This is a genomic window from Pseudoxanthomonas sacheonensis (genome assembly GCF_031455975.1).
GTDB classification, from domain to species: domain Bacteria; phylum Pseudomonadota; class Gammaproteobacteria; order Xanthomonadales; family Xanthomonadaceae; genus Pseudoxanthomonas_A; species Pseudoxanthomonas_A sacheonensis_A.
Map to the genome: position 1 here is coordinate 1 of NZ_JAVDTT010000003.1, position 115,343 is coordinate 115,343.

Annotated in this window: 59 protein-coding genes and 1 tRNA gene (1 of these 60 running past the window's edge); 23 read left to right on the top strand and 37 right to left on the bottom strand. The window is 63.2% G+C overall.

From position 1 onward, the window contains the following. Window positions 1-2,617 (bottom strand): hypothetical protein (locus J2W94_RS12285; RefSeq protein ID WP_310093767.1); only part of this gene is annotated, 2,617 nt, incomplete at its 3' end. Between the two features lie 94 nt (window positions 2,618-2,711). Beyond that, the gene (locus J2W94_RS12290; RefSeq protein WP_310093769.1) at window positions 2,712-3,491 is read right to left on the bottom strand and encodes a rhodanese-like domain-containing protein; all 780 of its coding nucleotides are present in this window, start codon (window positions 3,489-3,491) and stop codon (window positions 2,712-2,714) included. Between the two features lie 297 nt (window positions 3,492-3,788). Here J2W94_RS12290 and J2W94_RS12295 point away from each other — a divergent pair, with 297 nt between their 5' ends. Continuing rightward, entirely contained in the window at window positions 3,789-4,184 is a 396-nt protein-coding gene (locus J2W94_RS12295; protein ID WP_310093772.1) for a helix-turn-helix transcriptional regulator, read from the top strand. 1,845 nt (window positions 4,185-6,029) lie between these two features. On the opposite strand, the gene J2W94_RS12305 is transcribed toward J2W94_RS12295, so the two are convergent. The 4 genes from J2W94_RS12305 to J2W94_RS12320 all read right to left on the bottom strand — a co-directional run bounded on the left by J2W94_RS12305 (window position 6,030) and on the right by J2W94_RS12320 (window position 20,309). Beyond that, entirely contained in the window at window positions 6,030-8,090 is a 2,061-nt protein-coding gene (locus J2W94_RS12305) for a CshA/CshB family fibrillar adhesin-related protein (protein WP_310093775.1), read from the bottom strand. 54 nt (window positions 8,091-8,144) lie between these two features. Beyond that, entirely contained in the window at window positions 8,145-11,834 is a 3,690-nt protein-coding gene (locus J2W94_RS12310; protein ID WP_310093778.1) for a hypothetical protein, read from the bottom strand. A gap of 21 nt (window positions 11,835-11,855) precedes the next feature. Beyond that, on the bottom strand, window positions 11,856-19,055 hold the full coding sequence (locus J2W94_RS12315; RefSeq protein WP_310093781.1) for an OmpA family protein: 7,200 nt from the start codon (window positions 19,053-19,055) through the stop codon (window positions 11,856-11,858). A 558-nt stretch (window positions 19,056-19,613) separates the two neighbouring features. After that, a complete protein-coding gene (locus J2W94_RS12320) occupies window positions 19,614-20,309 on the bottom strand; it encodes a response regulator transcription factor (RefSeq protein WP_310093784.1) in 696 nt (231 codons plus the stop codon). 300 nt (window positions 20,310-20,609) lie between these two features. On the opposite strand from J2W94_RS12320, the gene J2W94_RS12325 reads away from it, so the two are divergent. Beyond that, a complete protein-coding gene (locus tag J2W94_RS12325) occupies window positions 20,610-21,791 on the top strand; it encodes a sensor histidine kinase (RefSeq protein ID WP_310093787.1) in 1,182 nt (393 codons plus the stop codon). On the opposite strand, the gene J2W94_RS12330 is transcribed toward J2W94_RS12325, so the two are convergent. Then, window positions 21,732-24,092: a ligand-binding sensor domain-containing protein gene (locus J2W94_RS12330; protein ID WP_310093790.1), complete on the bottom strand. Its 2,361-nt coding sequence runs from the start codon at window positions 24,090-24,092 to the stop codon at window positions 21,732-21,734. The genes J2W94_RS12325 and J2W94_RS12330 overlap by 60 nt on opposite strands. Before the next feature lie 171 nt (window positions 24,093-24,263). On the opposite strand from J2W94_RS12330, the gene J2W94_RS12335 reads away from it, so the two are divergent. Further along, complete coding sequence (locus tag J2W94_RS12335) at window positions 24,264-24,617, top strand: hypothetical protein (protein WP_310093792.1); 354 nt, start codon at window positions 24,264-24,266, stop codon at window positions 24,615-24,617. A gap of 116 nt (window positions 24,618-24,733) precedes the next feature. Here J2W94_RS12335 and J2W94_RS12340 read toward each other — a convergent pair whose 3' ends face one another. From J2W94_RS12340 to J2W94_RS12385, 10 genes are all read right to left on the bottom strand, one after another. Continuing rightward, window positions 24,734-37,456, bottom strand: a complete 12,723-nt coding sequence (locus tag J2W94_RS12340; RefSeq protein WP_310093795.1) for an autotransporter-associated beta strand repeat-containing protein — start codon at window positions 37,454-37,456, stop codon at window positions 24,734-24,736. A gap of 826 nt (window positions 37,457-38,282) precedes the next feature. Beyond that, window positions 38,283-38,792: a DUF4019 domain-containing protein gene (locus J2W94_RS12345; RefSeq protein ID WP_310093798.1), complete on the bottom strand. Its 510-nt coding sequence runs from the start codon at window positions 38,790-38,792 to the stop codon at window positions 38,283-38,285. A 77-nt stretch (window positions 38,793-38,869) separates the two neighbouring features. Next, the gene (locus J2W94_RS12350; RefSeq protein WP_310093801.1) at window positions 38,870-39,694 is read right to left on the bottom strand and encodes an OmpA family protein; all 825 of its coding nucleotides are present in this window, start codon (window positions 39,692-39,694) and stop codon (window positions 38,870-38,872) included. 85 nt (window positions 39,695-39,779) lie between these two features. Next, entirely contained in the window at window positions 39,780-51,737 is an 11,958-nt protein-coding gene (locus J2W94_RS12355; protein WP_310093804.1) for an ESPR-type extended signal peptide-containing protein, read from the bottom strand. Continuing rightward, window positions 51,737-51,892 (bottom strand): hypothetical protein, encoded by a 156-nt coding sequence (locus J2W94_RS12360; protein WP_310093807.1) that lies wholly within the window; start codon window positions 51,890-51,892, stop codon window positions 51,737-51,739. Before J2W94_RS12360 ends, J2W94_RS12355 begins: the two co-directional genes overlap by 1 nt. 1,851 nt (window positions 51,893-53,743) lie before the next feature. Beyond that, window positions 53,744-54,175: a hypothetical protein gene (locus J2W94_RS12365; RefSeq protein WP_310093810.1), complete on the bottom strand. Its 432-nt coding sequence runs from the start codon at window positions 54,173-54,175 to the stop codon at window positions 53,744-53,746. Window positions 54,176-54,237: 62 nt separating this feature from the next. Then, entirely contained in the window at window positions 54,238-57,414 is a 3,177-nt protein-coding gene (locus J2W94_RS12370) for an RHS repeat-associated core domain-containing protein (RefSeq protein WP_310093813.1), read from the bottom strand. A 90-nt stretch (window positions 57,415-57,504) separates the two neighbouring features. After that, window positions 57,505-59,229 carry a hypothetical protein gene (locus tag J2W94_RS12375; RefSeq protein WP_310093816.1) on the bottom strand — a complete coding sequence of 575 codons (1,725 nt, stop codon included), beginning with the start codon at window positions 59,227-59,229 and terminating at the stop codon, window positions 57,505-57,507. 554 nt (window positions 59,230-59,783) lie between these two features. Continuing rightward, on the bottom strand, window positions 59,784-62,576 hold the full coding sequence (locus J2W94_RS12380) for a TonB-dependent receptor (RefSeq protein ID WP_310093820.1): 2,793 nt from the start codon (window positions 62,574-62,576) through the stop codon (window positions 59,784-59,786). A gap of 620 nt (window positions 62,577-63,196) precedes the next feature. Continuing rightward, window positions 63,197-64,813, bottom strand: a complete 1,617-nt coding sequence (locus J2W94_RS12385; RefSeq protein ID WP_310093823.1) for an alpha-glucosidase family protein — start codon at window positions 64,811-64,813, stop codon at window positions 63,197-63,199. Between the two features lie 349 nt (window positions 64,814-65,162). On the opposite strand from J2W94_RS12385, the gene J2W94_RS12390 reads away from it, so the two are divergent. After that, a complete protein-coding gene (locus tag J2W94_RS12390; protein WP_310093826.1) occupies window positions 65,163-66,656 on the top strand; it encodes an MFS transporter in 1,494 nt (497 codons plus the stop codon). Window positions 66,657-66,682: 26 nt separating this feature from the next. Then, a complete protein-coding gene (locus tag J2W94_RS12395; RefSeq protein WP_310094862.1) occupies window positions 66,683-68,338 on the top strand; it encodes an alpha-amylase family glycosyl hydrolase in 1,656 nt (551 codons plus the stop codon). A gap of 78 nt (window positions 68,339-68,416) precedes the next feature. Here J2W94_RS12395 and J2W94_RS12400 read toward each other — a convergent pair whose 3' ends face one another. The 6 genes from J2W94_RS12400 to J2W94_RS12425 form a co-directional block, all read right to left on the bottom strand. Beyond that, the gene (locus tag J2W94_RS12400) at window positions 68,417-69,448 is read right to left on the bottom strand and encodes a LacI family DNA-binding transcriptional regulator (protein WP_310093829.1); all 1,032 of its coding nucleotides are present in this window, start codon (window positions 69,446-69,448) and stop codon (window positions 68,417-68,419) included. A gap of 162 nt (window positions 69,449-69,610) precedes the next feature. Next, complete coding sequence (gene thrC / locus J2W94_RS12405) at window positions 69,611-70,903, bottom strand: threonine synthase (RefSeq protein WP_310093831.1); 1,293 nt, start codon at window positions 70,901-70,903, stop codon at window positions 69,611-69,613. A gap of 161 nt (window positions 70,904-71,064) precedes the next feature. Continuing rightward, window positions 71,065-71,985 (bottom strand): homoserine kinase, encoded by a 921-nt coding sequence (locus J2W94_RS12410; protein WP_310093834.1) that lies wholly within the window; start codon window positions 71,983-71,985, stop codon window positions 71,065-71,067. Next, a complete protein-coding gene (thrA, locus tag J2W94_RS12415) occupies window positions 71,982-74,477 on the bottom strand; it encodes a bifunctional aspartate kinase/homoserine dehydrogenase I (RefSeq protein WP_310093836.1) in 2,496 nt (831 codons plus the stop codon). The genes J2W94_RS12410 and thrA overlap by 4 nt, the downstream gene beginning before the upstream one ends. Before the next feature lie 323 nt (window positions 74,478-74,800). Further along, a complete protein-coding gene (locus J2W94_RS12420) occupies window positions 74,801-76,324 on the bottom strand; it encodes a hypothetical protein (protein WP_310093840.1) in 1,524 nt (507 codons plus the stop codon). A gap of 39 nt (window positions 76,325-76,363) precedes the next feature. Continuing rightward, a tRNA-Arg gene (locus J2W94_RS12425) sits at window positions 76,364-76,440 on the bottom strand. A 445-nt stretch (window positions 76,441-76,885) separates the two neighbouring features. On the opposite strand from J2W94_RS12425, the gene J2W94_RS12430 reads away from it, so the two are divergent. From J2W94_RS12430 to J2W94_RS12470, 9 genes are all read left to right on the top strand, one after another. After that, entirely contained in the window at window positions 76,886-77,728 is an 843-nt protein-coding gene (locus tag J2W94_RS12430) for a cyanophycinase (protein ID WP_310093843.1), read from the top strand. A gap of 62 nt (window positions 77,729-77,790) precedes the next feature. Further along, window positions 77,791-80,580 carry a cyanophycin synthetase gene (gene cphA, locus J2W94_RS12435; RefSeq protein WP_310093847.1) on the top strand — a complete coding sequence of 930 codons (2,790 nt, stop codon included), beginning with the start codon at window positions 77,791-77,793 and terminating at the stop codon, window positions 80,578-80,580. 7 nt (window positions 80,581-80,587) lie between these two features. Next, window positions 80,588-82,876, top strand: coding sequence for a DUF559 domain-containing protein (locus J2W94_RS12440; protein WP_310093849.1), 2,289 nt, complete (start codon window positions 80,588-80,590; stop codon window positions 82,874-82,876). 150 nt (window positions 82,877-83,026) lie between these two features. Then, window positions 83,027-84,559, top strand: coding sequence for an L-piperidine-6-carboxylate dehydrogenase (gene amaB / locus J2W94_RS12445; protein ID WP_310093851.1), 1,533 nt, complete (start codon window positions 83,027-83,029; stop codon window positions 84,557-84,559). A gap of 19 nt (window positions 84,560-84,578) precedes the next feature. Further along, a complete protein-coding gene (locus J2W94_RS12450) occupies window positions 84,579-84,854 on the top strand; it encodes a DUF4190 domain-containing protein (RefSeq protein WP_310093853.1) in 276 nt (91 codons plus the stop codon). A gap of 3 nt (window positions 84,855-84,857) precedes the next feature. After that, the gene (locus J2W94_RS12455; RefSeq protein ID WP_310093856.1) at window positions 84,858-85,910 is read left to right on the top strand and encodes a quinone-dependent dihydroorotate dehydrogenase; all 1,053 of its coding nucleotides are present in this window, start codon (window positions 84,858-84,860) and stop codon (window positions 85,908-85,910) included. Beyond that, complete coding sequence (gene murB, locus J2W94_RS12460; RefSeq protein ID WP_310093860.1) at window positions 85,907-86,974, top strand: UDP-N-acetylmuramate dehydrogenase; 1,068 nt, start codon at window positions 85,907-85,909, stop codon at window positions 86,972-86,974. Before J2W94_RS12455 ends, murB begins: the two co-directional genes overlap by 4 nt. A 5-nt stretch (window positions 86,975-86,979) precedes the next feature. Continuing rightward, window positions 86,980-87,888 carry a DMT family transporter gene (locus J2W94_RS12465; RefSeq protein ID WP_310093863.1) on the top strand — a complete coding sequence of 303 codons (909 nt, stop codon included), beginning with the start codon at window positions 86,980-86,982 and terminating at the stop codon, window positions 87,886-87,888. Between the two features lie 59 nt (window positions 87,889-87,947). Next, window positions 87,948-88,211: a hypothetical protein gene (locus J2W94_RS12470; protein ID WP_310093865.1), complete on the top strand. Its 264-nt coding sequence runs from the start codon at window positions 87,948-87,950 to the stop codon at window positions 88,209-88,211. 13 nt (window positions 88,212-88,224) lie between these two features. Here J2W94_RS12470 and J2W94_RS12475 read toward each other — a convergent pair whose 3' ends face one another. Continuing rightward, window positions 88,225-88,923 (bottom strand): phosphatase PAP2 family protein, encoded by a 699-nt coding sequence (locus J2W94_RS12475; protein WP_430540614.1) that lies wholly within the window; start codon window positions 88,921-88,923, stop codon window positions 88,225-88,227. After that, complete coding sequence (ispG, locus tag J2W94_RS12480; RefSeq protein WP_310093873.1) at window positions 88,916-90,178, bottom strand: flavodoxin-dependent (E)-4-hydroxy-3-methylbut-2-enyl-diphosphate synthase; 1,263 nt, start codon at window positions 90,176-90,178, stop codon at window positions 88,916-88,918. Before ispG ends, J2W94_RS12475 begins: the two co-directional genes overlap by 8 nt. Window positions 90,179-90,529: 351 nt before the next feature. Here ispG and xseA point away from each other — a divergent pair, with 351 nt between their 5' ends. The 3 genes from xseA to J2W94_RS12495 all read left to right on the top strand — a co-directional run bounded on the left by xseA (window position 90,530) and on the right by J2W94_RS12495 (window position 96,843). Then, window positions 90,530-91,870: an exodeoxyribonuclease VII large subunit gene (gene xseA, locus J2W94_RS12485; RefSeq protein ID WP_430540615.1), complete on the top strand. Its 1,341-nt coding sequence runs from the start codon at window positions 90,530-90,532 to the stop codon at window positions 91,868-91,870. Between the two features lie 383 nt (window positions 91,871-92,253). After that, on the top strand, window positions 92,254-94,854 hold the full coding sequence (locus J2W94_RS12490) for a TonB-dependent receptor plug domain-containing protein (RefSeq protein WP_310093879.1): 2,601 nt from the start codon (window positions 92,254-92,256) through the stop codon (window positions 94,852-94,854). A 207-nt stretch (window positions 94,855-95,061) separates the two neighbouring features. Then, a complete protein-coding gene (locus J2W94_RS12495) occupies window positions 95,062-96,843 on the top strand; it encodes a vWA domain-containing protein (RefSeq protein WP_310093881.1) in 1,782 nt (593 codons plus the stop codon). A gap of 70 nt (window positions 96,844-96,913) precedes the next feature. Here J2W94_RS12495 and J2W94_RS12500 read toward each other — a convergent pair whose 3' ends face one another. Continuing rightward, window positions 96,914-99,781, bottom strand: coding sequence for an EAL domain-containing protein (locus tag J2W94_RS12500; RefSeq protein ID WP_310094864.1), 2,868 nt, complete (start codon window positions 99,779-99,781; stop codon window positions 96,914-96,916). 356 nt (window positions 99,782-100,137) lie between these two features. Between J2W94_RS12500 and J2W94_RS12505 the strand changes: the two genes are divergently transcribed. From J2W94_RS12505 to J2W94_RS12525, 5 genes are all read left to right on the top strand, one after another. Beyond that, on the top strand, window positions 100,138-100,656 hold the full coding sequence (locus J2W94_RS12505; RefSeq protein ID WP_430540616.1) for an RNA polymerase sigma factor: 519 nt from the start codon (window positions 100,138-100,140) through the stop codon (window positions 100,654-100,656). Beyond that, window positions 100,653-101,672, top strand: coding sequence for a hypothetical protein (locus tag J2W94_RS12510; protein WP_310093886.1), 1,020 nt, complete (start codon window positions 100,653-100,655; stop codon window positions 101,670-101,672). Before J2W94_RS12505 ends, J2W94_RS12510 begins: the two co-directional genes overlap by 4 nt. Then, complete coding sequence (locus J2W94_RS12515; RefSeq protein WP_310093889.1) at window positions 101,669-102,262, top strand: IMPACT family protein; 594 nt, start codon at window positions 101,669-101,671, stop codon at window positions 102,260-102,262. The genes J2W94_RS12510 and J2W94_RS12515 overlap by 4 nt, the downstream gene beginning before the upstream one ends. Beyond that, the gene (locus J2W94_RS12520; protein ID WP_310093892.1) at window positions 102,259-104,082 is read left to right on the top strand and encodes an ABC transporter transmembrane domain-containing protein; all 1,824 of its coding nucleotides are present in this window, start codon (window positions 102,259-102,261) and stop codon (window positions 104,080-104,082) included. Before J2W94_RS12515 ends, J2W94_RS12520 begins: the two co-directional genes overlap by 4 nt. A 192-nt stretch (window positions 104,083-104,274) precedes the next feature. After that, window positions 104,275-104,730, top strand: a complete 456-nt coding sequence (locus J2W94_RS12525; RefSeq protein WP_310093898.1) for an REP-associated tyrosine transposase — start codon at window positions 104,275-104,277, stop codon at window positions 104,728-104,730. 111 nt (window positions 104,731-104,841) lie between these two features. On the opposite strand, the gene J2W94_RS12530 is transcribed toward J2W94_RS12525, so the two are convergent. Further along, window positions 104,842-105,969, bottom strand: a complete 1,128-nt coding sequence (locus J2W94_RS12530) for a fatty acid desaturase family protein (protein ID WP_310093901.1) — start codon at window positions 105,967-105,969, stop codon at window positions 104,842-104,844. Between the two features lie 8 nt (window positions 105,970-105,977). Further along, window positions 105,978-107,081, bottom strand: a complete 1,104-nt coding sequence (locus J2W94_RS12535) for a ferredoxin reductase (RefSeq protein WP_310093904.1) — start codon at window positions 107,079-107,081, stop codon at window positions 105,978-105,980. A 101-nt stretch (window positions 107,082-107,182) separates the two neighbouring features. Here J2W94_RS12535 and fabR point away from each other — a divergent pair, with 101 nt between their 5' ends. Then, window positions 107,183-107,833, top strand: coding sequence for an HTH-type transcriptional repressor FabR (gene fabR / locus J2W94_RS12540; protein ID WP_310093907.1), 651 nt, complete (start codon window positions 107,183-107,185; stop codon window positions 107,831-107,833). 64 nt (window positions 107,834-107,897) lie between these two features. Here the strand turns inward: fabR and J2W94_RS12545 are convergent, their stop codons facing one another. The 9 genes from J2W94_RS12545 to rlmD form a co-directional block, all read right to left on the bottom strand. Beyond that, on the bottom strand, window positions 107,898-108,389 hold the full coding sequence (locus tag J2W94_RS12545; protein ID WP_310093910.1) for a L,D-transpeptidase family protein: 492 nt from the start codon (window positions 108,387-108,389) through the stop codon (window positions 107,898-107,900). Next, complete coding sequence (locus tag J2W94_RS12550) at window positions 108,389-110,050, bottom strand: acyl-CoA dehydrogenase family protein (RefSeq protein WP_310093913.1); 1,662 nt, start codon at window positions 110,048-110,050, stop codon at window positions 108,389-108,391. The genes J2W94_RS12545 and J2W94_RS12550 overlap by 1 nt, the downstream gene beginning before the upstream one ends. Window positions 110,051-110,181: 131 nt before the next feature. After that, on the bottom strand, window positions 110,182-111,417 hold the full coding sequence (locus J2W94_RS12555; RefSeq protein WP_310093916.1) for an FAD-dependent oxidoreductase: 1,236 nt from the start codon (window positions 111,415-111,417) through the stop codon (window positions 110,182-110,184). A 245-nt stretch (window positions 111,418-111,662) separates the two neighbouring features. Further along, a complete protein-coding gene (locus J2W94_RS12560) occupies window positions 111,663-111,869 on the bottom strand; it encodes a cold-shock protein (protein ID WP_093279745.1) in 207 nt (68 codons plus the stop codon). Between the two features lie 90 nt (window positions 111,870-111,959). Then, window positions 111,960-112,706, bottom strand: coding sequence for an S-methyl-5'-thioinosine phosphorylase (locus J2W94_RS12565; protein WP_310093921.1), 747 nt, complete (start codon window positions 112,704-112,706; stop codon window positions 111,960-111,962). A 3-nt stretch (window positions 112,707-112,709) separates the two neighbouring features. After that, on the bottom strand, window positions 112,710-113,267 hold the full coding sequence (locus tag J2W94_RS12570; RefSeq protein ID WP_310093922.1) for a hypoxanthine-guanine phosphoribosyltransferase: 558 nt from the start codon (window positions 113,265-113,267) through the stop codon (window positions 112,710-112,712). Beyond that, on the bottom strand, window positions 113,267-114,274 hold the full coding sequence (nagZ, locus tag J2W94_RS12575; protein WP_310093923.1) for a beta-N-acetylhexosaminidase: 1,008 nt from the start codon (window positions 114,272-114,274) through the stop codon (window positions 113,267-113,269). Before nagZ ends, J2W94_RS12570 begins: the two co-directional genes overlap by 1 nt. Before the next feature lie 12 nt (window positions 114,275-114,286). After that, window positions 114,287-114,820: a CYTH domain-containing protein gene (locus J2W94_RS12580; RefSeq protein ID WP_310093924.1), complete on the bottom strand. Its 534-nt coding sequence runs from the start codon at window positions 114,818-114,820 to the stop codon at window positions 114,287-114,289. A 7-nt stretch (window positions 114,821-114,827) separates the two neighbouring features. Then, window positions 114,828-115,343, bottom strand: partial view of a 23S rRNA (uracil(1939)-C(5))-methyltransferase RlmD gene (gene rlmD / locus J2W94_RS12585; protein ID WP_310093926.1) — the end only. It continues 828 nt past the right edge of the window; the window shows 516 of its 1,344 coding nt (coding positions 829-1,344); its start codon lies off the right edge, out of view — the gene reads right to left on this strand; its stop codon occupies window positions 114,828-114,830.

Here is a 115,343-nt window from a genome sequence, read left to right on the forward strand (position 1 = left end):
CAGACGTCAGATCCACACCCGTGATCGGGAAAATGACCTCGCTTTCGTTGGCCGGGATCGTGACCGTCTCCGGGACCGTCAACTTGCTCGGATCACTGTTAATAAGAGTTACGACATAGCCACCTGGTTGTTGTGCGGGCAGGTAGGCTAAATTGTCAGTCGTCACACCAACCGATACTTCGTTCGGATACGAACGCATACCTTTGCCGGCTACGGCGGTGAGTTGGTTATTAGCATTGCGGATGCGTAACACCGGCTTGCCGGTCACTGTTACAGGCAGACTTGCCGATGCCATGCCAGGTGAGCTTGCGACAAGCGTAGTGCCGCCCTTCGTGATGCCGGTCAGGCTCAACTTCATCGCATTGCCCGTGATCTCGCCCTCGGCGATTGTGATACTGGAAGGTGCTACGGTTGCGATCGAGGGGTTCGTCGTTGACAGGTCGATCACCACCCCGCCTCTGGGCGCTGGACGTGACAGCGTCAGCACGTAGCTATGGGTGCGCTCCACCGGTACAGACAGATTGCTCAGCGAAGGGCTACCAATCCCGATATTTACCGTCTCTACCACCACAGCGGTGGTGGCCGACTGATAGTCAATGGCGGTGGCACTCAGATTTACGCTGCCGACGGCAACGCCGGTCAGATTGAAATTGGCGGCCGTCTCGCCTGCTGGAACCGTGAAGGTTGCTGGCACGCTGGCAATGCTCGGATTGCTACTCTGCAGGGCAACAAGCAGTCCGCCCGCAGGCGCCGGATCGGACAAAGTCAAAGGCAGCGAGCGCGTCAGCCCGGGAGCGACGAGTGCTCCTTCGGGCAACAGGATCGAAGCTGGACGAACGGAGATGGCTGCGCTGCCTCCGGCATACTCGAACGCTTGTGCAGTGAGGGTAGCGTTGCCGAGCGATGCGGTGGTGACCGTTACCGTTGCGATCTTGCTGCCGGAGGCGATGTTGACGGCAGCTGGTACCGACACTACTGCGGGATCGCTGCTGACCAGACTCACTTCCAGTCCGGAGGGCCCGGCAGCGACGCTCGACTGCAACGTAAACTCGACGCTGCGCCCTTGTCCGACCGAAAGAGACGCGGGAGACAGGGTCAGGGTCGGCGGCGCCACCACCGTCACCGAAGACTGGGCGCTCACGAAGCCGACCTTGCTGGCGGTCAGCACGGTGCCGCCCAGGCCAGTAGCATTCAAGCTAACGTCAGCAGTCGTCTGCCCGGCTGGCACCAGTGCCGTCGACGGTACCGAACCGACCGAGGGAACACTGGAGACCAAAGCGACGGTCATGCCACCACTGGGCGCTGGATACGGTATTCCGACGGTGAAGGTGCGACTGAAACCATTGGCCACGGTGGCGCTGGCAGGCTTGAGCGATAGCTTCGCGGTCTCCACCGGCAGCAACAGCGAGTTGGAAGTCAGGAATTCGGCAGGAGAAAGCGGGTCTGGCGTGCGCATGGCCACGCTCAGGTTGGCTGCCGCAGCAGGAGCCTCGATCATCGCGATCGCTTCAGTCGCCGATTGATACGTCGTGGCGACTTCGTTGCCGCCCACGATCACTTTCGAGGTAGGCAAAAAGCCCCGGCCGACTACGGCAACAGAAACCGAGCCCTGTCCAGTGAACAACTTGGCCGGACTCAGACTCGTCAATGTCGGCTGCGCCTGAGTGACCTCTAGCGGGCCGGACTTCGCCAACCCCGCATCGGTCATTGCCAACAAGAGTGCGGAGCCGACGGGTGTCTCAGCAGTTGCGCTGATCGTGAACTGGGCTTGCGTGGCGGTTGCTCCTGGAAGGAGCTGTGCGCTTAGCCCGGCTTGCTCGAAGCCAAGTTCGGTGAACCCAGTCAGCCTCGTACCAGTCAATGTGTAAGTCGCCGTTTCACCCTGCTGGATTGCGGCAGGAGAAATGCTGTTGATTGTCGGCGAGGCCCCTACCGAAACCATCCCCGTACGCACCAGGTAGGGTATGCCGCGCAAGCCCCAACGTACGTTTCCTGCAATGTCCCCCGCCGGCACGGCCACTGCGTTGAAGGTGTTGCCCGAAGCTGAATTGCCCACGCCGCTGGGCGAAGCCGCCAGATCGATCTCGACGGCCGGGCCAAGCTGATTTTCTATTTTCAGATGGTTGAACACGGGAGCAGACCCATTGACCACCAGTCCTCGGCCATGGGCGAAGCTCACGTAGTCGAGCCGGGTATTCACCGTGCCTGTGGTGAACACCCACTGATTCCAATCGCCCGGTGTTGCAGGCTGCCCTAACCTCACCTTGTCGGATAGCACGCGAACCGGACTCGCGCTGGTTCCGTTCGCCCGCACGCTGCCGGACTGGATTCGCAAGCCCGAGCCCTGCGCCATATAGACCACGACGCCCGGCGATATGGTCAAGGTGGCGCCACCCTGCACCACAACATCACCTGTCAACACGTACGGCGCCGAATCCACGGTCCATTGCGTGTCGACGGCAATAGCACCCTGGACAGGAGTGTCCGCATAGGCTTGCGCCACCAAGCCTAGCGACAACGCCAGCAAGCTAAGAAGATTGGACGCCGCGCGCATCGCCAGAGTTGGCCAAGCCATCGGACTCTTCGATGCCACTTCCTGTTTGCTGCGCACTGCCATGAATAAGCGCCTGTCGATAATTAGGATGAGCGAAGCGCGACAGCCAACAGAGGCGAAAACGCCGTGTGCCGGTGCCGAATACGGGTAACGACGGTCAAGGTTTTGCGCACAGCGGAGGTATTGAAGGCCCCAGATCCCGATCCTTCGCAGCAACCCATGCCGAATATCCGCCCGCTAGGTAAGTCGCCAAGCGGAAGCCCTGTCTTTTCAGCTCCCCGGCGGCGTTGCGTGACATCCCACCTGCTCCGTCAACCACGACTGTCCATCGCTGCTGGGAGAGCTTTTTGCTTTCGGCAGACAATTGATCGGGCAGAACGCGCAAAGAGTTTGCGAACTCCACAATGCCTTGCTGTTCGCCAGAAGACGGCCGGAGATCGATGATCTGGAGGTCGACCTCATCTCTCATTGCCTGCGAAAGCTGTCGTGGCGTGAGCGGAATCGGATCGTTCTGATCGAACGGCTGACCCATGGGAAGCTTTAGTCGTTCCCATTCCAGCGGCGTTCCAGTTAACCGCTGACTGGGCTCAACTGCCATAGGAGCAGCATTCCTATCGCGCAGAGCAAGCAGTTGCGCTGAGCGGAACGCCGGCGTACGGGCGTAGTAAATGATCCGTACAGGCCCAGAAGTTGGCGCATGCAGGCTATCCGCATCCGCATCGACAAGCAGGTAAGGGGTTCCACTGGCTTTGAGCGCCAAGACCCCTTCAGGTGTGATTTCCAGATCGACCGAACGATCGGATGCCACGGCCCCTTGGGCGCCAGACAGCACCTGCGCAGTAGCACCCATTGCGGCTTGGGCACTGGCTTGGAAATATACAAGGCAAAACAAAACCAATAGCGCGGCGCGGCATGCGCCTGCTTTGACGATAAGCACGGTGGAACCCCCTGAAAATCCATTTCCCTGACTAAACTGGGCAAGTTCCCCCTCGCCAAGCAGTCGTCACTAGATGGTGCCGACTTGTAAGACGATTGAGAAGATATCGAAATGAAAGCTGATCGCCAGTTCTGCTGTCTTCGGCACTTATTTCGCAACTTTTAGCAGATATATTTTCCGAATGACAACAGAAATGGACATCTTTGAGCCAGATCTACTGTCATGTTTAAGTCACTGTCTTTCTCACCATTTCTTGCTAATTATTTCTTTATAACCATTTCTTGCTAAGGCACATGCATGACGCTGTCTCAACGTATACGAACGCTACGACGAAAGAAGAAGCTCTCTCAGGAAGCATTGGCAGAACTCGTAGGGGTGCAACGAAGCGCAGTTTCCAATTGGGAATCGGCAGGCCCGGTCCAACCGGCGATCGCAAACATGATTTCAATCGCCAAGGCCACGAACGTATCGGTGGAATGGCTGGCCACCGGCCGAGGAACCATGCAATTGGGTCACGACCCGGAGATGGATGTGCTGGCGGTCGACGGAGAACTGGTAGACACCCCACTCGAGCGAGAACTGCTCGCACAGTTTCGGAAACTATCGCATCGCTCGCAAAACCTTCTCATGGAACTAGTCGAAGTGTTCGTTTCTGCTCAGCATGCGAAGCGCGGGAAGGGGCGAGCCGAATAATAGAATGTCAGCATCACTAAGCAATACCTTTGCACTGTGCCCGCGAGTTTTTCCTTAACGGATGCTGCTGGACCACTTCACTGGGTCAAATAGCACGCGTTCTTCCGCCGGTAGCTGAGTCGTGCGGCGACAATGCAAGCGCGCTCATCAGGTGATCAACCGCTTGAGGTCGCGGATTCAACTGGTCGATGCAACACACTGAAGGCTGCGTCTTGGTCGCGAACTTAGGCGCAATGAAGGCCCGCAAGTGTCCCATGACACCCATGGACCACCTCTTAAATCGAATCGCAGAGAAGTGCGAGCAACTCAAGTTCGCTCGGCTGGGCACTGACTGGCCGGCTCTGGCGCAGGTCCTCTCAATCCGGTCAGTCAGTTGCGATCGGTGCGCCAGCTGCGCGGATCTGCGAAGAGGGCAGAAGGAGCCTCGATCCTATTCGCTGGATCCGGCACGAAGTTGCTGGCCTCGCAACTTGAGGGCCACGCCTGGGTCGGCTGCGAGATGACCCAGCACTACGCCGACATCGCCCGCGAGCGTCTGGCCAACGCATAGCCCGATCAGCTGGCGGGAACCAGCCCAAGCTGCCCGAAAAAAGGACGAGATGGTCACCCCATACCCGGCGCGCGCAGTCGTCACCCCGCCACGCCTGCGGTCTATATAGGCCCCATTTTCTGCATCCCGGCGACCGCCAAAGCAGCGGCCCTGTCCGGGCGTTTCTGGGCCTTCTGGGGTTACGAACATGCCTGCGGAACCCGGCAAGAAAGGGCGGCTGGAAAGGCCTGTCAGGCGGCCTATGGCGAGGAAGCAGCCCAGCCCATTTTTTAGAGGTGCCCACCGGGAAAGGGTTATCTGGTTACCTGTCGCCCGGATGTGGGGTTATCTGATTGAATTTAAAGTAAACAAATAGATAACCCTGAGGGGTTACATCGGGGTTACCTTTTGGGAGGCCAGAGGTTACTTCATTGATTTGAAAGGGATTCCAGATTGTTAAAGGTAACCTTCCCGTAAGGTTACCTGATAACCAAAATGTTACCCCAATGTAACCTTGCAAAGGCTTATCTAACCCATTGAATATATGGATTAAATAGAACATTTTTATGGCATGTAACCTTTGTAACCTCTTTCCGATGGGGTCACTAGATTTGAAGGCCATCATGTACGAAGGCCAACCGCACGCCCGTGGTGCAAATTGTGTTTGCCGACTGGCGACGTCAGTCACGTGCCCCAGTCGCTCACCAAGTCACGCCGAACACCTCGGTACGAGGATCGTCCTCGCTTTTTGGTGTCCGAAATATCAGGGGTAGCTCCCAGCCGACCAATGCCCAATGCCCAATGCCCGGACAAGGTATGCGCGACGGTACCGTTATGCTGCAAGCTACGACGGCTCAGGCAGCGACGCCATGCCACGTTGTGCACCCTTATTAGTCCCTAGCACCAGGGGGGCAACTATGGGGGCAACAAACTGTAGGCTTGGCAGAAGTCCGCGCAAATTGGGCCTCCTGGACGGCTTTTTGATTGCCCTCCGCTCCACCAATAGGTGGTCCAGGGAAGTTCGATGAAGTACATGAAAGGCCGTGACTCTAGGGTTTCGGCCTTTTTTGTGTCCGCAGCAGTCCAGACGAATCTTTGCACTCAGGGACTAGTGGCTGTCTCGGTCCGAAGTGGACGTCGGCAACAATCAAATGCCGACACTGGATGACGGCTGAGCGTGTAACGGTCGGTCAGGTCGCGCCAGAAAGTATTTTCTTGCGCCGAATTCGCTGCATGTCGAGAAGCGACTACAGCTTGAATCATCAAGCCAAGCGAGCGCTGCTCTGGCGGCTCGCTTGGCGTCTTCGTTTCTACGCTTAGGGCGTGACGGTGCAGGTCAGCGTGAAGGTCACGCTTCCGTTCACCGGCAACGTCGGTATGGCGATACCGGTTTGCAGCGCGGTGGCTAAGGGGCCTCCCGTCGCGGCAGGACATGCGGCGCCATTGGTTTCCGAACCGCAAACTGCGCTGTTGCAGGTCAACCCTGATACCGCCGTATCCTGTACGACTGCGCCGTCCGCCGCATTCGGTCCCAAATTCGTGGCGACGATGGTGTACTGGCGGGGGCCGGCCGGCACGGTGTCGTCGGTGCGGTCCGCGGGTCCGTCGGTTGGCGTGTTGGTCTTGGTGATCCGCAAATCGGTGGCGGCCGCATTGGTGAACGTGCAGGTGATATTGGCGTCCGACGTCGTCGCCGCCGCATCCAGAAGAACCGTACCTGCTGCCAGGTTCGGCGTGGCTGTGCCGCCCGCGCCCAAGCCGGTGCACACGATGCTTTTCAGTACGAAACCGGTCGCCGGATTTTCGGTAAGCGTGGTGGGCGTGCCCGCCGCCGACAGCGACTGCGCCGCACCGGTGACCGCGGTGTTGGTCGCCGTGGTGGTCAGACTCTGCGCCGCGATGCCGTTGTCGCCGCTGAAGGTAAACGTACCCACGCCACCCGTAGTGATTTTGGCGAGGGTCACGGTCGGCGCCAATTGCGGCAGGGCCAACCGGTAATCCTCGACCTCGCCGTTGGTTGCCAGGCCGGTGGGATTCTGCACGTCGCCTTCGTCCGGGGCCAGGCGCAGGCGCATGTAGCTTGTCGCCTGCATCGCATAATCGGCCGGGATAGTCGTCCAAGTGAGCGCGACCTGACCGGCACCACTGCTGTCCAGACACTCCACGGGCTCCGAACCCTCGTCGGCATCGAAGCTGCCATTGCCGTCGAAGTCGATCCAGCCCCGCACCCACGCCGGCCCGACGCAGGCGACATTCGAGATCGTATAGCTGCTGCTGCCGGCCGTACCGCTCGGCGGCGGTACATTGGCGTAACCGCCTCCCAATGGGCCCGTGGTCTTGGGCAAGCCATCGACGTCGGAACCGCCGATCGAGCCATCGGCATCGGGATCCGGCTCGATGGTCGGGCCCAGGCGCACGCCGGGCACTACCGCTGCCAGGTTGGCCCGGTTGTTGTAATCCCCACCGGTGACCGCGATGCCACCGGCCCAATTGGTATTGAGCACGTGTACAGCGGCGCTACCGTAGGAGGCGGGAATGGCCTCGGAGAACTCAAGGTCGATCACCGCGCCCACGGCGACCGCGGAAACACCGCCGCCCCGCGCGATCACTCGAGCCGACAAAGCGCCGTCGATGAAGCCGACCAGGGCCGGGCCTGCGCGCAGCGAAGGCGTGGCATTGTTCTCGCAACTGACCGCGGGGGCCGGACCGGGCGGACCGGCGAAGCGGACTTCCTGTGGGCTTCCGGTCACGGTGACCGTGGAGCGGATATTGGTATTGCCGCCGCGGCATTGGGCGATCTCGTCGATCACTCGCAACGTGCCACCGTTGGTCAGGCGCGCCGCGACGTACTCACTGCCGCCGCTGGCCTCGGCGTCCGCGAACACCAAACCGCTGAGTGCAAAGGGCGCGCCGCCCAGAGTGGCGCTGCATGAGAAGTCGAACTCGACCGTCGTGCTGCCCGGCGTCGCCAGGCCCACGCTCAGCGTATTGGGGTTGGCGCCCTGCCCCGGTTGGTTGCCGCCGATGTTGTACAGGTCGTCGAGGCCGTCGCCCTGCCAGCTGCCCGGGTTGTAAACGAACAGGCCGTTGCCGGTGCCGGCCGTACGTGCAGCGTTGCTCAGCGTGCAGGTAATGTCGAGCCGGTTGGCGGCCGATGCCGGCGTGCCGACATTGAAGCCACGCGTGATCGTTTTGCCGGCGAACACATTTTCCCCGTTGGTGCCCCAGTCCACCCAGAAGATGCGTCCGCGGTGCGCGCCCGTACCGCCGGTGGCGAACTGCGCCTGTGCCGGCGCTATCACCGCCAACAGCAACAGCGCGCAAAAGGCCGCGCGGCTCGCGCGCTTCGATGTCCAGCTTGTTATTTTCGACCGCATCACATCCATCCCCTTAAGCAGACCTCCGGCGCTTCCACCGAAAGTCGATTCATATCAGTATTTGCCGACCAGGTTGAGGAACCAACCCTTGTGGTCGTAATCGAAATCGGTCAAGTCGTCGCTGAAATCGGTGAAGTTGTAACCCACGCCGACCCGGAAGTTGGCGCCGAGGTCGCGATCGATCCCAGCCAGAAAACCTTGCCGCGTGCCGCCGTCGGTCACATCCAGCCACCGGTATTCGGCCAGCGCGTGCCAGTCGTCGCCGAACTCGTAACGGATCTGCCCAGCGGCGAACGTCGCGGCCGAGTCGGCCCACTGCCCGGTCAAGCGTCCATAACGCACTTCGCCTTCACGCCGCATCAGCTTAGCGGCCAGTTCCAGACGATTATCCGGGTTGTAGACGCCTTCGAGCGATAGCACCTGGCTACGCTGGTCGTAGAAGGCGAAGTTATCGCCGACTTGCTGCATCGACGACACGTCGTACAGATAGGTGTACTTGCCCAACAGCGCCCAGCGGGTGGAATCGAACGGACGCCAGGCGAAGCCCAGATTGCCTTCGACGAACTTCGCACCCGCCGCGGTCGCCAGCTGATCTTCGGTTTCTGAATAGTTGAGACGCGCCGCAATTCGGAAACTTTCGTTGAACTTGTGCAGTAAACGGTGGGTGGTGACCCACTGTTCCCGGCGTTCGGCGCCGGTATCGCGGCGGAATTCCAGCTTGCTCTGCCATTGCGTGTCGACCGAGGTGCGGCCGCCGCTGATGCTGATCGCATTGCGGTCGACCTGGCCGACGCTGTTGTCCAACTCGGCGGTCTGCAGCGTGAAGCCCAGGTTCCAGCCCTGGCCCGGATAGAAATCCATGCCGAAGGTGTGCGCAAGGCCGGATTCGCCGGGCGCTTTCAGGAACTGGCTTTCGTTGAACAGGTTGACCTGGTTCGACAAACGCCAGCGCTGGCCCAACGTCCAGCCTGAGTTGAGCCGGTTGTTGAACAGCGGATCGTAGTCGGTGGTGTCGGTCGAATAGGTGTAGGCGCCGTACAACGAATGTTCCGGCGACAGACGATACTCGGCGTTCACCTGCGCCGCGTCGCCGCGATCGCCGCTGGTGACTTCGGCGCCGACCGTCGACAGGTCTCCGAACAGGTACTTGCCACCCAAGGTCAGCGCGTCGTTGTCGGCGTACTTGCCGCCGTCGTCGTCGACCGTCACCTGTGCGGTGCCGTACAGCTCCACTTTGCTGCCGATGCGCCGCAGGTAGCGGATGGCCGCCAGCGTACCGATGGCGTCGCCCGCATTCTGGTCCTCATCGATCCGGCGCAATTCGGCGCTGAGCGTGCTGGCGTCGTTGATGCGCCATTCGCCGGTGAGCTGCGCCTGGGTCAGCGATTCCAAACCGCGCTCGGCGCGGCTGTAACGCGAATAGATCTGGAAATCGTCGGTGACCATGCCCAGTACTTCGGCGCCCTGCTCTTCGACTTTCAAACCCTGATCGAAACGCGCGACCGAGAAACCGGCATCGGTCTGGCGCCACCAGGCACCGGCCGACCAGTCGCGCTTGGTCCAACCCAGCTCTTTCAGATTGGCCCGCGCTTCCACGCTGCTGGCATCGCCATCGCGCGCGCCCAGCCCCGAATTGAGCTCGGTGAAGCTCAAACCGCCGTTGTCGGAGAAGAACACCGGAACACTGGTTGCTTTCGAGGTCGCCTGTTCCAGTTTCAGATAGGTGCCGCGGCCGGCTTGCAGCGTGAGGTCGGCCCCGCGCAGGGAGTAATCCTCGCCCGCACGGTTCTCATCGACATAGGTCGCGCCGACCGCCAGATGGTCGCCGAACCAATGTTTGCCGCGGAAGCCCACGGTCAGTTCATCGGGATCGAAACCAGAAGGCACGTATTCGTAATCGGCCAGCAGCGCCTGGGTGAAGCCATCGAGCGGAGCGTCGCGGGTCAGCGTGGGAATATTCTCACGCGTGACCTGGGCCAACGGACGCGTCAACAACACGCGGCCCTGCAGTTCGTCGATCTCGTAATCGGCGCCACGCAGCAGTTCGACGCGCTTTTCCACGCGGCCGGTGGTGCCGTCGCGGATCTCCAGTACCAGCCGGTCCGAACCGGGCAACACGTCGGTGTGCTTGAGGTAGTACAAGCTGCCGCCGGTGCCGATGAACTCGCTATGGCCCGGTGCGGTCTGCGCCTGCGAACCGAAGGCGCGGAATTCGCTGCCCGGCTCGCCGACCGGCGTGTTGCGCTGGGAACGCCAATTGAAGGCACCGCCGTACAGCGCACGGGAATACTGGCCGTATTCGGTGCCGGTGATGCCGGTATTGAAGTTGCCCCACAGCGCCTGGTTCTTATCCCAGTCCACCCGCATGTACAGGCGACCCTGGGTATCGACGTCGCGGTAGGTGGTGGAATCGTCGCCGTACACCGGGTAATACAGGTCCGGATCGAGGCGACGGAAAATATCCTGCGGATCCGCGTCCCAAAAACCGCTGAACAGTTCGCTGACCTCGCGCTCCTGGGTATCGGCTTGCGCGGTGATCAGGTATTTGCCCTTGACCTTGCCTTTCAGATAGAACGCCAGGCGGCCTTCGAGCAGGAAGCTGTCGTCGAAACGGTCGTCCGCCGCCAACGGTTCGACCGAACCGCTGACCTCGTTGCCCGATGCGGTCAGGTCGGCGATGGCGACCGCGAACATGTAGCGACCGCTGACGTCGACATCCAGCGTGTGCTTGATCGTCCTCTGCTCGGGGCCATTCATTTCGATGGCGAACTGGTGCTGGCCAATCGGCACCAGATACTCCGCCACCAGTTTGCGTTCCATGTCGACCGGCTGGCTCTTGCCGTCGATGGTCAGCGAATAGCCTTCCGGAATATTGCGTCCCTGGATGCGGATGCGCGAACCATAGATGCCGATGTTCTGCTGGCGCAGACTGTTCTGGCCGAAGGCATCTTCGATCAGGCTCTGCTCCTGGGCCTGGGCCGTACTGAAGGCGGTGCCTAACTTGCTTTCGATTTCGCCGCGCAGCAATTGTGTACCGCGTTCGGCCTCTTCCGGCCTGACCAGTTGCAGACGGCGCGGATAGGTCTCGTCGTAGGCTTTATCGTCGTGGCCGTAAGCGCGAACGATGTACTGCAGTTCGTCGCCGGCGCGCAACGGCACGTCGTTGGGCAGAGCGCCGTCCCACTCGGCGTCGCTGACCGCGGCGACTTGCAGCGGCACGGTGGCCAGCGGCGTCACCAGATCCGCATCGCTGGCGCGATAGATCGTGATCTCGGCACGTTTGATGAAGGCCGGATAGTTGTTATAGACGTAGAAGCGCACCGGCTGGGTGACGCGGCTACCGTCGAAAGCGACGAAACTCGGCGCCGACACGCTCAGTTCCGGTTGGCCCAGGCTCGGGTCTTCGGTCGCCCAGATCACGCCGCCGTTGGGCAGCTGCACCGACCATTTACCGACAACCACGGCCTTACCGGGCTGTTCGGCTTCGACAGTGACGCGACGATCCGGCTGCAACGCCTGGGTCGTCGCCGTATCGCCAGCGGCCATCGGCTGACGTTCGCCGCGGGTGAGCACGCGCAACAGCACGCCTTGGTCGGGCGCGCAGGTATCGCCTGTGCAATCGACCTTGCCGCCGTTCGGCTTGACGCCTGCGTTGGCGTCGGCTGCTTGCGAGGATTCCTGTGCGGCCGCTAGCGGCGAAACGCCGGCGAGCAGGCAGATCAGGGTGTAATCGAGCAATTTCATTTTCATAGTCGTCATCGCCCCTTATCGGCCACGTTTGCCGGCAGGGGCTGCCGGGTTTTCATTGATATCGACGCGTAATTTCGCGCGCGCTTCGGGGCTGAGGCTGGCGGCAATCGCATCGAACACCGCCTTGGCACGGCGCAAGCCGAGGGCGGCGTTGTAGCTATCGCTGCCGCGCCGATCGGCGTGGCCGACGACCGCGATCGCACCGCCGTTCTGGCTCTGGATATGGGCCGCGAGCTTGGCGATCAGCGCCGAGTACTCGGGTTTGACCGTGGCCTTGTCGGTGTCGAACAGGAAGGTGCCGAGCACCGCCGATTCGCCGAGCGACAGCAACGTGCTGTCGGCATCGCCGATATCGGCGCGCAGCACAACGTCCACTTCCTTCGCCTGTTCCGGCGTGAGCTTGTCGAGCAATGCGGCGCGTACCGCCTGTGCGCGATCGAAAGCCAGAGCCTGCGATTCGCCGTTCGCGGAAATCACCACTTGTCCACCGCCGTGCTGGAGCACTTGCTCGACGATCTTGTCGATCACCGGTGCGAACTCGCTACGCAGCTGCGCGCTGCCGGCGTCGAACATCACCTGCGCCAGTTCCATTTCCACCCGTTGCTTGCCGCCTTCGACCAGGCCGGAGGGCAACTTGACCGGGAAGTCGAAGCGCACCGGTATGCCCGGAGTCAGGCGCCGCACCAACGGATTTTCGTCGGTGAACACGCTGCCCGGCGGCAAGGTGGCCGGATCGGCCTTGAGGATGAAGTTGCGACCGCGCTCCCACGGACCACCGGCCACGCCTTCCAGGTGGTAACGGCCGAACTGGTCGGTTTCGATCAGCAGACCTTCCACCGACGCGATGCGCACGCCGGGAATGCCGTGCTCGTCGACGCCGGCATTGCCGATGACGTATTCGACGCGATAGCCGCCGTCGATCTGGCTGACGCGACGTTCCACGGTGGGATCGGCGGCGGTCAGGCCCTTGGCGGCCGCGCCGCTGCGTTCGGTGCGGGTGTTGCCCGCAGCATCCATGCGCACGGTTACGCCCTGCTTGCTGGTCAGTACGAAGTCGTCGCTGAAGACGAGCGCGTTCAAGGTCTGGCCGATCACGACGGTGTGCGCTTCGACGGGATCCGCATCGGACTGGCGTCCTGCGATCGCGCCGATGTCCAAGCCGTGCAGCAGCGGTGCGCTGGCATCGGCTTGCGGAACCGGGCCCTGGCCGCGATCCAGCGTGGTCGAACCGGCCACGTAGGCGCTCGGCGCGAAACCGCCCTGCACGCGCACCTCTTCCAACCCAGCGCGATCCTGCCACTCATCGCCGTCGCGGTCGTCGAACACGGTGCCGATCAGCAGCGACTCGTCGAGCAGCGGATCGGCGACCAGTTGCACCTCGGCGGTCGCTTCGTTGGAGACGATATTTCCGCCGTCCTCGGCATGCGCGCGGTTGACATGCGTGCCCGGGCGGACGCCGGCACCGACGCGCAACAGATATTGCACCTTGGCCTGCTGGCCGACGAGGACGTCGAGTCGCTCGACACGGATCGGATAGGTACCGGCCAGGCTGCCGGCGCCATCGGCATCGGCCACCGCCAGCGAACCGGCGACATAGCTGAAGCCTGCCGGCGGCGTATCGATAAGCGTGAAATCGGTGACGTTGGCGGCGCCGACGTTCTCGATGGTCAGGGTATAGCGGACCAGGTCGCCGATCTTGACGTCGCGCGGACTGGCCTGCTTGACGATGCGCAGTTGCGCAGCGTCCACCACCGGGTGCGCCGTGGCGCAGGTCAGACAGCCAGGCTGGCCGCCAACGCTGCCGCCGCTGGCCACGACCGCATTGGCGACGTTGCCGTTGGCGTTCGCATTGACCGTGGCCGGATAGGCGAAGCTGTAGGAACCCGGCACCGTACCGGTCGGCAGCGTGCAAACGATGTTGCCGCCGTTGCTGGCGCAACCTGCAGGCAAGGCGCCGATGGTCAGACCCACTCCAGGCGTATCGGTCAACACGACCGGCTGGGTGACCGCGGCATTGGCCACCGTCACGGTCAGCGTGTACTGGATCGTGTCGCCGATGTTGACCGTGCTGCCGTTACCGGGCGCGGAGCTCTTGGACGCGTCCACCACTGGCGTGGCGATCGGATGATTGGTGCTGCAGCTGGTGCATTCGGGCGCGGTCGGGCCGCCGCCGGTCGCAGCGACGTTATTGCCGACCGCGCCGCTGGCCGTGGCCGCGACGACGGTCTGGTAAACAAAGGCGTAGTTGCCCGGAAGCGAACCGGCAGCGAGCGTGCATTGCAGGCCACTCGCGGTAGCCGTGCAGGCGCCGCCCGCAGGCACGCTGGGCGTGCCGGTCAGGCTATGGGCGCCGCTCAGCGTGTCGGCCAGCACCACCGGCGTCAGGGTCGCCGAATTGGCGACGGTGGCGGTGACGGTGTAGGTGATCACGTCGCCGGCGTTCACCGTGGTGCCGCTGGCCGGGTTGGAAGATTTGGCTACCGTGACTCGCGGCTCGATGATCGTATGCGTGGTGGTGCAGCCACCTGCGGTGCAGGTCGGGTTGTCGGGACCGCTCGGCACCACGTTGTTGCCGACCGAACCAGTCGCATTCGCATCGACCGTGACCGGATAAACGAACGTGTGATTGCCCGGCAAACTTCCCGCGGCAAGCGTGCAGGTCGCTACCTGCCCCGCCGCTGTGCAACCTGCAGGCAGGGTGCCGAAGGTCTGTCCGGCACTTAGCGTGTCGGTCAGGACGACGGGCGCGGTGGTCGCCGAATTGGCGACGGTCGCAGTCAACGTGTACTGGATCGTATCGCCCGGGGCGACCGTGCTGCCGCTGGCCGGATTGGACGATTTGGCCACCGTCACCGCCGTGGCGATGATCGTATGCGTGGTCGTGCAACCGCCTGCCGCACAAGTCGGATTGTCGGTGCCGCTCGGCACGACGTTGTTACCGATAGAGCCGGTCGCGTTGGAGTCGACCGTGACCGCGTAGGCGAAGGTGTGGCTGCCCGGCAGCGCACCGGCACCCAGTACGCAAGTCACCACTCGTACTGCCGCGGAACAGCCGGCCGGCAAAGTGCCCAGCGTCTGGCCGGCACTGAGCGTGTCGGTCAGGGTAACGGCGCCAGTCGTGGCCGAATTGGCGACGTTGACCGTCAAGGTATAGCCGATCGTGTCGCCCGGATCGACGGTCGTGCCACTGGCCGGGTTCGAAGACTTGGCCACCGTCACCACGGTCGGCACGATCTGATGCGTGGTCGCGCATCCGCTCGACGAGCAGACCGGATTATCCGGGCCGCTGGGCACGACACTGTTGTTGATCGAACCGGTCGCGCTGGCATCGACCGTCGCGCTGTAGACGAAGGTGTACGGACTGCCACTGGGCAAGGCGCCGGGCGCCAGCGTGCAGGTCACGACCCGACCCGACGCAGCACAACCCGCCGGAAGCGTACCCAGCGTCTGGCCGGCGCTCAGCGTATCGGTCAGGGTGACCGCTGCGGTAGTAGCCGACTGGGTGACGTCTACCGTCAGCGTGTACTGGATGGTGTCGCCTGGGCTCACGGTCGTGCCGGACGCGGGATTCGACGACTTGGACACCACCACGGCCGTCGCGACGATCGAGTGCGTGGTCGTGCAACCGGCTGGCGCGCAAGTCGGATTGTCCGGACCGCTGGGCACGACATTGTTGCCGATCGAACCGACTGCATCGGCATCGACGGTCACCGGATAGGTGAAGATGTAGTTGCCCGGCAAGGAATTGGCGGCGAGCGTGCAGGTCACCACCTGGCCCGCAGGCGTGCAGCCGGCCGGCAGCGTGCCTAGTGTCTGGCCCGCGCTCAGCGTGTCGGTCAGGGTGACGACGCCAATCGTGGCCGAATTGGCGACGTTGACCGTCAAGGTGTATTGGATGGCGTCGCCGGGATTCACGGTCGTGCCACTGGCCGGATTGGACGCCTTGGAGACGGTGACGGCCGGCGCCACGATCGTATGCGTGGTCGTGCAACCACCCACCGCACAAGTCGGATTGTCGGGGCCGCTCGGCACCACGACGTTGCCGATCGAGCCGGTCGCATTGGCATTAACGGTGGCGTTATAGGCGAAGGTGTACGGACTGCCGCTCGGCAACGCGCCGCCCGCAAGCACACAGGTCACGACCTGGCCCGCAGCGGTGCAACCGGCCGGCATCACGCCCAGCGTCTGGCCCGAGCTCAGCGTATCGGTCAGCGTCACAGCGCCGGTGGTCGCCGAATTGACGACATTCACCGTCAGCGTGTACTGGATCGTGTCGCCGGGATCGACGACCGTGCCGCTGGCCGGATTCGACGATTTGAAAACGGTGACGCCCGGTGCGACGAGGGTATGCGTGGTCGCGCAACCGCCCGCGATGCAAGTCGGATTATCCGGACCGCTCGGCACGACGGCATTGCTGATCGAGCCGGTCGCATTCGCATTAACGGTGGCGCTGTAGGTGAAGGTGTACGGACTGCCGCTCGGCAAGGCACCGCCCGCAAGCACGCAGGTCACGACCTGGCTCGCAGCTGTGCAGCCGGTCGGCATTGCGCCCAGCGTCTGACCCGCGCTCAATGTGTCGGTCAAAGTGACATCGCCGGTGGTCGACGAATTGGCGACGTTTACCGTCAGCGTGTACTGGACCGTGTCGCCTGGATTGACCGTACTGCCGCTGACCGGATTGGATGCCTTCGACACGGTGATCGTCGGCGAAACGATCGTATGCGTGGTCGCGCAAGCGCCGGCCACGCAAGTCGGGTTGTCGGGACCGCTCGGCAGGACGACGTTGCCGATCGAGCCGGTCGCATCCGCATTAACGGTGGCGCTGTAGGTAAAGGAGTACGGACTGCCGCTCGGCAAGGCACCGCCCGCAAGCACGCAGGTCACGACCTGGCTCGCAGCCGTGCAGCCGGTCGGCAGCGCACCTAGCGTCTGGCCCGCGCTCAGCGTATCGGTCAGCGTCACATCATCGGTGGTCGACGAATTGGCGACGTTCACCGTCAGCGTGTACTGGATCGTGTCGCCCGGATTGACCGTGCTTCCGCTGACCGGATTGGATGCCTTCGACACGGTGACCGTCGGCGAAACAATCGGATGCGTGGTCGCGCAAGCGCCGACCGCGCAAGTGGGATTATCGGTACCGCTGGGCACGACGCTGTTGCCGACCGAACCGGTCGCACCAGCATTCACCGTTGCGGGGTAGACGAACGTGTGGTTGCCCACTGCGGCCCCGGTGTTCAACACGCAGGTCACGACCTGCGCGGCAACCGAGCAACCGCTGGGCATCGCGCCTGGCGTCTGGCCCGCGCTCAGCGTATCGGTCAGCGTCACAGCGCCAGTCGTCGCCGAATTGGCGACCGTCACGGTCAAGGTGTAGTTGATCGTATCGCCCGGCGTCACGGTGTCGCCGCTGGTCGGGTTCGACGTCTTCGTCACCGTGACTACCGGCGCAATGGGTGTGGTCGCGACGCAGGTGTTGCCAGCCGCCGCGCAGTCCACGCCCTTCACCGCCACTGCATTGGAGATGCTGGCCAGGTTGGCCGGCAGCGGATCGTCGACTCGGGTTACGAAGTCCAGCGTCTCGCTGGTGCCGGCCGCGATGTTGACCGTATTCGTGTTGCTGCAGCTCGCGCCCGCACAGGTGAAGTCGTTTCCTGCGGCGACATAGGTCGTATTCGCCGGAAGCGGACTGTCGACGATGTCGCCGGGGAACAGGGTCGCGGCCAGATCGCCGCCGGCATGCGCGATTTCGATGTGATAGGTCAGCAGGTCGTTGGGCTTGACGGCTGCGCCAGCGACGTAAGGCGCGCCGTTGACCAGACCAAGCGTCTTCGTCACGCGCAACTCGGCCGGTTGCGGCGCGGCCGGGAACGCGCAAGACGCCAAGTCGCGTGCTTGGCTCACGGCGCTCTGTCCGACTTGAGTGATCGCGCCGGTACGGAAATCGAGCGCGTAGTAGGCGTTCGCCGTTCCGTTGGTCGCCAGATACAAACGGTCATCGTTGCCGAAAGCCACGCCGGCCCATCCGATCGTGCTCGGCGAACCGTTCAGCAGCGGGCGCTGCTGACGCACGGCATCCAAGGTCGAGAAGTCGATCTTGTAGATGTCCTGACCGACGCTCATCCAGCCGTTGCTGGCCGCGTCGAAGGCCATATCGCCCGAACCGATACCGGTACCGCTCGGGGGGAAATCGAAGGACAACTCGCCGAGCGGGGTGATCGTGTAATCGAACGCGCCCGACGCGGTGACGCTCCAGACTTCCGGAGTAGCGTCGTTGCCGGCCATGAGGTAGCCGATGCCGGAAGGCGTCATGCCCGCCCGCGGCAGGTCCACGGATGTCATCGGCGGAGCGGCCTGGTACCAGCCGCCGTTGGCCGGATCGTAGGCCCACAGCTGCGCATCACCACCCGCATAGCTGATGACCAACAGCCGATTCCTGACCGGATCGATCATCAGAGCGTTGAAGTTCGTCGTCGCCGGGGCAACCGGCAGATCCAGCGCAGGCACCAGGGTGTCGGTACCGCTAAGGTCGAAGCGGTAGAAATTGCCGACCCTCGTCGCGCCCGGCGGGGGCGTGGATTGGGTGACGTTGTAGACCGTGTTGGCGGTGCAGAAATTGATCACCGGCACCGAACTTACCGGAGTCGGATCGCTCGGGTTGCAGCGCGGCTGGGTGGCGCCGCTGGCCGGACAGGTGGGGTCCCCACCGCCGCTCGCGCGTGCGGTGTTGGTGACGTTCGGCGCAGCCGCGGCAGCCACCGCGACAGTCAAGGTGATGACCGGAGCCGAAGTCTGGGATGCAATCACGGCAGTGGTGTTGCAGGTAACGACCTGCCCCGCCGGAGCGCAGGTCCAGCCAGTGCCGGTCGCCGAGACGTAGCTCAGGCCCGTGGGCAATGTATCTTCTACGGTGATGGTGCCGGCGGTAGGTGCTGCGGTCGGTCCGCTACTGGTGTTGCTGAGGGTCAGTGTGTAGACGCCGTTGGTGCCGACCAGGAAAGCGGCACTGTGGGTTTTGGTCAGCGTGAGCTGCGGCGCCGCCAAGACGATCGGATCGTCGTCCGTCGCCGTATTGTTGCCGGCGCCCGAATCGTCCATGCCTGTCGGAGGCGTGATCACCACGGTATTGACCGCGTTCTGCGCCAACGCTGCTTGACTCGTGCCGAGCGCAATCAGAAACAACAAGGCCGACACAGCAAAACGACGGCCAGCGGCCATCCAAAGATTACCCAGATTCACCCAACCGCTCCCCATCAAGCGCAGCCATCGAAGGCCTGCACCTTTTACGTTTAAGTGGCTCGCATACAGCGTGGCTGTGATGGAGCGTCCTTTTTGATGTCACCAGCGTTCTGGTGAAATCACCCAACTATTTCTCTCCGCAGGCTCCAGACGTCAAAGCCAACGCACTGAAACCCACGGCCACCCGCAAGGGATCGCCGCAAGATCTACAAACAGAGAAGGATGGATCTGCAGCAATGCAGGGCGGCACAGTTGATGTGCCTGCCCCGGACGCTGAATGGCCCCTGTTTTAGGTGGGGCAATTTATTTATTCGTGACCTGAATCACAAGCACGAAAGATTTCGCTATATATCCAAATATTGCATCTTGCCGCGAAGGCCGCGGCCGTGCCCGTGTCCGCAAGACAATAGAAGACAAGACAAGGAGCCCTTTGAAAGCATGGGCTTCGTCTCTGCAAGCATTGGATCGCGATGCTCCCTTCCCCAGGGGCATTCGACGTTTGCGGTTGATCCCCGTAGACGCACAGACTGACGCCACTCAGAACGAAAGCATATAACCCATCTTCCGCACCGCCGAGAGCGGCAATTCGTGGCCTGCCTTGGTTTCCACTTTTCGCCGGAGGCGGTGAATCAGCATATCCAGTCGGCTAGGATCGAAGTCCTCGATGATACCGTCCAGTTCGGCGACGAGGTCTTCTCTGGGAACCGGCTTATCGGCGGATTCGAGCTTCTGCAGCACCGCCCGCTCGGGCACCGACAGCGCGATCACGCTGCCGTTGGGGGCGACCAGTCTCCAGCCGTTGGCTTCGATCCGCCAGCGTTCGCTCGGAGCAAATGCCTGGGCAAGAGGTCTGGCCGACATCCTGCGTGACAAGCTGTGCAAGGCAGTGGCCAGCAACTCCACGTCCAGAGGTTTGGTGAAATAGACGTCGGCGCCTTCGGCCAGTCCGCGTATATGGTCGGATTGGGAATGGCGGCCGGTCAGCATGATGATCCCCGCACCGGTGGTCTCGCGCAGGTGCTTGGCCACAGCGAAACCATCGTCGTCCGGGAGTCCGACATCCAGCACTATCAGCCCGCAGGAATTGCTCGCCAGCCATTTATAGAGCTCGACGGCGCTGCCCAAGCCGACGGGCTTGAACCCGAAGCGCCGTAGACCGGGGACAAGGATTTTGTCGCGCAATTCCGCATCGTCTTCGACGACCAGAACGCACTCCAGTTCCAATTTACTCACAGGAACATCCTTCAACTTTCCACAGTTGTCCCGTCATTGTCCTGAGGACAACATCATGACCATGGGATGGATGAGAAAATGATTGCTGCTGATTGCTATTGTTGTTTTAACGCAAACTTTATACTAAACAGAGTAGTTCAATATCAAAATATTGCAAACTATTTAGAAATATTCGTTTCGCCTTGCGCAAAAAACAACGCCGACTTGCGTCGAATTTTGCACGGCGTCACAAAAATATTGAAATGATGGGTTGCATGTTGTTCTCTACCAACATTTCCCATTTCGCGCGGATCGAGGACTATGAAGCTTCGTGGTTATCCACGCTTAGTCGCGATCTTTCTGATCACGGCAAGCATGTTGTTCATCGGCGCCAGTTATTGGCACTACGGGCTCAAGGCCCAGGCCTTTTTACAGCTGAGCCACATGATTCCCCTGCTTTTCGCCGGCTTGATGCTGGGCAGGCGGGCGGTATGGCTGACCGCGGCGGCCAGCATTGGCGCGATCCTGCTCGGTACGACGGCCGATTTCCGCCACGCCGGAGCGGGCTTGAGCGAAAGCCTGACCAACCTGACCCAGCCCGCTTTGGCATGCCTGATCATCGCGCTGATCCTGGACCGTCTGATCGCCAAGTCCAATCATGCCGATCAACGCAGCCGGGACCTGGACCTGGTCTGCGATGAGCTGGAAACGGAAATCCGCGCCAAGGAACAGAAACAGGCGCAATTGATCCATTCGCAGAAGATGGACGCCCTGGGCCAATTGGCAGGAGGCATTGCTCACGACTTCAACAACCTGCTCAGCGTCATCCTTGGCTATGCCACCGACCCTTTGAACGTGATCAAGTCGGAGCAGGCGATGGACAGCCTGGATGCCATCGAAAAGGCAGCGCGTCGCGGCGGCGAGGTGACCCGCCGCCTGCTTTCCCTGAGCCGCACTCCCGGCCCCGTCACCACATTCGATGCAGGCGAGGCGCTGCGCGAATTGGCGCCGCTGCTGCGCTCGCTATTCAATAAGAGAACCCGCGTGCTGCTCGACATTCCGGCCGGGGCCTTTCCCCTGCATATGGACAGGCACGAGTTCGACCTGGCGATCCTCAACATCGCAAGCAACGCACGCGATGCCATGCCCGACGAGGGAGTGTTCAAGGCGGCTATCGACAAACTTGGAACGCAGGTCGTGGTGGTGCTTACCGACACCGGACATGGCATGCCGTCGGAAGTCCGCGAACGAATTTTCGAGCCGTTCTATACCACCAAGCCGGAAGGCATAGGCACGGGGATCGGGATGGCCGTGGTTTACCAATCGATCACCGAAGCGGGGGGGACCGTCAGGGTGGCGAACAGCGATGGCAACGGCACCGCCATACTCATAGAGCTACCGGAAGCCGGACAAGACAATCCTCCTATAGCCGGTAACGAGGGTCTAGCCGCGCATGCCTCTTCCGGTGATGCGGCCCAGGCGATCGTTGTGCCTGCTGGATGACTGGTATTCGCGGGTGCGCCACATCACGGTCAGCAACGCCAGCAATGCGATCAAAGGCCAAAGCCACTGACGCTGATACCACGGGATAGGACGCGAAATCCTGACTGTCGCCGATGGGGACCAGGATCCGCCCCGATTGCGTGCCTGCACTTCGAATACATGCTCGCCCCAAGGCACATCCTGGAAAATGATGTTGCGGGTCGAACCGGCATTGGTCCACTTCGAATCGACGCCCGACATTCGGTAGCGAAAGCTGAGCTGGTCCGGGTTTGTAAGGTTGATGGCGGTATATTCGATTTCCAGAAGCTGCGCGGAGGTATCGAGCACCACAGTCTTCAGCGGATCGTGCTTCAAACCGGCACTCGTGACCCGTTCTATGTGCACCCTCGGCGTAAGCGCAGAGACCTCGACCAGCTTGGCGGGATCGATCTCGGCAAACCCTCTTACCAATGCGAACCATAGATGTCCCTTCTCATCCTGATGGCAAGCGGATTGCGTGCCGCCATTGAGCTCGAACGAAACCGATCCGGAACTGACGGCAAACGGTACCGATTCGAACTTCTCTCCCTGCTGGCTGGCGCTCGGCAGCACGGAAATACCGCGATTGCCTCCCAGCCACATCTGCCCGGTGCCGTCGGCGAGGATGCAGGAAACGGTATCGTCGAACAGGCCGTTGCTTTCATCGTAGTGCGTAATCCTGCCGTTCTCGATTCGGTTCAGGCCGGCCCCATAGGTGCCGATCCACAGAACACCGCGGCTGTCTTCGTATAGGGAACGGGCGAACCGGCTGGACAGGCCCTGCTCGGGTGTCCAGCGCTCGACGATGCGGTCTTTATCCAGGCGTACTACCCCGTAGTCACCGACAAACCACACACCTCCCTTGCGGGCATCGATCATTTTCTTGACCGTAAGACCCTCCAGCACCTTTACCGGCTGCGAGAGAGCGAACACCCCGGCGTTTGTCCTCTGGACTTTGAATGTGTGCCCATCGGCGGCCAACCAGTAATCACCGTCATCCGATTGCCAGATCTGCAGATTCGCGAAATTCGAAGACGACGGTATCGTTTCCGCCACTCCGCCGGCGATACGCTGCAATCCGGCATGCGCGGTGCCTAGCCACAGATTGCCCTCGGCGTCACGAAGCAAGCTGACGACGCATTCCTCCTTCTTTACGATGCTCGTGCGAGGCGTTTCATAGGTTCCGTCTTCAAGACGATGGCGCACACCGCCACAGGCGAAGCCAAGCCAGGTGCCGCCCATGCCGTCGCCGACCACGGCTCGGCCCCCTGCTCCGAACACCGAATGATCATCTGTATTGCCTCGAAGTATCGCCTTGCTGAGCTGCGCGCTCCATAAACCCTTTCCGCCGCTGCCTAGCCAAAGGGTGCCGTTGCGGTCGCGCCAGACCGCGTTGACCGACATCGGAGGAAGGCCCGAGAAAGGCTGCAGTTCACCCGAAAGATCGGTGTGCAGCAATCGCCCCGATTTGGTGGAGACCCAGAGAGTTCCATCCTGAGACTCCACCAGACTCGCATCCACCTCGACGGACTTCGGCGTCCAGGAAGACCGCAAGGGATCGAACCGATAAAGTCCCTTGTTGGTCATCATCCAGATATTTCCGCCAAGCTCGACCATCTGCCATGTCGAGCTAATGCCTTGCGGAAGCGGGACGGGAACGATGCCTTCGCCTGCAATCCTCCCCATCCGTTTGCCCACTCCGTTCACGTAGGCATGGGCATCGTTCCCAACGGCAACCCGGGTATAAATTCCCGCGGTTTTATCCTCGATCAACGTTGCCCGAAGCGTATCGGTGTCTATACGAAATACGCCCGCGTCGGTGGTGGCCCACAGGGTTCCTGCGACTTGTGACGAAAGTGCGATCACTTGGCAGGTTCCGCCGCAGATCCGCAGTTGCTGGAAGCGTCCGTGGTCGTAGAGGCTCAAGCCTCCATCCTGAGTACCGATCCAAATGCGTCCTTTGGCGTCTTCGCGGAGCACCACTATGCGGTCGCTGCCAGGTCCTCCCCTGTCCTTTGGGTCCAGACGGACGGGATTGCCGTGGGTCGCGCGCAGCGTGGTGAATTTCTCACCGTCGAAACGCACCAGGCCGCCAAACGTTCCCAGCCACAAATATCCGTCCTGCCCCTGCAGGAGCGCAGTGACCGCGTTCTGGGAGAAACCGTCTTCGTGACCATAGCCGCGGATAATGTTCTGGTATTCGGCAGTCGGTGCCGTTTCCACCGGTGCGGCCAGGCTACTGACAGATGCCAGAACGGATACGAGCACGATCAGAGGTTGCACCAGCGGACGAATCCATGCTCCTCTCGAGACGGCCGTTGAGAGTGACCGCAGTCGTCGGCTTCCGGCAGGCGTGAATTCGTCACGAGATGTCATCACGTTAGCTTAACTCTATTGAGACGTGATGCTCACCCAGAGCCGCCTAATCTGAATGCCCGATTGCGGGCCACTGCCATGCTGCAAACCGCGACGATTCTGTTGGCGATTACCGCTTTGGGCGGCTTGCTCATGGCGGCCATTCGCTTCACCACCAAACATAATCCACCCGCCTGGCTGGCGATGCTGCATGGCCTACTGGCCGCGTCGGGCTTGACGCTGCTGCTCTATGCAATCTGCACGCAGCCTGTTCCGGCGATGGCGACGCTGGCGTTGGCGCTGTTCCTATTGGCGGCCGCAGGCGGCGCGGTGATGAGCCTTGCGTACAAATGGCGGCAACGCCTATTGCCGGCCTGGCTGGTCGTTGCCCATGCCATCGCGGCGGTCACCGCATTTGTGTTGCTGCTGATGGCGGCATTCGGCCAGGCATAACCGGCATATGGGTTGCGGACTAATCTAGACGCGCCTTCTAACAAGCTTGGCGGCATAGATCACTTTGACGTAGTTGCCGGCAGGCGTTTTCCCGCCTGCCGGCCAACTGCTTTCCGTTACCAACGTATGCGCAGACCCATGTTGGCTTCGCGTTGCTCCAAGTCGCTACCGTCAACATCTTGGCTGATCGACAGCACGCCGAAGAAGCTCAGACGATCCTTCAGCGCGGCTTCTACGCCGATATCCAGACTCGCCGAAGTACCCAGATCGTGGTTCGGGAACGCCTGCGCCGCCTCCATCGAACCCGGCGTGCCCAGGTACATGCCGTTTTCCTTCTCGCCGACCACGTTCTGGACGCCGAGCGTCAGCCACGGCTTGATCGAGGCGCCGCCCGCAGTGGTGAACGCCTTCTCTACACGAAGGGCCGCACGAGCCGTGCCGGCCAGATCGTCGTCGATCAGCAATTCCCGGCCCGCCGCATCGACAACGTCTTGCCAGTGCATCTGGCTGGCGGTCAGCTGCAATTGCGGCTCTATCGCCCAACCATTGTCCAGAGCATAGCTGCGCCCGACGCGGGCACTGAGGGTCAGGGAGTTGCCGGTGACACGCTGGGTAAAACCGTCCGCCGTGCGGATATCGGCGCCCGGCCGATGGCCGCTCAGGACCAGATCCAGGTAGTTGCCGTTGTGCCATTCGGTATCGGCGTACATGCCGACGACGGGCGAGTCGATGTCGATCCTTGCCGGCCCGGTGCCCGCCAGTTCGGTAGAGCTGACGCCGGTGGTCCAGTACACGCCGTGGGTAAAGCCTACGTAACCGCCAGCCCGGATCGTCCTGTTGTCCCGCTCAAGATCGCCGTCGATACCGACGTACAGACCCACATCGTCGCCGGAGACTTCAAAACCCGGATCAGCCCCCAACTCCAGTTCGCTGGCGGTGGCTGCCACCCAAAGTCCATGGCAGTCGTCCATCACGTCGGTAGTCGCGCCGGCACGTCCGGACTGCCCGACACCCTGACCGCCGCATTGCGGACGTTCAGTGCTGCGTACACCAGCGAGACGCTGGTGTACCAGGTCGCCGCTTTGCCGGCTGAGCAGCGTGCCCAGGCTGGGTAGCACGCCATAGCCGGAAATTTCCGGCAGCAAACTGGCGGTCTCGGCGTTCAAATACCAGTTGTTGTCCGCTTGCTGGCCGAAGGTCCAAGGATTGACGCTGCCTTCCAGGCGTACGAATCCATCGGGAGAATCGGAGGGCACGAAGCTGCCCGCGGTCGCGGTATTGTCGTTCGGGCTGGAGATCACCAGGATCGACGCCGGAGCGTCCGCTGCGGGACTGCTGCCATCGCTATCGAACACCACCCGCGTGGTACCCACCACGTCGCCGCTGATGTTCAAGCCGCCCGAGCTCGAGGTTCCGGGCGACACCGTTAGCTGCAGCGCGCCCGCGTTGCTGGTATAGCCGCCGCTGATGGCCAGGCGATTGAGCCCGACATCGACCAGGCCCGCGTTCTCGACGCTTCCGTTGAGGCTGGCGCCGGCATTGGCGAACAGCGTGGAAGTAGCGTCGATCGCCAGCACGCCGCCACTCAGATCGAACGCGCCGCCCAAGGTGAGCGAACTGTCGTTGAGCAACTCCACTCGCTCCCATCCGGCCAGCGTGGGCGCACTTGCGCCCTGCAACTGCAAGCCGCTGAAACTCAGCAGATCGCTATTGCCGGCGCCGCCGTCCAAGCTGGTCAGACCGCTAATGTCTCCCCCGACGAAGCGTGCCGTGTCGGCGCCGACCCCGAAAGCGAGCGCGCCGCGAACGGTGCCCATCGAGGTGAAGCTATCGTCGCTGGCGGTACCGCCGTAGCTGCCGGCGATCTGCAGGGTCGCCCCGGCCGCGACGGTGGTGTTCTGCGCCGCCACGCTGCCGCCCGCGGCGACGTTCACGGTGCCGGCGAGCACATTGACCGTGGTGAAGTCCGAACTCATCGGGCCGTTGATATCGAGCGTGCCGATACCGGTCTTGCTCAGCGTTTCGAAGCCCTGTACCGCACCCAGATCGGCGTTGGTGGCGATGTCGGTGTTGAAGGTGTCGTTGCCTGCGCCGGCCACGACCGTACCGACGATATTGGTGCCGTCGTGGATGGTCAGCGTGTCGTCGCCATCGCCCAGCTCGAATACGCCGCTGCCCGTGTTCAAGGTACCGGTCACATCGAGCACATCATTGCCGCCGCCCAGGTCGCCATTGGCCAGTGCGGTGCCGGCGACGTTCACCGTGTTGGTGCCGGCGCTGCCGGTGATCGCCGCTGCGGTGCCGCCGGCGTTTTGCAGCGCGCCGCCGACATTGAGCGTGGTGTCGTCGGCCATCGCCAAAGTCGGAGTGGTCAGGCTGCCGGCGACCGTCAGCGTGCCCCCATTGAGCAGCGTGCCGCCGGTGTACGTCGCGTTGCCGGTGAGCGTCGCCACGCCGACGTTGTCCTTTTGCAGCACTTCGAAGTTGATCGTGTTGCCGCCGTCGAACGTCATCGCTGCGGCGTTGTCGAGCACCACGGTATCGATATCGGCGCCGCCGCTGACGATATTGGCCAGCACTGCGCCGTCCTGCAGGGTCAGCGTATCGGTGCCGCTGCACAGGTCGACCGTACCGCTACCGGATACGGTGCCAGCCACGGTCATCGTGTCGGCGCCGGCGCCGCAGCCGAAGCTGCCGTCGACGTTCAAGGTCGCGCCGCTGGCGACGACGGTGTTCAGCGTGCTGCCCGCGGTCGCAATGATGCTGCCGGCCGGACCGACGTTCAGCGTGCCGCCCTCCACTTCCACGCTCTGCAGATCGGTCGCGCCCGGACCGCTGATGTTGAGCGTGCCGGTGCCGCGTTTGGTCACACCCTCGAAGTTGAGCAGCGCGCCGAACTCGGCGTTGGCGTTGATGTCGTAGACGCGGCTGTCCAGGCCCGCGCCGCCGTCGATGGTACCGTTCACGATGGTGCCGTCGTGTACGACAAAGTCGTCGTCGCCGTCGCCCAGTGCAAAAGTGCCGCCGTTGGTGGCCAAGGTGCCTGTTATATCGAGCACGTCGTTGCCCGCGCCCAGATCGCCCTGCGCGATCGCCACGCCAGTTACGGTTACGGTATTGACGCCTGCGCTACCGGTGATCGTCGCGGCACCACCGAGGCCGCCCTGCAACATGCCATCGACATTGAGCGCAGTGCCGTCGGCCATACCCAAGGCCGGCGTGGTCAGCGCCCCGCCGACGATCAACGTGCCGCCATTGATCTGGGTGCCGCCGCTGAAGCTCATGTTGCCGGTCAGCGTCGCCTCGCCCACCCCGTCTTTCTGCAGGAACTCGAAGTTGACGATATTGGCCGCATTGAAATTCATCGCGCCAGCGTTGTTCAACACCACTCGGTCGCCACCGCTGTGCGCGCCGCCATCCAGCGTGCCGCCGAACCCGCTCAGGTCGGCGCCATCGTTGAGTGTGAGTGTGTCGTCGCCATTGCCTAGCGCGATGTCGCCGTTGCCGGTCACAGTGCCGGCTACGGTCAACGTGTCGCCACCGGTCGAGCCGGTGTAGCTGCCGTCGACATTCAACGTCGCCCCGCTGGCCACCGTTCCGGCGACTACGCCGTTGAGCGACCCGTTGACGCCGATATCCAACGTACCTCCCTGCACGTTGACCGTGTTGAAGCTGGAGGAAGCAGGACCCGCGACGATCAGCGTGCCGGTATTGGTTTTGTTCAAGGCCTCGAAGTTGACCGCGCCGCCGAGAGTGGCGGTGCCGGCCAGATCGGTCACGAAGGTGTCGGTACCGGCACCGCCGTCGACCGGGCCATTCAAGCCGGACAGGTCCGCGTCGTCCTGGATCGTGAACGTATCGTCGCCATCAAGCATGTTGATCGTGCTCGCACCCGTGACGGTACCGGCGACGGTGAAGCTATCCGCACCGGCAGTGAAGCCGAACACCCCATCGACGTTGAGCGTGGCGCCGCTGGCCACGGTCGCGTTCTGCACGCCAGTCAAGCTACCGGCTGCACCGATGTCCAGCGTGCCGCCGTCCACATTGACCGTAGCGAAGGTGGACGCGGCCGGACCAGCCACGATCAGCGTGCCGCTATTGGTCTTGGTCAACGTTTCGAAGTCGATCGCGCCGCCCAGAGTGGCCGTACTGGCCAGATCGGCGACGAAGTTGTCCGTGCCCGCGCCGCCGTTGACGGGTTGGGCCAGGCCCGATAGATCGGCGCCGTCCTGGAGGGTGAAGGTGTCGTTGCCGCCGCCCAGATCGATGGTGCCGACGTTGCTGCCGGTGCTGACCACAGTGCCGGCGACCGTGAACGTGTCGTCGGCCGCGGTGCCGCTGTAGCTGCCGCCATCGGCCAGTTCGAGCGTGGCCCCGGCCAGGATCGTGGTGTTGGTCGCGCTCACGCTGCCGGTGTCGGTAACGCGCAAGGTGCCCGCGTTGAGATCGACGTCGATGAAGTCCGAGACGCCATGGATCTCAAGCGTGCCCAGCCCAGATTTACCCAGCGACTCGAAGCCCAACAGGCCGCCCAGCGGCACCGTGTTGCCCGACCCCACCGTTACGTCCAGCAGATCGTTGCCCGCGCCGCCGTCGATGGTGGCCAGGGCGGTGTCGGTGGTGTCGTAGACGTTGAAGGTGTCGTCGCCCGCGCCGAGCGAGAGCACCCCGCCGTCGGTGTCGATGGTTCCGGCCGCATCCAGCACATCGCTGCCGTCGCCCAGATCGCCGGTCGCGGTCAGGGTCGCGCCAGCGGCGACCGTCACCGTGTTGACGCCAGCGCTGCCGGTGATGGCCGCCGCGAGACCGCCGCCATGCAGCGTGCCGGTCACGTTCAAACTGGTGTTGTCCGCCATCGTCAGGGTTGGCGTAGCGAGACTGCCGGCCACGGTCAGCATGCCGCCGTTGAGCGCGGTGCCGCCGATGTATGTTGAGGCGCCGGTGAGCGTCGCTTCGCCGGTGTTGTCCTTGTGCAGGATTTCGAAGTTCAGCGTGTTGGCGCCAGCGAAGGTCATTGCGCCGGCGTTGTTGAGCACCACCGTATCGGCCGCGCCGGCATCGCCATCGATCAGGTTGGCCAGCACTGCGCCGTCGTTGAGCGTCAGCGTGTCATCGCCGCCGCAGAGGTTGATGTCGCCGGTGCCGGAAACAGTGCCGGATACCGTCATCGTGTCGGCCTGCGCACCGCAGCCGTAGCTGCCGTCCACGTTCAGCGTCGCGCCACTGCCAACCACCGTGTTCAAGGCACTGCCCGCGCTCGCGACCACGCTGCCCGCCGGACCGATGTCCAGCGTGCCGCCCAGCACCTGCACGTCCTGCAGATCGGTGGGAACGGGACCGTCGATATTCAGCGTGCCGGTACCTGTCTTGGTGACGCCTTCGAAATTGACCAGCGCACCCAGGTTGGCGCTGCCATTGATGTTGTAGACGCGGCTGTCCAGGCCCGCGCCGCCATCGATGGTGCCGATGACGTTGGAGCCGTCGTGCACGACGAAGCTGTCGTTGCCGTCGCCCAGTGCGAACACACCGCCATCGGTGTCGAGCGTTCCGGTGACATCGAGCACGTCGTTGCCGCCGCCCAGATCGCCTGTCGCCGTCGCCGTGCCGGTGATGTTGGTCGTCTCCACGCCGGCGCCGCCGGTGATCTGCGCCGCGGTGCCGCCGGCGCCCTGCAGCGTGCCGCCGACGTTGAGCGTGGTGCCGCCGGCCATCGCCAGCGTCGGCGTGGTCAGATTGCCCGCTACCGTCAACGTGCCGTCGTTGAGCAGCGTGCCGCCGCTGAACGCCATGCTGCCGTTCAGCGTCGCTTCTCCGATGTTGTCTTTCTGCAGGATCTCGAAATTGGCCAGAGTGCCGACGCTGAAGTTCATCGCGCCGGCGTTGTTCAACACGATGCGGTCGGCGGTGCTGTGCAGGCCGCCGTCCAGCGTACCGCCGAAACCGCCCAGATCGGCGCCGTCGTTGAGCGTGAGCGTGTCGTCGCCGCCGCACAGGTCGATCGTGCCCGAGCCGGTGACCGCGCCGCCCACCGTTATCGTGTCGTCGCCGGCGCCGCAGCCGAAGCTGCCATCGACATTCAACGTCGCGCCGCTGCCCACGACCGTGTTCAACGTGCTGCCCGCGGTCGCCGCCACGTTGGCGCCTGCACCGACATTCAGCGTGCCGTCCAGCACTTCCACTTCCTGCAGCTCGGTGGTGCCGGGGCCGTTGAGGTTCAACGTACCGGTGCCGGTCTTGGTGATGCCCTCGAAGTTGACCAGCGCGCCGAGATCGGCGACGCCGTTGATGTTGTAGACGCGGCTGTCCAGACCCGCGCCGCCGTCGATGGCGCCGATCACGTTGGTGCCGTCGTGCACCACGAAGCTGTCGTCGCCGTCGCCGAGCGCGAACACGCCGCCACCGATATCGAGCGTGCCGCTCACATCGAGCACGTCGTTGCCGCCGCCCAGGTCGCCATTCGCAATCGCGGTTCCGGTGATAGTCACCGTATTGATGCCCGCGCTGCCGGTGATCGTCGCCGCGGTGCCACCGGCGCCTTGCAGCGCGCCGTCGACGTTGAGCGTGGTGCCGTCGGCCAGCGCCACCGTCGGCGTGGTCAGGTTGCCATCCACATCAAGCACGCCGCCGTTGATCGTGGTGCCCGCGGTGAAGGTCTGCGCACCGGTCATGGTCGCGGTGCCGGTGTTCTGCTTGATCAGGCTTTCGAAGCCAACGGTACGGCTGCCGTCGAAGGCCAGGCCCAGCGCATTGTTGAGGATCAGCGCATCGCTGGCCGTCTGCGCGCCGGCATTGATGCCGACACCTGTCAGCGCCGCGCCGTCGTTCAACGTCACCGTATCGTCGCCACTGCCCAGGTTCAGCGCCGCGGCACCTGTATCCAGCGTGCCGGCCAGAGTCACGACATCATTGCCACCACCCAGATCGCCGTTGGCCCGAAGCGTTGCGCCCGTGTTGACCAGGACCGTGTTGACGCCGGCGCTGCCGGTGAGCGTTGCCGCGGTACCGCCAGCGGCCTGTAGCGTGCCGTCGACGTTGAGGGTGGTGCCGTCGGCCATGGTCACGGTCGGCGTGGTCACGCTGCCGTCGACGTCCAGGGTACCGCCGGCGAGGTCGGTGCCTGCGCTGAAGGTGTGGTTGCCGGTCGCCGTCAGAATTCCGAGGCCCTGTTTGATCAGTCGCTCGAAGCCTGCGAAGAGAGCGCCGCTGAGGGTGCGCGGCGCGGCATTGTTCACCTGCAGGATGTCGCCAGCGCCGAGGCCGCCGTCGACGCCGGCGCCACTGATTACGCCGCCATCGACCAGCGACAGTGTGTCGTTGCCATCGCCCAAGTTCAGCGCCGCGACGCCGGTGTTCAGCGTGCCGGCGACGTTGACCACATCGCTGCCGCCGCCAAGATTGCCGTTGGCGAGCAGTATGCCGTTGATATTGATCGTGCTTGCTCCGGCATCGCCGGTGAACGTAGCCGCCGTACCGCCGGCGGCTTGCACGGTGCCGTTGACCGTCAGCGCGGAGGTGCCGCTCATTCCGATCGTCGAGGTGCTCAGGCTGCCGTTCACCTGCAACGTGCCCGCACCGATCGTCGTCGCGCCAATGGTGTTGCCGGCCGAGGTCAGGATGGTGGTGCCGGTGCCGATCTGCGCCAGCGTGCCGGGGCCGCTCAAGGTGCCGGTGAAGTTGAAGGCGTCGCTGCGGTTGATCGACAGCGTCGAGGTCGGCGCATTGACGATCACGTTGCCGGCGCCGGCATTGCCGGTAGTGCCGCCGTTGCCGATGACCAGATTGCCGTCGTTGATGGTGGTGTTGCCGGTGAAGGTATTGTTGCCGGTGAGCACCCAGGTGCCGCTGTCGTTCTTGGCCAGCGTAGTCACGCCGGTGCCCGCGTTGCCGATCGATCCGGCCAATGTGTTGTTGCCGGTGTTGGTGCCGCCGAGCGCGATGGTGCGCGCCGCATTGTTGGTCTGCAGCGTCACCGGACCTGTGTCGGTGAAAACGACCGCACCGGTGCCCGAGGACTCGATGAAGGTAGTGCCGGCCGAGAGCGTGAACAGCCGATTGGTGGTATCGCCGCTGCCGGTGTAGCGCAGCGTCGAGCCGTTGCCGATCACCAAATTGGCAGCGGCCGCAGATGAGGCACCGATGCTGCTGGCCACGTTGCCATTGCTGAGTTTGTCGACGCCGAGCACACCCCCGCTGATGGTGGTGACGCCGGTATAGGTGCTGTTCGGATTTGTCAGGATCCAGGTACCGGCGTCGGTCTTGGTCAGCGAAGTCGCGCCGGTACCGTTGTTGGTGAGTTGCGCAGCAAGGATATTGTTGCCGGTGTTGGTGCCTCGAAGCGTTAGGGTACGCGCGGTGTTCGCTGTGCCGCCGTGCGTGACCGCCGCCGTGCTGGTGAACGCGATCGCGCCAGTGCCAGACGAGTAAAGAGAACCGCTGCCGCCCAGTGTGAATTGCCGATCCGTGCTGTTGCCGGCACCGTTATATTGCAAATAGCCGCCATTGATCACCAGGTTGCTCGCCGCAGCGCTGGAGGCGCCGATCGAACTGTTGCTGCCGCCATTGGTCAAGCAGCTGACGGTGAGTCCGCCGGCGTTGATGGTCGTGCTGCCCGTATATGAGCTAGCGCAGCCGGCCAGCGCCTGATCGGCGCCGCCACTTTTGACCAGGCCGCCCGTGCCGCTGATCGCGCCGGAGTAGATCGCGTTACTGCCGTTGGTGATCGTCAGCGTGCCCGAACCCAGCGTGACGTTGCCGCCGACAGGACCGCCGGCCTGCAGGAACAGGATCGAATTGTCGAAACCGGCGAGGTCCAACGCTGCTCCGGCGACATCCACAAAGCTTACGCCACCTGTGCCAAAGGCACTGGTCGAGCCAGCGCGCAAAATCCCCGCCTCGAGGCTCGTGCTGCCGGTATAGGTATTGGTTCCGGACAACACCAACGTACCCTGATCGCGCTTCGCGAGCCCGCCCGGACCCACGACCGCGCCGGTGAAACCCAGTGTGGTGCCGTTGGCCACGTAGACATAGCCCCAACCGCCACCCAGATTGATCCCGCGGTCGATCGTGACGCTGGCGCCGGTGTATTGCAGAATTCCATTGTTCGTCAGCGTCAGGTTGGCCGAGGCGGCGGACGAAGCGCCGATGCCGCTGGCCAAACCGCCATTGGCCAGACAGTCGGTGCGGATCACGCTGTTATTGATCGTAGTGGCGCCGGTATAGGTATTGCCGCAGCCGCTGAATATCTGCGAACCACCGACATTCGTCACCCCGCCCGTACCGGTAATGCCGCCGGTGAAATTGGAACCCGCGCCCCCGCTGAGCGTCAGCGTCGCGGAGCCCAGATCCACACTGCCGGCGCCGGCAAGTGCGCGGACCGTATTGTTGAGATCGTTGAGATCGAGCGTGGAGCCGCTGGCGATGGTCCAGCCGCCGGTGCCGAACGCCTGCGTCGAGCCGGCCTGGAGAACGCCGCCATTGATGAAGCCGCCTCCGGTGAAGGTGTTTGTGCCTGAGAGCACCAGGGTGCCGGGGCCGTTCTTGCTCAGCGTGCCGGCCCCCACCACCGTGCCACCGACAGTGAGTGTGGTGCCGCCCTGGGCTACGTCGACGGCGCCGCCGCCGCCTCCAAGCGTAAAGCCGCGGTCGGTGCCGACCGTCGCGCCGGTATATTCCAGTTCGCCGCCGCCCTGAAGTATCAGATTGTCGGAAGCGTTGCTGGACGCGCCGATACCGCTGGCCACGCCGCCATCGGCCAAGGTGCCGACCGACAACGTGCCGTCGCCGACGGTGGTGACGCCGACATAATCGTTGCCGCCGTTGCCCAGTGTCAGCGTGCCGTCGCCGGTCTTGGTAAGGCCTGCATTGTCCGGGCTGGTGACCTGTCCGTTGAAGGTCAGGTTGGTGGCACCGTTGACGACCTCGATGGTTCGCGACAGACCTCCATTGACTAGCGTAAAACCGCGATCGGTGGTCGTGCTGCCCCCGGTATAGCTCAGCGTACCGTTTTCGAGTACCAGATTGGATGCGTCGGCAGCCGAGGCGCCGATGGCGCTCGCAGCGCCGCCATTGCCGATGGTATTGACCGAGAGCGTACCGCTGTTCAGCGTCGTGGCGCCGGTATAGGTATTGGCGCCGGACAGCGTCACCCGCCCCGTGCCGCCCTTGCTGAAGCCGATGGCGCCGCCGTTGTCGATGATCGTCGAGGCGATGGTGAAGTTGCTGCTGGTCCCGCCGTTCTGCAAAACGCCCAGCGTGCCGCCGCCGGCAAGACCGGTCAGATTGCCGCCCTGGATGATCTTGGCGGTGTTCCCCACCGTGCTCGCCACAATGATGGTGCCATCGATGCCGAGGGTCTGGCCGGCGCCCACGTTCACCGTTGAATTCGCCGCCGTGGTGTATTGCAGGCCGCCCAGCTGCTTGCTGCCGGTCACTGTGCCGGAGAAGCTGAGAGCGTCGCCGTCGCTGTCGCTGATGAACTCGTTGTCCAGCCAGGTGGCTGCGTCGTCCTTGTCCGTGTAGTCGGTGTCGGTGAAGGCGACGATGCTGCCGCCCTGCACCTTGGCGTAGTCGCTGCCGTTGACCGTCGCCCAGCCGCCCAGCGTTCCGTCGGCGTTGGTGGTGGTGATGATGCCGCTGGCGGAGGTATCGAAATCGACCAGGCCGCCGCCACGGACGATGCTGCCGAGGTTGATGGTGACGGTGCCGCCGGCCGCGGGTGCCGTGGTGACGTTGTTGCTGCCGGCGGTGACGTTCAAGCCATTGAAGGTCTGCGTATTGGCTTCGCCCGTGGCGCCGGTCACGACCAGGTTGCCACCGGCCATGTTCAAGGTCGAGGTGCTGGAAATGATGTTGCTGGTCGGCCCGCCCGCACCTGCGAAGCTGAGGCCGAGCGTGCCGCCGCCAACGTTGGTCGCGCCGGTATAGGTGTTGGTGCCAGTCAAGGTCAGCGTGCTGCCGCCGAGTTTGGTGAGACCTCCACTGCCGGCGATGTTGCCGGCGTAACTGGTGTTGGTCGCAGCCGGACCATTGATGATCAGTTGGCCACCACCGGTCTGCACGTTGCCGCCACTGCCGGCGAGCGAGGTAAAGGTCAGGCTATTGCCGGCCAGATCCAGAGTACCGCCGTTGACGACGGCGCCGGAGGTTCCGAATGCCTGGGCGCCGCCGGCGCGGAGCGTGCCGCTCTGCACGGTGGTGGTGCCGACATAGGTATTGGCGCCGCCGAGTACCCAGGTGCCGGCACCGTTCATCGCGATGCTGCCGGTGCCAGAAACGACGCCGGACACCGTGTTCGTGCCTGCATAACTGCCGCCGAGCGTCAACGCGTCGACGCCGCCTGCGCCGAAGCTCGTCGCGCCGGTGAGCGAAAGTGCGCCCGTGCCATCGTTGGCGACGGTGCTGGCGCCGTCGATTACCAGGCTGCGGTCCGTGCTGGTCGCTGCACCGGTGTAGCTCAGAACGCCGTTGGTGATACCGATGCCACCGGCGGTGCCGGTGCCGAACGAACTGGCGGTGCCCGTGTTGGTCAGGGTGCTGGCTCTTACTGTCAGGCCGTTGATGCCGGAAGCGCCGGCATAGGTATTGGCGCCGCCCAGGGTGATGGTCCGGCCCGCACCTCCGGAGAATCCGAACGACCGGTTGGTCGTGCTGCTGATCGTCCCCAGTAGTTGCAGGTCGGCCGTCAATGCGCTGAAGGTCATGCCGAGCGTAAAGCCGCCGGCGGTGCTGATGTCGCCGGTCAAGGTCAGCGTCCCTGTGCCTGAGTTTCTCAGCAGGTTTCCACCGCTCGAAGTGTTGTTGAACACGAAATTGCGGTTGGAGCTGTCGCCGTCGCCAGTGTAGATCAGCGACCCGCCCAATCCACCGCCCGCAGAGACGGTTATCAAGCCGTTGGCGGCCGTCGTTGGCGCGCCGAGCGCGCTGGCCACGCCCAGATCCGCGATGGAAGTGAAACCGTATGAGCCGCCGCCGCCGAAACTCGTCCGACCGGTGTAGTCGCTGGTCGCGTTGCTCATGGTGACGCCGCTGCTTGCCCCCAGGTTGCCGGTGCCGGTGAAGCGCGCCGATCCCACGCCGCCTCCGCCTACGTTGACGTTACCGGCGCTCAAGGTGACGACGCGGCTGGCGCTCAAGGCGGCGCTGCTGCTCAGCGAGGTGCCGCTCGCCATGGTGATGCCGTTGGCGGCGTTACCCAGCGCCGCATCCCCGCTTACGCTCAAGTTGCCCGCGTTGACCACGATGCCGCCCGAAAAGGTGTTCGCGCCCGTGAGGCTCAAAATTCCGCCGCCGGTTTTGGTCAGGCCGGCGGTGCCGGCGATGACCGACGCGATGGTGCTGGCGCCGCTGTTGATCGCGATGGTCGGCGTGGTGCCCGCCAGCGTAAGCGTACTGCCGGTCAGGGTGTAGCCGGTCGTATTGAATGTCAGGTTGTGCGCGGTGATCGGCGTGCCCAGCGTCACCGTGCCGGCGGTGCCGCCGAAAAACACGTCGTCGAGCGCGGCGTTGTTCCAAGTGACGTACGGGCCGCTCACGCCATCGGCGTTAGGGCTCCAGAAAGAACTGGTCAAGTCCCATGCGCCCGTGCCGCCGTTGCCGACGCCCGTGGTATTGACGTCCCAGTACCGGTCCGCCGCCTGCACCGGTGCGTACAGCGCCAGCAGCGCCGTCAGAATGCCCAGCCGCAATCCCCAGCTTCCGGTCCCGGTGCGGTCGAGCAAAGCCGTCACGCCTGTCTTGTCGACACTGCGGCCTTTGCCCTTGCCCTGCGGCGTCGCAAATTCGGATGCGACTACCCACGTGCACAGCGCCTTGGACCAGATGATGCGGAAAATGCGATTCATGAAAACTTCCCTCTGAAGTAGTGCAAATAGGATCAGCCCGTCCCGCGGGAATGCGGAACGGCGACAAATGCAGTCAGGTAGGCGTGCGAACGAGACTGAAGCAGGGCATGGCCGCGGTCGTTGATCCGATCGAGACTGGAGCTGCAACATGAGCCAACGCCGATAACGAGAACGGCAGGGGTGCCGTTCTCGTTATCGCGAGTGAAAGATTGTGTTGTGGAGGGAGATGCCAACGCGCGGACAAGTTGGCAGGCCAGATCCGTCTGGATCCGTAGCACGCCCTTCCTGGCGATCCGGCATTCCCCGAGATACCCAATCCAGTCCCCCCCCAGGTAACTGGTTCCACTACAGCTAATAGGATCTTAATTAATGCATTTCCCGAAACTGCGCAACACGTTTATGCACAAACGACTTGGCTGGTTCGCTAATCGTGAACTGATCGCGTTTTTTACAAAATGGATCGTCGTATAGCCACTTAATCTTGCGAAAACTAACCAAAACTATCAGTTGTTATTCGCGCTCGATTCGCGCTTATCGTCCTTCCAATCCCAGCAGCTCCACTGCCCAGGCTTTGCCCTTTCTGCTCTGGCTCTGGCTCTGGCTCTGGCTCAGGCTTTGCTCTTTTTGCTCTGGCTCTGGCTCTGGCTCTGGCTTTGCCCCCTTTTGCAAAAGGGGAGGCAAAAGCTCACTGCCCCGGTCAATCTGGTGGATCAAGCGCAGTTGCGTTTGAATTGGGCATGATCAAAACGACAAACCCACCGCGAGGTGGGTTTGTCTTGCAACAGTACTGCGCTCGCGGCGTTCCCCGATCAGCGCAAGCATGACTTCAACGCAAGCTATAGCCTGAAACGCGCCAGGTCTGGTCGCTGTCAAGATGGAACGAAACCAGTTCGCGCACCGGTTGCGGCGCGTTGGCGAACTTGGTGGCGTAGACCACATTGACGTAGTTGCCAGCCGGCACGGCGGCGCCCGCCGGATAAACGGCGCGGGTGACCGCCACTTGTTTACGCTCGGCGACGGCACCGACTTTTTTCCGGTCCAGCGCGATCTGCTTGACGAACTCATCCTGGGTCGTCGCTGCTTTGGCCACTGGAGAGGCGCCTATCCAGACTTCGGCGACCTTGTTCTGGTCCACCATTTGCACCACCTGCGCCGCGGCCTTGGTCATTTCCGCATCCTGGCGCGCGACCTGGGCCTGTTGCTCGGGCGTCAGCTGCGGTTGCGTGGCCTGCGGTTTCTGCGCGGGCGCACGCGTGGGTTGTGCCGCCTGTTGCGCGCTAGCCGCGCCGGCGAACGTCAGCAGCAGCGAAGCGAGTGCGAACTTGGAAACTTTCATGGGTAATTCTCCGAAGAAGTTGTTTGCGGGCGTTGGTCAGTCTAGGCCGGCGAACGCTATTTCACGGTCAAGGATACTTATTTATTCGAGCTGGCATCGACCCGGATTTCGACCCGGCGATTCGGAGTCAGGCACGCGATCAATGCCGTACGCTCCTGGTCTTCGCACTCCTTGACCGGTTCGCTTTCGCCACGGCCCTCGGCGGTGATGGCCGATGCCGCCACGCCGCGAGCGACCAGGAACTCGCGCACCGTCTGTGCGCGACGTTGCGACAGCAACTGGTTGGCCGCCTCGCTGCCGATCCTATCGGTATGGCCAACGACCTTGATCGATGCGTTGTCGGCGTCCTTGAGCTTGCCAGCGATGGCGGCCAATTCTTCACGTCCTCTGGGCAGAATGTCGTCGACACCGTATTTGGCGAACGCGAACAGCGCATCGGCCGACAGACTGAAATTCCGTTCCTTGGACTCGCCGGCCACCACTGGCGCTGCTTCCACCAGCAGATCGGCGCAGGAGGCGGGCGCCCAATGGAAGGTCTGGGCCAGATAGTCCTTGTCGTAGATGACCTTGTACTGGCAGGTGATGATCTGGCCGTTCTTGCGGAAGTGGAACAGGTAGTCCCATTCGCGCACGCCAGCATAGCCTTCGTGAAAATGCGGACGGCCCAGCAATTGGTAGAGCTGATCCTTGGTCATGCCCGGCCCCACCAGACGCAGATCGCCCAGGTTGGGGAAGGTGCCGCCCTTCATCACGATATGCGCCGGATCCGGGAAGACGACTTCACCGGCCACGCCCTGCGGACTGATGTCGCGGCTGACGTGGCGGGTACCGCAGGCCGAAAGCAGAAGTGCGGCGCTTATCGAGATCAACAGCGCGCTGGAAATTTTAAGAGTGCGTTTCATTGCGTGTTCCCCTGGGAATGTTGTGGTGGTCGTGCCTTGATATGAGAGGTGCGGGCCCTTCCGCGGAGGAAGGGCCCGCAGGCAGTTACCACTGGAAGCCCGCACCGACGGAGAAGCCCCAATCGCGGGCGGTGTTGCCGCTGGCCTGCGCCTTGTAGACATAGCGGCCGTTCTCGGTGATGCCCGACAAACCCACGGCCATGCCGTATTCGCCCTGGTATCCACCGAAGCCCACCGCCAGCATGCTCTTGCCCGGCAGGTACGCCTGCGGCAGACCCGCCATCGCCATCGCCGACGACGTCGCACCGCGGTAATTGCGTTCCATCGTCCACACGTCGTTGTCCAACTGGGCCAGGCGACTGTCGGTGTACTGGTTGGCCTGGCTAACGGCGGAGTTCACGCCCGCGGTGAGCTGGTTGACGTTGACCGCATCGGTGCCGGCGATGCCCGGCGCCACGCCGGTGATCGTGCGGCCACCCACATTCACTTCGCCGGTCGAGGTGCTGCTGCCCACGTAAGCGGCGTTGTAGTTGGTCTGCGCGCCGACGGTGGTGGCCGAACCCGCGCCCAGCGCCACGCTGTTGCCGTGCGTGGCCGAGGCATTGTTGCCCAGCGCGGTGCTGTTGGTGGCCGAGGCGGTGGAACCGGTACCGATCGCGGTGCTGTTGGCGCCGGTGGCATGGCTCTGGTTGCCCACCGCCAGTGCGTTATTGCCGCTGGCCACCGCACCGTTGCCACCTGCAGAGGAATTGGTTCCCGTCGGCAACGGCTTGACGATCGGGCCTTCCTGGCTGACCTGGAACATGCCATCGGCGCCGTTCTGCACGGCATCGATGTCGCCGGTGACGTTGTTCACCGTATCGGTCAGGTCGCTGATGTCGCCTTGGATATCGACGATGTCGCCCTGGATGTCGGTGATATCGCCCTCGATGGTGGTGACCCGGTTGTCCAGATTGGTGATGGCGTTGTTGATGGCGGTGTTGTCGACAGTGATGCTGTTGATGCCTGCATTCAGCTGGTCCACGTTGACCGCATCGGTGCCGGCGATGCCCGGCGCCACGCCGGTGATCGTGCGGCCGCCGACGTTCACTTCGCCGGTGGAGTTGCTGCTGCCCACATAAGCGGCGTTGTAGCCGCTCTGCGCGCCGACGGTGGTGGCCGAACCCGCACCCAGCGCCACGCTGTTGGCGTGGGTGACGGTGGCGCCGCTGCCCAGGGCCAGACCATCGGCGGCGGAGACGGTGGCGCCGTTGCCGATGGCCGTGCTGTTGGTGCCGTTGACGAGGGCGCCATTGCCTTGGGCGATGGCGTTGTCTCCGGTCGCCGAAGCGCCGGTGCCTACCGCGATGCTGTTGCCGCCGACCGCCAGCGCGCCATCGCCCGCGGCATAGCCGCCGTCGCCGCTGGCCACGCTGTTGGGACCGATGGCCACCGCGTTCAAACCGCTGGCGACGGAGTCCGGGTCGGTCGAGTTGGCGTGGAAGTACATGATGCCGCCGCCGGAGACGATGCTGTTGATCGCCAGGTTGGTCGCATACAGCTGCGAACCGTTGATGGCATCCGTGCTAGTGGCGCTGATCTGGCCTGCTGCGACGTTGGTGATCTGGCGCTCGTTGCCAGCGCTGCCCACGCTGACCACACCCACCGGTGCTTCACCCGCGAAGTTGTAGGTGGTACCGCGGATAACGGCGCTGGGGGTGGCGACCGCTGCCGAGGTCACGGCACCGGCACCGAGGGCCACGCTGTTGGCGGTGCCCGCGGTGGCCCCGAGACCGACAGCCACGGAGGAATCTCCCGCTGCCGTCGCATTCACACCAGCCGCCAGTGCGTTGATGCCAGTGGCGCCATTGTTGTTGTAGTTGCCGCCCTGCACGCCGTTGTCGTTGACGCTGTAGTAATGCGTCGCCACACCGTCCACCAGGTTGGTCACCTGATCCAGATTGACCGCGTCGCCGCCATTCACCGCCGGAGCCACATTGGTGATGGTCGTATTGCCGGCATCGATGCCGATATTGGTGATGCTGGGACCGCCGCTGACGAAGCTCACGCTGCCGTCGGTGATCAGCGTGTCGCCAACGGTGACGCTGGTGAAGTTGGGGTTGGCCACCACGCCCACGGTCATCGTGCCGGTGGTGTCGTCGTACGTCACGGTGGCGTTGCTGCCCGCGGTCATCGTCAGCGTTTCATTCGGTGCGATGTTGCCGGTGGTGGTGCCGTCGGTGATGTTCCAGCCGGCGTTGGCGATGTCGCCCACCGCATTCAGCTGATCCACGTTGACTGCATCGGTACCGTCTACGCCCGGGGCGACATTGGTGATGACCGTGCCGCCGGCGTTGATGCCGGTGCTGGTGACGCTGGGGCCACCGGTGATCGTCAGGCCGTTGTTATCCAGCACCGTGTTGCCGGCGGTGACGCTGTCAACGGTGATGTTGTCGGCCAGGTCGAAGGTCACATCGTTGCTGGTCGGGTCCTTTGAGACGACCAGGTTGCCGTCGCCGTTGCTCAGATCGACGCTGTTGCCCGTTGCGCTGTTCACGCCGACGTTGGTTGCGTTGGCGCCTTCGGCGCTGACCGTCCAGCCATCGCCGATCGCTTCCACCGCCTGATTGGTCGCGAACAGCTGCGAGCCGTTGATCGCATCGGTCGAAGTATTGGTGATCCGGCCGGCCGCCACGTTGGTGATCGTGCGTTCGGTACCCACTCCGCCAACGCTCACCGTCGAGGTCGGCCCGGTGCCTTGGAAGTTGTAGGTCACGCCGTTGATCGTCGTGTTGGCCGTGCCTACCGCCACATCCGTCACCGAACCCGAACCCAACGCCACGTCGCCCGCGTTGGCGCCTGCTGTTGCCCCTGCGCCGATGGCCGTGGCGTTGTTCTGGCTGGCTACTGCCCCAACGCCTGCGGCAAGCGCGTTGACGCCGCTGGCGCCGTCGTTGTTGTAGTTGCCGCCCTGCACGCCGTTGTCGTTGACGCTGAAGTAGTGCGTCGCTGTGGCGGCCACGGTATCGGCCACCGCTCTCAATTGACGGACGTTGACCGCATCGGTGTCCTGCGTACCGCCCGCCACATTGATGATCTGACGCTCTCTACCCGCCTGACCCACCGATACCGCACCTTCATTCGATGCGACGGCCACATTGGAGAACAGCTCGGTCGCGCCGCTCATACCGGCACGGTCGGCGATCGCCGCACGGCCAAGCGCCACGCCATTGACGGCGGTTCCTTGCGCGCCGAAACCCACCGCAATGGAACCCACCGCACTGGCGTTCGCCTGCCGTCCAATGCCCACCGCAAAGTCACCTGTCGCACTCGCTGATTGACCCAAGGCAACCGTCGAGGCCGCGGTCGACTGCGTTGCGTCGCCAATCGCTACTGCGCCATTCCCGGCCGAATTGGACGCGCCGCCGATGGCGATCCCCAGCCGGACGGAGGCGCTGCTTCCGACACCGATGGCGATGGTGTGCTGCTCCGTAGACGAGCTGCTGTTGCCGATCGCCACGGCATTGATCCCGGTGGCCTCGGCCCCCGCCCCTGCGGCGAAGCTGCTATCACCGCTCGCAATGGCGCCTACGCCCGCCGCAAGCGCATTGATCCCGCTGGCGCCGTCGTTGTTGTAGTTGCCGCCCTGCACGCCGTTGTCGTTGACGCTGTAGTAGTGCGTCTCCGACGCGGCAATCTGGCCGCTCAACGTATCGGCCACCGAATACAGTTGCGAACCGTTGATCGCATCGGTCGAGGTATTGGTGATCTGGCCGGCCGCCACGTTGGTGATTTGCCGCTCGGCACCCACGCTGCCCACGCTGACCACGCTGGTCGGTCCTGTGCCCGCGAAACCCGAATAGGTGACGCCATTGACGGTGGCGCTGCTGGTCCCTACCGCCGCTGCGGTCACCGAGCCCGAGCCCAGCGCCACATCGCCCGCGCTCGTCGCGGCCGTCGCACCATCACCGATTGCCACATTGCCGGCGATGCCAACAGCGCCAGCGGTGGAGTCGTTGCCCAACGCCACGCTGCCCTGCCCGATCGCCAGATTGCTGTTACCGATCGCCACCGCGCCATTGGCTTGGTTAGCGGCGGTCGCCGTCGCCGTGCCATCGCTGTTGGCGATGTTGTTCGCGCCGCCGACGAAAGCGCCGGTACCGCTGGCGTAGCTGGGATCGCCTATCGCCACCGCGCCGTCGCCGAAAGCGGTATTGGAGCGTCCGATCGCCACCGCACCGCCCGTGGCGGTCCCGGCATTGGCCGTGCTCAGATTGCCGATGGCGACGTTCGCGCCGGTCGTGCCCGTGCTGGCGGCATCGCCGACGGCAACCGATGAAGCGCTGCCGGCAGTCGCGTTCTGTCCGATGGCGATTGCGCGGGCTCCCAATGCGGCGGCCGGAGTTCCGGTGGGGCCCGTTCCGCCACCGCCGCCGATGGCGATAGCGCCGGGGGAGGCTGCGTTCGCCCCCGCCCCTGACGTTGCGCCGGGACCAGACCCAATGGCAACGGAGTAAGCATTGGCTGCCGATGCCGACACGCCGAGGGCGACCGCTCCCGGTGCAAGCGCTTCGGATCGGTAACCGACGGCCGTCGTCGTAGTGCCAAACGTGTGCGCGAATGCGCCAATCGCAACCGCGCCGCTGGCAATGCCGGAGGTCTGTTGATTGAAAGCGCCATTGCCGATGGCAACACTGTCATGTGCCGCCGAAACAGCATTCTGTCCCGCGGCAATCGAATTTGTTCCTGTCGCACCGTCATTGTTGTAGTTGCCGCCCTGCACTCCATTGTCGTTGACGCTGAAGTAGTGGATGGCGTTCGCATCGACCTCATTGCTGAGGTTCTCGATGGACTGATTGGTCGCATACAGCTGCGAGCCGTTGATGGCATCGGTCGAGGTATCGGAGATCCGGCCGGCCGCGACATTGGTGATGGTGCGTTCTGCATTTACAGCGCCCACGCTGACTGTGCTGGTCGGGTTGGTACCCATGAAGGAGTAGCTCACCCCGTCGATGGTCGTGCCGGTGGTCGCTACCGGCGCTGCGGTCACCGAACCAGAACCCAACGCCACATCGCCGGCGCTGGTGCCCGCTACCGCTCCTGCGCCGATGGCCGTGGCATTGTTCTGGCTGGCTACTGTGCCAACACCTGCGGCAAGCGCGTTGACGCCGGTCGCGCCGTCGTTGTTGTAGTTGCCGCCCTGCACGCCGTTGTCGTTGACGCTGTAGTAGTGCGTCTGCACCGCATTGGTCGCGTCGGTGAGCTGGCTGACGTTGACTCCATCGGTCGGGTTCGTGCCCGCGGCGACATTGGTGATGACCGTGCCGCCGGCATCGATACCGGTGGTGGTGATGCTCGGGCCGCCCGTGATGACCAGGCCGGTCGCGCCGACGGTGGTGCTGTTGACGCCGTCATCGACGGTCAGGCCAGCCGTGTTCAGCACGCTGTTGCCGGCGGTGACGCTGTCCACGGTGATGTCGTCGGCCAGGTCGAAAGTGACATCGTCATCGGTCGCGTTCTTGCTGACCACGATATTGCCGTCGCTGTTGTTCAGATCGACGGTTTCATCCGGCGCCACATTGGTCGCATTGGCGCCCTGCGCGCTGACATTCCAGCCGGCGTTGGCGATGTCGCTCACCGCCGTTAGTTGATCTACGTTGACCGCATCGGTACCGGCTGCGCCCGGGGCGACGTTTGTGATGACTGTGCCGCCGGCGTTGATGCCGGTGCTGGTGACGCTCGGGCCACCGGTGATCGTCAGGCCGTTGTTGTTCAGCACCGTGTTGCCGGCGGTGACACTGTCGACGGTGATGTCGTTGGCCAGGTCGAAGGTCACGTCGTCGCTGGTCGCATCCTTCGACACGACGATATTGCCGTCGCTGTTGTTCAGATCGACGGTTTCGCCCGGCGCCACGTTGGTCGCATTGGCGCCCTGTGCGCTGACGTTCCAGCCGGCGTTGGCGATGTCGCCAATCGCGTTCAACTGGCTGACGTTGACGGCATCGGTGTCGGCCACACCGGCGGTCACGCCGCTGATGATGCCGGTGCCGCCGGCATTGATGGTGGTACCGCCGAACACGGGGGAGTCGGCCATCCGGATATTGATGGCGCCGGTGGTCGGGTCGGTGACCGTCTGCAGGTTGCCGCCGCTGTAAGTGCCCGCAGTGGTGGCATCGCCCCGGATGGCCAGGGTCTGGCCCAGGTCGCGATGTACGTCACCGGCGGTGTTGTCGTTGCCGGTGAAGTTCAGGCCGGCCGTGCTGACGGACGTCAGCTGGCTGACGTTGACCGCATCGGTGGGATTCGCGCCCGCGGCGACGTTGGTGATGACCGTGTCGCCGGCATTGATACCGGTGCTGGTGACGCTCGGGCCACCGGTGATCGTCAGGCCGTTGTTGTTCAGCACCGTGTTGCCGGCGGTGACGCTGTCGACGGTGATATCGTCGGCCAAGTCGAAGGTCACATCGTCGCTGGTCGCATCCTTCGACACGACGATATTACCGTCGCTGTTGTTCAGGTCGACGGTTTCGTCGGGGGCCACATTGGTCGCATTGGCGCCCTGTGCGCTGACGTTCCAGCCCGCGTTGGCGATGTCGCCCACTGCGTTCAGCTGATCCACGTTGACCGCATCGGTACCGGCAGCGCCCGGGGCGACGTTGGTGATGACCGTGCCGCCGGCGTTGATGCCGGTGCTGGTGACGCTTGGGCCACCGGTGATCGTCAGGCCGTTATTGTTCAGCACCGTGTTGCCGGCGGTGACGCTGTCGACGGTGATGTTGTCGGCCAGATCGAAGGTCACATCGTTGCTGGTCGGGTCCTTTGAGACGACCAGGTTGCCGTCGCCGTTGCTCAGATCGACGCTGTTGCCCGTTGCGCTGTTCACGCCGACGTTGGTTGCGTTGGCGCCTTCGGCGCTGACCGTCCAGCCATCGCCGATCGCTTCCACCGCCTGATTGGTCGCGAACAGCTGCGAGCCGTTGATCGCATCGGTCGAAGTATTGGTGATCCGGCCGGCCGCCACGTTGGTGATCGTGCGTTCGGTACCCACTCCGCCAACGCTCACCGTCGAGGTCGGCCCGGTGCCTTGGAAGTTGTAGGTCACGCCGTTGATCGTCGTGTTGGCCGTGCCTACCGCCGCTGCCGTCACCGAACCCGAACCCAGCGCTACATCGCGTGCGTTGTTGGCCACCGCGGTATCGCCGAACGCGACCGCACCCGCCGCCAGCGCGCTGCTGGTGTTACCGATCGCCACGCTGCCCTGGCCGACCACAGTGTTCTGGAAGCCGATACCCACCGCGCCCTGCGCCGCCGTACCCGCGACGCCGACCGCCTGGCCACCGCCGCCGACCATGTTGGTGTTACCCATGGCTACCGAGCCGTTACCGGTAGCCGTGTTGTCCAAGCCCTGTGCCACCGCACCGTTGCCGGTAGCGGTGTTGGGGTCGCCGATGGCGACCGCGCCGTTACCGCTGGCGAAGTTGCCGGCGCCGATCGCCACGGCCCTGCCGCCAGTGGCGGTGGAGTTCGTGCCGATGGCGACAGCGTCGGCGGAATTGGCGACCGCGGTATTGCCCATCGCGATGCTGTTCTCACCCGATGCATTGGCGTGGAAGCCCACGGCTGTGGACGCTACCCCGCCTGCAGTGGCCTGATAACCCGCGCCAAATGCGAATGTGGCCGTGGCGTTTGTGCCCCCGCCAATGGCGGTAGCTGTGGTGACGCTCGCATTGGCGCCATTGCCGTAAGCGGTCGCCCAGTCGCCGATGGCTCTCGCGCCCTCACCGACCGCGGTCCCATGAGACCCCGTCGCGCTGGAATTGCGCCCGATCGCGATGGCGTAGATCCCCGAGGCCCCGGAGTCCGTGCCTATGGCGATACCACTCTCGCCCGTTGCGTTGGCGTGCAGGCCCATGGCCGTAGATGCCACCCCACCCGCAGTGGCCTGAAAACCGGCTCCGAGTGCGAACGTGGCTGTGGCGTTTGTGCTGGCGCCAATGGCCGTGGCCGTGGTGACACTGGCATTAGCGCCGTTGCCATAAGCGGTCGCCCAATCGCCGATGGCTCTCGCCGCCTCGCCAACTGCGGTCCCATAAGACCCTGTCGCGGTGGCATTACGCCCAATCGCAATGGCGAAAGGCCCTGACGCGCCGTTATTGGTGTAATTCGCCCCGACTGTGCCGCCATCGTTCACGCTGAAGTAGTGAACGGGCGTGCTGGCCGCGATAGCCGAGATCGCTTGGTTGGTCGCATACAGCTGCGAGCCGTTGATGGCATCCGTCGAGCTCGCGCCGATTCGGCCAGCGGCCACATTGGTGATGGTGCGCTCGCTGCCGACGCCGCCACCCACGCTTACCGTTGAAGTCGGACCCGTACCCGCGAAGTTGTAGGTGGTGCCACCGATCACGACGCTGGATGTACCCACCGCCGCCGCCGTCACCGAACCCGAACCCAGCGCCACGGCGCCGGCGTTGTTAGCGACCGCCGTGTCGCCGAACGCTACCGCGCCGGCCGCCAGCGCGCTGCTGGTGCTACCGATCGCCACGCTGCCCCGGCCAACCACGGTATTTTGAAAACCGATGCCAACCGCGCCCTGCGCAGCTGTGCCAGCGACACCAACCGCCTGCCCACCGCCGCCGACCATATTGGTGTTGCCCATGGCTACCGAACCATTGCCGGTGGCTGTGTTGTCCAGGCCCTGCGCCACCGCACCGTTGCCGGTAGCGGTGTTGGGGTCACCAATCGCGACCGCGCCGTTGCCGCTGGCGAAGTTGCCGGCGCCGATCGCGACGGCCCTGCCGCCGGTGGCGGTGGAGTTGGTGCCGATGGCGACCGAATCCGCGGAATTGGCGACCGCGTTCGTTCCGGCGGCGATCGCATTCTGGGCACTAGCGGTAGCCCCATTGCCCAAGGCCAGCGCGGAGACGGCCAAAGCATTGGCGCCGGGACCGAAGGCAGCCGCGGCATTGGCGGTAGCGGCAGAGAACTCACCCACGGCCGTGGCGTTGGTTGCACCGGCATTGGCATTGGCGCCAACCGCGGTCGAGCCGCTGACCCCCGCTGCTACGGCACTGGTGCCCAAAGCGACCGACGAGCTGGCCGACGCGTTCGCCCCGCGCCCGATTACCGTGGCGTCGCTTGCCGACGCGGTGCTCTCACCGCCAATGGCGATCGAATTGACACCTCCAGCATTCGCGCCCGCGGTCGCATTGCCGCCAAGCGCGACCGCGCCCGCGCCTGAGGCGCGCGCGGAATTGCCTAGTGCTGTGCTGCTCTCAGCCTCCGCACGCGTTAAGCGTCCGACGGCCGTTGAGAAATGGGCAGTGGCCGCTGCGGACGAGCCGAGCGCGGTCGAGGAAACGCCTGTTGCGACCGACAGGCCGCCGCCCGCCAGGGAAGAAGAGCCAGACGCTGTGCTGCTGCTGCCGATCGCCGTCGAATTCTGCGCCGACGCAACGGTGTCGGGGCCTACTGCCACCGAATTCACTCCTGTGGCGCCGTTGTTGTTGTAATTCCCTTTGATCACGCCGCCATCGTTGATGCTGACGTAGTGCGTCGCCGCCCCGGCGATGGTCGCCTGCAGGGCCTGATTGGTCGCATACAGCTGCGAGCCGTTGATAGCATCCGTCGAGCTCGCGCCGATTCGGCCAGCGGCCACATTGGTGATGGTGCGCTCGCTGCCGACGCCGCCACCCACGCTTACCGTTGAAGTCGGACCCGTACCCGCGAAGTTGTAGGTGGTGCCGCCGATCACGACGCTGGATGTACCCACCGCCGCCGCCGTCACCGAACCCGAGCCTAGCGCCACGTCGCGTGCGTTGTTGGCCACTGCGGCGTCGCCGAATGCAACAGCACCTGCTCCCAGTGCTCTGCTGACATTACCGATGGCGACGCTGCCTTGGCCAACAACGGTGTTCTGGAAACCAATGCCGACCGCGCCCTGAGCCGCCGTGCCGGGCGTGCTTACGGCCTGACCGCCACCGCCAACCATGTTGGTGTTGCCCATGGCTACCGAACCATTGCCGGTAGCCGTGTTGTCCAGACCCTGCGCCACTGCACCATTACCGGTGGCAGTGTTCGGATCGCCAATCGCAACTGCGCCATTGCCACTGGCGAAGTTGCCGTCGCCGATAGCCACCGCTCTGCCGCCGGTGGCGGTCGAATCGTTGCCGATCGCCACGGCGCCGGCCGAGTCCGCAAGCGCCGAACGGCCCATCGCGATGGTGTTGGCGGCGGTCGCGTTGGCCTCGGTTCCGATTGCCAGCGAATCGACGCCGGTCGCTTGAGCCAAGGCCGATATCGCAACCGCGTTGGTGGCGGTCGCGTCGGTATCGACACCCAATGTTATCGAGTTGACCGCGTTGGACGTGCTATTGCGTCCGATAGCGATGGCGCTCTGGTTTGTCGCTAAGGCGGTTTGACCCAAAGCGATGGCGTCCGACCCGGTGGCCTGGCTGGCGAGCCCCACCGCAACGGCGTTTAACGCCGATGCCGTCACATCCGTGCCAATGGCGACCGAGCCCACCGCAGTGGCGCCGGCTCCCGGAGCCGTGCGCCCGCCGATATTGATCGAGTTCAGTTGAGATGCGACCGCCTGGAAGCCGATGGCGACGGCGTTCCGGCCGCCTGCGTTGGCGCTGCTGCCTTGCGCGACGGCATCCAGTGCGGAAGCTCTTGCCAGCGTGCCAATGGCTATCGCGTTGCCCACGCTGGCATTCGCGTTCACGCCGATCGACGTGGTTGCATCGGCCGCGACGCCGATACCTGCGTTGGTGCCGATGGCGATATTGTCGTCGCCGCTTACCAGGCTGCCGGCCGCGGCGTCCAAAGTGGCATCGTAGGCAACCGTACCATCGCCTACGCCAAAGGCCACGTTGCGCGTTCCGGTGACGCCCGAACCCGCTCCACGCATCACGCTGGCAATGCCGCCACCGATGGCGGTGTTCTGCGCGCCGGTGACCAGCGCGCCGGAAGCAATACCCAATGCGACCGAACCCGTATTGCCGACCGTCGAACCCGCACCGGCACCCTGGCCGACCGCAACGGTGCTGGTACCCATGGCAAGCGCTTGCGCGCCGAGCGCAAGCGAGCTATTTCCTATCGCTTGAGCGGCGTTGCCGACAGCGGTGGCTGCGGCGTTGCTTGCCGTTGCCGTATAACCGCCGGCGAACGATTGGGCGCCGCTGGCGTTGGCGCTAGTACCTATCGCAGTGGAGTGCCCACCACTGGCATCGGCGAAGGAACCCAGGGCGCTGGCGCCGATTCCGGTGACATTGGCGCGCACGCCAACGGCGGTCGCATTGGTGGCGCTCGCGATTGTTTCGGATCCCAATGCGGTGGCATTTATCCCCGTGGCATCGGCTGAGTTGCCCATGGCAACACCGCCTTGGGCGGTCGCAGTGGAGGCAGTGCCGAGCGCGAGGCTGAAACCACCCGTAGCGCGCGTGTTAACACCGATTGCGATGTCGTTGGGCAAGGCTGTGTTGGTTTGGACGCCCGCATTCGCGCCTATGCCGATTGCGATTGACTGGTTGCCCCACGCCTTGGCTGAGGTACCCATCGACACCGCGCTTGTGCCTGTTGATGCTGCTTGGGTGCCTATGGCAACAGTATTGTCAACAGTAGCGGCCACGTCGGTGCCGATGCCGATGGAGCCAGTACCTAGCGCACCTGTCCCCGGGGCGGTGCGCGGACCCATATAAATGGAATTCTGTCCAGAGGCAATGGCTTGGTAGCCAACAGCCGTGGCATTCAGCGCCGTACTTTGGGCGTTATAACCTAAAGCAGTGCCTCCACCTGCAGTCGCTTGGGACATGAAACCCGCGCATGTGCTGCTGCCGGCGTAGTTGTTGTACGGCGCCGCAGCGCAGCTCACCTGTGCTTGTGCCGACCCGGCCCATCCCATCCCGCCCATCGCCAGCAAGGCCATGACGGTTGCAGACAACGTTGCCGCCGGGCGCGAAGCCGACTTCCCACCGGACGCCTTGCCGCGCGGCGTGGCCAGTTCGGACGCGACCACCAGCTGCTTCAACGAGCGGTTCCATACCAGGCTATAGATCTTGTTCATTACTTGTTCCCCTGTTGCAAGCGAATTACGAGATTTGAAAAAAAGGCGATGCGGCGCGATGGACCCCGTCGATGAGGATCGCGCCAGTTGCTATAGCCGAAGCGGCGCAAGCGCCAGCCGGCACTCGGTGCGGCATAGGCGCGCAGAGTGGTCATGTTCGTGATCGGCGCCGAAAGGACGCAATCGCTTACCAAAGGAACGTAGCCACCATCCATGTCGCTTGTTCTGTCCATAGTCGGCTATGCCGAAACCTCTCCCTTTTTCCCGAGGGCCGCATCGGCCCTCTCTGTCGCGGTGTACTGCGCCGCGCAGGTGCCCGCTGGCGTGTCCGACCGTGAGTAGAGAAAAACGAACCGAGGGAAAATCTGATCCCGCCGTGCGCATGTCCGCTGCACGTATAGGGTCGAGGAGTTGTAACTCGATTGCTGCATTCCCGCGTCCCTGGCTCTTGATGGGTTGCGGGCGTAATGCCACGCTTCCTGAGGGAAAGCGGAACGGAATGTCCCCTTAAAAGCAGTTGCGGTCTTTTGATCGCAAAGGCTTCCCCCTGCGCGAACTCTAATCACACGATGCCGTGACCGTCACTCTCGAAATATTTCAAAAACTAACCAACACGTGCACTTGTAAATGAAGGCGCATGCATATCGGCATGTAAATTGTGATTGTCGTCGCGACGGTGGCGAGCAATAGCCTGCAAACACGAAGTTTGTTTTTCTCGTATTACGAAATCAGTATTCGCCTATACGAAATTTACATACGACCATTTGATTAGTCTCTGCTCGAAGCGCGGTGCCGCTATGGAGTGCGGGTGATCCACGTCGGCCGCTCCCTTTGACCGGAACAATAAAAAAGGGCTGCGATTTCCCGCGACCCTCTTCTTTGCCAATCAGGTCCGGTACCTGCATGGATCGGGTACCCCTCATTGGTCAGCTTGCTGACCTGCAATAGCAGACTCACGGGTGGCGCGCAGCTATCGGAATCAGCGCGGGTGGTTCTGGAAGCGCACGAATAGCGTCAGCGTCAGGCTTCCAATTCATTCCCGCCAACACTTTGGGCCGGGTCGCCACCCAAATCTTCCCACGTGTTCGCCAAAGTGCTCTGGCCCTCGCCCCTGAATTCCCAGCCTCCGACCAAAACTTCCCGCACGCAAGGTAAAAGAGCTTGCGAATCCATGCCTTGGATACCCAGTCGCCGGGCTCGAAAAGTCGAGGTTGGGGCTAAACGCTTTGCCGATGGACCCTAGCGCCTTGCGCCCGGCCCCCAAAGCCCGAATTTCGCAAACCTTTCTGCTGGCCGCGCGAGCCTGTTTGCCCCGAATCGGAGCTCGGCCGGTTGCGGGTGGAGCGCTTGCGGTCCGCCGCTGGGAATTTGCGGCTTGCGCTAGTGATCCGACCGGCGAGGAATGGGTTCCATGCCACTGCAATCGTCCGATGAGACTCGGCTGGGAAAGCGCCACGTTCGCATCGCGGAGGTCAGGGGGTCGATCCCCGTCCGCTCCACCAAAACAAAAAGGGCTGCGGTTTTCCGCAGCCCTTTTCTTTGCCATCAGATCCGGATTAGAACCGGACCTCTTGGACCCTACGCTGACCAACAATAGAGTGGGCTGCCCAAAATGCCACGAGCTGCCAGAGTATTTACGTCAGCTCCCCAAAAACAGTAGAAAAGGTCTTGGCCTGGGTGATACACCAACCAGTAGCCTGCGTTATGAGCAACACACAAACCTGAAATTATGCTTCCATCGCTAGCATCTGAGAATCCCGGCGGCATGACCACAGCACTAATCGGAAATGGCTCGCATTGATGTTCACGAATGTCTTGAGCGAGCTCAGCGAAATACAACTCTTCGTCTACGCCCGCGTTGACGTAAACCCCAGTCGTGTCAGATAACGCAGCTTCAAGCCTGTCGATTGGCGAAATACATGGCACTTCTCTCACAATTGCCTCCGATTGCAATTTCCTGAGGCCGCAGGTTATTAGTTCCAACTAACAAAGCTCTGCCCGCTACCTTAGCTCTGGTTCGGGACAGAGAGAGTACTTAACAAAACCGCTTTCCGAAGCTCTTTCTCAAGCACAGAGTGCTCTGTGACCAGTCCTAGAAGTACGTTTGCTTCACCAGCATCAGCTCCAAAAATAAAATACTCACATGCTTCCTTTTCGCTTTCAAAAGATGTTGTAACGACATCCAATCTATCCTGGTCTTCCAACATAAAATCTATTTCTTCATGCAATTTATCTGCATACGGACCAACGCAGCAGAATTCCTTACAGCCATTCCCCACCAAATCTTGCGAAATTCGCAATGCGGATGTCAACTCACTAAGCGAATAGGCCGGTAATAGAGTCAAAAAATCAACGTCAGTCAGCACCGAACTGGCCCGCGCATCGAAGCCAAAATCGTCCACTATAACTAAGCGAGAATTGAAGCTAATTGATTCCATAATCAACCTCATGAACTACGTGGCGATGACTCACTAACTCTGTTAAGAACACTGCTAGTACCTCAATACCCTGTTGGTGATGGCGTTGATGGTGATGGCGTTGATGGTGTTGGCGGTGGTGGTGGCGGCGGTGGGTTCTTTAATTTCTCTATGTTCTCCCTGAACGTTTTAATCTCTTTTTCAAGGTGCTCTATTCTTTTTTTCTGCTGCCCTTGTATTGCTTCCTTCGACATTTTTTCCATGCCCGGCCTTACTGTTGGATTCGCTTTGAATTCCTCTAACTTTTTTGTGTGTTCAGCAATTCGCTTTTCTAGAGATCGAATTCCACGCGTTGCCTCTGCGCTTATCTTTTTTTGTCCTTCCTTCAGGGCCTGACGACCTAAAAGCCCTCCAACAACAGGAAGTGCCGCACGACCTAAAAAAAGCAGCGTCAGACCGCCGACTGCACCCGCAGCACGCGCCGCCGATCGATCCATGAATTCGTCCCGCGACATTTCTCCGTTATTCATCGCCTCAATATCGCGGTCAATTGCGCATGTCGAGGGACCGTCGCAGCGGCCATCTGGATCAGTATTTTTGTACGGATTATTCGAGGCATACCAATAGCGGTTGAAGTTAAGCGCATTGATTGGACTTACCCCTACCGGATCACCTGATAGGAACCTGCCGAGGATCGGGTCGTAATAGCGCTGCTGCATGTAGGTCAGCCCGGTTGCGCCATCCTGCACATGCCCGGTATAGCCCGGCCCGTCCTTTGCCGCTCCCACCCTGTTCACCTGTTGCCCGAACGGCTCATATTCGCTGGTCTCCAGCAAAGTTCGGCTCTGGCTAGTCACCGCAATCGGCGTGCCCAGCGCATCGGTGTGCTGGTACTTGGTCGTGTAGGTCGCAGTGGGCACATCGCGCACGCGGATCGCCAGCAAGCTGCCCTGCAGGTACACGTACTCGCTCACATCCGTGGCGCGGTCGTCCCCCACCATCACCAACTGGCCGTTCTGGGTGTACTGGCTGTGCTTGGCTAGACCATTGACCACGTCCTTCACCCGGCGACCCAGGCCATCGTAGGCATAGGTGGAGGTCTTGGCGGCCACGGAGTCGGTCACCGTGCGCAAGCGGTTGCCATAATCGAAGCTGTACAGCACGCCGCTCTTGTTGGCCAGATTGCCCTGCACGTCGTAACCCAGACCGATGACGGTCGGACCACCCACGCCCGTGGTGACATTGGCCAGGCGGTTGTTGGCGTCATACACGTAAGCGTGGTTGCGGGCCTTGTTGCCCCCGGCCACGTTGACCGTCGTCAGGTTGTCCAGCACGTTGTAGCCGTAGGCGGCTGTGCCGAACATGCTGGAGGTGGTCTGGGTTAGCCGATCCAGGTTGTCGTAGGTCATGCCCCGGGTCTGGCGGGCGCCGGTGACATAGTCGGTGACGCCGCTGACGTTGGCGTGCTTGTCGTAGGCGTAGCCCAGATCCAGCGGCGTGCTGCCGGTCACGCTGTCGGTGCTACGGCTGGGCAGTTGTCGGGCGTTCTGGGTCATCGTATGGACGATGCCGTTACCGTAGGTGAACTGCTTGATAGTCCCGTTGGGGTAATAACTGACGCCACTGGCGTAAGTCCCCGCCTTGGTCGGCTGGCCCAGGGCATTGGGCGCGTAGTCGATGTTCAGGCCGTGCCAGTTGTTGACCGTCAGATGGCCATTGGCGTTGTAGCCATAATCGTAGGGCCAGTTGAGTTGGGGCGTAATCAGCGTCTCGCGCGTGATCAGGCGCCGTTTGTTATAGGCGTAGTTAAGGGTGGCTTGGCCGTCCGTCGCGCCATTGTTGGTCACCACCGAACTGGGCAAACCATCCGGCGTATAGGCATAGGTGGTGTTGCCCAAACCATTGGGGAAACTCAGGGTCTTGACCCGGTTGCGGGCATCAAAGGTGCGGTCCGCACGCCGGGCGGCCACCGCCGTACTGGTGCCGTTGGCTTCGCAGGCCGTGGTCGCAGGTAGACCTGCCGCCGACCAATTGAGGTTGCCCGCGGCGTCGTAGCCGGTCAGGGTGGCGCCGGTCTCCGGTTCCACGCTGCGGCACAACTCCTGGTTGGCGTTGTAGGCGTAGCTGCGGCTGATCGCCAGGCTGCTGGTGCTGTTGCGGCGTTTAAGTACCGTGGGCTTGCCGAACACGTCGCGAGTGATGTCGGTGAAGGCTCCTTCTGGGTGAGTAATGGCCACGGGCAAGTCATAGCTGGGCTGGTCGTAGGCCTGGTAGCTGGTGGTGGTTTGCCAGGCGGCGCCCTTCGGCGGCGTTGTACGAGTCTTGAAGCCGGTCAGATATTCGGTGAGGGTGGTCAGCAGGCCCAGCTCGCTGTCCTGCGTCACCGACGTCACTCGGTCCAGTGCGTCGTAGTCGGTCCAGATACCCTTGAGCGTGGTGTCGGCATAGTTGGCCAGTCCATTGGTGTTCATGGGATAGGACTGGAATTCCACTCGGCCTTGGACGTCATAGCGCTTGACGACTTCCGACAGCGTCCCGCTCACGTTGCCCAGGTCCAGGGTTTGCTCGACCACCGGGCGCCAGAGCGCATCGAAGATGAGGATCTTCCGGCCATTGCCGGTCAACGTTGTTTGCCGCCAGTGGCCGGCCGGCATGCCATAGGCCGCCGCGTTGCCTGCTGCCGCAAAGGTGATGGAAGTGGACGCCCAGGCGGAGGTATCGCACACGCCTACCTGCGTTTCGGAAGGGTAGGTAATCAGATTGACTCGACCCATGACGTCGTAGCCGTAACAGGTCTTGTAACCGTTCTCGTCGGTGACCGAAGTGATCCAGCCGTTGTCGTTGACTACTGCAGACTGGACGGCTCCAGTGGGCGACTCGGGCGTTATCGGATACTTGATGGATTGTGGGATGCCTCGCTTCCAACTCGACAGCGTCGTGACGTTGTTGTTGCCATCCTTGACCGTGGCCAGCGTGCCATCGGCGTTGTAGGTCAGCGTCTGCACCAGCTTGCCCGGAGTTGCCGCTACACCGGGGCCATATATCCGGATCGGCAGCGCCGTCAGCGAGTCATAATCGGTCTTGGACTCGATCACACCCGTGTTGGTGTTGGTCAAAGACGCGGTTTGGCCCAGCACCCACTTGGTGGTGTTGTCGTGATAGACAATCAAGTCCGTGCGGGTATAGGTTTGGGCGTAGACGCCCAATGGCAGGCCTAAGGTGGCAAGTGATAGGCCCAAGACAGCAATCCATGACTTCATAATATTTCCCCTCCCCTTAGCAGCCTGACGCGCCATTCCGCATACAAGCGCATTGCAAAAAGATCTTTCCTGACCTAATCCAGCTCGTGTCTACGGCGCCGGCGCACTCGAACGCGTTATCCGAGTTGGACGGACGAACTGATCGTATGCGTCGACCTGGGAGGTGAACGCTCGCCCGTCTTGAGTAATTGTTGTGGTCCAAGCTGGTCTATTCTTCAACAAAAACGGGTTATTGAGAATTTGACTCGGATCGTTCCCAATGATGTCCGGGAAAGGCTGGCCACTAGCACTGCTTAGGTATTGATAGCTTTCAGAGCGTGAAATCCCAGACGCTGAGATTGTTTTAGATAACAGCTGGCCTGCGTTAATAGCGTAATCATTTCCAAAAACGTAGGTAGTTATCTTGCCGTCATTCTCGGACACTACAGTTCTAGCTGTAGCTGCACACCCCTGACATTCTGAAGCATAGCTCCAACTCGGATAATATTTTACATTCCATATTTTCTGAGGAATTCCGGGGCCGGAAATAGACTTATAGTAAAGAGCATTGCTTATGTAAGCTTTTGGTATGTAGGAATACGCCAAAGCGCATGCACCGGGAGTTTTGTTGTAGCCAAACATAATTGACCTAAAGCCAAAATCCCCAATCGCTCCAGAAGGGTGCGTAATTCGAAAGTAGGACAACTCAGATCCCAACGGGCTTTGATCGGATGAACGATTTCCTACAGTAATTTGGCAGGTGCCCTCCCAAGAAGCAGGTCCAATTAAGGGACTGGCCGGATTAAGAGCGCCTCCATATGTCCACTTAGATGCGTCGGGCAGAACTACATTCAGAAGCTTGTCGTAATCTCTCTGTGAAGTCGACGTCACGCTATATGTGTATTGCCAGACTCTCCCGCCAGTAGATACCGAAGCCACTTTTCCATTATCTGGATTGTAGAAGACATTTATGACGGCCCCATCGCTAGATTTTATTTGGCTAATTCTGTGCGGGCGATTTACATCGTAAATATATTCGACAGTGCCGCCAAACCTGTCTACTGCCTTAGTTGCGTATAGGCGCATTTGCGCCAAATTCAAATCTCCACGCGCAGTAGAAATGAATCCCGTACCTGCCGTAGCGAGCCAATCGAAATAATACTTCGCTCCATCAGGAAGCGTGACGATAAAGCCCTCGCTTGGTCCATTCTTGATCGTCGGCAGACACGAGACCTTCCAGTTTGATTTTGTTGTCGAAACATATTTAACTCCATCCGAAGGCCTGCCTCCATCAGCCAGAAGCTCCAGCATCCTTTCCTTTCCATATCCCGGTATTTTGATATCAATTCCAAAATGGAAGTTATGCGCTGGTATTACTATGCTGCTTACGTTTGCAGCACCGACCGAAAAATGCCCACCTGAGCAGCGCACATCATTTGGCCATGGCGTTGTTGTCCATCCGCGGTCGGCCACAAAATCGCCCTGCATATAGGGCACCTCTGTATCCCAACCAGACCCGAAAATGTCAGGGACTGGGTTGTCTGTCACGTGTGAAGACCCACCTCCTCCTTTAAATGTTGTTACTGCCAGACTTCTTCCCAACTGCATCGGGAGTTTTACGTTTGTTTCAGCTGTAACGTCCGTCGCAGCAAATGTCGTTGCACCATTTTCAAAATTTGTTCTATCCCCAAACAAATCCTCCCCTAGCGGGCTGATGTTGGTTTTTTGGTCTATCTTTTCGCTATATTCATAGTTAACAGTCCCTATACTTTGAGCTGCCGCAAGGGGAATAAAGACTAACTGCGCCGCAACTATGGCAAGGAGAATAAGTTTCATATTTTTCATAACTTTAAAGACCTTTATCCTTGTCCTGAGCGCGCCGCTTCGTTGCTCGGTCTAAATAGCCCTGAGCCGCATGCTGCAAGTAAAACAACCCACCAACGGAGCTACTGATATGCGGATTTACTCCACCTCGAATACATATTCGTCAGACAAAGTAAATCCGAGAACCCCTCTAAATCCCCTTTCCCTACAATTGCGCTAGTGCTGTTCCCTGCCCAGCACTTAGATCGGGAGACATAATCCTACTACCGCCGGACTAACAGCCCTTTGGGATGCAACTCTCGCTCAAAAACTGTATATCCCTGCCAGATGACAAAGGCAACAAAAATTTGAATTGGCCCGCTTAATGTTTCGTGCGTCACATTTATGGCTCTCGCTTGCACGCACCACTCACTTAATTTATCGCTCAGCTCTGAAGCACAGACCTAAGATTTGAGCTATTTAACAGTGATGGCCCGCCATTAAGTGCGCAAAATTTTGGCCACTGACAAAACAAAACCCTTGCCTGACTAAACAGGCAAGGGCTCATTCACAGTCCGCGCGTTGGTTTAGAACCTGTAGTTCAAACCCACCAGATAAGTGCGGCCCCACTCGATGTGCTCTAGCGGACGGTCTTTGGTCCCGGCGTAAGTCTGGTACGCCTCGTTGGTCAGGTTGCTGACTTGAAGCAGCAGACTCAAACCCGCCAAGCTGGTGCCATCGCCGAATGCGTAGCTCACCTGCGCGTCGGTGATGTTCTCGCCGACCACATAGCGTAGGGTCCGATTGCCGGCGAAGTTGCCGATCTCGCCGATGTAGTCCGAACGCCTGCGCTGGCTGACGCGTGCTTCGAAACCATTGCGCTCGTAGTACGCCGTCAGGTTGTAGACCCTGTCCGAAAGGCCGGGCAGGCTGATGTCGCCGCCGCCGACGCTGGACGAGCTTTCCGGGTCCCTGATTTTGATGTTGCTGTCGGTGAAGCTGGCGCTGGCCACGATACCGAAGCCCTCCAGTGCGTCGGCGAACAGATCAAGCGGCAGCGACGCGGTCAGCTCGAGGCCCTGCAGATGGCCACCCTTGCCATTCTGCGGCGCAGTGAAAGTACCGGTTGTCAGTGCAGCGGGGCAAGGCTGATTCGGGCCTGCTGGTGTGGTGCAAGTATTGGGCGGCACGTAGGAAGCGGCAAAATCCGAGAAGTCGTATCCATCGATAGTCTGCGTGTAAATATAGTTCCGCAGGTCCTTGTAGAAGTACGCCGCCGCTACATAAGCCTTATCGCCGAAATACTTTTCGTAAGAAATGTCGAAAGCATTGGCACGCCACGGGTCCAGTTGCGGGTTGCCGCCACTAGCACCAGGCTTGCCGGTCGCCGTTTCCACGCCGATTTCCGTCGAGGCACGCAATTGGTCTACGCGTGCGCGCGCGACTTGCTTGGCGAGGGCCACGCGAAGCGTCTGGTCTTCGGTGAGCATGAAAGCAAGGTTCAGGCTTGGCAGTACGTCGGTGTAGGTCTTGCCGCTTCCAACCGGCTGGATCTGACTGCCGGCTGGTTTCGTCGTATCGAACGAGTTCGCTTGGGACGACTGATCGGTGTGCTGGATCTGGAAGCCGATATTGCCACGCATCCGCACCGTGCCCAAATCGGTATCGATGTTGGCCTTGAGGTAACCGGTGGAGATCTTCTCAAGCACTGTCCAGGCTTTTGCGACCAGGAACGGGGCATTCTCGTTGGGCTCGAACGTCATGTAGCGGCCGACTGCACCCGGCACGTTCCACGAAGGGATGAAGCCGACGCCCGCGAAGCCCAAATCCACCGGGTCGTACTGCAGATCGGCCGCAATGGTCGTGCTGCCTTGGGCACCGAGATTGATGCTGCCCTCGGGCTGCCGCTTGCTCTTCTCGCGATCGGCATAGTTCAAGCCAAAGTCGATATCCGAGAACCAGCCGAGCGCAGCCGGCGCAGGCAGCGAAGCGGCCAGCTTGAAGCTTTTTAGTTCATCCCTGACCTTCGGTGTCTTACCGTAGCCCGAGCCGTAAATCGTTCCAGTCAGGAACAGTGTGTCGGGATTCGAGTAGTCCAGCCCGGGCGTTACCTGGGGGAATCCATTGCCGGAATAATCCAACGTGACCGAATCCAACTGCGGTGCCGGAAGCAATTGGGTGTTGTTCTCGAGGTTGAGCTCATCGCGCTCGGCTTTGGACCAGCTGACGTCGGCCACGATCTTCGCTTGACCGACATTGAACTCGTTATTCCAGCCAACTGCGTTGATTTCGTCCTCGCGCTTGTTGTACATGCCGCGCACCAACGGATACACGCCGCTGGCGGTACCGCCAGTGAAAGTATTGTTGTCGTTGATCGTTGCGCCCGCGACATTCAGTCCCGGCGTGTAGCCACCGTTGTAGCCACCAAGGTGTACTTCGAACTGATTAGCAGTGTCGATTTGCGTTGCGTTGGAGTGGAACATGTCCAGCGTGCTGGTCCACGCATTCGAAGGCCGGTACTGCACAGTGGCCATCACGCCATCGCGCTTGGTGTCGCCCGTGCGGCGCAGGGCCTTGATGCCGTCGGAGTAGTACGTGCCCGCGGGCACGCCAGGACGCCAGCCGTCTCCCAACGACTGCCAAGGCTCGTACAGACCAACCTGGTTCTCCTGGATCGGCGTTTCCGAGTATGAATAACCGAGGGCCAAGCCGATCGTGTTGTCGGCGAACTGGTCGATATAGCTCATGTTGAAGCGATGACCAGTGGCATCGGAATTCGCCGCGGAACCCAGCGAATTGCGCTGGCCGCGAACGCTGACTGCCGCAGCGGATTCGCCGAAACTCAACGGACGGACCGTTTTCATGTCGATGGTGCCGGACAGGCCCTGGCCCACCAGCCCGGCATCCGGGGTCTTGTAGACAGTAACGCCGTTCACCAGTTCGGACGGGTATTGATCGAACTCCACGCTGCGGTTGTCGCCGGTGCTCACCAACTCGCGGCCATTGAGCGTGGTCGTCGCGAAGTCGGGCGACAAGCCACGCACGCTGATGACCTGCGCACGGCCCGCGACGCGCTGCGCGGCAAGGCCAGGCAGGCGGGCGATGGATTCGGCGATGCTGACGTCAGGCAGCTTGCCGATGTCTTCGGCCGAGATCGCCTCGACGATGGAAGTGGAATCGCGCTTGACCGAGATCGCGCCCTCGATGCCTGCGCGGATGCCGGTCACCGTGATCCGGTCGAGTTCGACCGCATCCTCGCTGGCCGGTTGCGCCGTCTGTTCTGCGGTCTCTTCAGTCGATTGTGCATAGGCACTCGTGGCGCTCAGTGTCATCGCGGACACCAAAGCCACGCTCAGCAGATTGCGCTTGAGCTTTACCATCTCCCCTCCACTCCCATGGTTGGTTTTTTGATTGTTGCCAGACTCTCCATGACGCCGAAAAAACGTCATTAGGAGAGCTGTAAGTCCGGGTACGCGGACCGCCCCCGATACGTGCGGCAATGGTAGTCGTGGCGCTCCCCGCACAACTTATGCTGCATACGTATTCATGCTGTGCAGCGGTGCAATCGGATAGCGGATGTCATCGAAGGATCAGCCGGAAACCGGTTTCATATCCGTAGGCGCAGCCCTGTTCAGGCGGCCACTCGCAACGCTGAGGTTGCGTTTCATATATGCAGAACTGCTTCAAAACGTGCCGTTTCTCATGGCAAAGAAATTACGCTGCATTGCAGCATGCAGATCGCTGACACTCGAAGGTCGCACTTTGCCGTCATCCCAGCGGTTTTCAACATCCGAATGGCTGGTCAAGCTGGGATCCATCTTGATCTTGCTCAGCGGATAGCGAACGTCAACATGGATTCCAGCGTTCGCTGGAATGACGACCGAATGTCATCCCGAGCATAGCGAGGGATCTGTTCTGCCCGGCGAAGCAGCAGATCCCTCGCTGCGCTCGGAATGACAGGAACTGAATACGACAGGAGCCAAGGTTGTTCCGATCTTCCTTAGCGCACTTCGGCGTAGAACGCGCCTCGGGCGGGCAATCGCAGGAGCGATCCTTCCAGATGTCCTTCCACCAAGCCATGGTCACCGATGGCTTGTGCATCGAGGCCGGCCGGAAGCGACCATTCCACCGCTTCCGCGGAGAGATTGAAGACCGCCAACAGGCGCTGATCATTGAAACTGCGGGTGAACGCGAGCACGGGTTCGGAAGTATCCAGGAAACGTATGTCCCCCCATTGCAGCGCCGGCATGGTCTTGCGCCAGCGCAGGAAAACGCGGGTGGCGTTGAGCGTGGAGGCCGGATCGTGCTCCTGCACTTCGACGGCCAGTGCGCGATGGGGTTCGGCGACCGGCAGCCATGGTTGTCCGGAAGTGAATCCCGCATGCTCGCCGCGGGTCCATGGCATAGGTGTGCGGCAGCCGTCGCGTCCCTTGAAGGTCGGCCAGAACGTCTTGCCGTAGGGATCCTGCAAGGCTTCGTAAGGCACGTCCGCCTCGCCCAGACCCAGCTCTTCGCCCTGGTACAGGCATACCGAGCCGCGCAGCGAGCACACCAACGCCACCAACTGCTTGGCGAACGCGTCCGTCGCGCCCGCGCCGCCCCAGCGCGTGACCGCACGCTGCACGTCGTGGTTGGAAATAGCCCAGCATGGCCAGCCATCTGCCATTTTCGCTTCCAGGTCTTCGGCGGTCGCGCGTATGTAGGCGGCGGTGAAATCGTCGGTCAGCAGTTCGAAGCTGTAGCCCATGTGCAAGCGCTTGTCGTTGACGTACTCGCCCATGGTGGCGAGCGAATCTTCCGACGATATTTCGCCCAGACTCGTCGCTTGCGGATGGAGATCCAGCAACGCGCGCAGCTTCTCCAGGAACACCAGGTTCTCGGGCTGCGTGTTGTTGTAGTAGTGGTACTGGAAGGCGTAGGGGTTATCGGGACTGAAGCCGCGGCCCACCCGCTTCTCGACCGGCTTGGGCGGGTTGTCGCGCAGCTGCCGGTCGTGGAAACAGAAGTTGATCGCATCCAGGCGCAGTCCGTCCACGCCTTTCTTCAGCCAGAACTCCACATTGTCCAGCGTCGCCTGCTGCACCTCGGGATTGTGGAAGTTGAGGTCGGGTTGCGAGGACAGGAAGTTGTGCAGGTAATACTGGCCGCGTCGCGGCTCCCAACGCCAAGCCACGCCGCCGAACAGCGACATCCAGTTGTTGGGCGGACTGCCGTCGGGCTTGGCGTCGGCCCACACATACCAGTCGGCCTTGGGATTGTCGCGGCTCTCGCGGCTTTCCTTGAACCATTCGTGGTCGACCGAACAATGGCTCAGCACCTGGTCGATCATCACCTTGATGCCCAGCCCATGCGCCTTGGCCAGCAGGCGGTCGAAGTCGCCCAAGTTGCCGAACAGCGGATCCACGTCGCGGTAGTCGGCGATGTCGTAGCCGAAGTCGGCCATCGGCGACTTGAAGAAGGGCGAGATCCAGATGGCGTCCACGCCCAGGCTGGCGATGTAATCCAGCTTGTCGACGATCCCCGGCAGATCGCCCACGCCATTGCCGTCGGTATCCATGAAGCTGCGCGGATAGATCTGGTAGATCACCGCGCCACGCCACCAACGATTGTTCGCCATCCTTATCCCCGACATTGGTGTGCGATCCCCGCCTTGTTCTTGCAACGGGCGCCACTATTCCATGTCGCGCACCTGCAGGCATTGGCCTTGTCGGCACGCTCGCCATGAATACGTATGCAGGCAGATGCGTGCTTACGACGGCGAAACTTGCGATCCGATGGCGGGAAGTTCGCGGTTATCGAACGATTTACCTTAAATACAAGGGTTTTCCCGAAGTCGTGGAGAGTCCGTCGCTCTACGCGTCGAGATCGTCGAGCGCTTGGATATGTTTGCAGTGCAGCATGGTTTCCCAACCCATTGCCTGCAACATGTCGAAGGTCACGATGCAGCGCCAAGGGGAAACCGCAGGATGAATAGATCGGGCACGAACAGCAAACCGCAGCTTTCGTTCTGGCAGATATGGAACATGTGCTTCGGTTTCTTCGGCATCCAGTTCGCCTTCGCGTTGCAGAACGGCAGCATGAGCCGCATCTTCCAGACCCTGGGCGCGGAGATGGACGATCTGGCCGTGCTGTGGATCGCCGCACCCATGACCGGCCTGCTGGTGCAACCCATCATCGGTTACTACTCCGACCGCACCTGGACCCGGCTGGGCCGCCGCCGCCCCTACTTCCTGGTCGGCGCCATCCTCACCACCCTGGCGTTGTTCGTGATGCCGAACTCATCGGTGTTGTGGTTCGCCGCGATCATGCTGTGGCTGCTGGATGCGTCGATCAATGTCTCGATGGAACCCTTCCGCGCCTTCGTCGGCGACCAGCTGCCACCGGAGCAACGCACGCGCGGCTACGCGATGCAGAGCTTCTTCATCGGCGCTGGCGCGGTCGTGGCCTACCTGCTGCCGGAGATACTCACCCAGCTGGGCATCGCCAACACCGCGGCGACGGGCGAGATTCCGTCCAGCGTGCGCATGTCTTTCTACATCGGCGGAGTGGTGCTGATCTGCGCGATGGGCTGGACCATCTTGCGCACCCGCGAATACCCGCCCGAGCAACTGCAAAGCTTCGACGATGCCGAACCGGAGGCCGTCGACGCTCCTGCGCCCGTGTCCAACGCACGACTGGCGGCGGAAGTAGCGGTGTTCACCATTCCGGCGGCGATCCTGGCCTTCTGCATCCGCCACTACGCCTGGGACAAGTCGCTCTATCTGCTGGCGGTCGGACTGGCGGTTTACGCGCTGTTGCTACTGGTCACCTCCGGCGGCAAGCGCGGAGGCGGCCTGGGCGAAATCATCCACGACGTGCGCAACATGCCGACCACCATGCAGAGGCTGGCGGTGGTGCAGTTCTTTTCCTGGTTCGCCTTGTTCGCGATGTGGATCTACACCACGCCCGCGGTGACTTCACTGCATTTTCACAGCTCAGACACCACGTCGACGGCCTACAACGACGGAGCCGATTGGGTGGGCGTGCTGTTCGCCGCCTACAGCGGATTCTCGGCGATCGCGGCGTTCGGCCTGGCGCCCTTGTCGCGCCGCATCGGCCTGCGCGCCACCCATCTGGCCTGCCTGGTGATCGGAGGACTGTCGTTCATTTCCTTCCGCTTCATCAGCGACCCCAACTGGCTGCTGCTTCCCATGGCCGGCATCGGCATCGCCTGGGCGGCGATCCTGGCGATCCCCTACTCGCTGCTCAGCGGCGCGGTGCCGGCGAAAAAGATGGGCGTGTACATGGGCATCTTCAACTTCTTCATCGTCATTCCCCAGCTGGTCGCCGCCAGCCTGCTCGGCTTCCTGCTGAAAACCTTCTTCGGCAACCAACCGATCAATGCGCTGATGATCGGCGGGGTCAGCCTGATCGTCGCCGGACTGTGCGTACTAATGGTGCGTAAGGAGACCGTCGCATGAGTTCGCCTCGTACAAGCCGGCCACGCATGAAAGCGCTCGCCTTTTCGATTCTGTGTGCCGCATCGACGGGCGCGCTTGCCGCGGACGCCGATGAGTTCTACGGCACCACCGAACCCTTCGCCAGCGAATCCATCTACTTCGTCATGACCGATCGCTTCGTCAATGGCGACCCGTCCAACGACCATTGCGACCAGGGCGGAACTTACCGTACCTTCGACATCCCCACTCCGGGAGCACCGGAGGGCGAAAGCGACAACATCGGCTACCTGGGCGGCGATTTCAAAGGCATCCTGGAGAACGCGGGCTACATCCGCGACATGGGCTTCACCTCGGTCTGGGTGACGCCTATCGTGGACAATCCCGACGAAGCCTTCACCGGAGGCGATCCCGCCAAGTGGGGCGGTATGTTCACCGATCGCGGCAAGACTGGCTTCCATGGCTACTGGGGCATCAACTTCTACAAGCTGGACGAACACCTTCCCAGCAAAGGCCTGGATTTCGCCGGTTTCACCCATGCGATGAAGGAACAGAAGCTGGACGTGGTGCTCGACATCGTCGGCAACCACGGCTCGCCCGCCTACAGCATGCCGAAGATGCGGCCGCAGTACGGCAAGGTCTACGACCGCGACGGCAAACTCGTCGCCGATCACCAGAATCTGGATCCTGCAAAACTGGATCCCGTACACAAACGCCTGCACGCCTTCTACAACACCAGCGGCGGCTTGGCCCAGCTGTCCGACTTCAATCAGGACAATCCGGCCGTACTGGAGTATCTGGTCGGCGCCTACGAACAATGGATCGACCAGGGCGCGGCCGCATTCCGCGTGGATACCATCGCCTGGATGCCGCATTCGTTCTGGAAGAAGTTCGCCGACCGCATCCGCGCCAAGCGGCCGGGCTTCTTCATGTTCGGCGAGGCGTTCAACTACGACGCCGCACTGATCGCCGGCCATACGCTGGAGCGCAATGGACACTACAGCGTGCTGGACTTTCCTCTGCGCGGAAAGATGGCGGCGACCTTCGAGAAGAAGGACAGCGACTTCGCCGAACTGGCCACCGCGCTTTACCTGGAAGACGGCCCTTACACGAATCCCTACGACCTGGTGACCTTCTACGACAACCACGACATGGCGCGCATGAACGCCACGGATGAGGGTTTCATCGACGCCAACAACTGGCTGTTCACCGCGCGGGGGATTCCCGCGGTCTACTACGGCTCGGAAACCGGCTTCATGCGCGGCCGCGCCGAGCACATGGGCAACCGCAACTACTACGGACAGGACCGCGTGGATGCCGCCGGCAAGAGCCCCATCTACCCTGCCTTGAAGCGCATCGCCACCCTGCGCCGCGAATCGCCAGCTCTGCAGCGCGGATTGCAGTTCAACCTGCGGATGAAAGGCGACGAAGCGATCTTCTATCGCGTCTACCAGCGCGAAGGCATCGCGCAGACCGCGCTGGTGCTGCTGAACAAGAGCGATGCGGCACGCAGCATGACGGTAAGCGAATACTTGCAGCCGGGCGCCTGGCGCGATGGTTTCAACGGCAAGAAACTGAAGGTCGGCAAGCAACTCCGCACCGAGGTTCCCGCCCATGGCGTACGCGTGCTGTTTTTCGACCAGGCGCTGACCCGCAAGGATCTGCGCGCGCGTCTGGCTGATTCCATGAGCCGCAAGGATCGCTGACTACCTCACGGATTGCTTGGATTCCTCAGAATTCCGGTGTCGCGTTGCCGCAATATCTGCGGTCCGGTCCGGTGAACGTCAGGCAGCGCCGGAAGAACGCCTCAAGGCCAAGGTCACCGGTATGGTCCGGCTTTGCGCCGGCTCGTTGTTGACCAGCGCCAGCAAGGTCTCCACCAGGATGGTACCGGCCAGTTTGGTGTCCTGCTGCACGGTGGACAGGCTGGGGTTGACGAACCCGGCCATCGGGATGTCGTCGAAGCCCGCCACCGCCACCTCTTCCGGCACGCGCATGCTGCGCTCATGCAAGGCCTTCATCGCACCGATGGCGATCAGGTCGCTGGCGGCGAAGATCGCATCGAACGGTGTCCCCCGCTTCAGCAATTCGCACGCCGCTTCATAGCCGGACTGCTCGGTGGTGATGGCATCGAACTGCAAGCCGGGCTGCACCCGTTGCCCGCTGGTCAGCAGCGCATGCGCGTAGCCGCGGTAGCGCTCAAAGAATTCGGGGTAGTGATTGGAGGCATGGCCCAGGAAGGCGATGTTGCGGCGTCCCTGGTGCAGCAGGTGCTGGGTGATATCGTGTCCGCCCTGGAAGTTGTCGCAGCCGATCGAAATCCCAGGCTGCCCCGGCAGTACGGCGCCCCAGCGGACGAAATGCGTGCCCTGCTCCACCAGACGCTCGAGCCGCGATTGCGATTCCAGATAATCGCCATAACCCAGCAGGATCAGGCCATCGGCCTTGTTGCTGTCCTCGTAATCGGCCTGCCAGTCGGTCGACAACTGCTGGAAGGAGATAAGCAGGTCGTAGCCCCGCATGGCGCAGGCGCGGGTGATGGAGCCCAGCATGGACAGGAAGAACGGATTGATCTGCGAGTCGTCGGGCGTGGGGTCCTCGAAGAACAGCAGGGCGATGGTGCCCGAATGCTGGGTGCGCAGGTTGGAGGCGTTCTTATCGACCTTGTAATTGAGCTGCTCGGCGATGGCCTGGATGCGTTTGCGGGTTTCCTCGTTGACCATCGGGCTGCCGCGCAGCGCGCGCGAGACCGTGGGCTGGGAAACCCCTGCCAGGTGCGCGATGTCGAGCGAAGTGGCCTTGCCTTTGATGGTCATGGCGACATGGTGGCAGAAATGTCCGCTGCGGGCATGGCGCGCCGCACAGCGGATGCGGCGCCTTGGATGTCATCCCGAGCGCGGCGAGGGATCTGCTGCTTGTCGTGGAAAACAGATCCCTCGCTGCGCTCGGGATGACAGCGTAGGGTTGTCCAGACTTCCCTAAGCTCCGAGAATGCGCGCCCGGAACGCTTCGTAGTCCGCAGCAATCAGGTCGGCGTGCGCAGGACGCGCCAGCAAGTCCGCCAGGGCCGGCGGCACCTCCAGCGGCCGGTCGATCAAGGGCTCCACCACGCTTTCGAATTTGGCGGGGTGCGCCGTCGCCACCGCCGTCCAATCGCCGCTCGCCCCTTGCGAGCGCAAACCTTCGAGTGCCCTTATCGCAGTAGCGGTGTGCGGACAGAAGATCTCGCCATGCTTCGTATAGCGATCCTGGATGGTATTGCGGATCTGGTAGTCGTTGACGCTTTCGGCGGTGAAGTCCGCGCGCAATGCCGCATCGTCGCCGTTGTACAGCCAACGCAAACGTTCGAAATTGCTCGGCGCGCCCACATCCATCGCATTGGCGAGCGTAGCGATGCTGGCCGCGGGCGAGTAGTCGGCGCCCGAGAAGAACTTCGGCAGCACATCGTTGGCGTTGGTCGCCAGCACGATGCGCCCGATCGATACGCCCAGCGCCCGCGCCATGATCGCGGCCATCGCGTTGCCCAGATTGCCGGTGGGGATGACGAAGTTCAGCACCTCGCCGGTTTTCCACTTGTGGGCAAGCGCGGCCTGCGCGTAGTAACTCATCTGCGGCAGCAGCCGGCCCAGGCTGATGCTGTTGGCCGAACTCATCGGCGCCTGCGCCTGCAGCTCGCCATCGTTCAATGCTTGCTTGACCAGCGCCTGGCAATCGTCGAACGAACCGGTGACCCGCAGCGCGGTGATGTTGTCGCCGAAACACCCTAATTGGTGCGCCTGGCGTGGCGAGACACGACCGTCGGGATAGAGCACGACCACCCGCAATCCCGGTTGGCCATGGAAGGCGGCGGCGACCGCCGCACCGGTGTCGCCGGAGGTGGCGACCAGGATGGTGAGCGGACGGTCTTCCCGCTTGCGCAGGCGCGCCAGGCAGGCGGCGAGGAAGCGTGCGCCGAAATCCTTGAACGCGGCAGTGGGGCCATGGAAAAGCTCCAGCGCGTAGTCGTCCGTGGTCGCCAGCGGCACCAAGGGCGATGGAAAGTCGAAGGCTTCCCGACAGATCGCTGGCAACTCAGCGGCCAGCGCGTCGTCTTCGAAGAACGGCGCGATGAGCTGGGTGGCGGTATCGGCAAGGTCGCTGCCGAGTTCGAGCGGCCTGGCAAGCGGCTGCTTCTCCGGCACATACAACCCGCCGTCAGGCGCAAGGCCGGCGGCGATGGCTTGGCTCAAGGTGGCGGTTGGAGAATTGTTGCGGGTGGAAATGAAGTTCATGGGTTGTCCGTATTGCGGGCTTCCCTTCTCCCACCGGGAGAAGGTGGCGCGTAGCGCCGGATGAGGGAGGGAGAATGACTGGCTACGAATCTTTCCGTAATCGGATGGTCCACTCCCTCATCCGCCCTACGGGCACCTTCTCCCAGTGGGAGAAGGAAAACCTATAACACCGTCGCCGCCGCACTATTGATCGGCGACACCCAAGCCTGGCTGTCGAACCCGGCAGCCGCGAAGGCCTCCTGAATCGCTGGCACCGCCGCTTCCGCCTGCGCGCGCGTCTCGAACCATCCGAACACGCTAGGACCCGCGCCGGAAATGCTCGCACCCATCGCACCGGCGTCCAGCGCGGCCTGCTTGGCCGCATCGAAGCCGACGATCAATGGCGCGCGTCTCGGTTCCACCAGCACGTCCCGAAGCCCGGCCCGCACCAGACCCGCATCGCCGGCATGGCAACCCGCCAGCACCAGGGCCAGATTGGCCGACTGCGAGACGAATTCGCTCAGGGCGTAACCGCCTTTCAACGCCTCGCGCGCGCGACGCGTTTCCAGGATCGCTTCCGGATGCACCAGCACGCTGTGCCAGGCCTCCGGCACCGATACCTTCACCAGTCGGTCGGCGGTGGAAAGCACCAGGCCGCCCAGCAACATCGGACCCAAGTTGTCGCCATGGCGTCCGCCGCTGGCGACCGCTTCGCCGGTCAATGCGAACGGATACAGCGCCTCGCGCGACAGCGGCGCGTCCAGTAGCTCGTTGGCGGCCACCAATGCGGCCACGCAGGAAGCCGCCGAACCGCCCATTCCCGAGCCCAGCGGAATGCCCTTGTCGATTTCGACCTCGAAGCCGAACGGCAATGCCAACGCTTCCCGCAACGCGATCAGCGACGCTCCGGCGGTGTTGCCTGGCGCATCCAATGGCAGGTCCACCGTCGCTCCGCGGATCGCGGCAATGCGCACTTCAGGCGCGTCGATGCGGCGGACGGTGACCGTGTCGCCGACACCTTCGATCACGTGGCCGAGGATGTCGAAACCGACGCCGACATTTCCCACCGAAGCCGGAGCGAACGCCCTCGCGGAAACCCTCACAGGTTCGCCCCCTGCCCCGCTGCGACGCGCAATACGTCGGCGAACACGCCCGCGGCGGTGACTTCCGGACCTGCGCCTGGACCCTGCACGATCAGCGGGTTGTCGCAGTAGCGGCGGGTGGTGAATTGCACGATGTTGTCGGTCAGGCGCAAGTTGGCGAAGGCGTGCTCCTTCGGCAGTTCCACCAGGCCTACGCTGGCCCTGCCTTCGGCATCGAGCTTGGCGACATACCGCAACACCTGACCCGTCGCCTTGGCTTTCGCCAGTTTGTCGGCGAACAGCGCATCCACTTCGCCCAGGCGCGACATGAAATCCTCGACGCTGGCTTCGCGCAACGCTGCGGGAACCAGACTCTCGACGGCGACATCGTCCAGGGTCATCGAACGCCCCGCCTCGCGGGCCAGAATCACCAGCTTGCGGGCGACGTCGGTGCCGGAAAGATCGTCGCGAGGATCAGGTTCCGTGTAACCCAGGCCGCGCGCTTCGGTCACCAGCTGCGAGAACGGCACGCTGCCGTCGAACTTGTTGAATAGCCACGCCAACGTGCCGGAGAAGATGCCTTCCACCGACAGCACCGCGTCGCCGGTGTCGATCAGATCGCGCAACGTGGAAATCACCGGCAAACCCGCGCCCACCGTCGCTTCGTAGCGGAAACGCGCGCCGCTGGCCGCCGCGGCTTCGCGGATCGCTTCGTAGCGCGCGCTCGGGCCCGCGCCGGCCTGCTTGTTGGGCGTGACCACGTGGATGCCTGCCGCCAGCCAGTCCGCATAGCGGTCGGCCACGATCGGGCTGGCGCTGCAATCGACGATCACCAGATGCGGCAAGTGCGAGCCGACCAGGTGCGCGGTGAAACGATCCAGATCGAGCGCTTCGCTATCCGCGCCGAAACTGGCGCGCCAGTCGCCGCCGATGCCGCGCCCGTCCAGCAGCATTTTCTTGCTGGACGCGATCGCCCGCAGCCGCAGATCCAGGTTCGCCTTGACCAGCAGCTGCGGCTGCGCGGCGCGCAACTGGTCGAGCAGTGCGGCGCCGACGTTGCCCGGCCCGATCACGCCGACCGCGAAGGTTTGCGGCGACAGCCAGAAACCCGCATGCGCGGCGCGCAGGGCCTTGGTGGCGTCGGCGCTGTCGATGGCGACCGAAATGTTGCGCTCCGAAGAACCCTGCGCGATGGCCAGGATGTTCACCCGCGCGCGGCCCAGCGACTCGAACAGGCGCGCCGCAACGCCAGGCTGTCCGGCCATGCCGTCGCCGACCGCCGCCAGCACGCTGACGCCCTCGGTCAATTGCACGCGCTGGATCTGGCCGATATTGAGTTCGTGGGCGAACGCGTTGAGCAGCGCGGTCTGCGCACGTAGCGACTCCGCCGCACGCACTACGCAGCAGATCGAGTGTTCCGACGAGCCTTGCGAAATCATCACCACCGACACGCGCGCTTCGCGCAGCGCGGCGAAAACGCGTTCGGCCGTGCCGGGCACGCCGATCAGGCCGGTGCCTTCCAGATTCAGCACCGCCAGGTCCGGGCTGAGGGTCAGACCCTTCACCGGGCCGCTGACATCGCGCTCGGCGGTGATGCGCGTGCCGGGATGTTCGGGATGGAAAGTGTTGCGGATGATGATCGGCAGACCGCGTTCTATCGCCGGCGACATGGTCTGCGGGTGCACGACCTTGGCGCCGAAATAAGCCAGTTCGCAAGCCTCGTCGTAGCTGAGCGCGCTCAACTGCACCGCTTCGGGAACCACGCGCGGATCGGCGGACAGCACGCCGTCCACATCGGTCCAGATATGCAATTCGGCGGCGTTGAACAGCGCGGCGAAGATCGCGCCGCTGTAGTCGCTGCCATTGCGGCCCAGAGTGGTGAGGCGATTCTGGCGATCGCGTGCGACGAAACCGGTCACCACCACGCGGCGCTGCGGGTTTTTCGCACGCCAGTCGGCCAGGCGCTGACCGCTGACCTCCCAGTCGACCTCTACGCCCAGATCGCTGCGATCCACCACCAGCACATCTCGTGCGTCCAGTACGGCGCAGTCTTCGCCTTTCGATTTCAGATAATCGCCGAGCAATCGGGCCGAACAGACTTCGCCCAGACCCTGCACGCGGTCCAGTACCTCGCGCGGAAGTTCGCCGATCACCGCCAGCGCGGCCAGGATTTCGGCTAGCTTTTCGAAGCGTTCGTCCAGCCACTCCAGGGTCGGGCCGGAGTCCTCGCCCAGCAGCGACACCACCGCTCCGCGATGCCGTGCGCGCAGTTCGTGCCAGGGATCGCGCCAATCGTTGCGGCTGCGCGCGGCCAGTTCGCACAACTCGATCAACGCATCGGTCACGCCCTTCATCGCCGAGACCACGGTGATCTGCTCGTCTTCGTCGCGCGCCAGCAGCAAGCCGGCGACATGGCGGAAGCGCTCGGCGTCGGCGACCGAAGTGCCGCCGAACTTGTGCACGATGGTGCGGCGGGAAGAACTGTCTGGCTGTTGCTGTGCTGCGGACGACATAAAACGACGGACCTCTGGGTGAGGTCCCCGCGCGACTCAGGATCCGGGTTCCCCCGCATCCTGATCCGGGTGCGGGGACGTGGTTAGCGGAAACTACGCGAACACGACCGACCGCACCCCGGTAATACCGGTAATGGTTTCAGTTGTAATGATTGCGGAGCGAGTGCGCATTGGATGCCAAGAGAACATGATACGCATGGCTGCTGTCAAGTGCTGCAGTGCGGCAATGGTGGCGGCGCGCAAGAACCAGTAGATCAGCTAGGGCCGCCGGAGAACGCAAAACACGTCTGGGTACGCCTGAAGTGCAACTGCGACAAAGGCACTTAGTAGAACGCAATCCACTCCACCGTGACGCTTGTGTTCGCTACGGCGGTGCCTGTGTTATCGCGTACCTGCAGATCAAAAGTCGCCGCGTTCCTTGTGGTGGTCGGGCGCGGGTGGTAGGCAGTGCCGAATTGACAAGTCATGGAGATCACGCGCGGGGCAATACCGAGGCCGTGCGTAATTGTGATGTAGCCTGTCGCTGAAGTATTGGAGGTGGTGACGCCACTACCCAAGGGACAAGAAATCGTACCTGCGCCACCGAATACCAGCGTGGTCATGCCCGCCTGAGTGATGATCGGCGGGTTCGCCAGGCGCAAGGTGTTGCCTGCGGCCACCTCGATACCAAAGGATGTCCCGGCGTCGAAGTTCCAACGACCGACCGACCAATTCGCGCCACGGACCACGTTACCTGTGCCGCTGACTTTGACATTGCAGTCTTGCGGCAGATCCATGCCTACGTTGTCGATCATGATCGCGTTGTTGTTTCCGCCGATATCGATGTTGCTGGCGTTAGCCGGCCCCCCTACGGACACGCCCAGGATATAACCATGCGTCAGGATCGCGGTGACTCCGTTCGCACCGCCAGAAGCGACGCGGAACCCATAGCCGCCGTTATCGAAATCGAAATTCGACAGACGAACCTTGAGCGGCATGGCCAGAGTGCCGGCAATCGGCTCGCAGACAACGCCATCGGCATACCCCAAGGTGAAGATGCCACACAGGTCAGGGTTATCTACATCCCGCAGCACAATGGCCTTGGCGTTGGCGCGTAGCTGAGTCCGCACGCTGGGCGAGTTGCTAAAGAACGGCCAGAAATGCACGTCACGAATCCGACAGGTATCGCCGGCATCATTGATCTCAATGCCGACACTGAGCGGTTCGCCGCGCAGGCGCTCAATGGATAGGCGCGTCCCGCCCCAGCACAGCAAACCCTTGGTCGGGTTGTAGAGGCTGATATCACGGAGCAGTAAATCGCAGTTCTTGGCTTCGATATCCCAGCCGTGCGCAATCGGTGTGAAGCTGCCGTCCGTGGTAGCCGGTTGCGTGCGATAGGTGCCGATACCGTCGAAAATGACGCCCGTGCGGTGCACCGAATCGTTGATAAAGAAGCCCACGCCGGTATGGTCCAGGAAAAACCAGGAACCCTTGCCGCGCGTCTGCACGTCGCCCAGCCAGCCCACTTGCATTTCATTGCCGTCGCCGTACAGCGTCAGTGCGCCAGTGACGTTGACTTTTGCCGTGAGTCGATAGTGGCCGGGAGCGTAGAGCTTGCGCCGCGCGGCAATCGCTGCATTGATCGCAGCCTGCACGTCGGCGGTTGCATCATAGGTGCTGGTGCCAGCTAGAATCGCAGCGTGCTGTGTTGAAGGAATGAAATCGAGGACGCACAGCGTATCGTTGAGCTTGTCCGCAACGGTGCGTGCCAAGGCGCCGACATCTGTCAGCTTAAACGCCACCAATGCCGCTCCTTTCTCCGAGTCGCTGCCGTTGGCTAGATCACCACGCAATGTATCGTCGCTCATTAAGATTCCCAAACTCAATCGTCGACATTGATACTTAACTGGTGACCCCGGCGCGATTCGAACGCACGACCTGTCCCTTAGGAGGGGACCGCTCTATCCAGCTGAGCTACGGGGCCTTGGGCGAAATTGTAACGGTTGGGGATTGGCAGTTGGTGGTCAGTCGTGAACAGGAGTAAGTGCTTTCCCCCTTGGGCTTTTGATCGTAAGCCACCAGCAAGTCCCTCTCGATCCCCCTTATATCTGTGGGAGCGCCGTCCCGGCGCGAGCTTTCAGCCTTGAGCCACGGCCAGAGCTCGCGCCGGGACGGCGCTCCCACGCAGCCGATCACATCAGATGCCGGCCAAAGGCAGCTGGGGCTGCGCCAAGCGAGCGCATGGCCATGTCCAATCGAGCGGTCCCCGCCCGTGCTACCTTCCCCAAGCCGGTCCGCGATGTTTGCTGCCGGCATCGGGGGCGGCTTCATCGGGGGAAATCGGGAAAACCACGCGGCGCGCTGGCGCCGCCAGGCTCCCGTCGCGGCGGCGTTGCGCGGAACCCTTCAGTTTTCAGGAGTCGTGTTGCATGTGTCCCAGTAAGGTCGCCGACGGTGGCGAAAGAGGTTGGATCGTTCCCATCGGCGGCGCCGAGAACAAGGAAGACAACCCCCGTATCCTCAAGCGCTTCCTCGATCTTTGCGGTGGTCGCGACGCCGAGATCGTGGTGATCCCCACCGCCAGCCAACTGGCGGATACCGGCAGCCGCTACGAAGACATCTTCGGCGATCTGGGCGCCAGCCGGGTCGATGTGCTGGATTTCGACACCCGCCGCGATTGCCATGAACAGAACCGCCTGGACCGTATCGAGCGCGCCAGCGGCATTTTCTTCACCGGCGGCAACCAATTGCGCCTGTCCACCATCCTGGGCGGCACTCCGGCGGCAAAACTCATTCGCGAACGCAACGCCTCGGGCATCACCGTGGGCGGCACCAGCGCTGGCGCCAGCATCCTCAGCGAACACATGATCGGCTTCGGCAAGGAGGGCGCCTCGCCCCAGGCCGACAGCGTGCGTCTGGCCCCTGGCCTGGGCCTGACCAACCGGTTCATCATCGACCAGCATTTCCGCCAGCGCGACCGCCTGGGCCGTCTGGTCGCGGCGCTGGCCTACAACCCGTTCGCCATCGGCATCGGCCTGGACGAGGACACCGCCGCCTTCATCGGCCCGGACAACACCTTGGAAGTCGAAGGCAGCGGCGCGGTCACCGTGGTCGACGCCGACGGGCTCACCTTCTCTTCGATGGCCCAGGTCAGCGAGAACAAACCGGTCTGCCTGCTCGGGCTGACCGTGCATATCCTGGTCGCAGGGGCTACCTTCAACCTGCACACCCGCAAGGCGTCGGCCGGTTCGCTGGCGCAGTCGAAATCCTGATGATTCAAACCCCGCGCTTCAAAACCATCGTGATTCAAAACCATATGATCCAGAGGTAAGGCATGCGCATCCTCGAACGTTCCGTCTACGTCGGCCCCTCGCAATACGCCCATTTCCCGGTCATCCGCCTGGAACTGGACCTGCAGGCGCTGGAAGCCTGGCCCACCGGCAAACTCGGTACAGCGTTCGTCGATGGACTGATCGCCGCCCTGCCCGGCCTGGCCGAGCACGGTTGTTCGTATCGCGAACCGGGCGGCTTCATCCGCCGCATGCGCGAGGGCGAAGGCACCTGGCTGGGGCACGTGCTGGAACACGTCGCGATCGAACTGCAGAACGTGGCCGGCGAGAACGTCACCTTCGGCAAGACCCGCAGCGTCGGCGAGGATCGGCCAGGCGTGTACACGGTGGTCTACGAATACGCGCAGAAAGAGGAAGGCATCGCTGCCGGCGAACTGGCGCTGAAACTGCTGTCCTCGCTGCTGCCGGTCGAGTTGAGGCCGAAAGACAGCGTGCCGGCCGATTGGGACTGGGATACCGCGCGCGACGACTTCATCCGCTACGCGCAGCGTCGTGCGCTGGGTCCCTCCACTGCCTCGCTGGTGCGCGCAGCCGAAGAACGCGGCATCCCGTGGCTACGCCTGAATCAGCAATCGCTGATCCAGTTCGGCCATGGCAAGTACCAGCAGCGCATCCAGGCCACGGTCACCGGCAAGACCCCGCATATCTCGGTGGAACTGGCCAGCGACAAGGAAGAGACCAACAAGATCCTCGGCTCGCTGGGCCTGCCGGTGCCGCGTCAGGAGCTGGTCAGCGACGCCAGCGGCGCCCTGCGCGCGGCGCGCAAGCTGGGCGGCACGGTGGTCACCAAACCCTACAACGGCAACCACGGCCGTGGCATCACCATCAACATCTCCAGTGAGGACGAAATCCGCGAAGGCTTCGCCGCCGCGCGCGAGCACTCGCGTTCGGTCATCGTGGAGACCTACATCGGCGGCGACGATCACCGCCTGCTAGTGGTCAACGGCGAACTGATCGCCGCCACCAAGCGCACGCCCGGTCACGTGGTCGGCGACGGCAAGAGCGACATCGTCGAGCTGGTGGACCAGGTCAATTCGGATCCGCGCCGCGGCGTCGGCCACGAAAAAGTGCTGACCCGGCTGGAACTGGACGCGCAGGCCGACTTGATGCTGGAGCGCGTCGGCTACAACCATTTCTCGGTGCCCAAGGAAGGCGAAACCGTCTACCTGCGTTCCACCGCCAATCTGTCCACCGGCGGCACCGCCACCGACGTCACCGACATCATCCATCCCGACAATCGGGACATGGCGGTGCGCGCGGTGCGCGCCATCGGTCTGGACGTGGGCGGCGTGGATTTCATTTCGCCCAACATCGCCGAGAGCTACAAGGCCATCGGCGGCGGCATCTGCGAAATCAACGCCGCGCCGGGCTTCCGCATGCACGTCGCGCCCAGCGAAGGCACGCCGCGCGATGCCGCCGGTCCGGTAATCGACATGCTGTTTCCGCCGGGTACGCCCACCCGCGTACCCATCGCAGCGATCACCGGCACCAACGGCAAGACCACCACCGCGCGCATGCTGGCCCATATCACCAAGATGGCGGGTTACACCCCGGGCCTGACCACCACCGACGGCGTCTACATCGACGGACAGCGGACGGTGGAAGGCGACATGACCGGACCGGTCTCGGCCCGCATGGTGCTGTCGGATCCGCAGATCGACATCGCGGTGCTGGAAACCGCACGTGGCGGGTTGCTGCGTTCGGGCATGGGCGTGCCGGAAGTGGACGTGGGCGCGGTGCTCAATGTCGCTTCCGATCATCTTGGCCTGAAAGGCATCGACACGCTGGAGCAACTGGCCGAGATCAAGCGCATCGTGGTCGAAGTCGCGCGCGACTGCGCAGTGCTCAACGCCGACGATCCCAACGTGCTGAAGATGTCGGCCTACACCGATGCCAAGGTGATCTGCTACGTCACCTTGAACCCCTCGCACACGCTGGTGCGCGAGCACATCCGCGCCGGCGGTCGCGCCTGCGCGCTCGAAGCCGGCGTCAACGGCCACATGATCACGCTGTACGACAAGGGCAGCCACATTCCGCTGATGTGGACGCATCTGATTCCGGCCACGCTGGAAGGCCGCGCGCTGCATAACGTGCAGAACGCGATGGTTGCGGCGGCGATGGCGTTCTCGCTGGGCATCAAGCTGGATGCGATCCGCCAGGGACTGCGCACCTTCGACACCACGTTCTTCCAGGCCCCGGGCCGCATGAACGTGTACAACGAACACCCGTTCAAAGTACTGATGGACTACGGCCACAACGCCCACGCGGTGGGCATGATGGCCGACCTGGCCCAACGCCTGGACGCGACCGGACGTCGCATCGTGGTGCTGACCGGACCCGGCGACCGCCGCGACGAGGACCTGCGCGCCATCGCCGATGCGGTTGCGGGAAAATTCGACCACTACATCGTGCGCCGCGACGACGCCCTGCGCGGCCGCGACGGCGACGAGGTGCCGCGCATCATCGCCAAGGCCTTGCAGGCCGGCGGCGTGGCCGAGGACGCGATGTCCATCATTCCGGACGAACAGGAAGCGATCGACGCGGCGTTGCGCATGGGTCAGCCGGGCGACCTGATCCTGGTCTTCGCCGACGCGCTGACGCGTTCGTGGAAGCAGATCATCAAGTTCCAGCCGCAAGGCGAAGTGGCCAAGGCCGCACCGCGGGTGGAGCTGCCGTCTCTGGTGACCTCCGCGGAAGAAGCGCCCTTCGCCAGCATGGAAGGCGTGATCCGCGAGGAACGCGGGCTGGTGTTCGAGCGCGAAGAAAGCGACTGAGATCTCCGTGCTTCCAGAACCGTTCGAGGACTCGCGCCGGCTGACCGGCAGCAACCTGTATTTCAACGGCACCGGCGCGGCGCTGGAGACTCTGCGCGGGCTGGACTTCGGCGACGACGCGCTTGCGGCATGGCACGGAAATGTAGAGACGGCGCGCGCGGCCTTGGGTTGGCCGGAAACGGAAACCGTGCTGCGTCGCCACCGCACCGGCGTCTCGCTCGCCTTCGTCGCACCGGCGGACCAGCTCTACACCGCCACCGAAGTCAACGAGTGGGCCTGGTGGTCGGCCCTGGCCTTTCCCTTCTCCCACCGGGAGAAGGTGGCCGAAGGCCGGATGAGGGCGGAAACTCTCGAAACCGGCGAAACTTCCAGCAAGAAATTCCCGCTGGATAAAGAAAGCCTGGATTTCATCAGAGGCCTTAGAGCCGAATCCATCGAACCAGAGCAGATCATCTGGGCATTGCTGCGCGACCGGCGCCTGCATGGCCATAAGTTCAGAAGGCAGAAGCCGCTGGGTCCTTACGTACTGGATTTCTACTGCCATGAACTGCGGCTTGCGATCGAGCTCGATGGCGGCCAGCACAATGATACGGTCCATCGAGAAACCGACGCGCAACGCGATGTTTTCGTAGCCAGTCAGGGAATCTTGACGTTGCGGTACTGGAATCATGACGTACTCGGGCAGACCGAGACTGTTATGGAGGAAATCTGGAGGCAAGTGCAAGCGCGCATGTCAGGCGATACGTTGATCGGACAGTTCACGCCCTCATCCGCCCTTCGGGCACCTTCTCCCGATGGGAGAAGGGAACAACCAGAGCCATTCCACGCTCCAGGCCACGCAGCCATCTGGGATATCGAGATAGCGCTGCAGACACTGCGACTGGCCGCGCTTGCCGAAGCACGCCCCGCCCTGATCGCACTGATGCATGCAACCGATGCGCATCGCCTTCCCTTCCTCGCCGACGACGACGAAGTAACCATCGGCGAAGGCGAAGGCAGCCGCAGCTGGTTCATCGACGAACTGCCCGCGCCCGATCAAGTGCCGTGGAATGAACTGCACGCCATTCCCACCGCGCTGGTCACCGGCTCCAACGGCAAAACCACCACCGTGCGTCTGCTGGCGGCGATGAGCAAAGCCCATGGTTGGCGCACCGCGCACAGTTGCACCGATGGCGTGTATTTCGACGGGCAAGCGCTGGAGGCCGGGGACTTTTCCGGTCCGACCGGCGCGCGCACCGCGTTGCGCCAGAGCCATGCGCAGGCGGCGATCCTGGAAACCGCGCGCGGCGGAATGCTGCGCCGTGGTCTGGCGATCGCGCATGCGGATGCCGCCTTCGTCACCAACATCGCCGCCGATCACTTCGGCGAGTACGGCATCCATGACCTCGACGATCTGGCAGCCGTGAAGCTGGTGGTCGCCCGCGCCATCGACGCGCAAGGATTGCTGGTATTGAATGCCGACGATCCGGTCCTGCTGCGGCAGTCCGCGACGCTTTCCTGCCCGCTCGGCTGGTTCGCCATGGATTTCGATCTGCCGTGGCTGGCCGCGCACCGCGCGCAGGGCGGTTCCACCAGCGGCGTGCGCGAGGGACGGCTGCTGCTCCATTTCAATGACGCGACCTACGATCTCGGCGAAGCGACCGCCATGCCGCTGACCCTGCACGGCAAGGCCAGCTACAACACCGCCAATATCGCTGGCGCGGCGCTGACCGCATCCGCGCTCGGCATCGCCCCCGCCACCATAGCCGCCACCCTGGCGCGGTTCGGCCTGTCCCCGTCCGACAATCCCGGACGCCTGCAACACTGGCGCTTCGGGAGGCTACAGGTCTTCGTCGACTACGCCCACAACCCCGATGGCTTGCGCGGCCTGCTGGAGGCCGTCGGCGCCGGCCAGCGAACAGGCCGGCTGGCCATGGTCCTGGGCCATGCCGGCAATCGCGAAGACGCGGACCTTCGTGCCGTGGCCGCGACCGCCGCCCGCGCGCATCCCGAACTGGTGGTGCTGAAGGACATCGCCGGCTACGAACGTGGCCGCGCTTCCGGCGAAATCGCGGCCATCATGCGCGCGCAGTTGCTGGAAGACGGCATTCCCGCCGACGCCATCGCCACCTGCCTGGACGAAGTCGATGCCGCGCGCATTCCACTGGCCTGGGCCCGGGACGGCGACCTGCTCGTGCTGCCGATCCATGAAATGGAAGCGCGCGAACAGATCACCGCGCTGTTGGAACGGATGACCGCGGCCGGATGGCGGCCGGGTGAGCCATTGCCGGGCGCTCTCGCAGGCGCGACGCCATGAAATCGGCGGTCTGAGAGCTTCACGACTCGTGTCGCTCCTACAAAAGCGGGGTCCGGTTGACCGGCCCGGTCTGCTAAAATCGTACGACTCACAGCCGCGCTCCCCCGCTTGCGGCTTCCCGAATAGCAGAAGTTTCCCCAGGAGCACCACATGTCCGCTGACCTGCTCAAGGCCCTTGGCCTTGGCCCGACCAATTCCGGCACCTACCTCGGCCGCGACGAGTGGTCCACCGCCACCGGCGCCGGCGTGCTGCAATCGGTCAATCCGACCACCGGCGAAGTGATCGCGGAAGTGGAAGCCACCGGCGATGCCGACTACGAACGGATCGTCGCCCGTGCCCAGGCCGCCTTCAAGGTCTGGCGCACCACCCCGGCCCCGCGTCGTGGCGAAGCCGTGCGCCTGTGCGGCGACGCGCTGCGCAAACACAAGGACGCGCTGGGTTCGCTGGTCGCGCTGGAAATGGGCAAAAGCAAGCCCGAGGGCGATGGCGAAGTGCAGGAGATGATCGACATTGCCGATTTCGCCGTAGGCCAGAGCCGCATGCTGTACGGCTACACCATGCATTCCGAGCGTCCCGGCCACCGCATGTACGAGCAGTACCAGCCGCTGGGCCTGGTCGGCATCATCAGCGCGTTCAATTTCCCGGTCGCGGTGTGGGCCTGGAACTCGTTCCTGGCCGCGATCTGCGGCGACGTCTGCATCTGGAAACCGTCCAACAAGACCCCGCTCACCGCCATCGCCAGCATGAAGATCTGCAACGAGGCGCTGAAGGCCGGCGGCTTTCCCGACATCTTCTTCCTGATCAACGACGCCGGCATCGAGCTGGCCGAGAAGTTCGTCGACGACAAGCGCATTCCGCTGATCAGCTTCACCGGCTCCACTGCGGTGGGCCGCCGTGTGGGCGAGCGCGTCGCCCATCGCATGGGCCGCAGCCTGTTGGAGCTGGGCGGCAACAACGCCATCATCCTGGACGAGACCGCCGAACTGAAGCTGGCCATCCCCGGCATCGTGTTCGGCGCGGTCGGCACCGCCGGCCAGCGCTGCACCACCACCCGCCGCCTGATCGTGCATTCGTCCATCTACGACAATGTGCTGGCCACGCTGATCAAAGCCTACAAGCAGGTCGAGGGCAAGATCGGCGATCCGCTAGACCCGGCCAATCTGATGGGGCCGCTCAACAGCCAGCACGCCGTGCAGCAGTTCCTCGCTTCCATCGAAAAAGCCAAGGCCAGCGGCGGCACCGTGGAAACCGGCGGCACCGCTATCGATCGTCCGGGCAACTTCGTGTTGCCGGCCATCGTCACCGGCTTGAAGAACACCGATGAAGTCGTGCAGCACGAAACCTTCGCCCCGATCCTGTACGTGATGAAGTACGAGACGCTGGACGAAGCCATCGACATGCAGAACGCGGTGCCGCAAGGCCTATCGTCGTCGATCTTCACCCAGAACCTGAAGGCGGCAGAACAGTTCCTGTCCGCGGCCGGCTCCGACTGCGGCATCGCCAACGTCAACATCGGCACCAGCGGCGCGGAGATCGGCGGCGCCTTCGGCGGCGAGAAGGAAACCGGCGGCGGCCGCGAATCGGGCTCGGACGCGTGGAAGGTCTATATGCGCCGCCAGACCAACACCATCAACTACTCCGACTCCTTGCCGCTGGCTCAGGGCATCAAGTTCGACCTTTGATCCTTTCAGGAGCCCAGCGATGAATATTCCCGTCCGACAGAACAGCGCGCTTGCCGTCATCAGCCTGGTCGCGGGCATCCTGGGCTGGACCCTGTTGCCGTTTCTGGGAAGCCTGGTCGCCGTCGTCACCGGGCACATGGCGCGTAAGGAAATCCGCCAGAATCCGGCGCTGGAGGGAGACACCATGGCCATCATCGGACTGGTGCTGGGCTGGGTGGCGGTGATCGGAACCGTGCTCGCTATCCTGGCTTTCCTGTTGCTCTTCGGCGGCCTGGCCTGGTTGAGCACGCGCTGACGGATGTACAACCTCGCCCGCCCCTTTCTGTTCGGTCTCGATGCGGAGCACGCCCATGGGTTGGGGCTCAAGGCAATGGAACTGGCCTACCGCACCGGCACCAGCCCGTTGCTGGCCAGGAAGATCGAACCGCTGCCGACCAAGGCCTTCGGCCTGACCTTTCCCAATCCGGTCGGACTGGCCGCGGGGCTGGACAAGAATGGCGCGCATATCGATGCGCTGCTGGCTCTTGGTTTCGGCTTCGTGGAAATCGGCACGGTCACCCCGCGCGCGCAACCGGGCAATCCCAAGCCGCGCATGTTCCGCCTGCCGCAGCACAAAGCGGTGATCAACCGCCTGGGCTTCAACAACGAAGGCGTGGACGCGTTGGTGGCCAATGTGGAACGCGCGCGGCGCCGGACCGGATTGCTGGGCATCAACATCGGCAGGAACAAAGACACTTCGAACGAGCGCGCCGCTTCCGACTACCTGTACTGTCTTGAACGCGTGTATCCCCTCGCCGATTACATCACCGTCAACATCTCTTCCCCCAATACCGCCGGCTTGCGCGAACTGCAGGAAGAACAGGCCCTGCGCCAATTGATCGGCACCTTGCGCGAGTCGCAGGAAGAACTGGGCGCGCAGCACGGCAAGCGGGTGCCGATGCTGGTGAAGATCGCGCCCGACCTTTCCGACGAGGACATCGATGCGGTCGCGCGCGTGTTGCGCGATCTTTCCGTCGACGGCGTCATCGCCACCAACACCACGGTGTCGCGCATGAGCGTGCAGGACCATCGCCTTGCCCACGAAACCGGCGGCTTGTCCGGCGCGCCATTGATGAACCAGTCGACCATGGTCATGCGCAAGCTGCGCACCCGCCTGCCCGACAGCATTCCGGTGATCGGCGTGGGCGGCATTCTGTCGGGCGCCGACGCGGTAGCGAAGATGTCGGCGGGCGCGACGCTGATCCAGTGCTACACCGGCCTGGTGTATCGCGGTCCCGAACTGGTCGGCGAATGCGTCGACGCGATCCGCCGCCGACGCGAACACCGCAGCGGCGCGGCTCCCCTGGCATGAGCCTGTCCCCGCATCAAGTACGGGGCGGGCTCTGGCGGCTGACCGCCGATGCGGACCTGCGATCGCGCAATACTTTCGCTGTCGCGGCCCGCGCGCCATGGCTGGTGGAAGTACGCGACAGCGGCGCGCTGGGCGAAGTGCTGGCGCTCCCCGAACTTCAGGGAGGCGCACCGCTGGTGCTGGGCGGGGGCAGCAACCTGCTGCTTGCCGGCAATCCCGAAACAGCGGTCTTAGCGCTCGACACCCATCGCATCGACATCATCGAAGACGATGGTGCGATGGCGATCATCCGGGTAGATGCTGGCGTGGAGTGGCATGCGCTGGTGTTGTGGACGTTGCGACAGGGATTGATGGGGTTGGAGAACCTGGCCCTGATTCCAGGCACGGCGGGCGCCGCACCCATCCAGAACATCGGCGCGTACGGTACGGAAGTCGGCGAGTTCGTCCGCGCCGTGGAAACCTGGGACCGCACCGCGGGCGCGATGACGCGGTTGGATCGCGAATCCTGCGCGTTCGCCTATCGCGACAGCCTGTTCAAGCGCATGCCGGATCGCTATATCGTCACCGCCGTGGAGTTCGCCTTGCCGCGTGCGCGCGCATTGAAGCTGGACTACGCCGGCATTCCGGAGGAGCTGCAGGCGATGAACATCGCGTCGCCCACGTTCCGCGACGTGGCCGAGGCGGTGATCCGCATCCGCAGTCGCAAACTGCCGAACCCGGCCGTCATCGGCAACGCGGGCAGTTTCTTCAAGAACCCCATCGTACCGGCCGCGCTGGCCGACGAACTGCAGCAGCGACACCCTGGGCTGCCGTTGTTCCGTGGCGATGCGACCGACAATCGCAAGATCTCCGCCGCATGGATGATCGAAAACTGCGGTTGGAAGGGCTACCGCGAAGGCGACGCCGGCGTGGCCGCTTCGCATGCGCTGGTGCTGGTGAATCATGGTGCGGCGACGGGCCAAGAACTGTTGGCGCTGGCGCGGCGCATTGCGCGATCCGTGCAGGACCGATTCGGCGTGGCTATCGAGCCCGAGCCGAAGATCATCGGAGCCAATTGGCAGTAAGCGCAATGAGCAAGCTCCCCATCTCCGTCCGCGCCGCCCTGCTCATGCTGGGCAGCACGATGTTCTTCGGACTGATGGTGGTGGCGATCAGACTGGCGTCGGCCAGCCTGCATACCTTCGAGATCGCATTCTTCCGCAATTTCTTCGGCCTGATCGCCGCCTTGCCGCTATTGATCAGGCATGGGCCGGGGCTCCTGCGCACCACGCAGTTTCCAAAATACCTGTTCCGTTGCCTGATCGGGATCTGCTCGATGCTGGCCGGATTCTGGGCCATCGGCCATCTTCCGCTGGCCCAGGCGGTGTCGCTGTCGTATTCCACACCGTTGTTCGTGACCATCGCCGCCGCGGCGATGCTGGGAGAACAGGTGCGCGCTCGACGCTGGACCGCGGTGATCCTGGGCTTTATCGGTGTGCTGATCATCGTGCAACCGGGTACGGAAGGATTCAGCAGCAACTCCATCATCGCGGTTCTGGCGGCCGTGCTCAGCAGCATCGTGGCGATCCAGATCAAGCAACTATCGGCTACGGAACCGGCCGACCGCATCGTCATTTACACCACGCTGCTATGGGTGCCGATGTCGCTGCTGCCGGCGCTGGGCGTGTGGCAATGGCCGCAGGGCATCACCTGGCTCTGGGTGATCGCAGCGGGGGTGATGGGCACCGGCGGGCATATGTTGTGGACGCGCGCGCTGAAGCTGGGCGAAGTCTCCGCGCTGACCCCGATCACCTTCATGCAGTTGCCGCTGGTCGTGCTGTTCGGCTGGTGGCTGTTCGACGAGCCGCTGAATCACTGGACGCTGCTCGGCGCCGCCATCATCTTCGGCGCCAACGCCTATATCGCGCACCGCGAAGCGGTGCTGGCCCGGCGTGCCGAGTCGGACGCGCCGACTTCCGCAGCCAAGCCGGGCGAGTAGGCTGTATCTTTCATCACGGCGCTTTCCGCTGGAAAGCCTCAAACACCGAGAAAAATCGTATGGCGATGTCCGAATCCGATATCCAGAAAGGCTGGATCTACCGCACCAGCCACAACCAGGAACGCTTGGTGCTGGGCTGGGACCGCGACGGCCGTGTGGTGTACTGCTCGAAGGGCAAGGACAAGGAACGCCCGTTCCAGAATTGCCACGTGCGCGTCACCGGCCAGAAATTCGCGCAGCGCGCGATCGGCAAGGTCAGCCAGATCGAAGACCTGAAGCCCTACCTGATCGCCAACAAGGCGACCACGGTGGTGGTGCGCTGATGCGCGCAAGACCTTAGCGCTGAGCCACCAGCGCATCCGCCCGCCATGGGTGCAAAACCCGATGGAACAGCGCCAGGTACGTGCCCACCACCCATACCGTGGCGGCCATCCATCCGCCCAGGATGTCGGACGGGTAATGCACGCCCAGGTACACGCGCGAAAACCCGACCAGCAGAACGAACGCCACCATCGGCACCAGCACCGGCCAACGCCACCGCGTGTGCCAGGCCAGCAAGATCGCGGTCATAGCCAAGGTCATCGAGCCCATGGCGTGCCCGCTGGGGAAGCTGAAGGTGTCCTCGGTCAGGATGGATTCCCACAAGGTCGGCCTGTCCCGCTGGAAGAATTGCTTGCTGCCCAGGTTGAGCAGCGCCGAACCCACGAACGCGACGGCGGCGAAAGTCGCTTCACGCCAACGTTTGGTCAACACGATGGCCAGCACCACAGCAACGTCGATAGCGACCACGCCTTCGTAGCCCGCGGTGGAGACCGCGGCGAAGAACCGGTCCATGCGCGGCCCCGCCCAGGCATGCGCGCCCCACAACAGCGGATCGTCGAACACGAACCGCTCCAGTTGGTGCACTTCGTCGGCTAGCTCGGCGAATATCCACAACGGCAGTAGCACACCCAGGAACAACAGCATGATGCGCCGTCCGTTGCGCTGCAGTAGTCCCGCGACGGCCCGCGCGCCGCGCGCGGCCGTACTACGCAACGCTTCGCGCATAACGCTTTTCGACGTAGCCGTCGATGAGGGCGACGAATTCCTGGGCGATGTTCTCCCCACGCAGCGTCACCGCCTTTTCGCCATCGATGAAGACCGGAGCGGTCGGCGCTTCGCCGGTGCCTGGCAGGGAAATGCCGATATTGGCGTGGCGCGATTCGCCAGGGCCGTTCACCACGCAACCCATCACCGCCAGAGTCATGTTCTCGGCGCCCGGATGGCTGACCTTCCATTCCGGCATCTTCGCGCGCACGTGGTTCTGCACCACGCCCGCCAGCTCCTGGAAGAATTCCGAAGTCGTGCGTCCGCAACCCGGACAGGCGGTGACCATGGGCGTGAACGCGCGCAGGCCGGTGGTCTGCAGCAGCTCCTGCGCCACGATGACTTCCTGGGTGCGCGACTGGCCCGGTTCCGGCGTCAGCGAGATGCGGATGGTGTCGCCGATCCCTTCCTGCAGCAGCACCGCCAACGCCGCCGAGGACGCGACGATGCCCTTGCTGCCGATGCCGGCTTCGGTGAGGCCCAGATGCAATGCGAAATCCGAACGCTGGGCCAGGTCGCGGTACACGGCGATGAGTTCCTGCACGCCGCTGACCTTGCAACTCAGCACGATGCGTTCGCGCGGCAGGCCGATCTCGACCGCGCGTTCGGCCGAATCCAGCGCCGAGCGGATCAGCGCTTCGCGCAGCACCAGGCTGGCTTCCCAGGGTTCGGCGCGCTGCGCGTTCTCGTCCATCAGCTGCGCGGCCAGCGACTGATCCAGCGAACCCCAGTTCACGCCGATGCGCACGGGCTTGTCGTATTTCAGCGCGAACTCGATCAGTTGCGCGAACTGGGTGTCTTTCTTGCGGCCGAAACCGACATTGCCCGGGTTGATGCGGTATTTGGCCAAGGCTTCGGCGCAGGCTGGTTCGTTAGTCAGCAAGGTATGGCCGTTGTAGTGGAAATCGCCGATCACCGGCACCTCCACGCCCATCATCCGCAGCTTCTCGACGATATGCGGCACCGCCGCGGCGGATTCGGGATTATTCACCGTGACCCGCACCAGTTCCGAACCCGCGCGCCAGAGTTCGGCGACCTGCTTCACGGTGGAAGCGACATCCGCCGTATCGGTGTTGGTCATGGACTGCACCACCACCGGATGGCCGCCGCCTACGGTGACCGCGCCCACCTGTACCGCGCGGTTGATGCGTCGAGGCGAGGGGCCGGCTTCGAGAGGGAGCTTGCAGGGAGCGAGATCGTTCATAGCCGCCATTTTAGACCGTTCCGCCCATTTCTCCCCTCGCGCACCTTTCCGCCAGTGAAACGGCTGGGTTAGGGCCAGATAACGCTATTGGGAAGGGCCACGCCACCGCTGAGTGCGCGTGGGGCAAGAAGGAATGAGGAAGTGTATGTCGATACACGACCGAATGAGGACGCCGCCCCGCGTGCACTCAGCGGTGGCCCTTCGGGTTGCTTGTCCCAGGCCGCCAGACGCTCGCGCGCGGCTTGAACAGGCGGCCAGCCTGTCGCGGCGCCACGCACGAACGCCTGGCGGCCTGGGACAAACAACGTGACCCTTCCCAATAGCGTTATCAGGCCCTAGGTTAGCGGGATGATCCAGGACCCCGCCCGCGACATCCTCACCCCCACCCAGCTCAATACACTGGCGCGCGACCTGCTGGAAAGCGCCTTCCCGCTGGTCTGGGTGGAAGCCGAACTGGGCAATGTCACCCGCCCCGCCTCGGGGCACCTTTATTTCACCCTGAAGGACGCGCGCGCGCAGGTGAAGTGCGCGATGTTCAAGCCCAAGAGCCAGTGGCTGAAGTTCGTGCCGCGCGAGGGCCTGCGCGTGCTGGGACGCGGACGCCTGACCCTGTACGAGGCGCGGGGCGACTACCAGTTGGTCATGGACCATCTGGAGGAAGCCGGCGAAGGCGCGCTGCGCCGCGCCTTCGATGAGCTGAAAGCGAAGCTGACGGCCGAAGGGCTGTTCGACGAAGATCGCAAGCGTCCCCTGCCCGCCCATGTGCGGCGCCTGGCCGTCATCACTTCGCCCAGCGGCGCGGCGGTGCGCGATGTATTGAGCGTGCTGGGACGACGCTTTCCCTTGCTGGAAGTCGATGTGCTGCCGGTACAGGTGCAGGGCGAAACGGCGGCGGCGCAGATCGCCGCGATGCTCAAACGCGCTGCGGCTTCCGGCCGATACGACGTGGTCCTGCTGACGCGCGGCGGCGGTTCGCTGGAGGACTTGTGGGCCTTCAACGACGAGCAACTGGCGCGCGCGATCGCCGCTTCGCCGGTGCCGGTGGTGTCGGCGGTCGGCCACGAGACCGATTTCAGTCTCGCCGATTTCGCCGCCGATCTGCGCGCACCCACGCCATCGGTCGCTGCCGAACTGCTGGTTCCCAACCGCAGCGACCTGCTCACGCGTCTGCAGGGATTGCAACGCCGCATGTCCGCCTTGCAGTTGCAGTCGCTGCGCCAATCGATGCAACGCGCCGACCGTGCCGTGCTGCGCCTGCAAGCCATGCGCCCGCAAGCGCGTCTGCAACTGCTGCAACGGCGACGGCTGGAAGCGCATCGACGGCTGGAATCCGCATGGCGCGAACAATTGGAACGTCGCCACGCCTCACTGCGTCACGCCGCCGCCGTCTTGCGATCCAACCAGCCGCAACGGCGCGTGGCGAGCTTGCGGGAAAACCTGCTGTCGTTGGCGCAACGGGCGCAAGCCGCCACCGCCCGCACCCTGCAACGCGATGCTCTGGAGCTGCGTGGATTGGCGCGTTCGCTCGAAGCCGTAAGTCCGCTGGCGACCATCGCGCGCGGCTATTCCATCCTGCAGGACGATGCTGGGCGCATCGTGCGCAGCGTGCGGGAGACGACGACGGGAGACCGGCTCACCGCACGTCTCCACGATGGCACCTTGAAGGTGCACGTCGAAGAATCCGATGCCTAGTGCACCGGTGCGGTGCGTTGGAAAGCGCCGCTGTGCTTCGTTGAAAACGTTATCAATGCGAATGTAATCGCGCATACGCCGCGATCTGCCGTTTTCCTGCTCCATTTCCCATTACTAATTGTTGTGGAAATGTTATTACTCGCATCAGGTTGTCATGACCTTGTCATGTGACCGTGCATGACAAGGCGTGCGACCTATCGATTCGTTCTCAACGGATTATCGAGGAAGGCACTGTCCCGAAAAACCGGAAGGACGGGTTACCGGAGGGGAAATCTCACTGCACCGGGATTTGTTTTTTTAACCAGGACTCCCGAGCCAACACTGATCGCAGCCACAGCCGGGGGCGCCTGACACCATCCATCGACTAAGGGGCATCATTACCAATGAATGTGATCAAGAAGAACAACCGACGGCTGGCGCACACGCCGCTCGCACACGGCGTGAAATGGGCCTTAGCCATCGCCGCTCTGTCCATCGCCGGCGTGGCCGCCGCGCAGGAGCAGACGCCAGCCTCTACGACAGATCAGTCCCAGGACGCCACCACTCTGGAAACGGTGTCGGTGCTGGGCTCGCGTACCAAGCCGCGTACCGAAGCCAGTTCGGCGGTGCCCATCGATATCCTGAGCGGCGAAGAATTCCACAACCAGCCATCGGTCGACGTACTCGACAAGTTGCGCACCCTGGTACCCTCGTTCAACGTCAGCACGATTCCGATCGACGACGCTGCCTCCCTAGTGCGCCCAGCCAACCTGCGCGGCCTGCCGCCGGACAATACGCTGGTACTGGTGAACGGCAAGCGCCGCCACCGCGCGGCGGTTATCACTTTCCTCGGCCACGGCTTGTCCGACGGCTCGCAGGGTCCGGACATCTCGGTGTTCCCGTCGCTGGCGCTGGAGCAGGTGGAAGTCCTGCGCGACGGTGCCGCGGCGCAGTACGGTTCGGACGCCATCGCCGGCGTGATCAACTTCGGCCTTAAGAGACTGGACCACGGCGGCACCGTGGAAGCCTTCGGCGGCGAGTACTACGAAGGCGATGGCTTCACCCAGCAGTACAGCGCGCAGGTCGGCCTGCCGTTGACCGCGAACGGTTTCGCCACGCTTACCGCCGAATGGCGCAGCGCCGATCCGACCTCGCGCAGCGTGCAGCGCGACGATGCCGCGGCCGTCGCAGCCGCCGGCTATCCGGACGTGCGCAACCCGGCGCAAATCTGGGGTTCGCCCGAAGTCCATGAGGACATGAAGTTCGTCGCCAACTTCGGCATCTCCGGCGAGAGCGTCGATTTCTACGGCTTCGGCAACTACGCCAAGCGCGACGTCGAGGGCGGCTTCTATTACCGCAATCCGACCACGCGCAGCGGTGTGTTTTCGAATGACGGCGGTAATACCCTGCTGATCGGCGACTTGAATACCGCCAACGCGGTGACCTGCCCGACCATCGCGCTGCGCGATGGCAGCGGCACCTTGCTGCCGTACGCCACGGTCGCAGCTGGGCTCGCCGCGCTGCCGGCGGAGTGCTTCACCTTCCTCTCGCAGTTCCCTGGCGGCTTCACTCCGCAGTTCGGCGGCAGGATGGAAGACCAATCGCTCGTCCTCGGCGTCAAGGGCGTGTGGGGCGACAGTTGGCATTGGGACCTGAGCGGCAGCTATGGCCGCAACGAGATCGAGTTCTACATGCTGAACACGATCAATGCCTCGATGGGGCCCGATCAGCCGGGCGACAATGAGTTCGCTCCTGGCGGCAATACGCAGACCGAGACCAACTTCAATTTCGACCTGGCCAGAGATTTCGACACCGGCTTCACCAGTGGACCGCTGAGCCTGGCGATGGGCGCGGAATGGCGCAAGGAAGAGTTCGAGATCCGCGCCGGCGATATTTCCTCGTACGCGATCGGGCCGTTGGTTTCGCAGGGTTTCTCCCTAGGCTCCAACGGCTTCAACGGTTTCAATCCGCGCACGGCCGGCAGCCACAGCCGCGACAACTGGGCGGTCTATATCGACGCCGAAGCTCCGTTCACCGACAAGTTCAGGCTAGCGGCGGCGGTGCGGCATGAGGATTTCAGCGACTTCGGCGGCACCACCAACTGGAAGCTGACCGGCCGCTATGACTTCACCGAAAGCTTCGCGGTGCGCGGTGCGGTCAGCACCGGTTTCCGCGCGCCGACGCCCGGCCAGGCCAACGCCGAGCAGGTGACCACTTCCTTCATCAATGGCCAGCTGCGTGACACGGCAGTCCTGTCGCCGAACAACCCGATCGCCCAATTCTACGGCGCCGAGCCGCTGACACCGGAAGAGTCGAAGAATGCATCGCTGGGCCTGGTGTGGAATAGCGGCGGTTGGCTGGTCACGGCCGACTGGTACCAAATCAAGACAGAGGACCGCATCGCCCTCAGCACTTTCTTCACCGTGACCGACGCGGATCGCGCGGCGCTGGTTGCCGGCGGCAATCCTGAGGCAGCGTCGATCAGCGAGGTTCAATTCTTCGTCAACGACTTCGACACCACCACCAGCGGCGTCGACCTTGTCGCCAGCTACGACAGCGAGCACTTCGGCGGCAAGACCACCTACTCGCTGGCGGCCAACTGGAACAAGACCAAGGTCGATGACTTCACCCCGGGCATCATCACCCCGATCCGGATCAAGAAGCTGGAAGAATCGCTGCCCAGCGCAAAGGGTTACCTAAGCGTCAACCACCAGCGCGAGGTGTTCCATGCCAATGTCCGCGTGAACTACTACGGCTCGTTCTTCGAGGATCATCTGGACGACGGCGGCCTGCCGATCAACGGCGACAGCGCGGTGACGGTGGATGCCGAGATCGGCTGGAAGCTCGCTTCGGGCCTGTACTTCGACCTCGGCGCTCAGAACCTGTTCGACAAAGTGCCGGACGACAATCCTTGGGCCGGCATTGCCGGTGCGAAGTATCCGGTGCATGCGCCGTATGGTTTCACCGGCGGCTTCTACTACGCGCGCGTGGGTTGGAAGTTCTGAGTCGCATCCTTGTTCCTGTAAGGCAAAAAGCCCCGCTTCGGCGGGGCTTTTTTTGTTGCACTCGGCATCGGCGATGCATGGGTGGCAGCGCCTCCACCGCCACTGCCAGCCGGTGTCGCTCCGGCATCGGCCTTTCGCAGGCGATCCTTGTAACCCCACTCCCGGGCTTGCCGCGTTGAACTCCTCATCCACCACGGGAGATCCGCCATGCAACGCCGCCTGCCCCGCAAGACCCTGCCCCACAACGCAATGCTCTGCGCCAGCCTGATCGCCATCGCCACCATAAGCGGCTGCAAATCCAGCCCCGAAACCGCCGCCGAGACCCCGGCCGATGCTTCCGTGCTGCAAGAAGCGGCATTGGACCGCGTGGAAGTCAGCGGTAGCCGTATGAAGCGCGCTGACTTGGAACGGCGCCAGGTTGCCGACGCTGCGAAGGGGAATCTCGCTTATGCGCCACCGCCGCCTCCGGCGCCCGCGATGGCCTATGCGGCGTCCGGCAGCGGAGTCCATTTGCGGGTCGCACCGGCCTATGTGCAGGCCGAACCGGGCAACACCGAAAAATATGCCGACCGCACCGACAACCCCGTGCACCGCACCAGCGAACAGCCTGTTTCCACGTTTTCCGTCGACGTCGACACCGGCAGCTACAGCAACGTGCGCCGCATGCTCGCGCAAGGCGTACGGCCTCCAGCGGACTCGGTGCGCGCCGAGGAATTCATCAACTACTTCAGCTATCAGCATCCCGCTCCGGCCAACCGCAACGTCCCCTTCCGCGTCACCACCGAGCTGGCGGCCGCACCTTGGAGCGGTCAGCGCCAGTTGCTGATGATCGGCATCAAGGGTTACGACGTTCCCAAGGCGACGCTGCCACCTTCCAATCTGGTGTTCCTGATCGATACTTCCGGCTCGATGGATTCGCCGGACAAGTTGCCGCTGCTCAAGCAGGCGTTCTCGATGCTGGTGCCGCAGCTGCGCGAACAGGACCGCGTGTCCATCGTGGTCTACGCCGGTTCCGCAGGGCTCGTGTTGCCGCCCACCCCCGGCGATCGGCATGAGGAAATCCTGGCGGCGCTCGATCGCCTGCAGGCCGGCGGCAGCACCAACGGCGGCGATGGGATACAGCTCGCTTACGCCATGGCCAAGCAGTCTTACCTGAAGGACGGCGTCAACCGCGTGATCCTGGCCACCGACGGCGATTTCAACGTCGGAACCGTCAGCCAGGAAGCGCTTGAAACGCTGGTGGGCGACCAGCGCAAATCCGGCATAGCGCTGACTACGCTGGGCTTCGGACAGGGCAACTACAACGACAGCATGGCCGAACGCCTGGCCGACGTGGGCGACGGCAACCACGCCTACATCGACACGCCGCAGGAAGCGCGCAAGGTGCTGGTCGAGGAAATGCAAGCGACGCTGCTGACCATCGCCCGCGACGTGAAGATCCAGATCGAGTTCAACCCAGCATTGGTTTCCGAATACCGCCTGATCGGTTACGAAAACCGCCTGTTGAACCGCGAGGATTTCGCCAACGACAAGGTCGACGCCGGCGACATCGGCGCGGGCCACGAAGTCACCGCGCTTTACGAGATCACGCCCGCCGGTTCCGCAGCGAACCGCCTGCCCGCGCTGCGCTACGGAAAACACAAACCAGAGGCCGCCGGCGACGCCAACGAACTGGCGCACCTCCGCTTGCGCTACAAACTGCCCGGCGCCGACAACAGCCGCTTGATCGAGACTCCGATCCTGCGCTCATCGCTGACAGCGCAACCCAGCCAGTCGCTACGCTTCGCCAGCGCCGTATCGGCCTATGCCGATCTGCTGCGGGGTGGCACTCATGTCGAAAAATGGAGCTGGAACGACGTGGCCGAAGCCGCGCGCGGTGCGCAGGGCGAGGACCGTTACGGACTGCGCAAGGAATTCGTCGAACTGGTCGGCCAGGCTCGCCAGATCGTTTCGAACGAAGGCAAAACACCGGCAATCGCCGGCGAATAAGGTCTCGGATTCGCACTAGGCGTGCGACGCGGGATGCGGTGGCCGACGGATCGGCCATCGCACTCCTTCGTCAATCCCAATTGGGGTGCATCGGCGCCGCCGGCAACCCGCCGATCTGCGCCGCGGGCCGGCCCAGCAAATAGCCCTGCCCGTAACTGCAGCCCAGCTCGATCAACGCCTGGCGCTGCTCCTCGGTCTCCACGCCTTCGGCGATGGTGTCGATGCCCAGGGTGTTGGCCAGGGCGAGGATCGCGCGCACCAGAGCCAGGCTTTCCGGCCTGCCCTCGCCGCCGATACCGGCGATGAAGCTGCGGTCGATCTTCAATACCGATATCGGGAAACGGTGCAGGTACGAAAGCGCAGAGAAACCGGTGCCGAAATCATCCAGCTGGGCCAGGATTCCGTGCTGGCGCAGCGTGCGCAGGGTGCGCAAGGTGCGAGGCGCGTCGTCCAGCAACGCCACTTCGGTGATCTCCACGCGCATGCGCGCGGGATCCGCGCCCACCGCGTAGAACATGGCCAGCAGCCGGTCGGCGAAGTCCGGCGAACGGAAATGCCGCGGCGACACGTTGACCGATATGTAACCCTCGCCGCCGCGCGCCAGTTGTCCGACCACCTGTTCGTACAGCAGCCAGTCCACCTGTTCGATCAACCCGCTGTCCTCGCCCAGGCTGATGAATTCGGCGGGCAGCAGCAGGCCGCGGCGCTCGTGCTGCCAGCGCAACAGCGCCTCGTGGCCGATGACGGCGCCATCTTCCAGGCGTTTGATCGGTTGGTAGAACGGCAGAAAATCGTGATTGTTGATGGCCCGGCGCAGATCGGCTTCCAGGTCCAGGCTCTGCATCGCCTCTTCGCGCATCGCCTCGTCGAACACCGCATAGCGGTCGCGGCCCTGCGCCTTGGCGCGGTACATCGCCGCATCCGCATCGCGCAACAACTCTTCGCCGTTGCGGTAGCGCGGATGCCAGGCGGCGATGCCCAGGCTGGCCGAGGGAAAGAGTTCGCGTCCCGCGACCCACATGGGCCGGCCCAGTACCGACAGGATGCGCTGGGACAGATCGCGCGCGCTTTCCAGGCCATCGGCGTATTCGATGAGGATCGCGAACTCGTCGCCGCCCAGGCGCGACACCACATCGTTGCCGCGCACCGTGGAAGTGATGCGTCGCGATACCTCCACCAGCAGTTCGTCGCCGGCCGCGTGACCGATACTGTCGTTGACCAGTTTGAAACGGTCCAGGTCCAGGAACAGAACCGCGAATTCCTGCCCATCGCCGTGGCGAGCGCGATTGATGGCCGCAGACAGGCGATCCAGCAGATGCGGGCGATTGGGTAGGCCCGTGAGTCCGTCATGGGTGGCCTGGTGGGTCAGACGCTGCTCTGCGCGCAAGCGTTCGCCCATCTGCGCCAGCAGCTTGGCATTCGTTTCGGCCAGCTCGTGGGTGCGATCGTCGACCCGCCGCTCCAGCTCAGCATGCGCGGCACGCAGATGTTGCTGTGCGCGTTGCTTGGCCAGGCCGTTGCCGATGTTGTGGGCGACGAAGGTGAGCAGATTCTGGTCGTGCGGGCTGAAGCTGACGTCCGGCGAATAGCTCTGCACCGCGATGACGCCCACCACTTCCTCGTCGCGATACAGCGGCACGCCCAGCCAGCTGTAGGCATGCGGACCGTACTCGTGCACTTTGCCTTGAGCACCCAGTTCGGCCAGCTTGGCGCGGTCGGCCAGAAGGGGGCGGCAGCTGGCGATGACGTGCTCGGTCAAACCGTTGGTCAGCTTGCGCGACAGCCGCATCGGATCGCGTTCGTCGATCGAATACGGGAAATCCAGCGTTTCTCCGTCGTCGGACAGCAGTGCGATGTAGAAATTGCGCGCGTAGATCAGCTCGTCCACGACCGCGTGCACATCGGCGTAGAAGCGTTCCAGATTCTCCGAGTTGATCGCCAGCTCGGCGATGCGGAATAGCGCGCGCTGCAGTTTCTCGGCGCGTTTACGCTCCAGGATTTCGGCCTGCAGCTCGCGGTTGGCGCGTTGCAGTTCATGGGTGCGCGCCTCGATACGGCGCTCCAGATCCACATGCGCGTGCTTGCGGTCCAGCGCGGTGAGGATGTGCTGGGCCACATAACCGAGCAACGCACGGTCCTCATCGGCATAGCTGCCCGGCGTGTCGTAGCTCTGCACCACGATGGCCCCGCAGACGCGGTCCTCGCGGCGCATCGGCACGCCCAGCCAGTCCAGGCTGTCGGGGCCGTGCGAGGGATCGCGCACCACGCCCATTTTCTGCCGCACCGCGGTGGAAGGTCCGCGCACCGGCTGGCCATGGCGCAGCAGGGCGAAGGTCATGCTGTTGGGCATTTCCTCTTCGGTGAATTCCCGTTCGGGATCGGCGACATAAGTGTCTTTCTGGTCCACGAAGTGCAGGAAGCGCACACTGCGGCGCTGATCGTCGTAGAGCACGATGTAGCAGTTGTCGGCGGACATCAGCGAGCCGACCACCGCATGGATGCGCCTGAGCATTTCCGGCATTTCCAGATCGGCGCTGGCTAGGTCGGCGATCTCGTACAACGCCTGCTGCAGGCGCTTGGATTTTTCCAACGACACGATCCGCGCCTGCGCGCGGGACGAATCCAACGTGGCCATCACCAAGGTCTTGGCCAGCGTCAACCAGGACTGGCGCTCGCCGCCGGTCAGGGGCGACGGCATCGCAGCCGCTACGGCCATGCGCGCATTGCCGTCCGCGTTGTCCCAAGCATGGACCACGCTTTGGGCCTCGTCGGTTTCGGCATCCGGGTCAGACAAGGCCAGTTCGGCGCTTCGGCGCAGGCCGGCGCTTCCGCCGGGAGCCATCGAGCCGCCGCTGCCCAGCGCCCAGTCGCGCCAGCACACCGCAACCGAAGCGCCCGTCGGCAGCAGGTCGCGCAGGATCGCTACGATGCGATCCATGGGCGAAACCGCCAGCACCGGCGCACGGGCGGTCTGGCCCACGGACAAGTCGTTGAGGGAAGCTTCCGCGGCATCGATGGTAGGCAGTTGCACGGATTCCCCGAGAATGGACGTAAGGACGCGATACGCGGTCCTTGCGTCTCTAGCAGGGAAACCCCATCCCCTTCAGGTGGACGTTATCAGGTTCCATGAACAGCGCCATGGTTCCGGCGGTTTCCGCGCCACTTCCCTTCCTATACGGATTGCCCGCCTCCTGGCGGCCAGCCCGCAACCGTGCGCGTGGCTATGCGGATTGTGGCCCAAGCCTTACGCTTGCCAGGGTGAACGACTTCTCAGAACCTGCAGACGAGACGCTGATGCTGGCCTACGCGGGCGGCGATATGACAGCGTTCGAGCAGCTTTACGCGCGCCACCGTACCCGCCTGTACCGGTTCCTGCTGCGTCAGCTGCGGGATCAGGCGTTGGCGGACGAGTTCTTCCAGGACATCTGGCAGCGGGTGATCACCGCGCGCGAGGGCTGGAAACCGGAAGCGGCCTTCACGACCTGGCTATTCCGCATCGCGCACAATCGCCTCACCGACCACTGGCGGGCGCTCAAGCACCGGCCACCCGCGCCGGCGGATGGAGATGAACGCGCCGCAAGGGTGGCGGATCCGGATACGCCCGAACGCGTCCTGTCCGATTTCGAGCAACGGCGGCGCCTGCAGATGGCCTTGGCAGAGCTTCCGGACGACCAGCGCGAGGTGCTGCAGCTGCGTCTGGAGCAGGAACTGACCCTGGAGGAAATCGGCGAGATCACCGGCGTAGGCCGGGAAACTGTCAAATCGCGGTTGCGTTACGCGATGGACAAGCTGCGCGCGAGATTGAGCGAATGAAATTCTACCCCCCCGAACCCCTGACTCCGGAGGAGCGCGAGCTGGCGCAGCTGACCGCGCAGCTGGGACCGCAAGGCGAACCCTCGACGGCGCTGGATGCACGGATCCTGGCCGCCGCGCACGCCGCGCTGGACCGCAAGCAGCCCTCCCGCCGCAAGCCGCGCTGGCCGGTGGCCATGGGCCTGGCTGCCTCGGTGATCTTCGCCGTGGGCATCGCCTGGCAACTGCGGCCGCTACAGCAGGCGCCGGTGCTGGCGTCGGCGGAAGCGCCGATGCCTGCCGCCGCTGCCGAGCCGGAGGCCGTCATGGCCGATAGCGCCCCCGGCAGCCCTTCCGTGCCGCCCGAGGCCGCCATGGCGGACGACAAGGCCGCCGCCGCAGCGGCGGCTCCTGCCTATGAAGAGGCAGCGCAAGCGCCGCCACCGGTCAAAAACCTGGCCCCACCCTCGGAGCAACGAGTGGACCGGCCACGGCAGATCGACCGCTCCGCAACACGGGCATCCGAGCCCTCCAGACGACAGGCACAGGTCGCCGGCAACCTCGGCGCGGGCGCACCTCCGCCTCCCGCCCCACCCGCTCCTGCAGCCATGGCTGCCGCTGCACCCGCTGCCGAACCCTCGGTTTCCTTCGCACCGGATCCGCACGACGCTTACTCGTACTCGGCGCGCGACGCGGCGGCCGACAGTGCCGTCCCCAACGCCGGATTGCTTGCCGAAAAGCCGCGGGCCGAAGCACTGGCCGAGGCAAAGGCGGCGCGGGCCAATGCTTCGGCTCGTCAGAAGGAAGGCGCTTCACTGGACCGTATAGAGGTGACCGGCTCGCGCCTGAAGCGCACCGACTTGCAGGTGCCGGTTTCCGACGACGCCCAACTGCCGGTCAACGAATGGCTGGAGCGCGTGCGCACCCGCTACGGGTTGGGCGACGCCGGCGCGGCCAAGCAAAGCCTGCTGCTGTTCGTGAAGGACCACCCCAGCGAACCCGTGCCGGGCGACCTGGAACCCTTGCTGGAAGAATGACCGACACTCTGGCTACGTCGGCGACGCATCTGCTCGAGGTCAAGCACAGCCGGTTCATCGCCCAGGCCGCACCCGCGACCGCTCCGGAAGCCGCGTTGGCTTTCCTCGCCCAGGTCTCCGATCCCGACGCCACGCACAACTGCTGGGCTTACCGCATCGGCACGGAATACCGCTCCAGCGATGATGGCGAACCTGCCGGCACCGCAGGCCGCCCGATCCTGGCCGCGATCGAGGGCCAAGGCTGCGACCAGGTCGTGGTGGTGGTCACTCGTTGGTACGGCGGAATCAAGCTGGGCGCAGGCGGTCTGGTCCGCGCGTACGGCGGCGCCGCTGCCGAATGCCTGCGTCTGGCCGAACGCCGCGTGCTGGTGGAGATGCGCGAGGTCGGATTCAACTGCGCCTTCGACGATCTGGGCAGCGTGCATGCCGCCCTGCCGGTCTACGGCGCGGAAAAACTGGCCGAGAATTTCGACGAAACCGGCGCCGTCCTGCGCATCAGCTTGCCCGCCGATCGCGCGGACGCCTTGAAAACGCACCTGCGCGACGCCACCCGTAACCGTGTGCGCTTCGCCGAATCGGATTCTGAATGACTTCTCCTGCTGTTGAATCCACCGCTGTTGAGTCCGCCGATGCGGGCTCCGCCCCGTCCGTTCCCGTCGTCGCCGCAGCCAAGCCGAAACCACGTCTGGGCAGCCTGCGTGCTCTGTGGCCGTTCGTTCGCCAGCACCTGGGTCTATTCATCGCCTGGCTGATCGCGCTGGCGGTGGCATCCGCGGCCACGCTGCGGCTTCCGATAGCCGTGAAGCACATTATCGATCAAGGCTTCACCAGCAGCACGAACGTCGATCAGGCCTTCCTCGCTCTTTTTGGAGTCACCTTGGTTCTCGCCCTGGCCAGCGCGAGCCGGTTCTACTTCGTTTCCCTCCTCGGCGAGCGGGTCGTCGCCGATCTGCGAAGAAAGCTGTATTCGCATCTGATCTCGCTGGGGGCGGGATTCCACGACAGGACAAGAAGCGGAGAGCTGGTGTCGCGCCTTTCTGCCGACAGCGAACTTTTGCGCAATGTCGTAAGCACCAGCATGTCGGTCGCGCTCCGCAGCACGGTCACGTTTATCGGCGGAATCGTCATGTTGTTCGTGACAAGCCCGCGCCTGGCCTCATTCGCGTTGCTGGGAATTCCCGTCGCGGTTCTGCCGATAATCATCGGCAGTCGGCGATTGGGCAAAGCGGCCCGCGCCAGCCAGGACCGCGTTGCGGACGCGAACACGCTTGCAAGCGAAAGCCTGGGCGCCGTGCGGACCGTTCAGGCCCACGCTCGCGAATCCTACGAAAGCGCGCGCTTCGGAAGCGCAGTCGATATTGCGGTCGACACCGCTCGAAAGCGGATCCGGGCGCAAGCATGGGTGACTGCCGCAGCCATCACGCTCATTTTCGGAGCGCTTGTCCTCATGCTCTGGTCAGGCGCCCATGACGTCATCGCGGGCCGTTTGAGCGGCGGCACGCTTGGCCAGTTCGTTTTCTATGCGCTATTCGTCGGTGGCTCGGTCAGCGCGCTGGCCGAGGTCTGGAACGATCTGCAACGCTCGGCCGGAGGCATGGGCCGAATCAGCGAACTGCTGCAGGAAACCTCGGACATAGTCGCGCCCGCCCATCCACGCGCATTGCCGGCGCCGCTGCACGGCGACATCCGTTTCGACAACGTGGTCTTCCACTACCCTTCGCGCCCCGATCTGCCCGCGCTGGACGGCTTCGATCTGGAGGTTCGTCCCGGCGAAACCGTCGCGCTGGTCGGCCCGTCCGGCGCGGGCAAGAGCACGGTGTTCTCGATGCTGTTGCGCTTCCACGACGCGCAATCCGGCGGTATTCGCATCGACGGCGTGGATTTGCGCGAACTGGACCCGGCCGAACTGCGCGAACACATCGCTCTGGTGCCGCAGCAGCCCACGATCTTCGCCGCCAGCGCCGCCGAAAACATCCGTTACGGAAAACTCGACGCCACCGAAGCGCAGCTGCAAGCGGCCGCCGAATCGGCAGAGGCCGACGATTTCATCCGCGAACTGCCGGAGGGTTTCGCCAGCGAACTTGGCGAACGCGGCGCCCGCCTCTCCGGCGGCCAGCAACAACGCATCGCCATTGCCCGCGCCCTGCTGAAGGACGCGCCCATCCTACTGCTGGACGAAGCGACCAGCGCGTTGGACGCGCAGAGCGAACGCGCCGTGCAAAATGCACTGGAACGCCTGATGCAAGGCCGCACCACCCTGGTCATCGCCCACCGTCTGGCGACCGTGCTCAAGGCCGACCGCATCGTGGTCATGGACCGCGGCCGCATCGTCGCGCAGGGCACGCACGCGGAATTGATCGCCCAGGATGGGCTTTACGCCGAGCTGGCTCGACTGCAATTCATCGATTGATCAAACCGAAAGCAAGAGCTCGCGCCGAGACGGCGCTCCCACCAACTCCGCGCGAGGTGGGAGCGCCGTCCCGGCGCGAGCTCTTACATCGGCGCCAGTGAATCCCTGCCGGAAGCCAGCCAATACTCCTATTTTCCATTGCTGTAGACGATAGGAGACTTTGCCGGTCGAATTATTCCGAGCGGCGGCGTCATGTCGTCTTCATCTTGCAAGCTCCGAACAGGCCGTACTTCCGAGAGCGGTGGCTACTACCTGCTGACCAGCTGTTGTCGTGATCGCATTGCTTTTTTTAGCGATCCCGAGTCGGCACGTACCGTGCTCGGCAGCGCGCACTGGCTGGATCAACAACGGATAATCGATCTTATGGCGATCGTGGTGATGCCGGATCACGTGCATCTGGTCCTTGGGCTGGGTGAATCCCTGCTTCCCGAAGTTATGCATCGATTCAAAAGCTATACCTCCCACGCCATCGCGAAGGCCACAGGAGCCGATGGGGGTATCTGGCAACGCGGCTACCATGATCGTGGAATAGGCGATGAGTCCGCCCTGCGGGCGCAGATGGAGTATTGCCTGTTGAATCCCGTGCGGGCCGGACTTGCGGAGAATTTCCGCGATTACGCGTATTGGTGGTGTCGTTGGGAAGTCTGATCGGACCGCTCAAAGAGTAAAGATCAAGAGCTCGCGCCGAGACGGCGCTCCCACCCAGCTTTCGCCTAGCGTGGGAGCGCCGTCTCGGCGCGAGCTCTTTGCAACGATCGCTCAGCCGGCTTGCGTCTGCAACGCGGCGGAAACGCGCGGCGGTCGGCTCGGCCACGCATGCCGCAGGATCCGCCATATCACCTGACCGAACTGTTTAGGCAACGAACCGGTGTTGTAGTGCTGGCCATAGCGCGCGCAGATGGCTTTCACTTCCGGTGCCATTTCGGCGTAGCGATTGGCGGGAATGTCCGGATAGAAGTGGTGCTCGATCTGGTGGCTCAGGTTGCCCGACATCACGTTGAGCAATCGGCCGCCGGCCAGATTGGAGGAGCCGCGCAGTTGGCGCTGGTACCAATGGCCGCGCGATTCGTTGCGGATGGATTCCTTCGGAAAGGTTTCCGCATCGGCGGTGAAGTGGCCGCAGAAAATGATGGTGAAGGTCCAAAGGTTGCGCAGCAGGTTGGCCACCACGTTGCCCGCCAGCACGGCCAGGAAGAACGGACCGGCCAGCAGCGGGAACACCACGTAGTCCTTCAGCACCTGCCGCAGCATCTTCTTACCCACCGGCTTGAACGCCTTGCGCATCTGCGCATTGCTGGTCTTGCCTGCCCACCAGCGGCCTAGTTTCAGATCCTGGATCGCCACGCCCCACTCGAACAGCAGCGCGAACACCACCGCGATGAAGGGCTGCAGCAGAAAGAACGGGCGCCAGCGCTGTTCCGGGAAGATGCGCAGCAGCCCGTAACCGATGTCGTCGTCCATGCCGCGCACGTTGGTGTAGGTGTGGTGCTGGAAGTTGTGCGTCTTGCGCCAGCTGGCGCTGGTGCCGGCGATGTCCCACTCGTAGGTTTTGCCGTTGAGGTGGGGGTCGTTCATCCAGTCGTATTGGCCATGGATGACGTTATGACCCAGTTCCATGTTCTCCAGGATCTTGGACAACGCCAGCATCAATACGCCGGCGATCCAGGTCGCCCAGAACAAACCGGCGAAGGCCAGCGGCAACGAGGCGAACAGCAGCACGCGTCCGCCGATCTCCGTATAGCGCACCGCCTTGACGATGCCGCGGATGTAGTCGGCATCGCGCTGTCCGAGCGTGGCGATGGCGCGCGCGCGCACGGCATCCAGTTCGGCGGCAAAACCTTCGAGCTCGGGAGCGGTCAGCGATCGGTTGCGAGGATTCTGGTTCATGGTCTTCATCAGAGGTCGAGCACAAGGTCGGTGCTGGCGCTGCTGATGCAGAGCTTCAGCGCGGAAACAGGGTCGCGGGCCAATTCGCCGGTATGCAGATGACGGGTAACGCCTGAGGACTTTCCACAAGCGCAGGTATTGCAGATGCCCATGCGGCAGCCGGAAGCCGGCTTGAATCCTTCGGCTTCCAGCGCGGTCAACAGCGACTGGCCGCGCGGCAGCGTGAGCGTGCGGCCGCTAGAGGCCAGGGTGACCTGCACGCTGCCCGAGTCTTCGATCGCCCGCGGCGGCGGAGAAAAAGCTTCCGCATGGAAAGATTTCGCCGTCGACGACAGCAACCCGCGGGCGGTGTCGACGAAGCCGCCTGGACCGCAGGCGAACACCTGACGAGAGGACAAGTCGTCCACCAGCGTCCCGATCAATGCCTGGCTGAGGCGACCGGTCGCTTCAGCGCCAGTGCCCGTTTCGCGGGTTGGCACGAAATGCACGGAGAAATTCGCGTATTCCGCCGCAAGCCCCTTCAGCTCATCGGCGAAGCAGAGCTCGTGGCGCGTGCGCGCCCAGTACACCAGGGTCAGCGGCACCGGCATGCCCTGTGCCGCCAGTGCGCGGGTCATGGACATCAGCGGAGTGATGCCGCTGCCGGCGGCCAGGAACAGCCAATTGCCCTGCGGGGACGGCGGCAGCGTCATTTCGCCGAAGGCCTGGCCGATTTCGAGCACCTCCCCGACGCGCGCGCTTTTGCAGAGATAGCGGCTCAGTTTTCCGCCTTCGATGCCTTTCACGGCGATGGCCAGACGGCCGTCGGTGGTAGAGGAATCGGTGAGGCTGTAACTGCGGGTCACGCGCACGCCATCGATTTGCGCGCTGATATTGAGATGCTGTCCAGGCTGGAAACCGGCCCAATGCCGATTGGGCTGTAGCCACAGGGTGACGGTATCGGCCGATTCCGCCTTTCGGCCCATGATCCGCGCCATCGGGCGCTCCCAGGACCAGGTCGAATTCAGCTTGGATGCCCAGAAATCAAAGACTTGCGGGACGATCAGCGGTTGAACCAGGCGTTTGAGCCTGTTCCGTGGGCGTGCGCTGGGAGGACGGACGAGAGCATTCATAGCTGGCACTATACAGGCGCAGATACAATCGTGTATACAACTGTATATTAACAAGATCGATATGATGCAGCCACGCATCGCCTGAGCCCTCTCCCATCGCCGTGATCCCGCACTCTGAAGTTAGCGCCGACGGCGACCCCAGCACTGGCCGCAAGGCCTCGATTTCGCGCGAAGATCTGCTGGCCGCGGCTTTGAAGCTGATCGGCCCGCATCGCAGCGTGTCCACGCTGAGCCTGCGCGAGGTGGCGCGTGAAGCCGGCATCGCCCCCAATAGTTTCTATCGCCAGTTCCGCGACATGGACGAACTGGCGGTGGCCTTGATCGATCTGGCCGGGCGCTCCCTGCGCAAGGTCATCGGCGAAGCCCGCCAGCGCATCGGGTCCGACAAAAGCATCGTGCGGGGTTCGGTTTCTGCTTTCATCGAACAATTGCGTGCCGACGACAAGCTGCTGCACGTGCTGTTGCGCGAAGGCACGGTGGGCTCCGATGCCTTCAAGCAGGCGGTGGATCGGGAACTGGAATTCTTCGAGGAAGAATTGCGCATCGACCTGATCCGACTGGCCGCGGCGGACGGCGCGACCTTGCACGAGCCCGCGCTGGTGTCCAAAGCCATCACCCGCCTCGTATTCGCCATGGGCGCCACCGCCATGGACCTGCCGCCGGAAAAAGATGCGGAGCTGATCGAACAACTTTCGCAGATGGTGCGCATGATTCTGACCGGCTCGCGGGCCATCTCCGAAGAGAAACCGTAGGTCGGGGCTACGCCCCCGACACACGGAAACTCTGAATACCACGCGTCGGGGACGTAGCCCCGACCTACGGGTTGATGCGGATCGGCGTTCCGATCGGCACCAGCCGCCATATCTCCTCGATCTGCGCATTGGTGACGGCGATGCAGCCGTCGGTCCAATCGCGCGTGGAACCCGGCGGCGTGCTGCCGTGGATCATGATGTCGCCACCGGGATCGACGCCGCGCTTTCTGGCTTGTTCGCGATCGAGCCGGTTGGGATACGACACCCGCAGCGACAAATGGAAACGGCTATTCGGGTTGCGATAAGCGATGCGGTAATCGCCTTCCGGCGTGCGCTCGTCGCCCTGCTGACGCTTGTGGCCTACCGGCGCGTCGCCCAGCGCGATGCGGTAACCGCGCAGCACTTTCCCCTCGCGCAATAGTTCCATCCTGCGCGTGGATTTGAATACGCGGATGGCGTCGGCCTGCTCGCTCTTCGGCGCCAGGTCCGGCGCTGCGGATACGCTGCAAGGAAGGCTTATAGCCAGCGAGAAAACAGCAAGAAGCCCTACCCGCATCACGGCAATGCCCGGCTTACCAGTTCGTCGACGCCCTCGCTGGCCGGCAAGGTACCGAAGGCCAGGCCATGCCTTCCCTGCAGACGGCTGGTTACGAACAGCGTCGCTGCGGGGCTCCCGGATTTCAGCAGTACGGCCGCCTGCAGCACCAGCGCCAGGCGTTCGACCAACGTGCGGGCGCCGAATTCGTCGACCGATCGCGATGCGAGCTGCGTGCGCAGTTCCGCCATGATCGCGTCGAACGCGGCATCGCGTCCCGTTGCGGTTTCTAGCTCGTTCAGCAGCGCGGCGCCGGTTGACCAGCCTTCGGCTGTTGTAGAGCGCCCCGGCTCTCGCGACAGCGCACGCAGCACGTCCAGGCATTGGATATTGCCGCTGCCTTCCCAGATGGAATTGAGCGGCGCCTGCCGATAGAGCCGCGGCAGGATCGATTCTTCCACGTAACCCGCCCCGCCCAGGCATTCCTGCGCTTCGTTGACGAACGCGGGCGCGCGTTTGCACAGCCAGTACTTGCCGATGGCGGTAGCGATGCGTGCGAAAGCGGCTTCTTTCGCGTCGTTAGGCGAAGCGTCGACGGCGCGCGCCACGCGCAGGGAGAAGGCGAGCGCCGCTTCCGATTCCAGCGCCAGGTCGGCCAGAACATTGCGCATCAACGCGTGTTCGATCAGCGGTTTTCCGAAGCTGGCGCGATGGCGCGCATGGTGGATCGCCTGCGCCAACGCCATGCGCATCTCCGCCGCTGCGCCCAGCATGCAGTCCAGCCGCGTGAACATGACCATCTCGATGATGGTGGCCACGCCACGGCCTTCGTCGCCGACGCGACGCGCCCACGCGTCACAGAATTCGACTTCGGATGACGCATTCGACCAGTCGCCCAACTTGTCCTTCAGACGCATGATCCGGAAAGCGTTCTTGCATCCGTCGTCCAACCGACGCGGCAGCAGAAAGCAGGTCAGCCCTCCCGGCGCCTGCGCCAGCACGAGGAATCCGTCGGACATCGGCGCCGAAAAGAACCACTTGTGCCCGACCAGCGCGTATTCGCCTTCCCGCGCAAGCGGCGTAGCGACGGTGACATTGCTGCGCACGTCCGAGCCGCCTTGTTTTTCGGTCATGCCCATACCCAGGGTGACGCCGGACTTCTGCGCGATGGGGAGATCGCGCGGATCGTAGGAAGGCGCTGCCGCTTTGTCGGCCCATTCGCGCAACGCCGGTTCGCGGCGCAACACCGGGACCGCCGCGTGGGTCATGGTCAAGGGACAGCTGGTGCCGGCTTCCACCTGGTGGTGCAGATAACTGAGCACCGCGCGGGCGACGTGCGCGCCGGGTTGCGGCTCGCGCCAGGAAAGACCGGCGACGCCGTGGCTTTTCGCCGCTTCCATCAGCCGATGATAGGCGGGGTGGAATTCCACCGTATCGATGCGATGGCCGAAGCGGTCGTGGGTCTTCAGGCGCGGTTTGTCGCGATTGGCATCGAAACCGATGCGGTAGAGCTCGTCGCCGGCGAGGTGCGCGTACGCCGAGAGCCGTGGCACGAACGCGGCCGCGCCTTCGAGCGTCACCGCTTCACGCAGCACCACATCGTCCGCCCACAAGTCGCGCGGCTCGAAAGGCGGCGGCTGGTTGTCGACCCGGTGGGTCTCGAAGGGCGGCAGCTTGTCCATGCGTCGATTCTAACGATATGGGCCTCTACCCGGCGTTGCCTCATGCAGCGTCTTTCGGGGACGGGTAGGAGCGACGTAAGTCGCGAAACCCTTGGCTATTCGCGTATTTGACTTCGCGACTTACGTCGCTCCTACTCCGACCGGTGCTTGTCCAGGGTCTCGACGAAGCCCGCTTGCAACGCATATTTCCCCAACCAACCCTGTTGGGTGCCGCTGAGGATACGCAGCATATGGCTGCGACCGCCGGGCAGTTTTCCCAAAGGAAGGAAACTGACGTCGCGGATTCGCGCCACCATGTCGCGGTCGGACTGGAACAACGGGGTCAGCCAGTGGCTCCAGAAATGGTAGATCGAGACGTGCTTGCGCCGCACGCGCTGGTATCGCGCCAATGCGCCGTCCAGCTTGGTTTCGTCGCGCAGCGCATCCCGCAATGCCATCGCATCCATCAAAGCCATGTTGACGCCCTGCCCCAGTTGCGGGCTCATCGCATGCGCGGCATCGCCGGCCAGCACCAGACGCCCGCGATGCCAGTCCTTCTGGATCGCATCGCGATAGCTCGCACGGGCCAGTTGGGAACACTCGGCGACGTCCTGCAGACGCGCGCGCGCCTGCGGCCAGATGCCGGTCACTTCCTCCAGCCACGCCGCCATTCCCCGCGACTGCCATGCATCGAAATCCGATCTCGGCAGACTCCAGAAGAAACTCAATCGCTGCACATCGTCGCCGGGCCGGGTGCCGACCGGCAACAGACCGATCATCTTGCGCGCGGCCACGTAGCGCTGGCGCAGCTCGTCGGGCCATGGCCAGTCGCCGCGCGATACCAGGCACCACAACGCGCCCCACGGATACATGCGATCCCTGCGGCTCGGCGCTACCTGTTGGCGCAATTGCGAAGCCGAACCATCCGCGGCGATCACCAGATCGAACGGACCATGGTTGCGACCATGCTCGTCCGACAGTCTGCCGGTATCGTGATCGACGCTGGTCACGCGAGTGCCGCGATGCATGCCGGCCATTCCATCCCAAGCGTCGGCCAGCAGCGTGAACAAGGCGCCGCGCTGCATGCCCAAGCCGTACATCCGGGGATCGAGGCCTTGGTAACGCATGTCCATGACCCCGCGTCCGCATGGCGTTTCGCCATACAGCCGCGTGACCGGCGCTCCGTAGCGCAGCGCTGTCGGAAGCAGACCCATCTGCCACAGCACCTGCAGGCCTGTCGGTTGCAGCAGGAAGCCGGCGCCGACCGGGCCCGGCTCCGCCGCACGTTCGAATACCTCGACCTTGTGTCCGTCTCGCGAAAGCAGGATCGCCAAAGCCTGCCCGGCCGTTCCGTAACCGACGATGGCGATATTCAAAGGTGGGGTCATGGCTCTTGCCGGCGGTGATAATTGAAAGCGGGTTACTGAAGAAATCGCTACGCCCCTCGACACAATCCGTCGTCATCCCAGCGAAAGCTGGGATCCATCTTGATCTTGCGTCGAAGTCAGCCCCAATCCAAGGCAAAGTCAAAATGGATCCCAGCTTTCGCTGGGATGACGATCCGAATGGGCAATGCGACTTGGCCCATAAAAAACCCCGCCGCAGCGGGGTTCAAATGAATCCAGTTTTCAGATCAGGCTGCAGGTTCGATGTTCGATGCCTGTGCGCCCTTCGGACCCTGGGTCAGCTCGTAGCTGACGCGCTGGCCTTCTTGCAGGCTGCGGAAGCCCTTGCTGTTGATCGCGGAGTGGTGGGCAAAGACATCGGCGCTGCCATCTTCCGGCGCGATGAATCCGAAGCCCTTGGCGTCATTGAACCATTTCACGGTACCGTACGGCATAGCTCTGGTATTTCCTTATTGGATGCGGGTGGTGTGGTCTGTGCGTAACGTGCACAGGCGGAGTATGCAAAGACCGGGCCGCGTTGACAATCACCCACGGGCCAGTTCGGCAATCAGCTCCGGCAAGCCGTTGGACGCGGCTTCCACGTTGGAGAGCACTTCGGCCATGGTGATCTCCTCGCCGGTCCCGCATCCGGCGGCCCAGTTGGCGACGATGGCCAAGCAGGCATAGTCCAGCCCCAACTCGCGTGCCAACGCCGCCTCCGGCATCCCGGTCATGCCCACCAGATCGCAGCCGTCGCGCTTCATGCGGGCGATTTCCGCCTTGGTTTCGAGGCGCGGCCCCTGGGTCGCACCGTAACAGCCACGCGCCACCAATGAGACCCCGGTCACACGCGCGGCTGCGATGATTTTGTGCCGCAGCATCGTTGTGTAGGGGTCGCCGAAATCAATATGCAGCACATCGCTGCCCGGCTCTTCGCAAATCGTCGAAATGCGGCCCCACGTGTAATCGATTACTTGATCCGGGCAAGCCAGCACCCGCGGCCCGAAGCCAGCGTTGATGCCTCCGACCGTATTCAACGCCAGCACGCGTTTTGCGCCGATCTGCTTCAACGCAGCCAGATTGGCGCGGTAGTTGATGAGATGGGGCGGCACCGAATGGCCTTCGCCATGGCGCGCCAGGAAAGCGACGCGCTGACCGAGCAGCATGCCAATACGGACGGGCCCGGACGGCTTGCCGAAAGCGGTATCGATTTCGCGCGTATCCACGTCCTGCAGGTCGGCGAGCTTGTACACGCCGGTTCCGCCGATCACCGCCAGTGCGATATCAGTCATCACTCAATCCTTCAACGCGTAGATGCCCGGCAGATTGCGGCCCTGCTCGTGGTAGTCCATGCCGAAACCGAACACATAGCGGTCCGGAACCTCCAGGCCCACGTAATCGGCACTGATACCGGCGATCGCACGATCATGGCGCTTGGTGGCCAGGGCGGCGATACGCACATCGGTGGCGCCCTGCTCCATGCACCATTCGCGGACCGCGGCCAGGGTGTAGCCTTCGTCCAGAATATCGTCGACCAGCAATACGCGACGGCCATAAAGCGCAGTGGCCGGGCGATGCTTCCACACCAGTTCACCGCCGCTGGTTTCGCCGCGGTAGCGCGTGGCGTGCAGGTAGTCGAACTCCAGATCCAGCCCCAACGCACCCAACTCGAGCGACAGCTGCCCTGCGAACGGCAACGCGCCATGCATCACCGTCAGGTAGACCGGCACTTCCCCGGCGTAATCGCGCGCGATGGGTCCCGCCATTGCCGCAATGGCGGCATCGAGCGTGGCGCGGTCGACAAGGAGTTCCGCATTGGCCAGAGCCGCGGACAACGGATGCGACGAGGCCATCAGGCGACGCTTCCTGCATTCGCAGGCAAGCGCGATTGCGCATCGCCGTAGCGCGCATCGGCGAGCAACCCATCCCATCCCAGCCCACCACGCCCCATCAGCCCGAGCAAAGCGGCGGTATTGGATTTGCGTCCTTCCATCGCGCGCAGGGATTCCTCGACCAGCTTGGGTGCGCAGACCAGCACCACGTCGCAACCGGCGTCCAGATGGTCGTCGATGCGCGCCTTCACTCCGCCCGCGGAAAACGCGGCGGCCATGCCGATATCGTCGGAGAACACCACGCCGCGGAAGCCCATTTCCTGACGCAGGATTTCATTGATCCAGCGCGGCGAATAACCCGCCGCCTCCGGTGCGACCGCCGGATAAGTCACATGCGCCAGCATCACCGCATCGGCGCCGGCCTCGATGCCTGCGACGAACGGAACCAGGTCTTCCTTGCGCAGCACCTCCAGCGAACGCGGATCGACCGCGTCGTCGAAATGCGTGTCCTCCAGAACCGTACCATGGCCCGGAAAATGCTTGAGCGTGGCGGCCATGCCGACGCTGTGCATGCCGCGTATGTATGCCCCGGTGAAAGCGGCAACGACTTGCGGATCCGCGCTGAAGGCGCGATCGCCGATGGCGCGGTTGCCACGTGCGAGATCCACCACCGGCGCGAAACTCAGATCGACGCCGCTGGCCCGTACTTCGCTGGCCATCAGCCAGGCGTGCTCCTCGGCCAGTTTCAACGCGGCCTCCGGGTTCTGCGCATAAAGCGCCCCGAAACCTTCCAGCGACGGCAACGCGCTGTAGCCGTCGCGGAAGCGTTGCACACGACCGCCTTCCTGATCCACGCAGATCAACTGCGGGCGCGGCGCGGCGGCGCGAATCGCCGCGCACAATTCGACCACTTGCTGGCGCGAGGCGAAGTTGCGGGTGAACAGGATCACCCCGGCCACCGCATCGTTCTGCAGCCAGTCGCGCTCCTGCGCGGTGAGTTCGGTGCCGGAAATGCCTATGACGAGCATGCTTTGAATTCCTCAGGGAGTATCGCTGACAGCGAGGTCGTTGGCGGCGCGTTCGTCGTCCGCCCATTGCGAATACGGGTACGACGCCAGGGCCAGATTGTAATAGCGCAGCGAGTCGGTCACCTGCTTGCCGGCCCAGGCAGGCAAGGCGAAGGCTTCGTCGGCATGCTGCAATTCGATTTCGGCGACTACCAAGCCGGCGTTTTCGCCCAGGAATTCGTCCACTTCCCAGAGGTGGCCCTGATGGCGCACGTAATGGCGGCGTTTGTCGATCAGGCCGCCGACGCACAGCGCGAGCAACGCCCGCGCTTCGTCCACGGGCACGGCGTAGTTGAATTCCTGCCGGGTGTGGCCGCGTTCGCGGGATTTCAGGTTCAGGTAGGCGCTGTCGCCCTCGATGCGCACGCGCACCGAGGCCTTCTGCGCCCCGCCTTCGACCATGGCCAGATCGTTCAGGTAGCCCTGCGCCATCGGCACGATCTCATGCGCGGCGGCGCGCCAGGCATCGCTGGTGACAAGAAACTTGCGTTCGATCTCGATTCCCATTGGCCCTCTACTTCATCTCGAACAAAGCGATGCTTTCCACATGGCCGGTGTGCGGGAACATGTCCATCACCCCCGCCGCCTTGAGTTTGTAACCGCGTTCCTTGACCAGGAATCCGGCATCGCGCGCCAGCGAAGCCGGATGGCAGCTGACGTAGACGATGCGGTCGATATTCTTGAGCGGCAATTGTTTCAGCACTTCGTCGGCGCCAGAACGCGGCGGGTCCAACAGCAATTTGTTGAAGCCCTGCCGCATCCAGGGCGTGCCGCGCTGGTCTTCGGTCAGGTCCGCGGCGTGGAAATGCGCGTTGGCCAGACCGTTGCACTCGGCGTTCTCGCGCGCACGCGCGACAAGACCGGCCTCGCCTTCCACCCCCACCACCTCGCCCACCAACCGCGCCATCGGCAAGGTGAAATTCCCCAGTCCGCAGAATAGGTCCAGGATGCGGTCCTGCGGCTGCGGATCCAGCAACTCGAACGTGCGCGCGATCATCTTCTGATTGAGGGTCGCATTGACCTGGATGAA

Bases quoted from the DNA above. Each gene is read 5' to 3' on its own strand.
- J2W94_RS12295 (WP_310093772.1), top strand. From the start codon at position 3,789: ATGACGCTGTCTCAACGTATACGAACGCTACGACGAAAGAAGAAGCTC.
- J2W94_RS12305 (WP_310093775.1), bottom strand. From the start codon at position 8,090: ATGCGGTCGAAAATAACAAGCTGGACATCGAAGCGCGCGAGCCGCGCG.
- J2W94_RS12310 (WP_310093778.1), bottom strand. From the start codon at position 11,834: ATGAAATTGCTCGATTACACCCTGATCTGCCTGCTCGCCGGCGTTTCG.
- J2W94_RS12315 (WP_310093781.1), bottom strand. From the start codon at position 19,055: ATGGCCGCTGGCCGTCGTTTTGCTGTGTCGGCCTTGTTGTTTCTGATT.
- J2W94_RS12325 (WP_310093787.1), top strand. From the start codon at position 20,610: ATGAAGCTTCGTGGTTATCCACGCTTAGTCGCGATCTTTCTGATCACG.
- J2W94_RS12335 (WP_310093792.1), top strand. From the start codon at position 24,264: ATGCTGCAAACCGCGACGATTCTGTTGGCGATTACCGCTTTGGGCGGC.
- J2W94_RS12340 (WP_310093795.1), bottom strand. From the start codon at position 37,456: ATGAATCGCATTTTCCGCATCATCTGGTCCAAGGCGCTGTGCACGTGG.
- J2W94_RS12345 (WP_310093798.1), bottom strand. From the start codon at position 38,792: ATGAAAGTTTCCAAGTTCGCACTCGCTTCGCTGCTGCTGACGTTCGCC.
- J2W94_RS12350 (WP_310093801.1), bottom strand. From the start codon at position 39,694: ATGAAACGCACTCTTAAAATTTCCAGCGCGCTGTTGATCTCGATAAGC.
- J2W94_RS12355 (WP_310093804.1), bottom strand. From the start codon at position 51,737: ATGAACAAGATCTATAGCCTGGTATGGAACCGCTCGTTGAAGCAGCTG.
- J2W94_RS12360 (WP_310093807.1), bottom strand. From the start codon at position 51,892: ATGACCACTCTGCGCGCCTATGCCGCACCGAGTGCCGGCTGGCGCTTG.
- J2W94_RS12365 (WP_310093810.1), bottom strand. From the start codon at position 54,175: ATGGAATCAATTAGCTTCAATTCTCGCTTAGTTATAGTGGACGATTTT.
- J2W94_RS12370 (WP_310093813.1), bottom strand. From the start codon at position 57,414: ATGAAGTCATGGATTGCTGTCTTGGGCCTATCACTTGCCACCTTAGGC.
- J2W94_RS12375 (WP_310093816.1), bottom strand. From the start codon at position 59,229: ATGAAACTTATTCTCCTTGCCATAGTTGCGGCGCAGTTAGTCTTTATT.
- J2W94_RS12380 (WP_310093820.1), bottom strand. From the start codon at position 62,576: ATGGTAAAGCTCAAGCGCAATCTGCTGAGCGTGGCTTTGGTGTCCGCG.
- J2W94_RS12385 (WP_310093823.1), bottom strand. From the start codon at position 64,813: ATGGCGAACAATCGTTGGTGGCGTGGCGCGGTGATCTACCAGATCTAT.
- J2W94_RS12390 (WP_310093826.1), top strand. From the start codon at position 65,163: ATGAATAGATCGGGCACGAACAGCAAACCGCAGCTTTCGTTCTGGCAG.
- J2W94_RS12395 (WP_310094862.1), top strand. From the start codon at position 66,683: ATGAAAGCGCTCGCCTTTTCGATTCTGTGTGCCGCATCGACGGGCGCG.
- J2W94_RS12400 (WP_310093829.1), bottom strand. From the start codon at position 69,448: ATGACCATCAAAGGCAAGGCCACTTCGCTCGACATCGCGCACCTGGCA.
- thrC (WP_310093831.1), bottom strand. From the start codon at position 70,903: ATGAACTTCATTTCCACCCGCAACAATTCTCCAACCGCCACCTTGAGC.
- thrA (WP_310093836.1), bottom strand. From the start codon at position 74,477: ATGTCGTCCGCAGCACAGCAACAGCCAGACAGTTCTTCCCGCCGCACC.
- J2W94_RS12420 (WP_310093840.1), bottom strand. From the start codon at position 76,324: ATGAGCGACGATACATTGCGTGGTGATCTAGCCAACGGCAGCGACTCG.
- J2W94_RS12430 (WP_310093843.1), top strand. From the start codon at position 76,886: ATGTGTCCCAGTAAGGTCGCCGACGGTGGCGAAAGAGGTTGGATCGTT.
- cphA (WP_310093847.1), top strand. From the start codon at position 77,791: ATGCGCATCCTCGAACGTTCCGTCTACGTCGGCCCCTCGCAATACGCC.
- amaB (WP_310093851.1), top strand. From the start codon at position 83,027: ATGTCCGCTGACCTGCTCAAGGCCCTTGGCCTTGGCCCGACCAATTCC.
- J2W94_RS12450 (WP_310093853.1), top strand. From the start codon at position 84,579: ATGAATATTCCCGTCCGACAGAACAGCGCGCTTGCCGTCATCAGCCTG.
- J2W94_RS12455 (WP_310093856.1), top strand. From the start codon at position 84,858: ATGTACAACCTCGCCCGCCCCTTTCTGTTCGGTCTCGATGCGGAGCAC.
- murB (WP_310093860.1), top strand. From the start codon at position 85,907: ATGAGCCTGTCCCCGCATCAAGTACGGGGCGGGCTCTGGCGGCTGACC.
- J2W94_RS12465 (WP_310093863.1), top strand. From the start codon at position 86,980: ATGAGCAAGCTCCCCATCTCCGTCCGCGCCGCCCTGCTCATGCTGGGC.
- J2W94_RS12470 (WP_310093865.1), top strand. From the start codon at position 87,948: ATGGCGATGTCCGAATCCGATATCCAGAAAGGCTGGATCTACCGCACC.
- ispG (WP_310093873.1), bottom strand. From the start codon at position 90,178: ATGAACGATCTCGCTCCCTGCAAGCTCCCTCTCGAAGCCGGCCCCTCG.
- J2W94_RS12490 (WP_310093879.1), top strand. From the start codon at position 92,254: ATGAATGTGATCAAGAAGAACAACCGACGGCTGGCGCACACGCCGCTC.
- J2W94_RS12495 (WP_310093881.1), top strand. From the start codon at position 95,062: ATGCAACGCCGCCTGCCCCGCAAGACCCTGCCCCACAACGCAATGCTC.
- J2W94_RS12500 (WP_310094864.1), bottom strand. From the start codon at position 99,781: ATGGATCGCATCGTAGCGATCCTGCGCGACCTGCTGCCGACGGGCGCT.
- J2W94_RS12505 (WP_430540616.1), top strand. From the start codon at position 100,138: ATGCTGGCCTACGCGGGCGGCGATATGACAGCGTTCGAGCAGCTTTAC.
- J2W94_RS12510 (WP_310093886.1), top strand. From the start codon at position 100,653: ATGAAATTCTACCCCCCCGAACCCCTGACTCCGGAGGAGCGCGAGCTG.
- J2W94_RS12515 (WP_310093889.1), top strand. From the start codon at position 101,669: ATGACCGACACTCTGGCTACGTCGGCGACGCATCTGCTCGAGGTCAAG.
- J2W94_RS12520 (WP_310093892.1), top strand. From the start codon at position 102,259: ATGACTTCTCCTGCTGTTGAATCCACCGCTGTTGAGTCCGCCGATGCG.
- J2W94_RS12525 (WP_310093898.1), top strand. From the start codon at position 104,275: ATGTCGTCTTCATCTTGCAAGCTCCGAACAGGCCGTACTTCCGAGAGC.
- J2W94_RS12530 (WP_310093901.1), bottom strand. From the start codon at position 105,969: ATGAACCAGAATCCTCGCAACCGATCGCTGACCGCTCCCGAGCTCGAA.
- J2W94_RS12535 (WP_310093904.1), bottom strand. From the start codon at position 107,081: ATGAATGCTCTCGTCCGTCCTCCCAGCGCACGCCCACGGAACAGGCTC.
- J2W94_RS12545 (WP_310093910.1), bottom strand. From the start codon at position 108,389: ATGCGGGTAGGGCTTCTTGCTGTTTTCTCGCTGGCTATAAGCCTTCCT.
- J2W94_RS12550 (WP_310093913.1), bottom strand. From the start codon at position 110,050: ATGGACAAGCTGCCGCCCTTCGAGACCCACCGGGTCGACAACCAGCCG.
- J2W94_RS12555 (WP_310093916.1), bottom strand. From the start codon at position 111,417: ATGACCCCACCTTTGAATATCGCCATCGTCGGTTACGGAACGGCCGGG.
- J2W94_RS12560 (WP_093279745.1), bottom strand. From the start codon at position 111,869: ATGCCGTACGGTACCGTGAAATGGTTCAATGACGCCAAGGGCTTCGGA.
- J2W94_RS12565 (WP_310093921.1), bottom strand. From the start codon at position 112,706: ATGACTGATATCGCACTGGCGGTGATCGGCGGAACCGGCGTGTACAAG.
- J2W94_RS12570 (WP_310093922.1), bottom strand. From the start codon at position 113,267: ATGGCCTCGTCGCATCCGTTGTCCGCGGCTCTGGCCAATGCGGAACTC.
- nagZ (WP_310093923.1), bottom strand. From the start codon at position 114,274: ATGCTCGTCATAGGCATTTCCGGCACCGAACTCACCGCGCAGGAGCGC.
- J2W94_RS12580 (WP_310093924.1), bottom strand. From the start codon at position 114,820: ATGGGAATCGAGATCGAACGCAAGTTTCTTGTCACCAGCGATGCCTGG.